101 protein-coding genes, 4 tRNA genes and 1 pseudogene (2 of these 106 cut by a window edge) are annotated in these 115,343 nt (G+C 74.8%); 77 read left to right on the forward strand and 29 right to left on the reverse strand.

What is annotated here, in order from left to right; genetic code table 11:
• Both QNH85_RS00225 and QNH85_RS00230 read right to left on the reverse strand, forming a co-directional pair.
• Window positions 1-1,079, reverse strand: partial view of an RNA polymerase sigma factor gene (locus QNH85_RS00225; protein WP_428830341.1) — the 5' portion only. Its footprint begins 166 nt before the window's first position; only the first 1,079 of its 1,245 coding nucleotides appear in the window; the start codon lies at window positions 1,077-1,079; its stop codon lies off the left edge, out of view.
• Window positions 1,076-1,429, reverse strand: coding sequence for a YciI family protein (locus QNH85_RS00230; RefSeq protein WP_282943769.1), 354 nt, complete (start codon window positions 1,427-1,429; stop codon window positions 1,076-1,078). The genes QNH85_RS00225 and QNH85_RS00230 overlap by 4 nt, the downstream gene beginning before the upstream one ends.
• Before the next feature lie 194 nt (window positions 1,430-1,623).
• Between QNH85_RS00230 and QNH85_RS00235 the strand changes: the two genes are divergently transcribed.
• The 6 genes from QNH85_RS00235 (at window position 1,624) to QNH85_RS00260 (ending at window position 6,248) form a co-directional block, all read left to right on the forward strand.
• The gene (locus QNH85_RS00235) at window positions 1,624-2,409 is read left to right on the forward strand and encodes a nucleotidyltransferase family protein (protein ID WP_282943770.1); all 786 of its coding nucleotides are present in this window, start codon (window positions 1,624-1,626) and stop codon (window positions 2,407-2,409) included.
• Between the two features lie 161 nt (window positions 2,410-2,570).
• Complete coding sequence (locus tag QNH85_RS00240) at window positions 2,571-3,197, forward strand: ANTAR domain-containing response regulator (RefSeq protein WP_282944316.1); 627 nt, start codon at window positions 2,571-2,573, stop codon at window positions 3,195-3,197.
• A 246-nt stretch (window positions 3,198-3,443) separates the two neighbouring features.
• Window positions 3,444-4,709: an ABC transporter substrate-binding protein gene (locus QNH85_RS00245; RefSeq protein ID WP_282943771.1), complete on the forward strand. Its 1,266-nt coding sequence runs from the start codon at window positions 3,444-3,446 to the stop codon at window positions 4,707-4,709.
• 131 nt (window positions 4,710-4,840) lie between these two features.
• Window positions 4,841-5,497 carry a nucleoside/nucleotide kinase family protein gene (locus QNH85_RS00250; RefSeq protein WP_428830331.1) on the forward strand — a complete coding sequence of 219 codons (657 nt, stop codon included), beginning with the start codon at window positions 4,841-4,843 and terminating at the stop codon, window positions 5,495-5,497.
• A 50-nt stretch (window positions 5,498-5,547) separates the two neighbouring features.
• Window positions 5,548-5,925 carry a VOC family protein gene (locus tag QNH85_RS00255; RefSeq protein WP_282943773.1) on the forward strand — a complete coding sequence of 126 codons (378 nt, stop codon included), beginning with the start codon at window positions 5,548-5,550 and terminating at the stop codon, window positions 5,923-5,925.
• Window positions 5,925-6,248 (forward strand): DUF2277 domain-containing protein, encoded by a 324-nt coding sequence (locus QNH85_RS00260; RefSeq protein WP_282943774.1) that lies wholly within the window; start codon window positions 5,925-5,927, stop codon window positions 6,246-6,248. The genes QNH85_RS00255 and QNH85_RS00260 overlap by 1 nt, the downstream gene beginning before the upstream one ends.
• A 126-nt stretch (window positions 6,249-6,374) precedes the next feature.
• Here the strand turns inward: QNH85_RS00260 and QNH85_RS00265 are convergent.
• The 4 genes and pseudogenes from QNH85_RS00265 to QNH85_RS00280 all read right to left on the reverse strand — a co-directional run.
• Window positions 6,375-7,166, reverse strand: a pseudogene (locus QNH85_RS00265) (ABC transporter ATP-binding protein); the annotation flags it as partial.
• Window positions 7,163-8,161, reverse strand: a complete 999-nt coding sequence (locus QNH85_RS00270; protein WP_282943775.1) for an ABC transporter ATP-binding protein — start codon at window positions 8,159-8,161, stop codon at window positions 7,163-7,165. The pseudogene QNH85_RS00265 and the gene QNH85_RS00270, both read right to left, overlap by 4 nt.
• Window positions 8,151-9,137 (reverse strand): branched-chain amino acid ABC transporter permease, encoded by a 987-nt coding sequence (locus tag QNH85_RS00275; protein WP_282943777.1) that lies wholly within the window; start codon window positions 9,135-9,137, stop codon window positions 8,151-8,153. The genes QNH85_RS00270 and QNH85_RS00275 overlap by 11 nt, the downstream gene beginning before the upstream one ends.
• An 8-nt stretch (window positions 9,138-9,145) precedes the next feature.
• Window positions 9,146-10,519: a branched-chain amino acid ABC transporter permease gene (locus QNH85_RS00280; RefSeq protein WP_282943779.1), complete on the reverse strand. Its 1,374-nt coding sequence runs from the start codon at window positions 10,517-10,519 to the stop codon at window positions 9,146-9,148.
• A 479-nt stretch (window positions 10,520-10,998) separates the two neighbouring features.
• On the opposite strand from QNH85_RS00280, the gene QNH85_RS00285 reads away from it, so the two are divergent.
• The gene (locus tag QNH85_RS00285; RefSeq protein ID WP_282943780.1) at window positions 10,999-11,682 is read left to right on the forward strand and encodes a GNAT family N-acetyltransferase; all 684 of its coding nucleotides are present in this window, start codon (window positions 10,999-11,001) and stop codon (window positions 11,680-11,682) included.
• Here QNH85_RS00285 and QNH85_RS00290 read toward each other — a convergent pair.
• Window positions 11,595-12,035, reverse strand: a complete 441-nt coding sequence (locus QNH85_RS00290; RefSeq protein ID WP_282943782.1) for a PaaI family thioesterase — start codon at window positions 12,033-12,035, stop codon at window positions 11,595-11,597. The genes QNH85_RS00285 and QNH85_RS00290 overlap by 88 nt on opposite strands.
• Between QNH85_RS00290 and polA the strand changes: the two genes are divergently transcribed.
• Window positions 12,034-14,763, forward strand: coding sequence for a DNA polymerase I (gene polA, locus QNH85_RS00295; protein ID WP_282943784.1), 2,730 nt, complete (start codon window positions 12,034-12,036; stop codon window positions 14,761-14,763). The genes QNH85_RS00290 and polA overlap by 2 nt on opposite strands.
• Window positions 14,764-14,800: 37 nt before the next feature.
• Here polA and QNH85_RS00300 read toward each other — a convergent pair whose 3' ends face one another.
• The gene (locus QNH85_RS00300) at window positions 14,801-15,679 is read right to left on the reverse strand and encodes a class I SAM-dependent methyltransferase (protein WP_282943785.1); all 879 of its coding nucleotides are present in this window, start codon (window positions 15,677-15,679) and stop codon (window positions 14,801-14,803) included.
• A 189-nt stretch (window positions 15,680-15,868) separates the two neighbouring features.
• Between QNH85_RS00300 and QNH85_RS00305 the strand changes: the two genes are divergently transcribed.
• From QNH85_RS00305 to QNH85_RS00405, 21 genes are all read left to right on the forward strand, one after another.
• Entirely contained in the window at window positions 15,869-16,894 is a 1,026-nt protein-coding gene (locus QNH85_RS00305; RefSeq protein ID WP_213281616.1) for a 6-phosphofructokinase, read from the forward strand.
• A 167-nt stretch (window positions 16,895-17,061) separates the two neighbouring features.
• Complete coding sequence (gene rpsA / locus QNH85_RS00310; protein WP_213281617.1) at window positions 17,062-18,561, forward strand: 30S ribosomal protein S1; 1,500 nt, start codon at window positions 17,062-17,064, stop codon at window positions 18,559-18,561.
• A gap of 255 nt (window positions 18,562-18,816) precedes the next feature.
• Window positions 18,817-20,679, forward strand: coding sequence for an ABC transporter ATP-binding protein (locus QNH85_RS00315; RefSeq protein WP_282944319.1), 1,863 nt, complete (start codon window positions 18,817-18,819; stop codon window positions 20,677-20,679).
• Window positions 20,676-22,496, forward strand: coding sequence for an ABC transporter ATP-binding protein (locus QNH85_RS00320; RefSeq protein ID WP_282943789.1), 1,821 nt, complete (start codon window positions 20,676-20,678; stop codon window positions 22,494-22,496). Before QNH85_RS00315 ends, QNH85_RS00320 begins: the two co-directional genes overlap by 4 nt.
• Window positions 22,497-22,529: 33 nt before the next feature.
• A complete protein-coding gene (gene hisI, locus QNH85_RS00325; RefSeq protein ID WP_282943791.1) occupies window positions 22,530-22,949 on the forward strand; it encodes a phosphoribosyl-AMP cyclohydrolase in 420 nt (139 codons plus the stop codon).
• Window positions 22,946-24,535 (forward strand): anthranilate synthase component I, encoded by a 1,590-nt coding sequence (locus QNH85_RS00330; protein ID WP_282943793.1) that lies wholly within the window; start codon window positions 22,946-22,948, stop codon window positions 24,533-24,535. Before hisI ends, QNH85_RS00330 begins: the two co-directional genes overlap by 4 nt.
• A gap of 59 nt (window positions 24,536-24,594) precedes the next feature.
• Window positions 24,595-25,209 (forward strand): Trp biosynthesis-associated membrane protein, encoded by a 615-nt coding sequence (locus tag QNH85_RS00335; RefSeq protein WP_282943795.1) that lies wholly within the window; start codon window positions 24,595-24,597, stop codon window positions 25,207-25,209.
• 46 nt (window positions 25,210-25,255) lie between these two features.
• On the forward strand, window positions 25,256-25,576 hold the full coding sequence (locus QNH85_RS00340; protein WP_282943797.1) for an HGxxPAAW family protein: 321 nt from the start codon (window positions 25,256-25,258) through the stop codon (window positions 25,574-25,576).
• Between the two features lie 119 nt (window positions 25,577-25,695).
• Window positions 25,696-26,226, forward strand: a complete 531-nt coding sequence (locus tag QNH85_RS00345) for a DUF4190 domain-containing protein (protein ID WP_282943799.1) — start codon at window positions 25,696-25,698, stop codon at window positions 26,224-26,226.
• A gap of 1 nt (window position 26,227) precedes the next feature.
• Window positions 26,228-26,665: a DUF2752 domain-containing protein gene (locus tag QNH85_RS00350; RefSeq protein ID WP_282943801.1), complete on the forward strand. Its 438-nt coding sequence runs from the start codon at window positions 26,228-26,230 to the stop codon at window positions 26,663-26,665.
• A gap of 112 nt (window positions 26,666-26,777) precedes the next feature.
• Window positions 26,778-27,341: a DUF4190 domain-containing protein gene (locus tag QNH85_RS00355; RefSeq protein WP_282943803.1), complete on the forward strand. Its 564-nt coding sequence runs from the start codon at window positions 26,778-26,780 to the stop codon at window positions 27,339-27,341.
• 203 nt (window positions 27,342-27,544) lie between these two features.
• On the forward strand, window positions 27,545-28,360 hold the full coding sequence (gene trpC, locus QNH85_RS00360) for an indole-3-glycerol phosphate synthase TrpC (protein ID WP_282943804.1): 816 nt from the start codon (window positions 27,545-27,547) through the stop codon (window positions 28,358-28,360).
• 32 nt (window positions 28,361-28,392) lie between these two features.
• Window positions 28,393-29,703 (forward strand): tryptophan synthase subunit beta, encoded by a 1,311-nt coding sequence (gene trpB / locus QNH85_RS00365; RefSeq protein ID WP_428830332.1) that lies wholly within the window; start codon window positions 28,393-28,395, stop codon window positions 29,701-29,703.
• Window positions 29,700-30,524 carry a tryptophan synthase subunit alpha gene (gene trpA / locus QNH85_RS00370; protein WP_428830333.1) on the forward strand — a complete coding sequence of 275 codons (825 nt, stop codon included), beginning with the start codon at window positions 29,700-29,702 and terminating at the stop codon, window positions 30,522-30,524. Before trpB ends, trpA begins: the two co-directional genes overlap by 4 nt.
• A gap of 60 nt (window positions 30,525-30,584) precedes the next feature.
• On the forward strand, window positions 30,585-31,466 hold the full coding sequence (gene lgt / locus QNH85_RS00375) for a prolipoprotein diacylglyceryl transferase (protein ID WP_213281735.1): 882 nt from the start codon (window positions 30,585-30,587) through the stop codon (window positions 31,464-31,466).
• A 160-nt stretch (window positions 31,467-31,626) separates the two neighbouring features.
• Window positions 31,627-36,201 carry a glutamate synthase large subunit gene (gene gltB, locus QNH85_RS00380; RefSeq protein WP_282943806.1) on the forward strand — a complete coding sequence of 1,525 codons (4,575 nt, stop codon included), beginning with the start codon at window positions 31,627-31,629 and terminating at the stop codon, window positions 36,199-36,201.
• Complete coding sequence (locus tag QNH85_RS00385) at window positions 36,194-37,675, forward strand: glutamate synthase subunit beta (RefSeq protein ID WP_282943808.1); 1,482 nt, start codon at window positions 36,194-36,196, stop codon at window positions 37,673-37,675. Before gltB ends, QNH85_RS00385 begins: the two co-directional genes overlap by 8 nt.
• A gap of 330 nt (window positions 37,676-38,005) precedes the next feature.
• Entirely contained in the window at window positions 38,006-39,436 is a 1,431-nt protein-coding gene (gene pyk / locus QNH85_RS00390) for a pyruvate kinase (RefSeq protein WP_213281629.1), read from the forward strand.
• A gap of 178 nt (window positions 39,437-39,614) precedes the next feature.
• The gene (locus QNH85_RS00395) at window positions 39,615-40,283 is read left to right on the forward strand and encodes an SRPBCC family protein (RefSeq protein WP_282943809.1); all 669 of its coding nucleotides are present in this window, start codon (window positions 39,615-39,617) and stop codon (window positions 40,281-40,283) included.
• Between the two features lie 91 nt (window positions 40,284-40,374).
• Window positions 40,375-40,884, forward strand: a complete 510-nt coding sequence (locus QNH85_RS00400) for a mycothiol transferase (RefSeq protein ID WP_282943810.1) — start codon at window positions 40,375-40,377, stop codon at window positions 40,882-40,884.
• A gap of 58 nt (window positions 40,885-40,942) precedes the next feature.
• Window positions 40,943-41,593 (forward strand): nucleoside/nucleotide kinase family protein, encoded by a 651-nt coding sequence (locus QNH85_RS00405; RefSeq protein ID WP_346016277.1) that lies wholly within the window; start codon window positions 40,943-40,945, stop codon window positions 41,591-41,593.
• A 24-nt stretch (window positions 41,594-41,617) separates the two neighbouring features.
• Here QNH85_RS00405 and QNH85_RS00410 read toward each other — a convergent pair whose 3' ends face one another.
• On the reverse strand, window positions 41,618-42,460 hold the full coding sequence (locus QNH85_RS00410) for an alpha/beta hydrolase (RefSeq protein ID WP_282943811.1): 843 nt from the start codon (window positions 42,458-42,460) through the stop codon (window positions 41,618-41,620).
• 252 nt (window positions 42,461-42,712) lie between these two features.
• Here QNH85_RS00410 and QNH85_RS00415 point away from each other — a divergent pair, with 252 nt between their 5' ends.
• Entirely contained in the window at window positions 42,713-43,702 is a 990-nt protein-coding gene (locus QNH85_RS00415) for a hypothetical protein (protein WP_282943813.1), read from the forward strand.
• Between the two features lie 49 nt (window positions 43,703-43,751).
• Window positions 43,752-43,907, forward strand: coding sequence for a chromosome partitioning protein (locus tag QNH85_RS00420; RefSeq protein WP_282943814.1), 156 nt, complete (start codon window positions 43,752-43,754; stop codon window positions 43,905-43,907).
• 47 nt (window positions 43,908-43,954) lie between these two features.
• On the opposite strand, the gene QNH85_RS00425 is transcribed toward QNH85_RS00420, so the two are convergent.
• Window positions 43,955-44,965: a LacI family DNA-binding transcriptional regulator gene (locus QNH85_RS00425; protein WP_282943816.1), complete on the reverse strand. Its 1,011-nt coding sequence runs from the start codon at window positions 44,963-44,965 to the stop codon at window positions 43,955-43,957.
• A gap of 149 nt (window positions 44,966-45,114) precedes the next feature.
• On the opposite strand from QNH85_RS00425, the gene QNH85_RS00430 reads away from it, so the two are divergent.
• Complete coding sequence (locus QNH85_RS00430) at window positions 45,115-47,526, forward strand: glycoside hydrolase family 31 protein (RefSeq protein ID WP_282943818.1); 2,412 nt, start codon at window positions 45,115-45,117, stop codon at window positions 47,524-47,526.
• A gap of 28 nt (window positions 47,527-47,554) precedes the next feature.
• On the opposite strand, the gene QNH85_RS00435 is transcribed toward QNH85_RS00430, so the two are convergent.
• Window positions 47,555-47,935, reverse strand: coding sequence for an SHOCT domain-containing protein (locus QNH85_RS00435; RefSeq protein ID WP_282943819.1), 381 nt, complete (start codon window positions 47,933-47,935; stop codon window positions 47,555-47,557).
• Window positions 47,936-48,153: 218 nt separating this feature from the next.
• Here QNH85_RS00435 and QNH85_RS00440 point away from each other — a divergent pair, with 218 nt between their 5' ends.
• A complete protein-coding gene (locus QNH85_RS00440) occupies window positions 48,154-50,865 on the forward strand; it encodes a cation-translocating P-type ATPase (protein WP_282943821.1) in 2,712 nt (903 codons plus the stop codon).
• Between the two features lie 116 nt (window positions 50,866-50,981).
• Here QNH85_RS00440 and QNH85_RS00445 read toward each other — a convergent pair whose 3' ends face one another.
• Window positions 50,982-51,272 carry an SHOCT domain-containing protein gene (locus tag QNH85_RS00445; protein ID WP_282943823.1) on the reverse strand — a complete coding sequence of 97 codons (291 nt, stop codon included), beginning with the start codon at window positions 51,270-51,272 and terminating at the stop codon, window positions 50,982-50,984.
• A gap of 49 nt (window positions 51,273-51,321) precedes the next feature.
• Complete coding sequence (locus QNH85_RS00450) at window positions 51,322-51,777, reverse strand: DUF6325 family protein (protein WP_282943825.1); 456 nt, start codon at window positions 51,775-51,777, stop codon at window positions 51,322-51,324.
• Between the two features lie 279 nt (window positions 51,778-52,056).
• Here QNH85_RS00450 and QNH85_RS00455 point away from each other — a divergent pair, with 279 nt between their 5' ends.
• Window positions 52,057-54,600, forward strand: a complete 2,544-nt coding sequence (locus QNH85_RS00455) for a winged helix-turn-helix domain-containing protein (RefSeq protein ID WP_282943827.1) — start codon at window positions 52,057-52,059, stop codon at window positions 54,598-54,600.
• A 13-nt stretch (window positions 54,601-54,613) separates the two neighbouring features.
• On the opposite strand, the gene QNH85_RS00460 is transcribed toward QNH85_RS00455, so the two are convergent.
• From QNH85_RS00460 to QNH85_RS00475, 4 genes are all read right to left on the reverse strand, one after another.
• Entirely contained in the window at window positions 54,614-55,111 is a 498-nt protein-coding gene (locus tag QNH85_RS00460) for a hypothetical protein (protein ID WP_282943828.1), read from the reverse strand.
• A 12-nt stretch (window positions 55,112-55,123) separates the two neighbouring features.
• Window positions 55,124-55,606: a DUF1269 domain-containing protein gene (locus QNH85_RS00465; RefSeq protein ID WP_282943830.1), complete on the reverse strand. Its 483-nt coding sequence runs from the start codon at window positions 55,604-55,606 to the stop codon at window positions 55,124-55,126.
• A gap of 113 nt (window positions 55,607-55,719) precedes the next feature.
• Window positions 55,720-56,217 (reverse strand): DUF1269 domain-containing protein, encoded by a 498-nt coding sequence (locus tag QNH85_RS00470; protein ID WP_282943832.1) that lies wholly within the window; start codon window positions 56,215-56,217, stop codon window positions 55,720-55,722.
• Window positions 56,218-56,322: 105 nt separating this feature from the next.
• A complete protein-coding gene (locus tag QNH85_RS00475; protein ID WP_282943834.1) occupies window positions 56,323-58,014 on the reverse strand; it encodes an alpha/beta hydrolase in 1,692 nt (563 codons plus the stop codon).
• Between the two features lie 116 nt (window positions 58,015-58,130).
• On the opposite strand from QNH85_RS00475, the gene QNH85_RS00480 reads away from it, so the two are divergent.
• Complete coding sequence (locus tag QNH85_RS00480) at window positions 58,131-58,337, forward strand: hypothetical protein (RefSeq protein ID WP_213281642.1); 207 nt, start codon at window positions 58,131-58,133, stop codon at window positions 58,335-58,337.
• Between the two features lie 2 nt (window positions 58,338-58,339).
• On the opposite strand, the gene QNH85_RS00485 is transcribed toward QNH85_RS00480, so the two are convergent.
• The gene (locus tag QNH85_RS00485) at window positions 58,340-60,046 is read right to left on the reverse strand and encodes a SulP family inorganic anion transporter (protein ID WP_282943837.1); all 1,707 of its coding nucleotides are present in this window, start codon (window positions 60,044-60,046) and stop codon (window positions 58,340-58,342) included.
• Between the two features lie 10 nt (window positions 60,047-60,056).
• Window positions 60,057-61,376 carry a DUF1254 domain-containing protein gene (locus QNH85_RS00490; protein WP_282943839.1) on the reverse strand — a complete coding sequence of 440 codons (1,320 nt, stop codon included), beginning with the start codon at window positions 61,374-61,376 and terminating at the stop codon, window positions 60,057-60,059.
• Between the two features lie 275 nt (window positions 61,377-61,651).
• Here QNH85_RS00490 and QNH85_RS00495 point away from each other — a divergent pair, with 275 nt between their 5' ends.
• Both QNH85_RS00495 and QNH85_RS00500 read left to right on the forward strand, forming a co-directional pair.
• Entirely contained in the window at window positions 61,652-63,994 is a 2,343-nt protein-coding gene (locus tag QNH85_RS00495) for a winged helix-turn-helix domain-containing protein (protein ID WP_282943841.1), read from the forward strand.
• 36 nt (window positions 63,995-64,030) lie between these two features.
• Window positions 64,031-64,261, forward strand: coding sequence for a response regulator transcription factor (locus tag QNH85_RS00500; protein WP_282943843.1), 231 nt, complete (start codon window positions 64,031-64,033; stop codon window positions 64,259-64,261).
• 46 nt (window positions 64,262-64,307) lie between these two features.
• On the opposite strand, the gene QNH85_RS00505 is transcribed toward QNH85_RS00500, so the two are convergent.
• The 4 genes from QNH85_RS00505 to QNH85_RS00520 all read right to left on the reverse strand — a co-directional run bounded on the left by QNH85_RS00505 (window position 64,308) and on the right by QNH85_RS00520 (window position 65,250).
• Window positions 64,308-64,805, reverse strand: a complete 498-nt coding sequence (locus QNH85_RS00505) for a DUF1269 domain-containing protein (RefSeq protein WP_282943845.1) — start codon at window positions 64,803-64,805, stop codon at window positions 64,308-64,310.
• Between the two features lie 164 nt (window positions 64,806-64,969).
• Window positions 64,970-65,044, reverse strand: a tRNA-Val gene (locus QNH85_RS00510).
• An 11-nt stretch (window positions 65,045-65,055) separates the two neighbouring features.
• Window positions 65,056-65,126, reverse strand: a tRNA-Cys gene (locus QNH85_RS00515).
• Between the two features lie 52 nt (window positions 65,127-65,178).
• Window positions 65,179-65,250: transfer RNA gene (locus tag QNH85_RS00520), tRNA-Gly, on the reverse strand.
• A gap of 185 nt (window positions 65,251-65,435) precedes the next feature.
• On the opposite strand from QNH85_RS00520, the gene QNH85_RS00525 reads away from it, so the two are divergent.
• Window positions 65,436-66,554 carry a chorismate-binding protein gene (locus QNH85_RS00525; protein ID WP_282943847.1) on the forward strand — a complete coding sequence of 373 codons (1,119 nt, stop codon included), beginning with the start codon at window positions 65,436-65,438 and terminating at the stop codon, window positions 66,552-66,554.
• Between the two features lie 5 nt (window positions 66,555-66,559).
• Entirely contained in the window at window positions 66,560-67,396 is an 837-nt protein-coding gene (locus QNH85_RS00530) for an aminotransferase class IV (protein WP_282943849.1), read from the forward strand.
• A 16-nt stretch (window positions 67,397-67,412) separates the two neighbouring features.
• Here the strand turns inward: QNH85_RS00530 and QNH85_RS00535 are convergent, their stop codons facing one another.
• Window positions 67,413-67,841, reverse strand: coding sequence for an SsgA family sporulation/cell division regulator (locus tag QNH85_RS00535; RefSeq protein WP_213281652.1), 429 nt, complete (start codon window positions 67,839-67,841; stop codon window positions 67,413-67,415).
• A 258-nt stretch (window positions 67,842-68,099) separates the two neighbouring features.
• On the opposite strand from QNH85_RS00535, the gene QNH85_RS00540 reads away from it, so the two are divergent.
• The 20 genes from QNH85_RS00540 to QNH85_RS00635 all read left to right on the forward strand — a co-directional run bounded on the left by QNH85_RS00540 (window position 68,100) and on the right by QNH85_RS00635 (window position 88,065).
• A tRNA-Val gene (locus QNH85_RS00540) sits at window positions 68,100-68,171 on the forward strand.
• A 141-nt stretch (window positions 68,172-68,312) separates the two neighbouring features.
• Window positions 68,313-70,328 (forward strand): threonine--tRNA ligase, encoded by a 2,016-nt coding sequence (gene thrS, locus QNH85_RS00545; protein ID WP_282943852.1) that lies wholly within the window; start codon window positions 68,313-68,315, stop codon window positions 70,326-70,328.
• A 49-nt stretch (window positions 70,329-70,377) separates the two neighbouring features.
• On the forward strand, window positions 70,378-70,962 hold the full coding sequence (locus QNH85_RS00550) for an HIT family protein (RefSeq protein ID WP_282944326.1): 585 nt from the start codon (window positions 70,378-70,380) through the stop codon (window positions 70,960-70,962).
• A 7-nt stretch (window positions 70,963-70,969) separates the two neighbouring features.
• A complete protein-coding gene (gene pgsA / locus QNH85_RS00555) occupies window positions 70,970-71,578 on the forward strand; it encodes a phosphatidylinositol phosphate synthase (protein WP_282943854.1) in 609 nt (202 codons plus the stop codon).
• Window positions 71,575-72,558, forward strand: a complete 984-nt coding sequence (locus QNH85_RS00560) for a phosphatidylinositol mannoside acyltransferase (RefSeq protein ID WP_282943856.1) — start codon at window positions 71,575-71,577, stop codon at window positions 72,556-72,558. Before pgsA ends, QNH85_RS00560 begins: the two co-directional genes overlap by 4 nt.
• A 23-nt stretch (window positions 72,559-72,581) precedes the next feature.
• A complete protein-coding gene (locus QNH85_RS00565) occupies window positions 72,582-73,781 on the forward strand; it encodes a glycosyltransferase family 4 protein (RefSeq protein WP_282944328.1) in 1,200 nt (399 codons plus the stop codon).
• Between the two features lie 52 nt (window positions 73,782-73,833).
• Entirely contained in the window at window positions 73,834-74,463 is a 630-nt protein-coding gene (locus QNH85_RS00570; protein ID WP_213281658.1) for a hypothetical protein, read from the forward strand.
• A gap of 89 nt (window positions 74,464-74,552) precedes the next feature.
• Window positions 74,553-75,476: a pyridoxal 5'-phosphate synthase lyase subunit PdxS gene (gene pdxS, locus QNH85_RS00575; protein WP_213281659.1), complete on the forward strand. Its 924-nt coding sequence runs from the start codon at window positions 74,553-74,555 to the stop codon at window positions 75,474-75,476.
• Window positions 75,473-76,114 carry an NUDIX hydrolase gene (locus tag QNH85_RS00580; protein ID WP_428830334.1) on the forward strand — a complete coding sequence of 214 codons (642 nt, stop codon included), beginning with the start codon at window positions 75,473-75,475 and terminating at the stop codon, window positions 76,112-76,114. The genes pdxS and QNH85_RS00580 overlap by 4 nt, the downstream gene beginning before the upstream one ends.
• Window positions 76,115-76,166: 52 nt before the next feature.
• The gene (locus tag QNH85_RS00585) at window positions 76,167-77,381 is read left to right on the forward strand and encodes a pyridoxal phosphate-dependent aminotransferase (RefSeq protein WP_282943858.1); all 1,215 of its coding nucleotides are present in this window, start codon (window positions 76,167-76,169) and stop codon (window positions 77,379-77,381) included.
• 9 nt (window positions 77,382-77,390) lie between these two features.
• A complete protein-coding gene (gene pdxT / locus QNH85_RS00590) occupies window positions 77,391-78,008 on the forward strand; it encodes a pyridoxal 5'-phosphate synthase glutaminase subunit PdxT (protein ID WP_282943860.1) in 618 nt (205 codons plus the stop codon).
• Between the two features lie 89 nt (window positions 78,009-78,097).
• Window positions 78,098-78,853 carry a YebC/PmpR family DNA-binding transcriptional regulator gene (locus tag QNH85_RS00595; protein ID WP_213281661.1) on the forward strand — a complete coding sequence of 252 codons (756 nt, stop codon included), beginning with the start codon at window positions 78,098-78,100 and terminating at the stop codon, window positions 78,851-78,853.
• A gap of 127 nt (window positions 78,854-78,980) precedes the next feature.
• On the forward strand, window positions 78,981-79,550 hold the full coding sequence (gene ruvC, locus QNH85_RS00600; RefSeq protein WP_282943862.1) for a crossover junction endodeoxyribonuclease RuvC: 570 nt from the start codon (window positions 78,981-78,983) through the stop codon (window positions 79,548-79,550).
• Window positions 79,551-79,687: 137 nt separating this feature from the next.
• On the forward strand, window positions 79,688-80,308 hold the full coding sequence (gene ruvA / locus QNH85_RS00605) for a Holliday junction branch migration protein RuvA (protein WP_282943864.1): 621 nt from the start codon (window positions 79,688-79,690) through the stop codon (window positions 80,306-80,308).
• A 34-nt stretch (window positions 80,309-80,342) separates the two neighbouring features.
• A complete protein-coding gene (gene ruvB / locus QNH85_RS00610) occupies window positions 80,343-81,383 on the forward strand; it encodes a Holliday junction branch migration DNA helicase RuvB (RefSeq protein ID WP_282944332.1) in 1,041 nt (346 codons plus the stop codon).
• A gap of 108 nt (window positions 81,384-81,491) precedes the next feature.
• Window positions 81,492-81,911: a preprotein translocase subunit YajC gene (gene yajC, locus QNH85_RS00615; protein WP_282943865.1), complete on the forward strand. Its 420-nt coding sequence runs from the start codon at window positions 81,492-81,494 to the stop codon at window positions 81,909-81,911.
• 112 nt (window positions 81,912-82,023) lie between these two features.
• Window positions 82,024-83,871 (forward strand): protein translocase subunit SecD, encoded by a 1,848-nt coding sequence (secD, locus tag QNH85_RS00620; RefSeq protein WP_282943866.1) that lies wholly within the window; start codon window positions 82,024-82,026, stop codon window positions 83,869-83,871.
• A complete protein-coding gene (gene secF, locus QNH85_RS00625) occupies window positions 83,871-84,977 on the forward strand; it encodes a protein translocase subunit SecF (RefSeq protein WP_282943867.1) in 1,107 nt (368 codons plus the stop codon). The genes secD and secF overlap by 1 nt, the downstream gene beginning before the upstream one ends.
• Window positions 84,974-85,570 (forward strand): adenine phosphoribosyltransferase, encoded by a 597-nt coding sequence (locus QNH85_RS00630; RefSeq protein WP_282943868.1) that lies wholly within the window; start codon window positions 84,974-84,976, stop codon window positions 85,568-85,570. The genes secF and QNH85_RS00630 overlap by 4 nt, the downstream gene beginning before the upstream one ends.
• Window positions 85,571-85,740: 170 nt before the next feature.
• Complete coding sequence (locus tag QNH85_RS00635) at window positions 85,741-88,065, forward strand: RelA/SpoT family protein (protein WP_282943869.1); 2,325 nt, start codon at window positions 85,741-85,743, stop codon at window positions 88,063-88,065.
• Window positions 88,066-88,082: 17 nt separating this feature from the next.
• On the opposite strand, the gene QNH85_RS00640 is transcribed toward QNH85_RS00635, so the two are convergent.
• From QNH85_RS00640 to QNH85_RS00650, 3 genes are all read right to left on the reverse strand, one after another.
• Window positions 88,083-88,673: a hypothetical protein gene (locus QNH85_RS00640; RefSeq protein ID WP_282943870.1), complete on the reverse strand. Its 591-nt coding sequence runs from the start codon at window positions 88,671-88,673 to the stop codon at window positions 88,083-88,085.
• Window positions 88,674-88,745: 72 nt separating this feature from the next.
• Window positions 88,746-90,476 carry a DUF349 domain-containing protein gene (locus QNH85_RS00645; RefSeq protein ID WP_282943871.1) on the reverse strand — a complete coding sequence of 577 codons (1,731 nt, stop codon included), beginning with the start codon at window positions 90,474-90,476 and terminating at the stop codon, window positions 88,746-88,748.
• Window positions 90,473-91,249: a peptidylprolyl isomerase gene (locus QNH85_RS00650; RefSeq protein ID WP_282943873.1), complete on the reverse strand. Its 777-nt coding sequence runs from the start codon at window positions 91,247-91,249 to the stop codon at window positions 90,473-90,475. Before QNH85_RS00650 ends, QNH85_RS00645 begins: the two co-directional genes overlap by 4 nt.
• Window positions 91,250-91,408: 159 nt before the next feature.
• Here QNH85_RS00650 and QNH85_RS00655 point away from each other — a divergent pair, with 159 nt between their 5' ends.
• The 5 genes from QNH85_RS00655 (at window position 91,409) to QNH85_RS00675 (ending at window position 97,407) form a co-directional block, all read left to right on the forward strand.
• Window positions 91,409-92,113, forward strand: coding sequence for an MBL fold metallo-hydrolase (locus QNH85_RS00655; RefSeq protein ID WP_282943874.1), 705 nt, complete (start codon window positions 91,409-91,411; stop codon window positions 92,111-92,113).
• A 5-nt stretch (window positions 92,114-92,118) separates the two neighbouring features.
• On the forward strand, window positions 92,119-93,501 hold the full coding sequence (hisS, locus tag QNH85_RS00660; protein WP_282943876.1) for a histidine--tRNA ligase: 1,383 nt from the start codon (window positions 92,119-92,121) through the stop codon (window positions 93,499-93,501).
• 70 nt (window positions 93,502-93,571) lie between these two features.
• Window positions 93,572-94,639: an Rv2578c family radical SAM protein gene (locus QNH85_RS00665; protein WP_282943878.1), complete on the forward strand. Its 1,068-nt coding sequence runs from the start codon at window positions 93,572-93,574 to the stop codon at window positions 94,637-94,639.
• 81 nt (window positions 94,640-94,720) lie between these two features.
• A complete protein-coding gene (gene aspS / locus QNH85_RS00670) occupies window positions 94,721-96,541 on the forward strand; it encodes an aspartate--tRNA ligase (protein ID WP_282943880.1) in 1,821 nt (606 codons plus the stop codon).
• Window positions 96,538-97,407 (forward strand): GNAT family N-acetyltransferase, encoded by an 870-nt coding sequence (locus QNH85_RS00675; protein ID WP_282943882.1) that lies wholly within the window; start codon window positions 96,538-96,540, stop codon window positions 97,405-97,407. The genes aspS and QNH85_RS00675 overlap by 4 nt, the downstream gene beginning before the upstream one ends.
• Window positions 97,408-97,483: 76 nt before the next feature.
• Here the strand turns inward: QNH85_RS00675 and QNH85_RS00680 are convergent, their stop codons facing one another.
• The gene (locus QNH85_RS00680; protein ID WP_346016278.1) at window positions 97,484-99,721 is read right to left on the reverse strand and encodes an MMPL family transporter; all 2,238 of its coding nucleotides are present in this window, start codon (window positions 99,719-99,721) and stop codon (window positions 97,484-97,486) included.
• A gap of 109 nt (window positions 99,722-99,830) precedes the next feature.
• On the opposite strand from QNH85_RS00680, the gene QNH85_RS00685 reads away from it, so the two are divergent.
• From QNH85_RS00685 to QNH85_RS00720, 8 genes are all read left to right on the forward strand, one after another.
• Window positions 99,831-101,252 (forward strand): replication-associated recombination protein A, encoded by a 1,422-nt coding sequence (locus QNH85_RS00685; protein ID WP_282943884.1) that lies wholly within the window; start codon window positions 99,831-99,833, stop codon window positions 101,250-101,252.
• A gap of 223 nt (window positions 101,253-101,475) precedes the next feature.
• The gene (gene rpsD, locus QNH85_RS00690; protein ID WP_213281679.1) at window positions 101,476-102,102 is read left to right on the forward strand and encodes a 30S ribosomal protein S4; all 627 of its coding nucleotides are present in this window, start codon (window positions 101,476-101,478) and stop codon (window positions 102,100-102,102) included.
• A gap of 161 nt (window positions 102,103-102,263) precedes the next feature.
• On the forward strand, window positions 102,264-102,629 hold the full coding sequence (locus QNH85_RS00695) for a DUF948 domain-containing protein (protein WP_213281680.1): 366 nt from the start codon (window positions 102,264-102,266) through the stop codon (window positions 102,627-102,629).
• On the forward strand, window positions 102,626-103,108 hold the full coding sequence (locus tag QNH85_RS00700) for a hypothetical protein (protein WP_282943887.1): 483 nt from the start codon (window positions 102,626-102,628) through the stop codon (window positions 103,106-103,108). Before QNH85_RS00695 ends, QNH85_RS00700 begins: the two co-directional genes overlap by 4 nt.
• A 122-nt stretch (window positions 103,109-103,230) precedes the next feature.
• Window positions 103,231-105,927 carry an alanine--tRNA ligase gene (alaS, locus tag QNH85_RS00705; protein ID WP_213281682.1) on the forward strand — a complete coding sequence of 899 codons (2,697 nt, stop codon included), beginning with the start codon at window positions 103,231-103,233 and terminating at the stop codon, window positions 105,925-105,927.
• 56 nt (window positions 105,928-105,983) lie between these two features.
• Window positions 105,984-106,547 (forward strand): Holliday junction resolvase RuvX, encoded by a 564-nt coding sequence (gene ruvX / locus QNH85_RS00710; RefSeq protein ID WP_282943889.1) that lies wholly within the window; start codon window positions 105,984-105,986, stop codon window positions 106,545-106,547.
• Complete coding sequence (mltG, locus tag QNH85_RS00715) at window positions 106,544-107,710, forward strand: endolytic transglycosylase MltG (RefSeq protein WP_282943891.1); 1,167 nt, start codon at window positions 106,544-106,546, stop codon at window positions 107,708-107,710. Before ruvX ends, mltG begins: the two co-directional genes overlap by 4 nt.
• Window positions 107,707-108,591, forward strand: a complete 885-nt coding sequence (locus QNH85_RS00720) for a shikimate dehydrogenase (protein ID WP_282943892.1) — start codon at window positions 107,707-107,709, stop codon at window positions 108,589-108,591. The genes mltG and QNH85_RS00720 overlap by 4 nt, the downstream gene beginning before the upstream one ends.
• Before the next feature lie 8 nt (window positions 108,592-108,599).
• Here the strand turns inward: QNH85_RS00720 and QNH85_RS00725 are convergent, their stop codons facing one another.
• On the reverse strand, window positions 108,600-109,292 hold the full coding sequence (locus QNH85_RS00725) for a DUF4304 domain-containing protein (protein WP_282943894.1): 693 nt from the start codon (window positions 109,290-109,292) through the stop codon (window positions 108,600-108,602).
• 174 nt (window positions 109,293-109,466) lie between these two features.
• Here QNH85_RS00725 and QNH85_RS00730 point away from each other — a divergent pair, with 174 nt between their 5' ends.
• From QNH85_RS00730 to QNH85_RS00750, 5 genes are all read left to right on the forward strand, one after another.
• A complete protein-coding gene (locus QNH85_RS00730; protein WP_213281686.1) occupies window positions 109,467-111,140 on the forward strand; it encodes a GspE/PulE family protein in 1,674 nt (557 codons plus the stop codon).
• Between the two features lie 395 nt (window positions 111,141-111,535).
• Complete coding sequence (locus QNH85_RS00735) at window positions 111,536-112,732, forward strand: type IV pilus twitching motility protein PilT (protein ID WP_282943896.1); 1,197 nt, start codon at window positions 111,536-111,538, stop codon at window positions 112,730-112,732.
• A 1-nt stretch (window position 112,733) separates the two neighbouring features.
• Window positions 112,734-113,963 (forward strand): type II secretion system F family protein, encoded by a 1,230-nt coding sequence (locus QNH85_RS00740; RefSeq protein WP_282943897.1) that lies wholly within the window; start codon window positions 112,734-112,736, stop codon window positions 113,961-113,963.
• Window positions 113,964-114,182: 219 nt separating this feature from the next.
• Window positions 114,183-114,596 carry a type II secretion system protein gene (locus QNH85_RS19900; protein ID WP_346016279.1) on the forward strand — a complete coding sequence of 138 codons (414 nt, stop codon included), beginning with the start codon at window positions 114,183-114,185 and terminating at the stop codon, window positions 114,594-114,596.
• Window positions 114,597-114,713: 117 nt separating this feature from the next.
• Window positions 114,714-115,343: the 5' end (the start) of a type IV pilus modification PilV family protein gene (locus QNH85_RS00750; protein ID WP_282943899.1), read on the forward strand. Its footprint extends 1,245 nt past the window's final position; 630 of the gene's 1,875 nt are visible here — the first part of the coding sequence; it begins with the start codon at window positions 114,714-114,716; the stop codon falls past the right edge of the window.

A 115,343-nucleotide genomic window follows, 5' to 3' on the forward strand; every position in this document is an offset into this window, starting at 1 on the left:
AGCGCGTCCACGAGCGGCAGCGCGACGCCCGGTCCCTCGACCTCCGCGACGGCGACCGCCCGGTTCAGCGCGACGACCGGCGACGGCGCCAGCACCATCAGGTGGTCGTAGAGCGCGAGCACCTGCCGCCAGTCGGTCGCGTCGGCCGTCGCCGCGGAGCTGTGCACCGCGGCGATCGCCGCCTGGACCTGGTACGGGCCGGGCCGGCCGCGGCGCAGGCACTGCCGGACGAGCGCGCGGCCCTCCGCGGCGAGCGCCGGGTCCCACCGCGACCGGTCCTGGTCGGCGAGCGGGACGAGCCCGCCGGCCGGGGTGGTGCGGGCCGGGCGGCGGGCCTGGGTGAGCAGCATGAGGGCGAGCAGCCCGCGCACCTCCGGCTCGTCGGGCAGGAGGTCGAGCAGCAGCCGCCCGAGGCGGATCGCCTCGGCGCAGAGGTCGTCCCGCACGAGCGCCGTGCCGGTGGATGCCGTGTACCCCTCCGTGAACACGAGGTACACGACGGCCAGCACCGCCCGCAGCCGGTCGGGCAGCTCGTCGGCCTCGGGAACGCGGTACGGGATGTGCGCGTCGCGGATCTTGCCCTTGGCCCGGACCAGGCGCTGCGCCATGGTCCCCTCGGGGACGAGGAACGCCCGCGCGATCTCGCCGGTGCTCAGGCCCCCCAGCAGGCGCAGCGTGAGCGCGACCTGCGCCGCCGGGGCGAGCGCGGGGTGGCAGCAGGTGAAGATCAGGCGCAGCCGGTCGTCCGGCACGGCGTCGTCGGCCGCGAGGGCGTCCACCTCCTGCGGCGACGGCCGGTGCAGCAGGGCGGCGTCGGCGTGCCGGCGCCCGCCCACCGCCTCCCGGCGCAGCCGGTCCAGCGCCCGGCGGCGGGCCGTCGTGACGATCCAGCCCGCCGGGCTCGGGGGGAGCCCGCTCGACGGCCAGCGCCGGACCGCCTCGACGAAGGCGTCCTGCACCGACTCCTCGGCCAGGTCGAGGTCGCCGAACGCCCGCGTCAGCGTGGCGACCGCGCGCCCGTGCACCTCCCGGAACACGGCCTCGACCTCTGCGAGCGGGACTCCGCCCACCGGCCTCAGCCCCGCCCGTCGTGCCGGAACGGGCGGACCTCGACCGGCAGCCCCGCTGCCTCCGTCAGCCGGCGGCCCCAGCCGAGGGCGGCGTCGAGGTCGTCGACGGCGATCACGGTGAACCCGCCGAGGTGCTCCTTGCCCTCCAGGAACGGGCCGTCGGTCACGAGGACCTCGCCGTCCTGCGGCCGGAGCACGGTGGAGGCGCCCGGCTGGTGAAGGCCGCCCGCGAACAGCCACACCCCCGCGTCGCGCATCTCGGCGTCCAGGGCGCCGACCCGGTCCATGATCGGCTGGAGGAGCTCGGGCGGCGGCGGGGGACCGACCGGCTCCCACAGGTTGAGGACGTACTGCGGCATGGCGCACCTCCGAGGTGACGGAGCCGGCCCCCGTGGCCGGCGCTCACCCTCTGCACGAACGATGCGCCCCCGGATCGACAGCGCGGAAGGCCCGGTCCGCACCGAAATCCGTTGCCCCGCTCCGGGCACCGCCCTACCGTCGCCGGCGACGCTGACCCGGCTCCGCGTGCTCGCGTGAGAGGGGACGACCACCGATGACCGACGAGGGCTTCCTCGACCGCCTCGCCGACCCGCTCGCCGCGCTGCCCGGCGTGCGGGCGGTCACGCTCGGCGGCTCGCGCGCCCAGGGCACGGCCCGCCCGGACAGCGACTGGGACGTGGCCGTGTACTACCGCGGGTCGTTCCAGCCGCAGCGGCTCCGGGACCTGGGCTGGCCGGGGGAGGTGTCGGAGGTCGGCGGCTGGGGCGGCGGGGTGTTCAACGGCGGCGCGTGGCTCGAGGTCGAGGGCCGGCGGGTCGACGTGCACTACCGGGACCTCGACGTGGTCGAGCGCGAGGTGGCGCGCGCCCGCCGCGGGGAGGTCGCGGTCGAGCCGCTGATGTTCCACCTCGCGGGGATCCCGACGTACCTGGTCGTGGCCGAGCTCGCGACGCACCGGGTCCTGCGGGGCGAGCCGCCGGTCGTCGACGCCTACCCGGAGGCCCTGCGCCGCGCCGCCCCGCCGGTGTGGCAGGGCCGCGCCGAGGCGCACCTCGCGTACGCCCGCGACACGCACGCCCGGCACGGACGCGTCACCCCGTGCCTCGGCCTGCTGGCGGTCGCGGCCAGCGAGTACGCGCACGCCGTGGTGGCCGCCCGGGGGGAGTGGGTCACCAACGACAAGCGGCTGCTCACGGCCGCCGGTCTGGGACCGGTGGACGCGGTGGTGGCGGGGGCCGGCACCGCTCCGGGGGCGCTCGCGGACGCGGTCGACGCCGTCCGCGACCTGGGCCGCGCGGCGCTCGGCGGGGCCGTCGCGCCGGGGCCGGACCGGGCCTGAATCCCGACCGGCCGGTCACCGTGCGCAGGTTCACAGGCGCCGCGTCGTCCGCCCGGGCCGCCGAGGACCTAGAATCACTGCTCGTGAGCACCCAGGACGCGACGCCGAGCACGCCGTCGAGCAGCGAGCCGCAGGCCGCCGACACCACCCTCGACCTCGACATCCCGCACGACCGCGCGGCCGAGAAGGCCCCCGAGACCGGCGCGAAGCCGGCCCGGCGCGCGGTCGTGGCGGAGGACGAGGCCCTCATCCGCATGGACGTCGTCGAGACGCTGCGCGAGGCGGGCTTCGACGTCGTGGGCGAGGCGGGCGACGGCGAGCGCGCCGTGGAGCTCGCGACCGAGCTCAAGCCGGACGTCGTCGTCATGGACGTGAAGATGCCCGTGCTCGACGGCATCTCCGCCGCGGAGCGCATCGCCAAGGCGCACCTCGCCCCCGTCGTGCTGCTGACCGCGTTCTCGCAGACCGAGCTCGTCGAGCGCGCCCGCGACGCGGGTGCCATGGCGTACGTCGTGAAGCCGTTCAGCCCGTCCGACCTGCTGCCGGCGGTGGAGATCGCGATCTCCCGCTACGCGCAGATCACGGCGCTGGAGTCCGAGGTCGCCGACCTCGCCGAGCGCTTCGAGACCCGCAAGCGCGTCGACCGCGCCAAGGGCCTGCTCATGACGAAGATGGGCCTGACGGAGCCCGAGTCGTTCCGCTGGATCCAGAAGACGTCGATGGACCGCCGCCTCACCATGCGCGAGGTCGCGGACGCCGTGATCGACCAGGTCGGCGGCGCCTCCTGACGCCTGCCGCGTCCTGACTGCTCACCGAGGCCCGGTCCACCGCGTGGTGGACCGGGCCTCGTGCTGTGCGCGGACGGCGCGCGGACGGTGCCGTGCGGGGCGAATCGGTTCGAAAGTCACAGATCGGCAACAACTGGTCCGTGAGACGAGATCGACACATGTTGGACACACGCGGCGATTACGGTCACGCCACATCGACCGGCCGGGGCTCCCCGCCGGCAGTACTCATCGACAGGAGTACCACGCATGACTCGTACGACACATGCCGTTCAGGCGGCAGCCCTCGCCGGTGCCGTCGCGCTCGTGCTCACCGCGTGCAGCGGCTCGGACGACGGCGGCTCCGGCAGCGAGGAGTCCTCGGGCGGCGGCGACAGCAGCCCGCTGATCCTCGGCACGCTGCTCCCGCAGACCGGCACGCTCGCGTACCTCGGCCCGCCGGAGATCGCGGGCGTCGACCTCGCGGTCGAGGAGATCAACGAGGCGGGCGGTGTCCTGGGCAGCGACGTCGAGGTCGTGCACGCCGACTCCTCCGACGCCGACCACGCCGAGGTCGCCACCCAGTCGGTGACGGACCTGCTGAGCCAGGACGTGCAGGTCATCATCGGTGCGGCGTCCTCCTCGGTGACGCTCAACGTGATCGACGACGTCACCGGCGCCGAGGTCGTGCAGATCTCGCCGGCCAACACGGCGACCTCGCTGTCCGGCTACTCGGACTTCTACTTCCGCACCGCCCCGCCGGACACGGTCCAGGGCGCCGCGCTCGGGAACCTGATCACCGGCGACGGCCACTCCAACATCGGCGTCCTGGTCTTCAACGACGACTACGGCACGTCGCTGCGCGACGTCGTGAAGTCCACGGTCGAGGAGGCCGGCGCGACGATCGTCTACGGCAACGAGGGCGAGGAGTTCGACCCGGCCGCGTCCAGCTTCGCGACCGACGTCACCGCGCTCACCGCCACCAACCCCGACGCCGTCGTGGTCCTGGCGTTCGAGCAGACCAAGCAGATCATCCCCGAGCTCGTCGCCGCCGGCGTCGACCCGGCCACGATCTACATGGTCGACGGCAACACCGCCGACTACTCTGCCGACTTCCAGCCGGGCACGCTCGAGGGCGCCCAGGGCACCATCCCCGGCGCGTTCCCCAGCGACGAGTTCCAGGAGCGCCTGAAGGGCGTCAACGCGGACCTCACCGACTACGCGTACGGCCCGGAGTCGTACGACGCGACCATCCTGGCGGCCCTCGCGGCGGTCAAGGGCGGCGCCACGGACGGCCCGACGATCCAGGCCAACCTGGCGGCGGTCTCCGGCGCGGACGGCGGCGAGGAGTGCACCACGTTCGCCGACTGCGTCGAGCTGCTCGACGCGGGTGACGACATCCGGTACGTCGGCCAGGCCGGCATCGGCCCGTTCAACGAGGACAACGACCCGTCGTCCGCGTTCATCGGCGTCTACAAGTACGGCACCGACAACAAGAACGTCTGGGTGAAGGCGGTCGAGGGCTCGGTCGACTGACCCCTCAGCTCATCACCGGCGGGCCCGGGACGCAGCACGCGTCCCGGGCCCGCTGCCGTGCGCGGGTAGCATCGCGGCGCACCGATCACCCGGCGCGGACCGCCGGGAGTCGTCGACGAGGAGGTCATCACGTGCAGCACACGACCGGGGCGGGACGGACGTCGGAGACCGTCGTGCCGGGTCTCGACGAGCTGGTGGCGCGAGCCCGGCGGCTCGCGGCGGACGGCGAGCGGCGCGTGCTCGGCATCGCCGGCGCCCCGGGCGGCGGCAAGTCGACCGTCGCCTCCGCGCTCGTGGCCGCGCTCGGGGCCGAGGCGGTGCTGGTGCCGATGGACGGGTTCCACCTGGCCAACGCCGAGCTGCGGCGGCTGGGTCGCGCGGACCGCAAGGGGGCGCCCGACACGTTCGACGCGGCGGGCTACACCGCGCTGCTGCGCCGGCTGCGCGCCCGCGGGCCCGAGGTGGTCTACGCCCCGACGTTCGACCGGCACCTCGAGGAGTCGATCGCGGGGGCCGTGCCCGTGCCGCCGGAGGTGCCGCTCGTCGTCACGGAGGGCAACTACCTGCTGCACGAGGGCCACGGGTGGGCGCCCGTGCGCGCGGAGCTCGACGAGGTCTGGTTCGTGGACGTCGACGACGACCTGCGCGTCGAGCGGCTGATCGCGCGGCACGTCGAGCACGGGCGGACCCCCGAGGCGGCCCGGGAGTGGGTGCTGCGCTCGGACGAGGCGAACGCCCGGCTCGTCGCCGGGACGCGCGAGCGCGCCGACCTGGTGGTGCGGCTCTAGGGACCGCCCGGGCCTTCCCGCGCGCCGGTGCCCTGCCCTAGCGTCGGTGCATGGACCTTCGACTGGAGCTCGTGCAGGTGCCCGTCTCCGACGTGGACCGGGCCAAGGACTTCTACACGCAGCGCGCCGGCTTCGTGCTCGACCACGACCACGAGGTCGGCGGCGGCATCCGGTTCGTGCAGCTGACGCCGCCGGGGTCGCCGGCGTCCATCGCGATCGGCACGGGCCTGACGACGATGCCGCCGGGCTCCGTGGAGGGCCTGCAGCTCGTGGTCGACGACATCGAGGCCGCGCGCACCGAGCTCACCGGGCGGGGGCTGGACGTCGGCGACGTGCAGGACTTCGCGTGGGGGCGTTTCCTGTTCTTCGCGGACCCCGACGGGAACCGCTGGGCCGTGCAGCAGATCGTCCGGGGGGAGCAGGGCTGATGTGCCGGAACATCACGACGCTGCGGGGGCTGGAGCCGGGCGCCACCGCGGAGGAGATCGAGGCGGCCGCGCGGCAGTTCGTGCGCAAGGTCAGCGGGGTGCAGTCCACGAGCGCGACGACCGAGGGCCCCGTCGAGCGGGCCGTGGCGGAGGTGGCGGACATCGTGACGCGGCTGCTCGACGAGCTGCCCGAGCGGCGCCGCCCCCCGGCCACCGTCCCCCCGCTGCGCCGCCCGGAGGTCCGCGCCCGCCTGGGCCTGGACCCCCACGACCACGACCACCCCCACGACCACGCACACGAGCACGAGCACGCCTCCGCGTGAGCCGAGGTCGGCACTCCGGTGACGAGGTCGGCACCCGGAGGTGCCGACCTCGTCCGCGGACTGCCGACCTCGGCGGAGGGCAGGCCGGCGGGGGTCAGGCCGGGGAGCCGGCGGGGTGGGCTTCGTGGCCGCCTCGACGTCCGTCGCCAGGGTGCCCAGGTACAGCTCGATCACCTTCGGGTCGTGCATGAGCTCGCGCCCGGGACCGGAGTAGGCGTTCGAGCCCTGGTCCAGCACGTAGGCGCGGTCGCAGATCTGCAGGCAGCGCCGGGCGTTCTGCTCGACGATGACGACGGACACCCCGGCCTTGTTGATCTTCCGGGTGCGGATGAACGTCTCGTCCTGCCGCACGGGGGACAGGCCGGCGGACGGCTCGTCGAGCAGCAGCACGGACGGGTCCATCATGAGCGCGCGCGCCATGGCGACCATCTGCCGCTCGCCGCCCGACAGCGACCCCGCGCGCTGCTTGCGGCGCTCCCCGAGCACCGGGAACAGGTCGACGATGAAGTCGAACCGCTCGGTGAACCGCTTCGGGGCCTGGAACAGCCCCATCTCCAGGTTCTCCTGGATGGACAGCGACGGGAACACGTTGTTGGTCTGCGGGACGAACCCGACGCCGCGGCGCACCAGCGAGTCGGCGCGGTGGTTGGTGATGTCCTCGCCCTTGAGCACGACGGACCCGCTGCGGATCGTCACGAGCCCGAACAGGGCCTTGAGGAGCGTCGACTTCCCGGCGCCGTTCGGGCCGATGATGCCGACGAGCTCCCCGGGGTGCACCACCAGGTTGCAGTCGTTGAGGATGTTCACGCCCGGCACGTAGCCGGCGACCAGGTCGGTGGCCGCGAGCAGCGGCTCCCCGGCGGGTGCGCCCCGGTGGACGGTCGAGGGGTCGGACCCCTGCACGGCGGTGCTGCTCATCGCGAGCCCTCCTTCTTCTGGCCGGCCGCGGCGGCCGCCTGGTGGGCTGCCTCCTCGGCCTCGAGCTGCTGGATGCCGTCGTCGAGCAGGGCGTCGTCGCCGAGGTCGGTGTCGTGGTGCGCGCCGAGGTAGGCGTCGATGACGGCCTGGTCGGCCATCACGTCCTCCGGCGGTCCCTCGGCGACGATCCGGCCCTCGGCCATGACCACGACCCAGTCCGAGATGTGCCGGACCATGTGCATGTCGTGCTCGACGAACAGCACCGTGGTGCCGTCCTCGCGCAGCGCCTGGATGTGCCCGAGCAGCGACTGGGTCAGCGCGGGGTTCACGCCGGCCATCGGCTCGTCGAGCATGACCATGGTCGGGTTGCTCATGAGTGCCCGGGCCATCTCCAGGAGCTTGCGCTGCCCGCCGGACAGCGACCCGGCGTACTCGTCGCGCTTGGTGTCGAGCTTGAACCGCGCCAGGAGCTCCTCGGCCTGCTCGGTGATCTCCTTCTCGCGCGCCTTCCACAGCGGCGGGACGAGGGCCGTGAACAGGTTCTCGCCGGACTGGCGGGTGGCGCCCAGGCGCATGTTCTCGATCACCGTCATGCGCGACAGCGCCTTGGTGAGCTGGAACGTGCGGACCATGCCGGACCGGGCGACCCGGGCGGCGGAGACGCCGGACAGGGACCGGCCCTCGAAGGACCAGGTGCCGGTGCTGGGCTTGTCGAACCCGGTGAGCAGGTTGAACAGCGTGGTCTTGCCGGCGCCGTTGGGCCCGATGAGCGCGGTGATCGCGCCGCGCTGGACCTCGAGGTGCTCGACGTCGACGGCCGTCATGCCGCCGAAGTGCCGGGTGACCCCGTCGGCGACGACGATCGCGTCCGGCTTCGGCACGCCGGGCGTGTGCGCGACGTGCGCGAGGTCGGCGGTGACGCGGTCCCGGCCGGTCGTCGTGGTGGCGTGCGGCACGGGGGCGGGGACGTGGCCCCGGGGAGTCTCAGCGGACATTGATCGCCAGCTCCTTCTTGTCGCCGAGGATGCCTTGAGGTCGGAAGATCACCAGCAGCATCAGCGTGACGCCCACGATGATCCAGCCGAACTGCTCGATCTGCTCGGTGCGCATCACGGACTCCGGGACCCCGGCGCGCATGACGGACTTGATCAGCATGAGCGCGACCCAGAAGATGATCGACCCCAGGACGGGCCCGAACACCGTGGCGGCCCCGCCGAGCAGCAGGATCGTCCAGACGAAGAACGTCATCGGGCGGCCCATCGAGTCGGGCTGCACGGCTCGCGGCAGCACGTAGATGATGCCCGCCACCGCGCCGATCACGCCGCCGAGGACCAGGGACTGCATCTTGTACGAGTAGACGTTCTTGCCGAGCGACCGCACGGCGTCCTCGTCCTCGCGGATGCCCTTGAGCACGCGGCCCCAGGGGCTGCGGATCAGGAGCCACACGAGCAGGCAGGCCAGCGCCACGACGGCCCAGCCGACGATGCGCACCCACCAGGAGTTCGACGCGTTCATCGAGTACTCGAACGGGCCGAGCGCGAAGGCCCCGTCCGGGAGCGGTGAGGCGTCCTGGAACGTGTCCTTGTACGAATTGCCGCGCAGGCCCGAGGAGGCGCCGGTGAGGTCGGTCAGCGCGGTGGACCGGCCGACCAGGCGGACGATCTCCGCGGCGGCGATCGTGACGATCGCGAGGTAGTCGCCGCGCAGCTTCAGGGTCGGGATGCCGAGCAGCAGGCCGAAGACGGCGGCGCACGCCATGGCGACCAGGACGGCCGCCCACAGGGGCCAGCCGGCGATCGTCGAGATGGCGAAGCCGTACGCGCCGAGCAGCATGAACCCGGCCTGGCCCATGTTCAGCAGGCCGGTGAGGCCGAAGTGCACGTTCAGGCCGATGGCGGCGAGCGCGTAGGCGGCGGTCGTCGGGGCGAAGATCTCGCCCGCGACGTTGACGAGGATGCGGGACCACTCCATGACGGCTCCTAACCGATCCGCTCGGCGCGACCGAGGATGCCCTGGGGCCGCAGCAGCAGGACGAGGATGAGGATGAGCAGCGCGCCGGCGTAGCGCATGTCGCTCGGGATGACGAGGTTCGACATCTCGACGACCAGGCCGATGACGATCGACCCGGCGAGCGCGCCGAACGCCTGACCGAGCCCGCCGAGCGTGACGGCGGCGAACATCAGCAGCAGCAGGGCGCCGCCCATGTTCCACGAGGTCGCGTTGAGGTAGAGGCCCATGAGCACGCCGCCCAGGGCCGCCAGCGCCGCGCCGAGCACCCACACGAGCCGCACGATCCGGTCGACCGTGATGCCGGACGCCGCGGCGAGCGCCGGGTTGTCCGACACGGCCCGGGTGGCGCGGCCGACGCGGGTGCCGAGCAGGAAGTACGCGACGGCGGCCAGCACGACGGCGGCGATCAGCAGGGACCACAGCGAGGTGGCGCTGATCCGCACCGGGCCGAGGGTGACCATCGTCGGGTTGTCCGTGACGATGCGCAGCGCGCTGCCGCCGAAGAAGAACTGGTACGTGTACTGCAGGGCCATCGAGAGGCCGATCGTCACGATCATCTGCTGCGTCGTGCCGACGCGGCGCTTGCGCAGCGGGTGCCAGAGCCCGGCGTCCTGGACCCAGCCGGACGCGGCGCCCAGGAGGACCGCGAGCAGCCCCGCGACCAGGAGCGGGAGGCCGAGGGACTGCACGCCGACGTACGCGAGGATCGCCCCGAGGGTGACCTGCTCGCCGTGCGCGAAGTTGGACAGCCCCGTGGTGCCGTAGATCAGCGACAGACCGACCGACGCGAGCGCGAGCAGCAGGCCGAACACGAGGCCGCTGGACGCCTGCTGCGCGAGGCGCGACCAGGAGAACCCGCCGTCGGCCGAGCTGCCGGTCGGTGCGCCGACCTCGCCGTCGGACGTGCCGGCGGTGGTGTCCGGGTCCGGTTCGGAGGTGGCGTCGTCGCCGGAGCCCCCGCCCGCCGCCGGCTCGCCGAGCGGGAACAGCGCGCCCGTCGACGAGCCCAGCGCCACCGTGACGGTGCGCGGGTTCGCGGACGGGTCCCGCAGCGTCTCGCCGGCCGGCAGCGTCGCGGTGTCGAGGGTGACGGTGTACTCGCCGGCCTCGGTCACCGGAGCGGTCCAGCGACCCTCGGCGTCGGTGGTGGCCTGGCTGGTGCCGCCGGGGCCCTCGATGTCGAGCACGACGCCGACGGCGGGCTGCTGGGCGGACGTGCGGATGGTGCCGTTGATGCATCCGGTGGCCGCGTCGGCGACGCAGCCGGCCGCGGCCGCCCGGGCGGTGCCCGGGACGGCGACGGTGAGGAAGAAGGAGAGGACGAGCACGCCGAGGGCCAGCAAGGCCCTGGCGGTGGAACGGTCCCTGGTCGCGGCTCGGCGCACCTGGTCCTCCGTCCGGTCGTGGTCGGCTGATCTGCTGGGTGCCGCAAGGCTTCTTGCGGACGCGTGGGCAGCAGGGTCACGGTGCTGCTCCCACGAGTGGGCGTGACAGTAAAGAGGATTTGTGTCCGTCTGATTACGGGCGTGTTCGAGGCATTCGCGACGCTGCCGGCTGCCTGTCTGGCCACCGGGAGGGTCGCACGGCGGTCGTCGATCCGCGCCACGAACGGCCCAGCGTTCACCCGGAGGGGTGAGAAGCCCCACAGCGCGGCGCGGTGACCTGCGGCTGCGTCGCCGCGGGCACCGACCGTTGTCGCAGGCGACTAGGCAGGAGCGCCCGGGGTAGGCCATGATCGGTCGATGCCGCGGGGGGCGCAGCAGGCTCGCGACGACACCGATGTCGCCGTGCCGTGACCAGAACGACTGGAGGCCGTCGAACCGTGCGCACGCCCGTCGCCGTCCGTCCCGCCCTGCCCGAGGACCTCGACGCCCTCGTGGACCTCAGCCTCGCCGCCCGCGCGGAGTCCCTGGTGGGCTCCCAGCTCTGCACCGACGACGCGGACCGGCTGCGGCACCAGATCGGCGCCCTGGTCGGCGAGCCCGGCGCCTGCGGCCTGGTCGGCATGCTCGACGGCGAGGTGTGCGGGCTGGTGCTCGCGCGGATCATCGGACCGAGCCTGTTCACGGACGAGGTGTCCGTCTCGATCGAGGCCGTCTACGTGGCCGAGGGCGCCCGTCGCCGCGGCGTCGGGCACGCGCTGCTGGGCGGCGTGCTCGAGGAGGCCCAGCGCGTCGGCGCCACCGACGTGCTCGCCGTCCCGCTGCCCGGGGCACGGGGCATGCTGCGGTTCCTGGCCCGGCTCGGGTTCGCCCCGGCCGCCGCGCACCGCGTGGTGAGCACCGAGGCGCTGCAGCGCCGGCTGGTGGCGGACGCCCCGTCGCCGGCCCGCCGCGCCGGCCGTGCCGGCCTGGACGACCTGATCGCCCGACGGCGGCGCGCCCGGGCGGGGCGCGCCGCGACGTCCACCGAGGCGGCTCAGGCCGGCCGCGTGTCGATCAGCATGCAGGTGAGCCGCGCGGAGCAGATCCGCCGGCCGCGCGGGTCCTCGACCACCACGTCGTAGGTCGCGACCTTCCCGCCCAGGTGCACCGCCGTGGCGGTGCCGGTCACCACCCCGTCCGTCGCGGACCGGTGGTGGGTGCAGCTGAGCTCGATCCCGACCGCCTGCCGGCCCGGTCCGGCGTGCGCGTTCGCCGCGTAGGAGCCGAGGGTCTCGGCCAGCACCGCCGAGGCGCCCCCGTGCAGCAGCCCGTACGGCTGCACGTTGCCCGCCACGGGCATCGTGCCCACCGCGCGGTCCGGGCCGACCTCGAGCAGCTCGATGCCCATGCGCTCCATGAGGGTGCCCGGGGGGACGTGCGTGCCCAGCGGCGGGTGGTCGGGGGTCGGGCTCGCGGACGCGTCGGTGTCAGCCATGCCCGATAGGTTGGCACCCGTGACTGACGCGACGCGACACCTGCCCGACGGCCACGCCGCACGGCTCCTCCTGGTGGACGGGCACTCGATGGCCTACCGGGCGTTCTTCGCCCTCCCGGTGGACAAGTTCGCCACCTCCACCGGCCAGCCCACCAACGCGGTGTTCGGGTTCGTCTCGATGCTGGCCAACCTGCTGCGGGACGAGGAGCCGACGCACGTCGCGGTCGCGTTCGACGCCGGCCGGACCACGTTCCGCACCGAGCAGTACGAGGAGTACAAGGCCAACCGCTCGGCGTCGCCGGAGCCGTTCCGCGGCCAGGTCGAGGTCATCAAGCAGGTCCTCGCGACCATGCACATCCCGACGCTCGACAAGCCGGGCTTCGAGGCCGACGACATCCTCGCCACGCTGGCCCGCCAGGGCGCCGCGGAGGGGCTGGACGTGCTCATCTGCTCCGGCGACCGCGACGCGCTCCAGCTCGTGACCGACCGCGTCACGGTGCTGTACCCGGTGAAGGGCGTCTCGGAGCTCGCGCGGATGACCCCCGACGCGGTGCAGGCCAAGTACGGCGTGCCCCCGGAGCGCTACCCCGACATCGCCGCGCTCGTCGGCGAGTCGTCCGACAACCTGCCCGGGGTGCCCGGCGTCGGGCCCAAGACCGCCGCGAAGTGGATCGCCACCTACGACGGCCTGCAGGGCGTGGTCGCGCACGTCGACCAGATCACCGGCAAGGCGGGGGAGTCCCTGCGCGCGCACCTCGACCAGGTGCTGCTGAACCGCCAGCTCAACAGGCTGCTGGACGACCTGGAGCTCCCGCTCGGGCCCGAGGACCTCGCGGCGCGGCCCTGGGACCGCGAGGCGCTGCACACCATCCTCGACGAGCTCGAGTTCCGCACGCTGCGCGACCGGCTGTTCGCGATGCTGCCCGCCGAGGACGGCGGCCCCGCCGAGGTGGCCGGCCCGGCCGAGGGCCCGGTCGTCGTGACCCCGGTCGACGGCGGCCTCGCGGACTGGCTCGCCCGGCACGCCGGGGCCCGGACCGGCGTCGACGTGCAGGGGTCCGCCTCGCCGTCGGGCGGCGACGCCTGGGGGGTCGCCCTCGTGGTCGGTGACGAGGCCGTCGCGTACGACCTCGCGCAGATCGCCCCGGCCGACGAGGCGGCGCTCGCCGCGTGGCTCGCCGACCCGGCGCAGCCGAAGGTGCTGCACGCCGCGAAGGAGGCCTGGCACGCCCTGGCCGGGCGCGGGCTGACCCTCGCGGGCGTGGAGTTCGACACCGAGCTCGGCGCGTACCTGCTGCAGCCCGACCGGCGCGGCTACGACCTCTCGGACCTCGCGATCGGCTACCTGCGCCGCGAGCTCGGCGCGGTGGCGGACGAGGGCGCTCAGGGCGCGCTCGACCTGGACCTCGAGGGCTCGCAGGAGGGCGTGCGCGGCGCCGTCCGCGCCGCCGCGGTCCTGGACCTCGTGGACGTGCTGGACGAGCAGCTGGCCGAGCGCGGCGCGGCGCACCTGCTGCGCGACGTCGAGCTCCCGCTCGAGGGCGTCCTGGAGCGGATGGAGCACGTCGGCATCGCCGCGGACGCCGGCTACCTGTCGGCGCTGGAGAAGGAGTACGACAGCGCCGTCCAGCGCGCCGCGGGCGAGGCGTACGACGCGATCGGGCGGGAGGTGAACCTCGGGTCGCCCAAGCAGCTCCAGGAGGTGCTGTTCGACCAGCTCGACATGCCGAAGACCAAGAAGACCAAGACCGGCTACACCACCGACGCCAACGCGCTCGCCGACCTGTTCGCGCGGACCGGCCACCCCTTCCTGGAGCACCTGCTCGCGCACCGCGACGCCATCCGGCTCCGGCAGACCGTCGAGGGCCTGCTGCGCTCGGTGGCCGACGACGGCCGGATCCACACGACGTTCCAGCAGACGATCGCCGCGACGGGCCGCCTGTCGTCGACCGACCCGAACCTGCAGAACATCCCGATCCGCACCGAGGCGGGCCGCCAGATCCGCCGCGCGTTCGTCGTGGGGGCGGGGTACGAGACGCTGCTGACCGCCGACTACTCGCAGATCGAGATGCGGATCATGGCGCACCTGTCCGGCGACGCCGGCCTGATCGAGGCGTTCACCGCCGGCGAGGACCTGCACTCGTACGTCGGCTCGCGGGTGTTCGGCGTGCCGACCGACGAGGTGACCAGCGCGCAGCGGTCCAAGATCAAGGCGATGAGCTACGGCCTGGCGTACGGGCTGTCCTCGTACGGCCTGTCGCAGCAGCTGAAGATCGACGTCGCCGAGGCCTCCGCGCTGATGCGCGACTACTTCTCGCGGTTCGGCGGCGTGCGCGACTACCTCGAGGGCGTCGCGGACGAGGCCCGGGCCACGGGGTACACCGCGACCATCCTCGAGCGGCGGCGCTACCTCCCGGACCTCACCAGCGACAACCGGGTCCGCCGGGAGGCGGCGGAGCGGATGGCCCTGAACGCCCCCATCCAGGGCAGCGCGGCGGACATCATCAAGCTGGCGATGCTGGGCGTGCAGCGGGAGCTCGACGCGCAGGGCCTGTCCTCGCGGCTGCTGCTGCAGGTGCACGACGAGCTCGTACTCGAGGTCGCGCCGGGGGAGCGGGACGCGGTGGAGGCGCTGGTGCGCTCCCAGATGGGCGGGGCGTACGCCCTGGACGTGCCGCTGGACGTCTCCGTGGGCGTGGGCCCGAGCTGGCACGACGCGGGTCACTGACCCGCGGCGGGGCGCGCGGACGACGCGGCCCGGGGGGCTACGCCGGGCGGTGCGCGACGAAGATCGCCGTGCCGGGCAGGTGCGCCCCGCGCAGCGGGCTCCAGCCGCCCCACGTCCGGTCGTGCCCCTCGGGCCACTCGGGCTCGACGACGGCGTCGAGCACCAGTCCGGCTCCCACGACGTCCGCGACGTGGTCGCCGATCGTGCGGTGGTGCTCGGAGTACAGGACCCGGCCGTGCTCGTCGGTCTCGACGTAGGGCCGGCGGTCGAAGTACGAGCGGTCGGCGGTGAGCCCGCGGGGGCCCGGGTCGTCGGGGAACGCCCACCGCACGGGGTGCGTCACCGAGCAGACCCAGCGGCCGCCCGGCCGGAGCACCCGCGCGGCCTCGGCGTGCACCCGGTGGGCGTCCGCGACGAAGGGGATCGCGCCGTAGGCGGTGAACACGACGTCGAACGACGCGTCGGGGAACGGCAGCGCGCGGGCGTCGGCCTGCACCAGCGGCACGGGGGCGGGGCGCCCGGCCACCGGCCCGGCGTCCCGGGCGGGATCGGCCGCGGCGGCGCGGTCGACGGCGGCCGCGGCGGCGAGCATGCCCGCGGACACGTCCGTCGCGACGGCCAGCGCGCCGTGCGCGGCCAGCCACCGCGAGCACTGCGCGGCGCCCGCGCCCACCTCGAGCACCCGCCGGCCCGTGACGTCGCCGAGCAGCCGGGCGTCGGACTCGCGCAGGCCCTCCGGGCACCACAGGAAGTCGTCGTCGCCCAGGAACGCGCCGTGCTCGTCGAGGTACTCGCGGGCGTTCTGGTCCCACCAGCGGCGCCCGGCGCCCTCCGTGGCGGCGGCCGGGACGTCGCGGTAGCCGGCGGCCGCCAGGCGGTCGCCGTCCGCGCCGGGGTCGGTGTCGTCGGTCGTCACCCGCACGACGGTAGCCGTGGCGGGCTGCCCCGCGCGCGCCCCGTGGCGCGTGCCGGCGCGCGCCCCGTCGTGCGCCCCGCCGCCGCGCCCGGGACCTCCGGCTCACCGGTCGCGGCCGGCGCACGGATAGCCTGGTCACGCCGCACCGCAGCGGCACCCCCCACCCTGCAGATTGAAGGAGACCCCAGCGTGCGAGTCGGACTGCTCACCGGTGGAGGCGACGTCCCCGGGCTGAACGCGGCGATCCGGGCGGTCGTGAAGCGCGGCGAGGGGGAGTACGGCCACTCCATCATCGGGTTCCGCAACGGCTGGCGGGGCGTGGTGGACGGCGACATCGTCCCGCTGACCCGCAGCCACATCCGCAACGTCCTGCCCGTCGGCGGCACGCTGCTCGGCACGGCCCGGTTCCACCCGCACGCGGCCGACGGCGGCCTCGACGCGGTGCTGGCCACGCTGGAGGCGGAGCGCATCGAGGCGCTCATCTGCATCGGCGGCGACGGCACGCTGCACGCGGCGTCGAAGGTCGCGGAGGCGGGCGTGAAGATCGTCGCGATCCCCAAGACGATCGACAACGACGTGTGGGGCACCGACCGGTCCATCGGCTTCGACACGGCGGTGGAGATCGCGACCGAGGCGCTCGACCGGGTGCACACCACGGCGGAGTCCCACAACCGCGTGATGATCGTCGAGGTCATGGGCCGGCACGCCGGCTGGATCGCCGTGACCGCGGGCATCGCCGGCGGCGCCGAGGTGGTGCTCGCCCCCGAGGAGCCGTTCGACATCGACAAGGTCATCAAGTTCCTCAAGCACCGGCACCGCGCGCACGCGAACTTCTCCATCGTGGTCGTCGCCGAGGGCGCCGTGCCCGCCGAGGGGACCTCGATGTCCTACGAGGCCCCGGTCGGCCAGTTCGGCGAGATCGTCGCCGGCGCGATCGGCGAGCGGGTCAAGGCGGAGATCGAGAAGCGCACCGGGTTCGACACGCGCGTGACGGTGCTCGGGCACGTGCAGCGCGGCGGGAGCCCGGTGCCGGCGGACCGCATCCTCGGCAGCCGGTTCGGCGTCGCCGCGATCGACGCGATCAGCCGCGGCGAGACCGACGTGATGACCGCGCTGCGCGGCGAGGAGGTCGTCCTGGTGCCGCTGCCCGAGATCGCCGGCAAGGTCAAGACGGTCCCGGCGGACCTGCTGCAGGTGGCGCGCGCGCTGGCCTGACCGGTCGCGCCGCGCGGCGCGACCGGGTGCTTTGACCGGCTGTCGTCAAGGCCGGTAAGGTATTCGGCGGTGTGGCGTGCCTACGCGTGCGCGTGTCGTGCGGGGCTGCTTGCGCCACCCGAACCCCTGTCCTACTACTTCATGTCCGCATCGGAGCCCATCCCTACATGAGCATCTCCACCCCCGCCAAGCCCGGCACCCCGCAGGTCGCGATCAACGACATCGGCTCGGCCGAGGACTTCCTCGCCGCCGTCGACGCCACCATCAAGTACTTCAACGACGGTGACATCGTCGAGGGCACCATCGTCAAGGTCGACCGCGACGAGGTGCTGCTCGACATCGGTTACAAGACCGAGGGCGTCATCCCGTCCCGCGAGCTGTCCATCAAGCACGACGTGGACCCAGGCGAGGTCGTCAAGGTCGGTGACGAGGTCGAGGCCCTCGTCCTCCAGAAGGAGGACAAGGAAGGCCGGCTGATCCTGTCCAAGAAGCGCGCGCAGTACGAGCGCGCCTGGGGCACGATCGAGAAGATCAAGGAGGAGGACGGCGTCGTCACCGGCACCGTCATCGAGGTGGTCAAGGGTGGCCTCATCCTCGACATCGGCCTCCGTGGCTTCCTGCCCGCCTCCCTGGTGGAGATGCGTCGTGTCCGCGACCTCCAGCCGTACGTCGGCAAGGAGATCGAGGCGAAGATCATCGAGCTCGACAAGAACCGCAACAACGTGGTCCTGTCGCGCCGCGCGTGGCTCGAGCAGACGCAGTCCGAGGTCCGCTCCACCTTCCTGCAGACCCTGCAGAAGGGCCAGGTGCGCCCCGGTGTCGTGTCCTCGATCGTCAACTTCGGTGCGTTCGTCGACCTGGGCGGCGTGGACGGGCTCGTGCACGTCTCCGAGCTGTCCTGGAAGCACATCGACCACCCGTCCGAGGTCGTCGAGGTCGGCCAGGAGGTCACGGTCGAGGTCCTGGACGTCGACTTCGACCGCGAGCGTGTCTCCCTGTCGCTGAAGGCGACGCAGGAGGACCCGTGGCAGGCCTTCGCCCGGACGCACGCCATCGGCCAGGTCGTCCCCGGCAAGGTCACCAAGCTCGTCCCGTTCGGTGCGTTCGTGCGCGTCGAGGACGGCATCGAGGGCCTGGTCCACATCTCGGAGCTGGCCGTGCGCCACGTCGAGATCCCGGAGCAGGTCGTCCAGGTCGGCGACGACGTGTTCGTCAAGGTCATCGACATCGACCTGGAGCGCCGCCGCATCTCGCTGTCGCTCAAGCAGGCGAACGAGGGCTTCGACCCGACCTCCGAGGACTTCGACCCCGCGCTGTACGGCATGGCGGCCGAGTACGACGAGGAGGGGAACTACAAGTACCCCGAGGGCTTCGACCCGGCGACCAACGAGTGGCTCGAGGGCTTCGAGGCGCAGCGTGAGGTCTGGGAGGCGCAGTACGCCAAGGCGCACGAGCGCTGGGAGGCGCACCGCAAGCAGGTCCTGGACGCGGTCCAGGCCGACGCGGAGGCCGCGAACGGCGGTGGCGAGAGCGCCGCGTCGTCCTCGTCCTCGTCGTCCAGCTCCTCGGCGTCGTCCTACTCCTCGGCTCCGGCCCAGGAGGCGACCGGCACGCTCGCGTCGGACGAGGCCCTGGCCGCGCTCCGCGAGAAGCTCACCGGCAACTGAGCCGACCGCCGGGCGTCACGCCCGGCGCACGGTCCGACGGGCCGGTCACCTGCGGGTGGCCGGCCCGTCGGCGTCCCCGGGGTGCGCGGGGACGCCGACGGGCGACGGGGCCCGCAGGGGCCGCTGTCACCCCTGCGTGAGAGGATCGTCGACGCCGCCCCTCACCACGCGAAAGGCCGTGCTGTGCCCGCCCGCTCCACCTCGCCGCGACCGGCTGCGCTCACCGGATCGGTGCTCCGGCGGTCGCTGCTCCTCATGGGCCGCGGCATCGCGTCCCAGCCCCGCACGTACGTGCTGGCCATCGGCACCTCCGCCCTGTACGGCGCCCTCACGGTCGCGGTGAGCCGGGTGCTCGGCTGGGCGACGGACAGCGTCGTCGTCCCCGCGATCGGCGGGTCCGCGCAGGCGCAGGGCCGGATCTGGGTCGCGGGGGCGGTGCTCGCGCTCGTGGCCGTGTCGCTGGCCGCCGCGGTCGCCGGACGCCGGGTCTTCGCGGGCATGGGCGTGGCCGACCAGCAGGCGATGCACCGTCGCGGGGTCACCCGCCAGTACCTGCGGCTGCCGATGACGTGGCACCGCCGGCACCCCACGGGGCAGCTGCTGTCCAACGCCTCCGCCGACGTCGAGGCCGCCACGGGCGTGTTCAACCCGCTGCCGTTCGCGCTGGGCGTCGTCGTGATGATCGGGGTCGCGGCGGTCGCGCTGCTGTCCACCGACGTGTGGCTGGCGCTGGCCGCCCTCGTGGTGCTGCCGGCCGCGGTCGTGGCCAACCTGGTGTTCCAGCGCAAGATGTCCCCGGCGGCCACGCGCGCCCAGCAGCTGCGGGCCGAGGTGGCGGACATCGCGCACGAGAGCTTCGAGGCCGCGCTGCTGGTGAAGTCGCTCGGCACGGAGGACCGCGAGGAGCGCCGGTTCGCCGAGCGCACCGCGCAGCTGCGGGAGGCGAACGTCCGCGTCGGCGTGGTGCGCGCGTACTTCGACCCGGTCATCGACATGCTGCCCAGCCTCGGCACGCTGCTGGTGCTCCTGGTCGGCGTGATCCGGGTGCAGGCCGGGGCGGTGGGGACCGGGGACGTCGTGTCGGCGGCGTACCTGCTCACGCTGATGGCGGTGCCGGTGCGGGCGTTCGGCTGGGTGCTCGGCGAGCTCCCGCGTGCCCTCGTCGGGCACGAGCGCGTCGCCCGGGTCGTGGACGCCGAGGGCGAGCTGGTCCCGGGCACCGCGCCGCTCGTGCGCCGGCCCGTGGGGGCGTCGCTGCGGATGTCCGGCGTCGGCGTGCGGGTCCCCGGCCCGGACGGCCCGGTGGACCTGCTGCGCGACGTCGACCTCGAGGTGGCCGCGGGACGGGTCGTCGCCGTGGTCGGCCCCACCGGCGCGGGCAAGACGACGCTGGTGTCGCTCGTGCCGCGGCTGACCGACCCCACGAGCGGCACCGTCGCGGTCGACGGCACCGACGTCCGGGACCTCGTGCCGGACGACCTCACGGACCAGGTCGTCCTGGTCGGGCAGCAGACCTTCGTTTTCGAGGACACGGTCCGCGGCAACGTGACGCTGTGCGACCCCGACGACCCGGCCGCGCCCTCGGACGACGAGGTCTGGGCGGCCCTGCGGCTCGCGCGGGTGGACGGCGTGGTGCGCGACCTGCCCGGCGGGCTGGACGCCCCGCTCGGCGAGCGCGGCTCGAACCTCTCCGGCGGCCAGCGCCAGCGGCTGGCCATCGCCCGGGCGCTCGTGCGGCGGCCCCGGCTGCTCGTGCTGGACGACGCCACCTCGGCCGTCGACCCGCGGGTCGAGCAGGGCATCCTCACCGGGCTGCGGGAGCACACCGGCGACGCCGCGGGCGGGCCGACCGTGCTGCTCGTCGCGTACCGGATGTCGTCGGTGCTGCTCGCCGACGAGGTCGTGCACGTGGAGGGCGGCCGGGTGGTCGACCAGGGCACCCACGCGGAGCTGCTGGCCCGCGACCCCGGCTACCGGGCGCTCGCCACGGCGTACGAGGACGAGTCGGAGCGCCGCGCGGCGCTGCGCGCGGAGGCGCTGGACGCGGAGGCCGCCACCGAGGCCGACGGCCTGGCCGGGCAGGACGAGGACGCGCTGGACGCGGAGGGGGCACGATGAGCGCGCAGGACCGGCCGTCCGGGCTGGGCGGGACCGAGCAGCTCGGGGTGCTGGGCACCCTGCGGCGGGGCGTGCAGGTGTCCCCGCAGCTCGTGCAGGGCCTGTGGGTGACGTTCCTGCTGGCGGTGCTCGCCGCGGCGGGCAAGGTCGTGGTCCCGGTCGCCGTCCAGCAGGTGATGGACACCGGCGTGCTCGCCGAGGGCGGTCCCGACATCCGCCGCGTCGTGACGCTGGTGTGCGCCGCCGCCCTCGCGCTCGTCGCCGGCGGGGTCTGCTCGGCGCTGGTCAACGTGCGGCTGTTCCGGGCCAGCGAGGCCGGGCTGGCCGAGCTCCGCGTCCGGGCGTTCCGGCACGTGCACGACCTGTCCGTGCTCACGCAGAACACCGAGCGGCGCGGGTCGCTGGTGTCGCGGGTGACGTCGGACGTCGACACGATCTCGCTGTTCGTGCAGTGGGGCGGCATCATGCTGCTGGTCTCGACGCTGCAGGTGGCGGTGGCGACGGCGCTGATGGCGGCGTACTCGTGGCAGCTGACGATCCTGGTGTGGCTCTGCTTCGGGCCGCTGGTGATCGGCCTGCGCCCGCTCCAGCGCCGCGTGAACGTGGCCTACACCCGGGTGCGCGAGCGGGTCGGCGCGATGCTCGGCGCCGTGTCCGAGGCCGTGGTCGGGGCGGAGACCATCCGCGCGTACGGCGTGCAGCGCCGCGTCCAGCGGAACGTCGACGCGCGCATCGGCGCCACCCGGGACGCGATGGTCCGGGCCCAGAACACCGTGGCCGTCGTGTTCTCGTCGGGCGTCCTCGTCGCGAACCTCGTGCTCGCCGTGGTCGTGGTCGCCGGCACCGCGCTCGGCGTCGCCGGGGACCTGAGCGTCGGCCGGCTGCTGGCGTTCCTGTTCCTGGTCCAGCTGTTCACCGGTCCGGTGCAGCAGGCCACCGAGGTGCTGAACGAGCTGCAGAACGCCGTCGCCGGGTGGCGGCGGGTGCTCGGCATCATCGACACGCCCGTGCAGGTCGCCGACCCCGGGCCGCGCGGCGTGCCGTCGCCCCGGGGGCCCGCGGCCGTCGAGCTCCGGGGCGTCGGCTTCGCCTACCCGGACGGCCCGCCCGTGCTGCACGGCGTCGACCTGCGGCTCCCGGCCGGCCGGTCCACCGCCGTGGTCGGGGCGACCGGCTCGGGCAAGACGACGATCGCCAAGCTCGTGACCCGGCTGATGGACCCGACGCAGGGCGAGGTGCTGCTGGACGGCACGGACCTGCGGACCGTCCGGGCGGCCGACCTGCGCCGCCGCGTCGTCATGGTGCCGCAGGAGGGCTTCCTGTTCGACGCCACGCTCGCGGAGAACCTCGTGTACGGGCTGCGGACCCCGGACGGCCGCACCCCGACCCCGGAGGCGGCGGAGCCGCAGCTGCGCGCCGCGCTGGCGGAGCTGGGCCTGTCCGACTGGGTCGCCGAGCTCCCGAGCGGGCTGCACACGCCGGTCGGCCAGCGGGGCGAGGCCCTCTCGGCGGGGGAGCGGCAGCTGGTGGCGCTGACCCGGGCCTACCTGGCCGACGCGGACCTGCTGGTGCTCGACGAGGCGACGTCCGCCGTCGACCCCGCCACCGAGGTGCGGATCGCCCGGGCGCTGGACTCCCTCACCACGGGCCGCAGCACCGTCACCATCGCGCACCGCCTGTCGACGGCGGAGGCGGCGGACCTCGTCGTGGTCGTCGACGCCGGGCGGGTCGTCGAGCACGGGCCGCACGACCGCCTCGTCGCGCAGGACGGCGTGTACGCCGCGATGCACCGGGCCTGGGTGTCGCAGACGCGCTGACCCGTCGCGCCGTCCGCGTGGCAGGATCGGGGGGTGACGGACGAGCAGAACCCCGGACCCTTCGGCACCTCCGGACTCGACCCCGCGGTGGCCTCCCGGCTGACCCGCGACGCGGCCGGCCTGGTCGCGGCCGTCGTGCAGCAGCACGACACCGGCGAGGTGCTGATGGTCGGCTGGATGGACGACGAGGCCCTGCACCGCACCCTCACCACGGGGCGCGTGACGTTCTGGAGCCGGTCCCGGCAGGAGTACTGGCGCAAGGGCGACACCTCCGGCCACGCCCAGTACGTGAAGTCCGTGGAGCTCGACTGCGACGGCGACGCGGTCCTGGTGCGCGTCGACCAGGTGGGCGTCGCCTGCCACACGGGCACGCGCACCTGCTTCGAGGCGGGCGGCCGGCTCGACGCGGTCGTGGGCGAGCGGCCCGCCGTGTCCGCGGGGGAGCGCCCGTGACCGCCGACGCGCCCGCGGCGGCTGCCGCCACCCCGCCGGCGGCCCCGGCCGTGGACGTCCCCTGGGGCGCCACCTGGCCCGCGCTGGCCGAGTTCCGGGAGCTCGCCGGCACGCGCCGCGTCATCCCCGTGGTGCGGCGGCTGCTGGCCGACGACACCACGCCCGTCGGCCTGTACCGGACGCTCGCGGCGGGCCGTCCCGGGACGTTCATCCTGGAGTCCGCGGAGTCCGACGGCACCTGGTCGCGCTGGTCGTTCGTCGGCGTGCGCTCCCGCGCGACGCTGACCGTCCGCGACGGCCGCGCGGTGTGGACCGGTGACGTGCCCGCGGGCGTCCCGACCCACGGCGACCCCCTGGCCGTGCTGGGAGAGACGCTCGAGGTGCTGCGCACGCCCGCCGTGCCCGGCCTGCCCCCGCTGACCGGCGGGCTCGTCGGCGCGCTCGGCTGGGACGTCGTGCGCCACTGGGAGCCCACGCTGCCCGCGACCGCGCCCGACGAGCTCGGCGTCCCCGAGATGACGCTGTGCCTTGCCAGCGACCTCGCGATCACCGACCACCACGACGGCTCCGTGTGGCTGGTGGCGAACGCGATCAACTTCGACGGCACCGACGAGCGGGTCGACGACGCGCACGCCGACGCCGTCGCGCGGCTGGACGCGATGCAGGACGCGCTCCTGCGGCCCGCGGCGCCGGCGGCCGCCCGGCTGGTCGACGCCCCGGTCCCCGAGCTCGAGTTCCGCTCCACGCCGGCCGAGTACGAGGAGGCCGTGGGGATCGGCAAGGAGGCGATCCGGGACGGCGAGGTGTTCCAGGTGGTGCTCTCGCAGCGCCTCGACCTGGACTGCCCCGCCGAGCCGCTCGACGTCTACCGCGTCCTGCGGACGATCAACCCGAGCCCGTACATGTACTACCTGCAGCTGCAGGACGCCGACGGGCACGACTTCGCGGTCGTCGGCTCCAGCCCGGAGACGCTCGTCAAGGTCACCGAGGGCCACGTCACGACGTTCCCCATCGCCGGGTCGCGCCCCCGCGGAGCCACTCCCGAGGAGGACCGGGCGCTGCACGACGAGCTCCTGGCCGACCCGAAGGAGCGCGCGGAGCACCTCATGCTGGTCGACCTCGCGCGCAACGACCTGGTGAAGGTGTGCGAGCCGGCGACCGTGGAGGTCGTCGAGTTCATGGCCGTGCGCCGGTTCAGCCACATCATGCACATCTGCTCCACGGTCGTCGGCCGCCTCCGGGCGGGGGCCACCGCGCTCGGCGCGTTCACCGCGACGTTCCCGGCCGGCACGCTCTCGGGGGCCCCGAAGCCGCGGGCGATCGCGCTGATCGACGAGATCGAGCCCGCCCGCCGGGGCATCTACGGCGGCACGGTCGGCTACTTCGACCTCGCGGGCGACATGGACATGGCGATCGCGATCCGGACGGCGCTCATCCGGGACGGGCGCGCGAGCGTCCAGGCCGGTGCGGGCATCGTCGCGGACTCCGTGCCGGCGACCGAGCACCAGGAGTCGCGCGACAAGGCCGCCGCCGCGGTGCGGGCCGTGCAGATCGCCGCCCGGCTGCGGCCGGTCGGCCGGTCGTGACGGCGGAGCCGGCGGGCCCCGCGAGCCCCGCGAGCCGCGGTCCCGGCCGCGGGCGGTGGGTGCTCACGCTGCTGCTGCTCTCCGGGCTGGTGGCGCTGACCGCGCTGCCGGTGTGGATCACGGCCACGGGCGCCAGCCCCGTCGCCGAGGAGGTCGACGTCGCGGTCCGCGGCACGACCGCTGCACCCGGGCTGGTGGCTGCCGCGCTCGTGCTGCTCGCGGCCGCGGCGGCGCTCGGCCTCGTCGGGCGCGTCGGCCGCTGGGTGGTCGTCGTGGTCGTCTCCGCGGGCGGCGCGCTGGTCGTCGCCTCCGCCCTGGCCGCGCGGTCCGGGGCCACCGCCACCGCCGAGCGGGCCGCCGCCGAGGCGACCGGTGTGCCGAGCCTCACGGCCGGCCCGGAGGTCGCCGCGTGGCCCCTGGCGTCCGCCGCGCTCGGGGTGCTCGTCCTGGTCGCCGCCGTCGGGCTCGCCCGGGCGTCCGGCCGCTGGACGGCGCCGTCGGACCGCCACGAGCGGGCGGCCGGCCCCGTGGGGAGCACCGTCGAGGGCCCGGCTGCGCGCCCGGCGACGGCGGCCGGCGCGCCGGCGGGGCGTCCCGCGCACCCCGACGCACCCGACCCGTCCGACGAGCGCGGGACGTGGGACGCGCTGACGCGTGGGGACGACCCGACCTGACAGGTCCGCTAGGGTGACGACACACAGTCATGAAAGGTGTTCCACGATGGTCGAGCAGTCGCTCCGTTCCCACGGCGTCGTGTCGGGGGCGCAGAACACACCCCGCACCGAGACGCTGCGGCTGCCCCCGAAGGCCCCGCCGACCAACCACGGCCACACCGCCGCCGCCTGGACCACGACGATCGTCGTCCTCGTCGGCTCGGTCGCCGCGGCCCTGGGCCTGATCCTCGACCACACCTGGATGTTCTACGCCGGCATCGGCGTGGCGCTGCTCGGGGTCGTGGTCGGCAAGGTGCTGCAGGTGCTCGGCTACGGCCAGGGCGGCAAGCACACGCTGGAGAAGGCCAGGAAGAACGGCGGGCACTGAGCCGACGGCCCGTCGCGGTGGACGTGCGGGCCGTGCTCCGGTAGACCTGGGGCCCCGGCAGCCGCCCGACCAGGGCTGATGCCGGCCGACCGCATCCACTCGAGAGCACGAGGAGCTCCATGTCGACCCCGAACGAGCCGCAGGACCCGTACTCCGCCCCCGACGGCCAGGGCTCCGGCGACCAGTCCGGGTCCGTGCCGCCGTACCAGGGCGGCACGCCCTCGCAGGGCGCCGGGCAGGGCGGCATCCCGCAGTACGGCCAGTACACCGGTGGCGAGCCCGCCGGCGGTTACGGCCAGCCGGCCGGCGGCTACGGCCAGCCCGCCGCGTACCCGCAGGGCGGCCCCCAGGGCTACGGCGCCGGTTTCTACCCCAAGAACAACCTGGCGGTCTGGTCGCTCGTCCTGGCGATCGTCGGCTTCTTCGTCTGCTCCATCTTCACGAGCATCCCCGGCATCATCGTCGGGTCGAAGGCGAAGCAGGCCGTCGCGCGCGGCGAGGCCAACAACGGCTCCCTCGCCAACGCCGGCTACATCACGTCGTGGATCGTCACGGGCCTGCAGGTGATCGGCCTGATCTTCCTCGTCATCGCGATCGCGACCGGTGGGTTCGCCGCCTACCTCGACTCGATCGACTCCACCACGTACTGACGTGGCCGCGGCCGCCCCGCCGGAGACCCTCGCGCCCCGAGCGCGGCTGCGTGCCGCGCGTGGGCCGCTGCTGGTCGCCGGCGGGGCGGCCGTCGTCGCGCTCGGGCTCGCGCTCGTCGACCCGCACGAGCCCGGGTCCTGGGGCCTGTGCCCCGTGTACGCCCTGACCGGCCGCTACTGCGCCGGCTGCGGGGTCCTGCGCGCGACGCGCGACCTGCTCGTCGGGGACGTCCCCGGGGCGTGGGGCATGAACCCGCTGTGGGTGCTCGCGGTCCCGCTGCTCGCCGCCCTCTGGGTGCGCTGGCTGGTCCGGACGCTGGGCACCGGTCGCCCCGCCGCGGCGCCGCCGGCCCGGGTCGCGGTCGTCACGGGCGTCGTGATCGTGGCGTACAGCGTCGCGCGCAACGTCCCCGCGTGGGCCGGGGTCCTGGCACCGTGAGCCCCGCGCGGGACGGGTGAACACCCCCCGGCCGGCGCGTCGCGGTGCGCCGGGTCCCTAGGATGCCCGGGACGGTGCGGAGCGCACCTGCACCGCAGCCCAGGAGGATCCCGTGTCGACCCCGTACCCGCCGACCGGCCCGCTCCCGGGGCAGGAGCAGCAGCACGACCCCGCGGCGCACCGGAGCCCGTACGGCCCCGGCGCCGCGTCGCAGCCCTACGCGCCGCAGCCCTACGCGCCGCAGCTCCCCGCGCCGCAGCCCTACGCGGCCCAGGACCTGGACCCGGCTCAGCACCCGTACGCCGGGGACCTGGACGCGGCCCGGCCGCAGGACCCGTACGCCGCTGCGGCCGCTGCGGCCCACCCCGCGATGGCCCCGGCGTGGGGCACCGCCGCGTACGCGCCCGGCTACGGCTACGGCTACCCGAGCAACGGCCTCGCCGTCTGGTCGCTCGTGCTCGGTGTCGTCGGCGTGGTGCTCGCCGGTCCCCTCGCGGGCGTCCCGGCCCTCATCACCGGCGTCCTCGCGCGTCGGGCGGTCGCCGAGGGCCGGGCCGACAACGGCGGGCTGGCCACGGCGGGCATCGTCCTGGGAGCGGTCGGGACCGGGTTCGGGCTGCTGGGGCTGCTCTTCGTCCTGGCGCCGCTGCTGCTGGTGGGCGCGTCCTCGTTCTGACGCGGCCGGTGGGCTCGGGCGGGGCGGGGCGTCCCAGCCCGTGGGTCCGTGGTCGGGAGCTCCCGCGCGCGCCCGTACGATGGCCGAGGTGGTCGGTGGTCCGTCGCGTCGCCCGGTGCGGGGCGGTGGGGGCACCGCCGAGGAGCCCGGCTCCCGCACCCACCAGGTGCGCCGCTGCCGAGCTCGGGGGAGATGAGGCGCCGATGGGCACAGTGCTGGACGACATCGTCGCGGGCGTCCGTGAGGACCTCGCGGAGCGTGAGGCGGCGACGCCGCTCGCCGTGCTCAAGGAGCGCGCCGCCCGCGTGGCGGGCGCCAAGGACTGCGTGTCGCGGCTGCGGCTGGCCGACGCCGTCACCGTGATCGCCGAGGTCAAGCGGTCGAGCCCCAGCAAGGGCGCCCTGGCCACCATCACCGACCCGGCGGCCCTCGCGGCGGAGTACGAGAAGGGCGGCGCCACCGTCATCTCCGTGCTCACCGAGCAGCGGAAGTTCAACGGCAGCCTCGCGGACCTCGACAGCGTGCGCGCCGCGGTGGACATCCCGGTGCTGCGCAAGGACTTCGTCGTCACGCCGTACCAGGTGTGGGAGGCGCGGGCGCACGGGGCGGACCTCGTGCTGCTCATCGTCGCGGCGCTCGAGCAGACCGTGCTGACCTCGCTGGTCGAGCGCGTGCACTCCCTGGGCATGACCGCCCTGGTCGAGGTGCACGACACCGAGGAGGTCATGCGCGCGGTGGACGCCGGCGCGCGGATCATCGGCGTGAACGCCCGCAACCTCAAGACGCTCGAGGTCGACCGCGGCACGTTCGCGCGCGTCGCCCCCGCGATCCCGGCGGACGTCGTGAAGGTCGCGGAGTCCGGCGTGCGCGGGCCGCACGACGTCATGGACTACGCCCGGGCCGGCGCGGACGCCGTGCTCGTGGGCGAGGCGCTGGTGACGGACGACGCGCCGCGGCAGTCCGTCGCGGACCTCGTGGCGGCGGGCGCGCACCCGTCGCTGCGCGCGGTCCGGCAGTAGCGGGTCAGACCCAGACGAGCGAGGAGCAGCACGTGACGACCGGTCGACCGGAACCCGAGGTCCCGCAGGTCAGCTCGGCCCAGGGCGGCCCGCTGGCCACCCACGCCGGGCCCTACTTCGGCGACTTCGGCGGCCGGTTCGTCCCCGAGGCCCTGGTCGCGGCCCTGGACGAGCTGGACACCGAGTTCCACAAGGCGCTGGCGGACCCCACGTTCGGCGCGGAGCTGGCGCGGCTGCACCGCACGTACACCGGCCGGCCGAGCCCGCTGACCGAGGTCGAGCGGTTCGCGGAGCACGTCGGACCGGGCGTCCGGGTGTTCCTCAAGCGCGAGGACCTCAACCACACGGGTTCCCACAAGATCAACAACGTCCTCGGCCAGGCCCTGCTGGTGAAGCGCATGGGCAAGACCCGCGTCATCGCCGAGACCGGCGCAGGTCAGCACGGCGTGGCCACCGCGACCGCGGCGGCGCTGCTCGACCTCGAGTGCGTCGTCTACATGGGCGAGGAGGACACCCGGCGCCAGGCGCTGAACGTCGCCCGGATGCGGCTGCTGGGCGCGACGGTCGTCCCGGTGTCGATCGGCTCGCGCACGCTGAAGGACGCGATCAACGAGGCGCTGCGCGACTGGGTCGCCAACGTCGACACCACGCACTACCTGCTGGGCACCGTGACGGGGCCGCACCCGTTCCCCGAGATGGTGCGGGACTTCCACAAGCTCATCGGCGAGGAGGCGAAGGCCCAGCTCGCGCAGGAGATCGGCCGGCTGCCCGACGCGGTGGCCGCGTGCGTGGGCGGCGGGTCCAACGCGATGGGCATCTTCAACGCGTTCCTCGACGACCCGTCGGTGCGGCTGTTCGGCTTCGAGGCGGGCGGCGAGGGCATCGCCTCCGGCCGGCACGCGTCGCGGTTCAGCGGCGGCACGCCCGGCGTGCTCCAGGGCACCAAGTCGTACCTGCTGCAGGACGAGGACGGCCAGACGCTGCCCAGCCACTCGGTCTCCGCCGGCCTGGACTACCCGAGCGTCGGGCCCGAGCACGCGTGGCTGCACGACATCGGGCGCGCCGAGTACCGCCCCATCACGGACGTCGAGGCCATGGAGGCGTTCCGCCTGCTGTGCCGGACCGAGGGCATCATCCCCGCCATCGAGTCGGCGCACGCCCTCGCGGGGGCCCTGAAGCTCGGACGCGAGGCCGCGACGTGGGAGACCCCGGACGGCCGCGAGCCGGTCATCCTGGTGAACCTGTCCGGGCGCGGGGACAAGGACGTCGCCACCGCGGCGGCCTGGTTCGACCTGATCGAGGACAAGCCGGTGGTCGACGCCGACGAGGGGGAGCAGCTGTGAGCGACGTGCAGCTCGGGAGCCGGACGGCGGCGACGCTGGACCGGCTGCGGTCCGAGGGCGACGGGCGCGCCGCGCTCGTCGGCTACCTGCCGCTGGGCTTCCCCGACCTGGCCGGCTCGGTCCGGGCCGCGCGGACGATGGTGGAGGCGGGCGTCGACGTGGTCGAGCTCGGCCTGCCGTACTCCGACCCCGTGATGGACGGCCCCGTCATCCAGCACGCCGTCGACCGCGCGCTCGCCGGCGGGACGCGGGTGCGCGACGTGTTCGGTGCCGTGGAGCAGATCGCCGAGGCCGGTGCCCCGGTGCTGGTGATGACCTACTGGAACCCGGTGCTGCGGTACGGCGTGGACGCCTTCGCGCGGGACCTCGCGGGTGCCGGTGGCGCCGGGCTCATCACGCCCGACCTCATCCCCGACGAGGGTCAGGAGTGGATCGCGGCGTCCGAGGCGCACGACCTGGACCGGGTGTTCCTCGTGGCCCCGTCGTCCACGCCGGAGCGGCTCGCGATGACGGCCGCGGCGTCCCGCGGGTTCGTCTACGCCGCGTCGACCATGGGCGTGACGGGGGAGCGGACCACGGTGGGGGCGCGGGCCGAGCAGCTCGTCGCCGACACCCGGGCGGCGGGCGCGGAGCACGTGTGCGTCGGCCTGGGCGTGTCCCGGCCGGAGCAGGCGCAGGACATCGGCCGGTACGCGGACGGCGTCATCGTCGGGTCGGCCTTCGTGCGGGCGCTCTCGGGCGCCGAGACGGAGTCGGCCGGCCTCGAGGCCCTGGCCGCGGTGGCCGCGGGTCTGGCCGAGGGCGTCCGCCGCTCCCGCTGACCCCGGCGTCTCGGACGGTCGCACCGGGCGCTCGCCCGCCTGCCTTACGCTGCCGGTGTGATGATCCCCGCCGCCATCCCGAGCCCGTCGCAGGCCGTCTGGCACCTCGGCCCGCTGCCGCTGCGCGCGTACGCCCTGGCGATCCTCGCCGGGATCGTCGTCGCGGTGCTGATGACCCAGCGGCGGTGGAAGGAGCGCGGCGGCGACCCGGACCAGGTCCTGGAGATCGCGTTCTGGGCGGTGCCGTTCGGCATCGTCGGCGGCCGGCTCTACCACGTGATCTCCTCGCCCGACGCGTACTTCGGCGCCGGCGGCGACCCGCTCAAGGCGTTCGCGATCTGGGAGGGCGGGCTCGGCATCTGGGGGGCGGTGGCGCTCGGAGCGGTCGGCGCGTACATCGGCTGCCGCCGCCAGCGGGTGCGGTTCGCCGTGTTCGCGGACGCCCTCGCGCCCGGGCTGCTGGTCGCGCAGGCGATCGGCCGGCTCGGCAACTGGTTCAACCAGGAGCTGTTCGGCGGTCCCACCACCCTGCCGTGGGGCCTGCGGATCGACGACGCGCACCTGCCCGCCGGCTACGAGTCCGGCACCCTGTTCCACCCGACGTTCCTGTACGAGCTGCTGTGGAACCTGGCCGGCGCGGCGCTGCTCATCTGGCTGGACCGCCGGTTCCGCCTGGGCCACGGCCGGGTGTTCTGGCTGTACGTCGTCGTGTACACGACCGGCCGGCTGTGGATCGAGCTGCTGCGCATCGACCCCGCGGAGATGATCGGCCCGTTCCGGCTCAACGTCTGGACGTCGATCATCGTGGGCCTCGGGGCGCTGGTAGCGTTCGTGGTCGTCGGACGTCGTCATCCTGGACGCGAGACCACACCTCTCCTGGACACTGCGGACGAAGCTGCAGCCCAGGACGACGAGGTGGAGGAGCACGGCACCGCCCGCTGACCGCGGGGACGCGCGTGTGACCCACCTCACTTCCCGCGATGTGAGTGCCTGTGTTTCCGGCAGGTATCGTCGCCACACCTCCAAGCCCGGGCCGACGACGTCCCAGCCTCCCCCCATTGCTCTACCTGGCCCCGCTCGCGGGTCCGTGAGGACGGTGCTGATGCCCGCGTCGCCCCTGCGTCTCGGTGCTCTTCCCGCCGTGCAGCAGCAGCCTGGTCTGTACGACCCGGCGGCTGAGCACGACGCGTGCGGTTTCGCGTTCGTCGCGACCCTGCGCGGCACGCCCGGCCGCGACATCGTGGACGCCGGCCTGACCGCCCTGCTCAACCTCGACCACCGCGGCGCGGTGGGCGCGGAGGAGAACAGCGGCGACGGCGCCGGCATCCTCACCCAGATCCCCGACGCGTTCCTGCGGGACGTCGTCGACGCCGAGCTGCCCCCGGTCGGCCACTACGCCATCGGCATGGCGTTCCTGCCCGCCGACGACGAGGAGCGCGCGGTCGCCGTGCGCGCCGTCGAGGCGGTCGCGGCGGAGGAGAAGCTCGACGTCCTCGCCTGGCGCGACGTCGCGGTCACGGCGGACCTGGTCGGCCCCACGGCGCGCTCGTCCATGCCGGTGTTCCGGCAGCTCGTGGTGGCGGACCCGTCGCGGGAGCTCGCGGGCATCGACCTGGACCGCCGTGCGTTCCGGCTGCGCAAGCGGGCCGAGCGGGAGCTGGGCGTCTACTTCGCGTCGCTGTCCGCCCGGACGCTCAGCTACAAGGGCATGCTCACCCCGGGGCAGCTGGAGCCGTTCTTCGCGGACCTCTCCGACCCGCGGTACGCGTCCGAGCTGGCGCTCGTGCACTCCCGGTTCTCGACGAACACGTTCCCGTCGTGGCCGCTGGCCCAGCCCTTCCGGCTCATCGCGCACAACGGCGAGATCAACACCGTCCGCGGCAACCGCAACTGGGTGGCCGCCCGCGAGGGCACGCTGCAGAGCGACCTGCTCGGCGACCTGGCCCCGCTGCTGCCGGTGTGCACGCCGGGCGGGTCGGACTCCGGCTCGTTCGACGAGGTGCTCGAGCTGCTGCACCTGGGCGGCCGCAGCCTGCCGCACGCGATCATGATGATGATCCCGGAGGCCTGGGAGAACCACGCGCAGATGGACCCCGCGCGGCGGGCGTTCTACGAGTACCACGCGAGCCTCATGGAGCCGTGGGACGGCCCGGCCGCGATGACGTTCACCGACGGCACGCTCATCGGCTCGGTGCAGGACCGCAACGGCCTGCGCCCCGGCCGGTTCTGGGTGACCGAGGACGGCCTGGTCGTCATGGCGTCCGAGGCCGGCGTGCTCGACCTCGACCCCGCGACGGTCGTCCGCAAGGGCCGCCTGGAGCCCGGGAAGATGTTCCTCGTCGACACCGGCCAGGGCCGGATCATCGAGGACGACGAGATCAAGTCCCAGCTCGCCGCCCAGCGCCCGTACGCGGACTGGGTGCGGGAGAACTCCGTCTACCTGGAGCAGCTGCCCGAGCGCGAGCACATCGCGCACTCCGCCGCCTCGGTGCGGCGCCGGCAGCGCACCTTCGGGTACACCGAGGAGGAGCTGAAGATCCTCCTGACCCCCATGGGTGCCTCGGGCGCGGAGCCGCTCGGCGCCATGGGGTCCGACACGCCCGTCGCGGTGCTCTCGCAGCGGCCGCGGATGCTGTTCGACTACTTCACGCAGATGTTCGCGCAGGTGACGAACCCGCCGCTGGACGCGATCCGCGAGGAGCTGGTCACGTCCATCGGCGGCGCGATCGGCCCGGAGCCGAACCTGCTCGAGGACACGCCGCTGCACGCGCGCAAGCTCGTGCTGCCGTTCCCCGTGCTGGACAACGACGGCCTGGCGAAGATCGTCAAGATCGACAAGGACCCCGCCATGGCGGGCGTGTTCCGCGCGGCGATCATCCGGGGCCTGTACAAGGTCGACGGCGGCGGCGAGGCTCTCGAGCAGCGGCTCGACGAGATCTTCGCCGAGGTCGACCAGGCCATCGCGGACGGCGTGAGCTTCCTCGTGCTGTCCGACCGCGACTCCGACGCCGACCGCGCGCCGATCCCGTCCCTGCTCCTGCTGTCCGCCGTGCACCACCACCTGCTGCGCCGGCACACCCGCACCCAGGTGTCGCTGGTCGTCGAGGCCGGTGACGTGCGGGAGGTGCACCACGTCGCGCTGCTCATCGGCTACGGCGCCGCCGCGGTGAACCCGTACCTGGCGATGGAGTCCGTCGAGGACCTCGCGGCAGCCGGCTACCTGCAGGGCGTCACGCCGGAGCAGGCGGTCAAGAACCTCATCAAGGCGCTCGGCAAGGGCGTCCTGAAGGTCATGTCGAAGATGGGCATCTCGACCATCGCGTCGTACCGCGGCGCGCAGGTGTTCGAGGCCATCGGCCTGTCGCACGCGCTCGTGGACCGGTACTTCACCGGCACCACCAGCCGGCTCGGCGGCATCGGCCTGGACGTCATCGCCGCGGAGGTCGCGGCCCGGCACGCCGACGCGTACCCCCCGAACGGCAACCGGCTGGCGCACCGCCGCCTGGCCACCGGCGGCGAGTACCAGTGGCGCCGCGACGGCGAGGACCACCTGTTCGACCCGGAGACGGTGTTCCGGCTGCAGCACTCCACCCGCACGCGGCAGATGGACGTGTTCCGGTCGTACACGACGCGGGTCAACGAGCAGTCGCAGCGGCTGATGACGCTGCGCGGCCTGCTGGACTTCAAGAAGGGCGAGCGCCCGCCGGTCCCGATCGACGAGGTCGAGCCGGTCAGCGAGATCGTGAAGCGGTTCAGCACCGGCGCCATGTCGTACGGCTCCATCTCCGCGGAGGCGCACGAGACCCTCGCGATCGCCATGAACCGGCTCGGCGCCAAGTCGAACACCGGCGAGGGCGGCGAGGACCCGGAGCGCCTGCACGACCCCGAGCGGCGCTCGGCGATCAAGCAGATCGCGTCCGGCCGGTTCGGCGTGACCTCCGAGTACCTGACGTTCGCGGACGACATCCAGATCAAGCTCGCCCAGGGCGCCAAGCCCGGCGAGGGCGGTCAGCTGCCCGGCCCGAAGGTCTACCCGTGGGTCGCGAAGACCCGGCACTCCACGCCCGGCGTCGGGCTCATCTCGCCGCCGCCGCACCACGACATCTACTCGATCGAGGACCTGGCGCAGCTCATCCACGACGCCAAGAACGCGAACCCGCGGGCGCGGATCCACACCAAGCTCGTCAGCGAGTTCGGGGTCGGCACCGTCGCGGCGGGCGTGGCGAAGGCGCACTCCGACGTCGTGCTCATCTCCGGGCACGACGGCGGCACGGGCGCGTCCCCGCTCACCAGCCTCAAGCACGCGGGCACGCCGTGGGAGATCGGCCTGGCCGAGACCCAGCAGACGCTCGTGCTCAACGACCTGCGCGACCGCGTGGTGGTGCAGGTGGACGGCCAGCTGAAGACCGGCCGCGACGTGCTGATCGGCGCGCTGCTCGGCGCCGAGGAGTTCGGCTTCGCGACCGCCCCGCTCGTGGTGTCGGGCTGCATCATGATGCGCGTCTGCCACCTGGACACCTGCCCGGTCGGCGTCGCGACGCAGAACCCCGACCTGCGGTCCCGGTTCACCGGGAAGCCGGAGTTCGTCGTCACGTTCTTCGAGTTCATCGCGCAGGAGGTCCGCGAGCTGCTCGCCGAGCTCGGCTTCCGCAGCATCGTGGAGGCCGTGGGGCACGTCGAGCTGCTCGACACCCGCAAGGCGGTCGACCACTGGAAGGCGCAGGGCCTCGACCTGGCCCCCGTGCTGGCGGTCCCGGAGCCGGTGCCCGGCTCGGCGCTGCACCACGTGAAGGACCAGGACCACGGGCTCGACCGCGCCCTGGACAACCAGTTCATCGCGATGGCGGCGGACGCGCTCGAGGACGCCCGCCCGGTGCGGATCGAGCTCCCCGTGCGGAACGTCAACCGCACCGTCGGCACGATGCTCGGCCACGAGGTCACCCGCCGGTACGGCGGCCAGGGCCTGCCCGACGACACCATCGAGGTCGCGCTGACCGGCTCGGCCGGGCAGTCGTTCGGCGCGTTCGTGCCCCGCGGCGTGACGCTCCGGCTCGAGGGCGACGCGAACGACTACGTCGGCAAGGGCCTGTCCGGCGGCCGGATCGTCGTCCGCCCCGACCGCAACGCCGTGCTGACCGGCGAGCACAACGTCATCGCCGGCAACGTCCTGGGCTACGGGGCGACGTCGGGGGAGATGTTCCTGCGCGGCGTCGTCGGGGAGCGGTTCGGCGTCCGGAACTCCGGCGCGACCCTGGTCGTGGAGGGCGTGGGCGACCACGGCTGCGAGTACATGACGGGCGGGACCGTGCTCGTGCTCGGCCGCACCGGCCGCAACTTCGCGGCGGGCATGTCGGGCGGCACGGCGTACGTGCTCGACCTGAAGCCCGAGCGCGTGAACGTCCAGGCGGCCGCCGCCGGCGAGATCGGGCTCGACCCGCTCGACGACGAGGACGCGGCCCTCGTGCTGGACCTGCTGCGGCGGCACGCCGACGAGACGGGCTCGCGGGTCGCCGCCGAGCTGCTCGCCGACCCCGCCGCCACCCGCTCCCGGTTCACCCGGGTGCGGCCGACCGAGTACTCGCGCGTCCGCGCGGCGCTGGCGAAGGCCGAGGCGGACGGGCTGGACCCGAGCACGCCCGGCGTCTGGGAGGGCATCTTGGAGGTGGCTCGTGGCTGACCCCCGCGGCTTCATGAAGGTGCGGGAGCGCGAGCTGCCCGCGAACCGTCCGGTGCCCCTGCGGCTCATGGACTGGCGCGAGGTGCACGAGCACCGCTCGTCGCAGGAGGACCCGGAGGCGGGTGCGCTCCTGCACCGGCAGGCCGGGCGCTGCATGGACTGCGGCGTGCCGTTCTGCCACAACGGGTGCCCGCTGGGGAACCTCATCCCCGAGTGGAACGACCTGGTCTGGCGCGGGCAGTGGGGCGACGCCATCGAGCGCCTGCACGCCACGAACAACTTCCCGGAGTTCACGGGGCGGATCTGCCCCGCGCCGTGCGAGTCGGCGTGCGTGCTGGGGATCAACCAGCCGCCGGTGACGATCAAGCACGTCGAGGTCTCGATCATCGACGAGGCGTTCGACCGCGGTTTGGTGCACCCGCAGGTGCCGCAGCGGCTGTCCGGCCACACGGTCGCCGTCGTCGGCTCGGGTCCCGCGGGGCTCGCGGCCGCCCAGCAGCTCACGCGCGCCGGGCACACCGTCGCCGTGTACGAGCGGGACGACGAGATCGGCGGCCTGCTGCGCTACGGCGTGCCGGACTTCAAGCTCGAGAAGCGGCACATCGACCGCCGCCTGGACCAGATGCGGGCCGAGGGCACCCGGTTCCGGCCGAACGTCGAGATCGGCAAGGACATCACCTGGGACCAGCTGCGGTCCCGGTACGACGCCGTCGTGGTGGCCACCGGCTCCACCGTGCCGCGGGACCTGCCGCTGCCCGGGCGGGAGCTCGCGGGCATCCACCCGGCGATGGACTACCTGCACCAGTCGAACGCGCTGGTCGCGGGCAAGGTCGTCGCGGACCCGATCGACGCGGCGGGCAAGCACGTCGTGGTCATCGGCGGCGGCGACACCGGCTCGGACTGCGTGGGCACGGCCCTGCGGCAGGGCGCGGCGTCCGTCACCACCCTGGCCATCGGCAAGCAGCCGCCGCTGGAGCGCCCCGCGCACCAGCCGTGGCCGACCGACCCGGTGCTGTTCGAGGTGTCGTCCTCGCACGAGGAGGGCGGCGAGCGCGCGTTCCTCGCGTCGACCGTGGCCTTCGTCGGCGACGAGAACGGTGACGTGCGGCACCTGCGCCTCGCCACCACCGAGTACCAGCCCGACGGCCGGCGCGTCCCGGCCGCGGGCACCGAGCGGGACATCCCGGCGGACCTGGTCCTGATCGCGATGGGCTTCACCGGCCCGGAGACCGAGGACCTCGTCGCGCAGGCCGGCGTCGACCTGACGTCGCGCGGCACGGTGCGGCGCACGGACGACTTCGCGACCTCGGTGCCCGGCGTGTTCGTGGCCGGCGACGCCGGTCGCGGGCAGTCGCTCATCGTGTGGGCGATCGCCGAGGGCCGGGCCGCCGCCGCCGCGGTGGACACCTACCTGGGCGGCAGCACCGAGCTGCCGTCGCCCGTCACGGCCGGCACCGTCGCGCTGCGCGCCTGACGCCGTCGTCCGCCCGTCGCCCGCCGGCCCGCACGGGTCGCCGCCGCGACGGGCGGACGAACGTCACGCGAACTCTGGGACCTACGTCCGTCCCCGCGCGCCGGCGACGGGGCGGCACGGGTGCCGTCACCCCCGGTGCACGCCGTGGCGGCCGGGCGCGGCCCCGTGGCGGCCGTAGACTCCTCGGTGTCCGGCAGCACCTCGGTTCCCGCTCCACGAGCGCGGTGGCGAGGCGGCCGTCGACCATCAACCGCGCACGTCCCGGCAGGCCACCGTCGACCAGGACGTTCGGTCCGAACCGTCTGTCACGAAAGGCCTAGGCTTTCCCCCATGCGTAGAGCGAAGATCGTCTGCACCATCGGCCCCGCCACGGAGTCCGCCGAGCAGATCCAGGCCCTTGTCGACGCCGGGATGGACGTCGCCCGTCTGAACCGCAGCCACGGCGAGACCGAGGTGCACAAGCGCGTGTACGACAACGTGCGCGCCGCCGCCAAGGCCTCCGGCCGCTCGGTCGCCGTGCTGGTGGACCTCCAGGGCCCGAAGATCCGCCTGGGCCGGTTCGTCGAGGGCAAGCACGTCCTCGCCGAGGGTGACACCTTCACGATCACCACCGAGGACGTCCCGGGCACCAAGGAGCTCGTCTCCACCACGCACAAGGGCCTCGCGGACGACGCCCGCGTCGGGGACCCGCTGCTCATCGACGACGGCCGCGTGCTCGTGCGCGTCACCGCCGTCGAGGGCCCGCGCGTCGTCACCCGCGTCGAGGTCGGCGGCCCGGTCTCGAACAACAAGGGCATCAACCTGCCCGGCGTCGCCGTGTCCGTCCCCGCGATGAGCGACAAGGACGAGGAGGACCTGCGCTGGGCGCTGCGCACCGGCGCGGACATCATCGCGCTGTCCTTCGTCCGCAACGCCGCCGACTACGACGACGTGCGCCGGATCATGGAGGAGGAGGGCCGGGTCGTCCCGGTCATCGCCAAGATCGAGAAGCCGCAGGCCGTCGAGAACCTGGCCGAGATCGTCGACGCGTTCGACGGCATCATGGTCGCCCGTGGCGACCTCGGCGTCGAGCTCCCGCTGGAGCAGGTGCCGCTCGTCCAGAAGCGCGCCGTCGAGCTGGCCCGCCGCAACGCGAAGCCGGTCATCGTCGCCACCCAGGTGCTCGAGTCGATGACGAACAACCCGCGCCCGACGCGCGCCGAGACGTCCGACTGCGCGAACGCCGTGCTCGACGGCGCCGACGCGGTCATGCTGTCCGGCGAGACGAGCGTGGGCGAGTACCCGATCGAGACGGTCCGCACCATGGCCCGGATCATCGAGGCGACCGAGGAGCTCGGCCGGGAGCGCATCGCGCCCCTCGGCTCCACGCCGCACACCCGCGGTGGGGCCATCACCCGTGCGGCCGCCGAGATCGGCGAGACGCTCGGCGTGAAGTACCTGGTGACGTTCACGCAGTCCGGTGACTCCGCGCGCCGGATGTCCCGCCTGCGCTCGGCCATCCCGCTGCTGGCGTTCACGCCGACCGCGTCGGTCCGCAACACCCTGTCGCTGAGCTGGGGCACGCAGACGTACGAGGTGCCGCAGGTCGAGCACACCGACGCGATGGTCCAGCAGGTGGAGCACACGCTCCGCGCGCAGGGCCTCGCCGAGGTCGGCGACTACGTCGTCGTCGTGGCCGGTACGCCGGTCGGCGTCGTCGGGTCGACGAACTCGATCATCGTGCACAAGATCGGCGACGACGCGGCCGGCCGCGTCGCCTGACGCACCCGCGTCCCGTCGGAGGGGCCCCGCAGCCGAGCGCTGCGGGGCCCCTCTCGCGTCCGGGGGCGGTGGGCTCCGGGCGCGGTGGGCCCCGGGGCCCGCTGGGCTCCGGCGGCGCGGTGGGCTCCGGGACGTTCGGTCCTGGTGCGGCGCCGCGGCGGCTGGTGGAGTGTCCGGCATGACCCGCACCCGCGCCCTGCGCACCGTCCTCGTCGGGGCGGCCGCCGCCGCCGGCTACGCCGTCGCCCGCCACCGCGGCCTGCGCTGGGGAGCCACCCAGGTCGAGCTGTCGGTGGGCCTCGCCGGTGACGAGCTGCTGCCCGACGCGGACCTGGTCGCCACCCGCGCGATCACCGTCCGCGCCCCCGCCGAGCGGGTGTGGCCGTGGCTGGTCCAGATCGGGCAGGGCCGCGGCGGCTTCTACAGCTACGACGCGCTGGAGAACCTCGCGGGGCTCGGCATCCGCAGCGCCGACCGCGTCGAGGACCGGTGGCAGGACCTCGCGGTGGGCGACGAGGTCCGGCTCGGCGGCCCCCTCACGCTCGCCGTCGCGCGCCTGGAGCCGGACCGGGCGCTCGTGCTGCACGGGGCGGGGCCGGCGCTGCCGGACGAGGACGCCGCTCCCTTCGACTTCGTCTGGTCGTTCGTGCTGCGCCCGGGCGTGCTGCCGGGGACGTCGCGGCTGGTCGTCCGCGAGCGGTACGGGTACACCGAGCCGTGGGCGCGGTGGATGGTCGAGGGCGTGTCCTGGGTGAGCCTGCTGATGACGCAGCGGATGCTCCGGGGCGTCCGCGACCGCGCGGAGCGCACCGGCCCGGCAACCGGCACCGCCGCCGGCCCCGCCTGACCGCGTTCCCCGTGCGCGGGTCCGACCGACGGGCATAACGTCGCTGGTGACGGAGTCGGGTGGTCGCGCGGGCGGCCGGTGAGGAGCGGGTGTGGACGGCGTCGCGGTGCTGCAGGACGGGTACGGCCGGCTCGGGGAGCTGGTGCACGGGGTGCTGGACGGGCTGGGGGAGCGGGAGCTGACCGCGCGCCTCGGCCCGGAGGCGAACACGATCGCGTGGCTCGTGTGGCACCTGTCCCGGGTCGAGGACGCGCAGGTGGCGGAGGTCGCCGGCACGGAGCAGGTGTGGACCGCGCAGGGCTTCGTGGACCGGTTCGACCTGCCGTTCGACCGGGACGCCACGGGCTACGGCCAGAGCCCCGACGAGGTCGCGCAGGTCCGCGCGACGGCGGAGCTGCTCGGCGCGTACGCCGACGCGACGCGGGCGGCGACGGACGCGTACCTGGCGCGGCTCGGCGAGGACGACCTCGGCCGGGTCGTGGACGAGCGGTGGGACCCGCCGGTGACCGTCGGCGTCCGCCTGGTCAGCGTGCTCGGGGACGTCCTGGAGCACGCCGGGCAGGCGGCGTTCATCAAGGGCGTCGTCACGTCGCAGGGCTGACCTGACCGCGCCGACCTCCCGGCGCCGACCTCCCCGCGCGACCGGGCAGACTGGGCGGGTGCGTGTGCAGCCCGTGTCGCCGGAGGTGCTCGTCGAGCGGCTCGTGGACCGGGTGCTCGACGACCTCGCCGCGGAGCGCGCCACGGACCCCGGCCGGCGGTGGCGGGTGCTGCTCGACGGCGCCCCGCCGACGCGGCCGGGCGCCCTCGCGGACGCGCTCGTCGAGCCGCTGCGCGCGCGGGGGCGTGCCGTGGTCCGCGTGTCCGCCGGGGACTTCCTGCGGCCCGCGGGGGTGCGGTTCGAGCACGGGCGCCAGGACCCGGACGCGCTGCTCGACGACGCCCTCGACACGGGGGCGCTGATCCGGGAGGTCCTCGATCCGCTGGGCCCGGGAGGCGACGGCAGCTACCTGCCGGCGCTGTGGGACGCGGCGCGCGACCGGTCGGCGCGGGCGGCCCGCACCCCGGCGCCACCCGGGGCCGTGCTGCTGCTGGACGGCGGGCTGCTGCTCGGGCAGTGGCTCCCGGCCGACCTGACGGTGCACCTCGCGGTGCGCCCCGACACCCTCGCGCGGCTCACGCCCCCGCACGAGGCGTGGCGCCTGCCCGCGGAGGAGCGGTACCGCGCCGAGACGGACCCGGAGCGCGCGGCGGACGTGGTGGTCCGGGTCGACGACCCCCGTCGACCGGGGTGGGTCGTCGAGCGCTGACCACCACGTCCGCCGCCGGCATGTTCAGCCGGCCTCGACCGCCGCCGTCCGCGCGTGCGCGACCGCCCAGTCGAGCGCGAGGTCGGCGACGGCCTCCCACCCCGGCTCGGCGCAGGTCCAGTGCGACCGGCCGGCGAGCTCCTGGTACTCGGTCACCGCGGGGGACTTCGCGTACTTCCTGGCGTTCCCCTTGTTCACGGACGGCGGCATGATGTGGTCCGACCCGCCGCCGACGAACAGCAGCGGCGCCCGGTCCTGGTCGTAGTCGACCCAGGTCTCCTGGTGCCCGGGCGTGAAGTTCGCCAGGAGCCCGTACGCCCACAGCCACGCACCCGGGGCCCCGACCGCGTACCGCTCCCAGGCCGCGTCGGAGTCCTCGCGGCTGAGGGTGTTCGTGAACGCGTAGTGGAACTGCTCGGGGGTGAACGCGACGGCCTGGTGCCGGGACGCGAGGTGCGTGAACGCCGGTGACAGCGCCTTCAGCTGGGACGGCGGCGTCACGTAGACGTTCTCGGTCGGCGCGGAGTTGATCGCCACGCCGGCCGCGCCGAGCCCGCGGGCCAGGAGCAGCTGCGTCAGCGTGCCGCCGAACGAGTGGCCCATGATGATCGGCGGCGCGGCCAGCGACTCGACCACCCCGGCGAGGTGCTCCACGGTCTGCGGCACGGTCAGGTCGGCGATGATCGACGGGTCGGCCCGCAGGGCCTCCACCTCGACCTCGAAGCCGGGGTACCCGGGCGTGAGCACCCGGTAGCCCTTCGCCTCGTAGTACGGCACCCAGTGCTCCCAGGAGCGCGGGGTCATCCAGAGGCCGTGCACCAGGACGATGGTGTCCGGGGCTCCGGCGGGCAGGGCGGGATCGGTCATGACGGCTCCCAAGAGGGTGGGTCGGGCGGAGGACGGGTGAGCAGACGCAGGGTCTGCCCGACGTGTGTCGTGGTCTCGCGCGGTGCACCCGGGGAGCGTCGGCGGCGGCGTCGAGCCGTCCGCCCGCACAGCGTCCCCTCGGGCATCATGGCGCGCCCTGACCTGCGAGGGGAAGGGGGCGGGCGGGTCGCGCTGGTGCCGCACCGGGCCGAGGTGCATGCTGAGCGGGACGGCACGAACCGGAGGCAGATCATGAACGCGGCAGCGGTCCGAGGACCCGAGCACCCGGGGGCACCGGAGCGGCGCACCGCCGAGTTCGACGCGTTCGGCCCCTGGGTCGACCCGGTGCGGACCCCGGAGGACGTGCCCCCGCTGTTCCGCGACCACGCGGTCGACCTGGCCGGCAGCCGGCTGGTGCTGAAGGTGCCGCGGGACATCGCGCGGCGCGACGCCAACCCGGACATGGACCTGTACGACCACCTGCTGGTCCTCGGCCCCGACCGGTTCACCGTGCTCACCCGGGTCCCGGCGCCGGGCGCGGGGCGGCACGAGGGGCCGCGCGAGGGCCGGCGGTACGACGTCCGGGAGATCCCCTACGACCGGGTCGCGGCGGTGGGCACGAGCGTGGACCTGCTCGACGGGCGCCTGACGGTGCACGCGCTGACCGGGGCCCCGGTCGAGGTGCGGTACAGCGGCTCCTCCGGCGACGTGATCACCGAGCTGGTCGAGCTCCTGCGCGAGCTCGCGTGGCCGGTGCCGAGCTACGGACCGCCGGCGCCGCTCGTCGACCTCGGTCCCGGCACGGGCCGCCTCGAGCGGCGGGCGCTCGGCGAGCACGACATCGGCCTGGTGAGCGCGTACCGGGAGATCGCCGACCGGGAGCCGGGGCTGCGCGTCGTGGCGGCGCACCCGCGCCAGACGGTGGCGCCCGGCCGCGGCGGGCTCGCCCAGGTCGGGAACGTGCTGCGTCCCATGACCCTGCACGCCGCGATCCTCGCCACGAACGGCCGCGAGCTGCAGGTGTTCGGCCGGCGCGCGTGGCTCGCCCGCGGTCGGACGCCGGTGCACTCGGAGTCGCGGCTCGTGCTGCCCCTCGACCGGCTCACCGGTGCGCAGACGCGGCCGCACCCCGGGTACCCCGACGTCACGGTGGTCACGCTCCGGGCCGGGGACGCGTCGCTGGACCTGCCCGTGCCCGCGGGATCCGACGCCGAGCGGGTGCTGGGGCGCCTGCTCGGCTGACGGCGTCCGTCCGGGTGCGGACGGCGGGTCGTGGTGCCACGGTGGTGCCATGAGCGAGGACCTGCCCGACAGCTTCGACCCCCAGCAGCCCGACCTCCCGTCGCTCGGCGTCGACCCCGACCCCCTGCCCGACGACCACGAGGGCGAGGCGCCGACCCGCGACGAGCAGCGCGACGACGACCCGACGGGCGACGCCCGGGGCTGACCGCTCCGCTGCGCCGGTCCGAGGTCCACCGCGACCGGTGGGACGCGTCAGCGCGGCGGAGCGGTGCTGTCCCGCTCGACCAGCTCCACCGGCAGGACGGTCCGCGACGGCGTGGCGGCGTCGCCCGTGACGAGCCGGTGCAGCAGCTCCACGGCCGTGCGGCCCTTGGCGCGGACGTCCTGGCGCACCGTGGTGAGCGCGGGCGAGACGTAGCGGCACTCCGGGGTGTCGTCGAAGCCGACGACCGACACGTCCCGCGGCACCCGCACCCCGGCGTCCGCCAGGCCCGTCATCAGGCCCACCGCGAGGACGTCCGCCGCGCAGAACACGGCGGCCGGCGGCTCGGGGAGCGCCAGCAGCCGCTCCGCGGCGGCGCGACCGGCCTCGAAGGTCGCGTCCGTCACGCGGAGCACGGGCATCTCCGCGAGGTCGAGCCCGTGCTCCCGGAGCGCGGCGGACCAGCCGGCGTGCCGCTCCTGCACCACCCCGGTGACGCTCGCGTCCGGGCCGACAAACGCGTGCGCGCGGTGCCCGAGGCCCGTCAGGTGCGCGCCGGCCAGCCACCCGCCCAGCCGGTCGTCGACGCCCACGCTCGCCGCCCCCGGCGCGTCGGTGTCGACGAACACCAGGGGGATGTCGGCGTGCGCCCGCAGCTCGTCGACCTGGTCGGCGAAGACGCCCAGGAAGAGGGCGCCGTCGACGGACCAGGTCCGCAGGTTCGCCGTGGTGGTGAGGACGTCGGCCGAGCCGTGGATCATCAGGTGCCGCCCGGACCGGCCCACGGCGCGCTCGATCTCGCCGACGAGCACGGAGTCGTGCGGGTTGGCCAGCGCCGGTGCGTCCTCGTCGCCCGAGGGGTAGACGAGGGCCACGATCCCGGACGCCCGCGCGGACAGCGCCCTCGCCACCCCGTTGGGGACGTAGCCGAGCCGGGCGATCGCGTCCTCGACCGCCCGCACCGTCGACGGGGAGACGCGGGCGCTGCGGCCGTGGAGCACGTTCGAGACGGTCATGGGGGAGACGCCGGCCGCTCGGGCCACGTCCCGCATCGTCGCCATGGTGGTCCTCTCCTCGTCCTGCGTGTCGCCCGGTACCCGCGTTGACGGCGCGTGAGCGGCGCGGCTACCGTCGCAGCGCCAAGGTATACCGCTAAACCTCCGGAACCAGCCGGGGCGCCGCGGCGTGCCGGACGAAGGAGTCACCGCCGATGCCCCAGCCCCTGCCCGCCTCCGACGCCGCGGACCTGGCGGTCGCCGACCCCGCGGCGGTCGTCGCCGGACCGGGCTTCCGGATCACCGTCCTCACCTCCCGGCTGCTGCGCATCGAGCGCTCCGTCGTCGGCGCGTTCGAGGACCGTCCCACCCAGCTGGTGCGCCGGCGCCGGTTCGACGCGCCCGAGGTCACCGTGCGGGAGGACGAGGGCGGCCTGGACCTGTGGACCGAGCACCTGCACCTGCGGTACGACCGCGGGGACCTCACGCCGTCGGGCCTCACCGTCGACCTGCGGCAGCGCGCGCAGGCCTCGCACCACACGCAGTGGCGGTACGGCGACGACCCGTGGGGCCGCGGGGGGCACCGCAGCAACCTCGGCGGCACCGCGCGCACCCTGGACGACGTCGACGGCCGGCCCGAGATCGAGCCCGGCCTGCTCTCCCGCGACGGGTTCGCGCTCGTGGACGACTCCGGGTCGCTCGCGCTGGTCGACGACTGGCCGGTGCCGCGCGCCGGGGAGGCGCAGGACCTGTACCTGTTCGGCTACGGCCGCGACCACCAGGCCGCGCTCCGGGACTTCTTCCGGCTGACCGGCCCGAGCCCGCTGCTCCCGCGCTGGGCGCTCGGCACCTGGTGGAGCCGGTTCCACCGGTACGACGAGCGCGAGTACCTGGACCTGATGGACCGGTTCGCCGACGCCGGCGTGCCGCTGTCGGTCGCGGTGGTCGACATGGACTGGCACCTGGTCGACATCGACCCCGCGCTGGGCTCCGGGTGGACCGGCTACACCTGGAACACGGACCTGTTCCCCGACCCGCCGCGGTTCCTGGCCGAGCTGCACCGCCGGGGCCTGCACGTCTCGCTCAACACGCACCCGGCGGACGGGGTGCGACGGCACGAGGCGGCGTACCCCGACGTGGCGCGGGACCTGGGCCTGGACCCCGAGGAGGGCCTCCCGGTCGCGTTCGACATCACGGACCCGCGGTTCGTCGACACCTACCTGCGGCGCCTGCACCACCCCCACGAGGACGCCGGGGTCGACCTGTGGTGGCTCGACTGGCAGTCCGGGGAGGCGTCCCGTGTCGCCGGCCTCGACCCGCTGTGGATGCTCAACCACGTGCACTACCGGGACTCCGGCCGGGACGGGCGCCGGCCGCTCACGTTCTCCCGGTACGCCGGGCTGGGCTCGCACCGGCAGCCCGTCGGGTTCTCCGGCGACACGTACGCGACCTGGGCGTCGCTGGCCGCTCAGCCGGAGTTCACCGCCACCGCGGCGAACGTGGGCTACTTCTGGTGGAGCCACGACATCGGCGGGCACTACCCGGTCCAGCACGACCCCGAGCTGATGGTGCGCTGGTACCAGCTGGGGGCGTTCTCCCCGGTGAACCGGCTGCACTCGGCCTCGAACCCGTTCGTGGCCAAGGAGCCGTGGCGGTACGACGACGACACGGCCGCGGCGATGACGCGGTACCTCCGGCTGCGGCACGCGCTCGTGCCGTACCTGTACACCGCGATGTGGCGCGCGCACACCGACGGCGTCGGACCCGTCCGGCCGATGTACCACGACCACCCGCAGGACGCGGGCGCGTACGAGGTGCCGAGCACGTTCCTGTTCGGGCCGGACCTGGTCGTCGCGCCCGTCACCGCGCCGGTGGACGCGACCGGGCTCGCCGCCGTCGAGACCTGGCTGCCCGACGGCGACTGGCACGACCTGTTCACCGGACGGCGGTACCGCGGCGGCCGGCGCGTCCGCCTGCACCGCGGGGTCGCCGAGATGCCCGTGCTCGCGCGCGCGGGGGCGGTGCTGCCGCTGGCGGGCGACCCGGGCGACGCCGTCGACGACGCGCCCCGCGAGCTGACCCTGCGGGTGTTCCCGGGGCCGGCCGGCGAGGCGACGCTGGTCGAGGACGACGGCTCCGCCGCACCCGTCCCGCACGTCACCCGGTTCGCGCTCGACGCGCTCGGGCCGGAGGGGGACGTGGTGCTGACCGTGGAGCCCGGACGCGGCGCTCGCACGGACCGGCACCTGCGGCTGGAGGTCGTCGGGCTCGTGCCCGGGCCCGAGGTGCAGGTGCACGGCGCGCCCGGCGGGCGGGCGGGCGTGGTGGCGCTGGGATCGGACGGGGGTGCGCCGGCCGACGGGGACGCCGTCGGCGCGGGCGTCGACCTCGGACCGGTCGACCTGACGGCCGGCCTCCGGGTGGTCGTGTCCGGCCTGGTGCCCCCCGCGCCGGACCTGCCGGCCGACGTGGTGCGGCTCCTCGCGCCCCTGCGGATGTCCATCGGCCTCAAGACGCAGGCGCTCGAGGCCGCGCGGGGCGCCGGCGGTGCCGGGCTCGCGCAGCGCTGGCACGCGCTGGGTCTGCCCGACACCGTGCTCGGCGCCCTGCTGGAGCTGCTCGGCTGAGCCGCCCGCCACGGCGCCCGGGGGACGCTCAGCCCGCCAGCGCGCGCTCCTTGATGTGGCCGAACTCCTCCTGGCTGATGGCCCCCTGGTCGAGCAGCGACTTCGCGTCCGCGATCTCGCTGACCGCCGACCGGCCGGCCGTCTCCCGGATGTACTCGTCGGTCTGCCGGCGCGCCTTCACCATCGCCTCGGTGTGCCGCTCCGCCATGCCGCGTCCGCGGGCGATGACGTAGACGAGGACCGACAGGTACGGGAGCACCACCAGAGCGACGATCCAGAGCGCCTTGACCCAGCCGCTCGTCCGGCGGTCGCGGAACAGGTCACCGCAGATCTGCCAGAGCAGCATCAGGTAGGTCAGGAACACGAACCACCAGACCATCAACCAGAACCAGTCCCAGAACGAGTCCACGGCGCCACCTCCGTCAGCTGTCGGCACCCGTGTGCCGACGGTTCCCACGGTCCTCGCCCACGAGCGGCGCACCTCACCCGGCCGGGGTGAGTCGCCGGTGGGAGCAGGGCGTTCACCCGGGACGGGTGAGGTCCCCGCACCCGCGCGGACGGACGTTGGGGAGCACAGGACGGGCGGACCGGGCGCCTGACGGCGCCCGCGCGAGGACGGGTGAGGACATGACGACCACGCAGGCGCCCGCACGGGAGTGGTACGCGGCCACGGTGGGCCAGGTGTGCGAGGCGTTCGCCGTCGACCCCGCGCGCGGTCTCTCCGCCTCGGAGGCGGCCGCGCGCCAGCGGACCTACGGGCCGAACGCGCTCGCCGCGGAGCGGCCCGAGCCGGCGTGGCGGGCGTTCCTGCGCCAGTACGCCGACCTCATGCAGCTGGTCCTGGTCGGGGCGGCCGTCGTGAGCGTCGTCGCGCTCCGCGACCTGTCCACGGGGCTGGTCGTCCTCGGGCTGACGGTGCTGAACGCCCTCATGGGGCTGCACCAGGAGGGCAAGGCCGCCGAGAGCGTGGCGTCGCTGCGCAAGATGCTGGTGATGACCGCGCGGGTGCGGCGGGACGGCGAGCTGCTGCAGATCCCCGCGGAGGAGCTGGTGCCGGGCGACGTCGTCGGCTTCGAGGCGGGGGACAAGGTCCCCGCCGACGGCCGGCTGGTCCTGGCGGCGTCGCTGGAGATCGAGGAGGCCGGCCTCACGGGGGAGAGCACGCCGGTCCCCAAGTCCGTGGACCCCGTGGCGGGGGTGGACGTCCCCCTGGGCGACCGGGTCTGCGTGGCGTACATGAACTCCCAGGTCACCCGCGGGCGCGGGGAGATGGTGGTCACGGGCACCGGGATGGGCACCGAGGTGGGGCACATCTCGGGGATGCTCAGCGCGGTCGAGCAGGACGAGACGCCGCTGACCCGGCAGCTCGACCGCCTGACCGTGGTGATCACGCTGATGGCCGCCGTCGCGCTGGTCGCGATCGTGCTCCTCGGCCTGGCCCGCGGTGAGGACTTCGACACCTTGTTCCTGGTCGGCATCAGCCTGGCGATCGCGGCGATCCCGACCGGCCTGCCCGCCGTGGTGACGATGCTGCTGTCCCTCGGCACCCGTGACCTCGCGGGCGCCGGGGCGATCGTCAAGCGGCTGCGGTCCGTCGAGACGCTCGGGGCGACCTCGGCGATCTGCTCCGACAAGACCGGCACGCTCACGCTCAACCAGATGACGGCGCGCCGGCTGGTGCTCGCGGGCCGCCGGTTCGGGGTCGACGGCGAGGGGTACGCCACGACCGGGCGGATCCTCGCGACCGGCGGCGGGCCCGACGTGCACCTGGAGCCGTTCCTGCTGCCGATGGCGCTCGCGAGCGACGCCGTGATCCGCGACGGTGCCTGCGTCGGGGACCCGACCGAGGGGGCCCTGGTGGTCCTGGCGGCCAAGGGCGGCCTCGACGTCGAGGAGACCCGGCTCGCGTTCCCCCGGGTGGCGGAGGTGCCGTTCGACGCGACGTACAAGCTGATGGCCACGTTCCACCGGGTGGTCGTCGACGGCCGCCCGGTGGTGCGGTGCTACGTCAAGGGCGCGCCGGACGTGCTGCTCGCGCGCTCGGTCCGGTACCGGGACGCGGACGGGGCGAGCCGGCCGCTCGAGGACGGGCGGCAGCGGGTCGTGGCGGAGAACGACGCGCTCGCCGGCGAGGGCATGCGGGTGCTGGCGCTGGCGCAGCGGGACCTCGAGCCCACCGCGCTGGAGGGCGCCGACCTGCTGGAGCTGGTGACCGGTCTGGACCTGCTGGCGCTGGTCGGCATCGTCGACCCGGCCCGGCGCGAGGCCGCGGCCGCCATCGCGGAGTGCCGGGCGGCGGGCATCCGCGTGCGGATGATCACGGGGGACCACGCCACGACGGCCGCCGCGATCGCCGCGCAGCTCGGCATCGAGGGGCGCGCGCTCACCGGCGCCGAGTTCGCCGCGATGCCGGACGACATGCTGGACCGGGAGGTGGACGGGATCGGCGTCGTCGCGCGGGTCGCCCCGGAGGACAAGGTGCGGCTCGTGGACGTGCTCAAGCGCCGCGGCGAGGTCGTGGCGATGACGGGGGACGGCGTGAACGACGCGCCGGCGCTCACCCGGGCGGACATCGGCGTGGCGATGGGCATCACCGGCACGGAGGTCACCAAGGACGCCGCCGAGATGATCCTGACGGACGACAACTTCGCCACCATCGTGACGGCGGTCGAACGCGGCCGCGGGCTCTACGACAACCTGATGAAGTACGTCCGGTTCCAGATGGTCGTGCTGGTCGGGTTCATCCTCACGTTCGTCGGCGCGGGGATCTTCGCCATCGCGGACGGCGTCCCGCTGTCACCCCTGCAGATCCTGTGGGTCAACTTCGCCATCGACGTCGTGCTCGCCGTGGGTCTCGGGTTCGACGCGCCGGCGCAGGACCTCATGCAGCGCCGGCCGCGCCCGCCGGACGCCCCGGTGCTCGGCCGCGCGCTCGGGGCCCGGCTGGCGCTCGACGGGCTGCTCATCGCCGTGGGGACCCTGCTCGTCGTCGCCTGGGCGGAGCCGCGGTACGGCCTGCTCACGGCGACCACGATGGGCCTGACGGCCGCCGCGCTCACGCACGTCGTCGCGGCGGCGGAGTGGCGCGACCTGCGCCGCAGCGTCATCAGCCACGAGACCGTCGCCAACGGCCGGTTCGTGACGCTCGTCCTGGTCGTGCTCGGGCTGACGGTCCTCGTGACGTCGCTGCCCATCCTGCAGCGGCTGTTCGGCACCACGGACCTCGAGCCCGGCCAGTGGGGGGCGTGCCTGCTCGCCGCCGCCGGGTACCTGGTCGCCGCGGAGCTCACCCGGGCCGTCGCCCGTGCGGTGGACCGCCCGGCGGACCGCTCGCGCTGAGGCCCGCGCCGACGAACCGGCGTCACCGGCCGCCCCCGCCGGCGCGGCGCACGAGAGAGGCCGCGCACGCCCGGGACGACCCGGGACGGACGCGGCCTCTGCGGGCACGCGGGTGGTCAGGAGGCCAGGATGCGGGCCTTCTGCGCCTCGAACTCCGCCGGCGTCAGGACGCCCTGGTCGCGGAGCTCGGCGAGCTGCCGCAGCTGGTCCAGGCGCACGTCCACCGTGCCGCCCGGCGCGGCCGCCGGAGCGGGCGCCGCGTACGCGGGCGGGGGTGCCTGCTGGTGCGCGGCGGCCTCCTGCTGCGCCCAGCGTCCCTGCTGGCGGCGCTGCACCCGGCCGGACACCGCCGTGGCGGTCCCCGCGACGACCGCGGTCCTCGCGACTCCTCGGAGCAGTCCAGGCATGTCGTCCTCCTTCGTGTGCGTGCGTGGGTGGTGCCGACGGGCACCGGCGTCAGACGCTGTCCGCGGCGTCGAGCGCGGCGAGCAGGGCCTGCACCGGGATGCGCCCGCTCGCGACGAGCTGGCCCCCGCCGTGCCGCAGGGCGGTGGCGAAGGGCGCGGCCCAGGTGTTCTCGTAGACGAGGACGCCCGCGGCGGAGCCGGGCGCCAGTGCGCCCGCCGCCTCGGCGAGGTCGTCGTCCCCGAGCAGGCCGGAGGACGCGCCCTCGAGGATCGTCAGGTCGAAGTCGCCTGTCGCGTCCAGGTCGCGCAGGTCCAGCCCCGCGACCGTCCCGTCCTCCGCCTTCGCCACGAACGCCAGGTCGAGCACGCGCACGATGCCGCGCTCCACCAGGTCCATCAGCAGCGGGAACGCCGTCCCGTCCAGGCGGTTCTCCGGGAACTCGATCACCACGTAGTCGACTGGCCCCATCTCCTGGATCCCGAGCTCTTCGCCCCTGGTTTCCACGGCTGCTCCCTCGCCGTCCTGGCGACCCGTGCGGGCCGGGGACGCGCACCGCGTCCCGACATCCACGGTCCTGCCCGGCGAGCCCGCGGGGCATCACCCCTGCCGGGTACCCGGGGGCCTCGATCCCGGGGGAGGCCTGGGTATACGTTGCCCGGCATGGGCTCCCCGGTGCGGGGCTCCGTACGGGAACTGCGCGAGCCGCCTTCGGGAGGGGGAGGCTCGCGGCGCCCGGCCGGGACCACGGAGCAACGCCTCCTGAGACCCCCACCTGCCCGCACCGTGCAGCGGCCGGGCGTCGACCGCCTGCTCGACGCCGACCCCCAGGACCGGCTCACGGTCGTCGCGGCGGGCGCCGGCTGGGGCAAGTCCACCGCGGTGGCGTCCTGGGCGGCGGCCCAGCCCGGCCCGGTCGGGTGGATCGCGCTCGACCCGCGGGACACGGTGCCCCAGGCGCTCGCCAGCCGGGTGCTCGAGGCCCTGCGCAGCAGCGGCGCCGTCCCGCCCGACCACGACCTGGCCCGGCTGCGGGTGCCGCCGACCAGCACCCCGGGCTTCGTCGCCCGCTGGGTGCGCGGCCTGGTGTCCCTGCCCGAGCCGTCGACCCTGGTCCTGGACGACCTCGACGTGGTGCGCCACCGCAACGTCGTGCAGACGGTGCGGGACCTGCTCGCGGCGGACGTGCCGCTGCGGCTGGTGCTGCTGAGCCGCGCCGAGCCCTCGCTGGAGCGCCGCACCGCCACCCGGGTGGCCGCCGAGGACCTGGCGTTCACGGCGGCGGAGGTCCGCTCCCTGGCGGAGCTGGAGGGCATCGAGGTCTCGCCCCGCGACGCCGTGCTGATCCTCGAGCGGACCCGCGGCTGGCCGACCGGCGTCCGGATCGCCCTCAGCCGCCTGGCCCGCCTGCAGGCGGGCGACGTCGAGGCGGCGCTCGCGGACGCGCTGAACGACGACCGGGCGGTCGCGGACTACCTGGTCGACGAGGTCGTGGACCGCCAGGCGCCCGCGGTCCGGTCGTTCCTCCTGCGCTCCTCCGTCGTGCCGACGTTCACCCCCGAGCTCGCCCGCGCCCTGAGCCCTAGCGCCGCGCCCGGCCGGCTGCACGAGGCGCTGGCGGCCGCGCACGACTTCGTCGCCCCCGTGCAGGCCGACCGGGCCGCGCTGCGCTACCACCCGCTCCTGCGCGAGATCCTGCACACGACCCTTCGGGTCCGGGACCCCGCGGGGCACCAGGACGCGCACGCCTGCGCCGCACGGTGGCTGCTGCGGCACGGGAGCCCCGTCGCGGCGCTGGACCACGCGACCGAGGCGGAGCACTGGGAGCTGCTCGGGCGGGTGCTCGCCGAGGCGGCGGCCCCGCTCCTGGTGGGCCCCGGCCGCGAGGCGGTGCGCGAGGTGCTCGCCCAGCTGCCCTACGACGAGCTGCCGGCCGCCGAGTGGACCGAGCTGTGCGCGGCCGCGCTGGCGCTGGTGGACCGCGCGTACCCGGCGTGCCGGACCCACGTGGCGCGCGCACGGGCGGTGCGCGCCCGCGTCGACGACGTGCCGACGGCCTCCGACGTGCTGACGGACCTGTTCGACGCGGCGTCGGCCCGCGGGCTGGGGGACGTCACCGTGCAGGGCCGCGCGGCCGCCTCGGCGGTCGACGCCCTGGCGCGGGTCGAGTGGCCGTTCCCGGCGTACGGCGGGTACCTGCGCAGCGCGCACGAGCTGCGCGGCTCCGCCCTCCTCTGGCAGGGGGACGCGGCCGGCGCGCGCCGCGAGCTCGCCGCCTCCGTGGCGGAGGAGCCGGACGTCGTCGACTTCACGTCGCTGAGCGCGCGAGCCGCGCTCGCGCTCGCGCACGCGGCGCTCGGCGGCCTGGACGCGGCCGAGCGGGAGGCGCAGGCCGCGGTCGCGCTCGCAGCGGCGTCGGGCTGGACGTCCTACACCTACGTCCGCCCCGCGTACGCCGCCCTCGCGTGGGTCGCGCTCCTGCGCGGTCGGTGGGGGGACGCCGACCGCGCCGTCGCCTACGGGTTCGCGGCGTGCGACGCCGGCGCGGACCCCACGTCGCTCGCGGCGCTGCAGGCGCTCCAGGTGCTCACCGCGCTCTCCCGGGGGCGGGTGCGTGCGGCGCGCGCGGCGTCCGACGGCGGCCGCGGCACCGAGCCCGCGGCGTCCCTCGTCGCCGACCTGCGGCTCCGGGGCGAGGTCGAGGTGGAGGGCGTGACCGGGGAAGGCCCGTCGCAGGGCGCCGGGGTGGTCCGGATCTCGTCGCCGTTGGAGGCGCTGACCGCCGGGCGGCGCTCGCTCGCGCGGGCCGACCTCGGCGGCGCCCGCCGGCACGCCCGGGTCGCGGCCGGGTGGGCCGCGGACCTCGGGGACCCGCTCACCGAGACGGAGGCGTGCCTGCTGCTGGCCGAGGTGGCCGAGCAGCGGAACGCCGCGCGACTCGCGGAGGACCTGGTGCGCCGGGCGATGTCCGTGGCGGCGCCCGAGCAGCTGCTCCGGCCGTTCCTCTGCGGCGCCGGCCCGGGCGCCCGCGCGGCCCTCCGCCGGGTGCTGCCCGGCCGCACCGACGCCCTGGCGCGGGACGTGGTCGGGCGCCTGACGACCCCGGCGCCCGTGACGGAGCCGGAGCCGCTGCCGTCCGTGCTCACCGACCGGGAGCTCACCGTGCTCGCCGCCCTGCCCAGCATGGCGAGCAACACGGAGATCGCCGAGGACCTGGTGGTCTCGGTCAACACGGTCAAGGCGCACCTGAAGTCGCTGTACCGCAAGCTCGACGTCCCGACGCGGCGCGCCGCCGTGGCCCGGGGGCGGGAGCTCGGCCTGCTGCCCTGAGGCCGGCGGGGCGTCAGTGCAGCAGCGTGTACTTGAGCACCACCATGGCCACGCCCAGCAGCCCCGTGCCGGCCGCCGACAGCACCCGGGCGGCCCCGCGCATGCCCCCGGCGGTGCTCATCCGCCACCCGACGACGACGAGCAGCGCCACGTTCGCGATCAGCGCGAGCCGCACGCCGAGGCCCGTCGGCACGCCCAGCACCGCCTCGACGACCAGGAGCGCCACGGGCACGAGGCAGGCCGCCACCAGCGGCAGGCCGTCCTGCACCACCTCGCGGCGCTCGTGGGGGTGCAGCGGCCTGCCCTCGTGCGTGCGCAGCGCGATCCAGTGCGCGTAGGTCTCCGCCGCCCAGTACACGAGCAGGGTCCCCGCGAGCACGACCGCGAGCCGGGCCAGGCCCAGGTCCTCCGGGGCCGCGGCCAGGACCGAGCCCGTCACGACCAGCCCGTACAGGTGCGAGGCGCGGCGGCGCACCGCCCGGGGCTGCGCCTGCCGCGCGGTGCCCGCCACGCGCCGCGCCGCTCAGCCGAACGTCTCGAGCAGCAGGTCGCGCTCCGCCTGGGTGAGGTTCGTCGAGACGAGCCGGGAGCCCAGCCCGTGGAACCGCTCGCCCAGCCGGTCCATGTCGGCGTCCTGGGTGACCGCGAGCAGGAGGGACGTGCCCTCGGTTGTCTCGTCCTTCAGCCGGGCGAGGTCGTCCTCGTTGATCCCGACGCCCTCGACGGACTTGGCGAGCGCCCCGATCCCGGCGCCCGCGGCCGCGCCGAGCAGCGGCGCGAAGAACAGCCCGCCGACGAGGAGGCCCCAGAGGGCGCCCCAGCCCGCCTTGCGCTTGCCCTCGTCGTGCTGGTGGTGCAGCTCCGGGCGCTTCTCGCCCACGGGCCAGGACACGACCGCGGAGTCGACGACCTTCACCAGGCCGTCGTCCTGGGCGGAGTGCAGGGCGCCGAGGGCCTTGTCCGCCCCCTCGGGGGTGTCGAACTTCCACGCGGTGAACGTCGTCATGGCCATCTCCTCGCTCGGTGCGGCGGATGTCACTGTCCCGCCGGGGACCCGGCGTCCGGCTCACCCGCGCCGGGTGACCGCGGACGCCGGGCCCGCCGGCGGGGACGGGGCGGTCAGGCGCTCACGGTGAACGCGTCGCGCAGGCGGGCCTCGTCCTCGTCGGACAGGTTGGTCTGGATCAGCTCGCCGTGGACGCCCTGCTCGTCCAGCGCCCCGAAGACCTTGTCGCCCACGGCGCCGCTGGACAGCAGGAACAGCGCGGACGTGCCGGGCGTGACCTTGCTGCGGACGGAGGCGATGAAGTCGTCGTCGATCCCGACGTCGGCGAGCGCCCCCCCGAGCGCGCCGGCGGCCGCGCCGATCGCCGCGCCGAGCAGCGGGATGAAGAAGAGCAGGCCGAACAGCATGCCCCAGAAGGTGCCCCCGAGGGCCCCCGCCGCCGTGAGGCTGTGCGCCTGACGGGTCTTCGGCTTCTTCGTGCCGAGCTCCCACGACACGGTGGCCGCGTCGTGGACCTGGATGAGCTGCTGCTTCTGCAGGGCGAGCAGGGCGGCCTCGGCCCGGTCCGCGCCGTCGGGGGTCTCGAACTTCCACACGCTGAGAGTGGCCACCGTGGTCTCCTTGTCCGGAACTCGACTGACGCCACCAGCGTCGTCGTCCTCCGGCGTCCCCGCCTCACCCGTACCGGATGTCCCGGCGCCCGCGTGGGCGCGCCCTCACCCGTCGGCGGCCAGCGCCCCCTGCAGCTGCGCCGTGCTCGCGTCGTCCCACCCGTCCGGGGCGGCCACGGACGCCCACGCCGCCGCGAGCTGCCCGTCGTAGTTGTGCCCGTGACCGTCGGGGACGGACTTCCCGTTGACGAGGTCGAACGTCAGCTGCCAGAACGACACGAACGGGTACCAGGTCATCGTCGGGCCGCTCCGGTCCGGCGCGGGCTCGGTGGACCAGTCCGGGCGCTCGAGGAGGAGCGCCGGCCCCCACCAGACGATGGGGTCGGACCGGTGCTGCAGGTACAGGACCCGCGGGTCCTCCCAGGGCGCGTCGGGCACGCCGACGTCACCCGTCTCGTCCGCGAACCGCACCACGAGCCCGCTGGCGTAGACCGGCGCCGTCTCGGGCGTGCCCGGGTCCCGGCGCTCCACCAGCGCCCGCCAGACCTCGTTGGCGTGCGGGGGACCGACCCACAGCACGCCGTCGGTGCGCTCGCGGATGTCCGCCAGGGAGTCGTACACGCTCTCCGAGCCGAACGACCCGAGGCTCTCGCCGTACGCGAGCAGGCGGGGCCGGTCCTCGGGCGGGAGCGCGTCGACCCGGGCCTCGACCGCCGCGAACAGCGCCTGCGCCTCGTCCTCGGCCCGCACGCGGTCGACCAGGAAGGAGAGCCAGCTCGGCAGGTAGGAGTACTGGGTGGCGACGGTGGCGGTGTCCCCGCCGTACATCAGCTCGAGCGGCTCGACGGCCGCCTCGTTCACCCAGCCGCTCCCGGTCGTCGTCACGACGAGCAGCACCTCGCGCTCGAAGGCGCCGGTCCGCTCGAGCTCGGCGACGGCGACCTCGGCGCGCCCGGCCGGGTCCTCCGCCGTGTCGAGCCCGGCGTACACGCGGATCGGGTCCGCGACCGCGCCGGCCGGCGAGGCGGCGAGCGCCTCGGGTGACGGGCCCCGCGCCACGAACCGGCGTCCCTCGCGCCCGAGCGTGTCCCACGCCGCGAGCGAGGCGGGCGACCCGGACCGGCCGGCGTCCTGCGGCTGCTCGACGCCGGGGTGGTCCTCCGTGTTCGCCGCGGCGAACACCTCGTCGACCACGGACAGCACCCGCGTCAGCACCACGTCGTTCAGGACGACCAGCAGGCCCAGCCCGACGAGGACCGCGCCGGCGACGCTCGCCACGACCCCGGGCAGCCGGAGCCGTCGCCGCAGGAACCGCGCGACCGCCCGGCTCACGAGGCGGATCCCGCGCGCCACGGCGATCAGGACGGCCGCGACGAGGACGAGCACGGGGGCCGCGCGCAGCCAGCCGGACGTCGTGGTGGCCGGCATGCCCATGGCGTCGGTGAGCTCCCGCTGCCACCGGGCCGCGACCGCGAGCATGACCAGCAGGGCGGACGCCCCCGCGAGGCACAGGGCCGGCACGACCCACCGGCTGGCCCGCGGCGGGACGCGCGCGTCGACGCGGGCGAGGAGCGCGCGCCACCGCGACGACCGCCGCAGCAGCCAGGCCAGGAGGACGCCGACGCCGTAGCCGATGGCGCCCGAGACACCGGAGACGAGGCCCTGGAAGAGCCAGTCGCGCGGCAGCAGGGACGGCGTCATGGCGAGCATCGCGAACACCACGCCGGCCACCAGGCCGCCGCCGTGCAGGGGCCGGGGCCGGAGACGCCTGCGCCGCGGACCGTCGTCTGCCGTCATCCCGGGGACGCTACCCGGTGCGGCGCCGGGGGAGTCACCCGCGGCGCATGAGGACGCCGGGGGCGCCGGGACGGCAGGCTGGCCGCAGGACGACGCGCACGCTCACGGGAGCAGCCATGCTGTACCACATCCGGGTCGTCGGACCGGAGCACGAGCTGGACGACCTGCGCGACTTCGCGGACATCGTCTCCGCCCCGACGCAGGACGGCGCGATCCTCTCATGCCAGGTGCCGGACCACTCGGGGCTCACCGGTGTGGTGGCGCTGCTCGGGGACCTGGGCATCGACATCGCCGAGCTGCGCCGGGTGCCCGAGCTGCGCTGACCTCAGTCGTCGGGCCGCTCCGCCGCGACGGCCTCGTCGACGGTCCGGTACCGCTCCGGCGGCGGGCCGTCTCCGTCGGCGGCGACGGCCCGCAGCATGTCCCGGACCTGCCCCACGTCCTCGGCGACGACGAGCCGGGCGCCCGCGCGCCGCAGGTCCCGCCCCAGCAGCCCGAGCATCTCCGCCGCCGCGCTGTCCACGAACGGGACGGTCCGCGCGTCCAGGACCACGAGCCGCGGCCGCTGCTCGCGCGCGAGCGCCCGGACGGCGGAGCGCACCGTGTCGGCGTTCGCGAAGAACAGCCCCGCGTCGACCCGCACGACGAGCACGCCCGGCACCGGTGCCCCGGGCGCGCGCCCGAGGGCGGCCCGTCGGGCGACGTCCACCCAGGTGCCGTGCTGGTCCCGCACGAGCACGGCGACGTGCGGCCGCGACGCCCGCGCCAGCAGCAGGAACAGCGACAGCACCACGCCGATGACCAGGCCGGGCAGCGTGTCGAGGACGAGCACGCCGAGCAGCGCGGCCAGGGCGGCGTACGCGTCGTACCGCGCGGCGTTGCCGTACAGGCCGCGCCCCGTCGCCCCCGCCAGCGCCCACAGCCGGCGCAGGGCGGCCACGTCGACCAGCTCCACGACCGCCGCGATGACGACCGCCGCCAGCGCGGCCTCGGGCAGCGGCTCGAACAACGGGGTGAGGAGCAGCAGCGTCGCGAGCGTGAGCGCCGCCGCGGTCATCCCGGACAGCTGGCTGCGCGCGCCGGCGCCGCCGTTGACGGCGGTCTTGGACAGGCTGCCGTTGACGACCATCCCCGACGCCAGGCCCGAGCCCACGTTCGCGAGGCCCATGCCCAGCAGCTCGCGGTCCGGGTCGATGTCGTACCCGGCCCGGTCGGCGTAGGCACGGGCGGCGCCGAGCGCCTCCGCGAAGCCGACGAGCACCACGCCCGCCGCCGGTCCGACGAGCTCGCCGTAGGTCGCCAGGTCGAGGTCGGGCAGCCCCAGCGGCGGCAGCCCGGGCTCGATGGGCCCGACGACCTGCACGCCGGCGTCCTGCAGGCCGAGGGTCAGCACGGCGAGGACCCCGAGGGCCACGACCACCAGGGCGCCCGGCACCCGGGGTGCGTAGCGGCGCAGCACGAGCACGACCGCGAGGCACGCGGCGCCCAGCACGGTCGTGACGACGTCCAGGTCGGGCAGGCCGCGCACGACGGCGACGGACTTCTCCAGGAAGCTCCCCTCGCCCTTCTCGATCCCCAGCAGCGCGGGCACCTGGCCGACGACGATGGTCAGCGCCAGCCCGACGATGAAGCCCTTGAGCACCGGCGCGGAGATGAACGCGGCCAGGAACCCCGCCCGCAGCAGGGCCGCGAGCAGGCAGAGCAGGCCCGTGACGAGCGCCGTCCCGGAGGTCAGCGCGAGGTAGGCGGCGGCGTCCCCCGGACGGAAGGCCGCCACCACGCCGGCGGACAGCGCGGCCGTCGCGGACATGGGCCCGACCACCAGGTGCCGCGAGCTGCCGGCGGCCGCGTACAGCACGAGCGACGGCACGGCCGCGTACAGCCCCACCACGGGGTCCACCCCCGCGATCGTCGCGTAGGCCAGCGACTCGGGGACGAGCACCGCCCAGACCGTCAGCCCCGCGAGGAGGTCGCGGGAGAGCCACGCGCGGCGGTAGCCGGCGAGGGAGGGGAACACCCGGGGTCGCACCATGGAGGTCCCTTCAGGGCAGCGCGCGGAGCACGGGCGGGACCCACTCGCCGTGCACCGCTGAGGGCTCGGGGGCGTACAGGCGAGCGGTCACCCGGAACGCGCCCGGTGACGTGCGGACCCAGCGGGCGTGCCCGCCGGCATCCGCGGGCGGGTGCGGCTGGAGGGCGAAGGTCGTCGCCCCCGACGGGCGCGCGCCCGTCGGGTCCGGGGGGTCCGAGCCGCCGCCCACCCACCCGTGCGGCCCCGGGCCGAGCGGCGCACCGGACGGTTCGGCGTGCACGGCCAGCGACCAGCCCAGGCGCGCCGGTGGCGGGCGCCGGAAGGTCAGGGAGTACGGCCGGTCCCCGTGGAGCGGCTCGCCGTCGAGATCGCGCCAGCGCACCGTCAGCGTCTCCTGGGGGCTGGGCGCGTGCAGCTCACGATCGGCGGACACCGCGCGGCCGAGGCGGGCGCAGGCCGTGCCGTCGGTGTCGTCGGCGACGCACGCCGTCGTGTGCGGGCTGGGCTGCCGGGCGAGCGCGTCCTGGAGGACCGCGGCGCCCAGCGCCACGCCCCGGGCCACGAGGGCGTGCTCGGCCCGGGAGCCAGGGACGGCGCTGCCGCGCGGCGCGCCCAGCCGTGCGGCGCGGGCGAGCAGCTCCCGGTCCGCGCGGCCCGGGTCGCCGCCCAGGCCGGTCGCGAACGCCAGGTAGTCCAGGAACCCGGTGCCGAGTGCGCGGTCCTCGTCCCACGGCAGCCAGGCGGGCGGGGGGACGGGACGCGGCGGAGCGCCGCCGGTGAGCTCGTGCAGCGGGGCCAGCCGCAGGGCGCCCCGCAGCGCCTCCGCCCCCGTCGCCCCGCCGGGACCGGGCACCGCGACCCGGCCGAGCAGCCGCACGATGTCGGAGCGGGCGTGCAGCGCACCGGTCAGCCCCGGCGGCAGGGTCCCGCTCCACCGCGGTCCGACCACCGCCCACGTGGCGGCGTGCTGCCCGGTGCGCAGGACCCCGAGCCGACCGACCTCGTGGGCGAACAGGTCCGTCAGCTCGACGCCCACGTACCGGCCCTCGGGCACCGCCGGGTGGCTGAGCACCACGGGCTCGGAGCGCAGGTCCAGCCACGCCTCGCAGAGGAGCACCCCGGGGTCGGCCCAGGGGGGCGCGCCGTCGCGGGCGGACGGAGCCGGCGTGTGCGTCAGCTCGCCGAGCGGGCGGGAACCCGCCACCACCTGCTCGTGCAGGAGCGCGTACGTCATCAGCAGCGGCCACGCGAGCACGTAGGCGTCCGCGACCGTCCTGACCGTGTCAGCGTCCCCGTCGGCCCGGCCAGGGCCGGACGCGCGTGCGCCCATGCTCCCCACCCTTCCTCCGGTCACGGGACCCCGGCCCGCGTCACCCCAGCAGACCGGACGCGGGACGGCACCGCCTCACCCGGTGTGCATGACCGGCGCGAGGACGCCGGGCAGGAGCAGCACCACGGTCCCGGGGGCCGGCCGACCCGCGCGGGGGCGCGCCTCACCCGCGACGGATGAGGGCGGGCGGCGCCCGGTGCGGAGACGATGCACGGGGGTGACGGCCACCGGCAGCGACGCTACGGTGGGCCCGACACGCAGGGGGAGCGTGACTCATGGTCGCAGGCAGCCGTGCTCCGGGACGGGGCGCCACGACCGCGCCCCCGCGCACCCCGGCCGGCCGCATCCGGGTCCCCGTGCTCCCGCGCGGCGTCCTGGCCCGCACCCGGTGCGTCGACGCGCTCGCCGCGGCCGTCGCCGGGCACCGGCTGGTGCTGGTCAGCGCCCCGGCCGGCTACGGGAAGACGACGCTCCTGGTGCAGTGGGCCGCCACGGCCGACCGCCCGGTCGCCTGGGTCTCCCTGGACGCGCTGGACGACGACCCGGCGCGGCTGACCCGCGTGCTGCAGGACGCCGTCGCGCAGGCGACGCGCCGCGCCGGCGCCCCGCGGGAGGGGACGACGGGGGGCCCGACGCCGCGCACGGTGGCGCAGGGCGTGGACGGCCTCGCCGCCCGCCTGGACGGGCTGGAGGGGTCGGGCCCCGCGCCCGTGGTCGTGCTCGACGACATCCACCTGCTGTCGGTGCAGACGGCGCGGCAGGTCCTCGGCCCCCTCCTGCGCTACCCGGGGACCAGCTTCGTGCTCGCGGGCCGCTACGACGCCGTCGTCCCGCTGAACCGGCTGCGGCTCAGCGGGGAGCTCGCCGAGCTGCGCGAGGACGTCCTGGCCTTCACCCCGACGGAGGTCGCCGACCTCGTGCGGGCGCTCGGCGACGAGGCGGCGCGGGACTGGTCGCGCGCCCTGTGGGAGCTCACCGGCGGCTGGCCGGTCGCGGTCCGGCTGGCGATCACCGCCGGTGTGCTGGGCGGCTCCGGCGCGCCCATGCGGGAGCTGCGCGACCGGGACGTGCCGATCACCGGGTACCTGGTGGAGGAGGTGATCGACGCGCTGCCCGCGGAGCTCGCGGACTTCGTCCTGCGGGCCAGCCTGGTCGACGCGATCGACCCGGCCCTCGCCGAGGCGATCGCCCCGCACGGGGCGCGGCTGCTGGACGAGTGCGTCGCGCGGGGGCTGTTCCTGGCGCAGGTCGCGGACGACGACGGCGGCGACCCGGTCTACCGCTGGCACACGCTCGTCGCCGCCCACGCGGCCGCCGTGCTGGCGCGGCGCGACCCGGCCGCGGTGCGCGACACGCACCGGGTCGTCGCCGAGCACGTCGCCGCGCGCGACCCGGCGGCCGCGATCACCCACGCCCTGGAGGGCGCCGCCCCCGACCTCGCGGCGTCGATCCTGGGGGAGCGGTGGCCGGACCTCCTGGTCCGCGGCGACGTGACGCTGATCGACCGGCTCCGCTCGGCGCTGCCCGCGCCGCAGCGGCACGAGCCGGACGTCCTGCTGGCGCTGTCCGCGGCCCGGGCCTTCGAGCCGGCGGACCCGGGGGCCGAGGACCCCGACCGGCAGCCCGCCGCGGTCACCGCCCTCGTGCACGCGCTCATGGCCCCCGGCCGGCCGGCGCTGGAGGAGGCGATCCGGCGAGGCCGCGCGGCGCTCGCGGACGTCGACCTCGACGACGGCACGCGGGCGCTCGGGCTGTACCTGCTCGGCCGTGCGGAGCTGCAGCGGTACTCGGGCGACGCCGCCGCCGGTCCGCGGCTCGCCCACGGCGCGGTGCTCGCCGCGCAGCGCGGCTGGGTCGCGCTCGAGCTCGGCTGCCGCGCGGAGGAGAGCCTCGCGACCGCGCACCGGGGCGACCTGCTGGCCGCGCGCACGCGGGCGCAGGACGTGCTCCGGGCGGCGGCGGCGCGGGGGTGGGGCGGCACGGGGATCACCGCGTCCGCGCACCTCGCATGCGGGCTGGTCGCCTACTGGCGCGACGAGCTGGACGTCGCGCACGACCACCTCGACGCGGCGGTCGTCGCCGCCGGGCGGGCCCGGCCCGAGGTCGCGGTGCACGCCGCCGGCGTGCTGGCGATCACGTGCATGGTCCGCGGGGACGCCGCCGGGCTCGCGCGCGCCCGGGCCGTCACGGACGCGCCCTGGACGGACGCCGACGCGCCGGAGCACGTGCGCGCCTTCCGCCAGTTCCTGACCGCGATCCAGCTGGACCTTGAGCGCCGGCCGGACGCGGCGCTCGCGCTGGTCGACGAGCGCACCGCGGCGTTCGGCGACCCGCTGGCCCTGACGTGGCAGAGCGACCTGCGACGCCGCGTCGGCGACCGCGAGGGCTCGTGGCGGGCCCTGCGCGCCGCGATCAGCGCGACGGACGGGGTCGCGCACCCGCTGCCGCAGACGCTGGTCGCCGTCCGCTCAGCCGCGGCCCTCCTGCACGAGGACGAGCACGCCGCCCACGAGGCGCTCGAGGGCGCGCTGGAGGCCGCCGCGCCGCAGGGCGTCGTCCGGCCGCTGCGGGACCGCGCGGCGAGCCTGCACCCGCTGCTGTCGGACCACCTGGAGTAGGGGAGCGCCCACGAGGCCCTGGTCGCGCGGCTGCTGGTGGCGGAGGAGGACGCGCCCGCCGTGCGCGCCTCCGCGTGGGAGCTCACGCCCCGCGAGCACGACGTCCTCGCCTGCCTGCGGTCGTCGATGACCTCCGACGAGATCGCCGGCTCCCTGTTCCTGTCCGTCAACACGATCAAGACCCACATGCGCTCCATCTACCGCAAGCTCGGCGCCGACGGCCGGCGCGCCGCGGTCCGCGAGGCGGTGCACCGCGGCCTGCTGTGACCGGTGCGAGGCTCGGGGGCTCCGGCCGCGGCGATCCCGTCGCGGGTCAGACGTCCTCCTCGAACGCCTCCCGCAGCCGTGCCTCGTCGGTCTCGGACAGGTTGGTCTGCACCAGCTCGCCGTGGATGCCCTGGTCCTTCAGTGCCCCGACGACCTTGTCCGGCACCGCGCCCGAGGACAGCAGGAAGAGCGCCGACGTGCCGGGGGTGACCTTGCTGCGCACGGATGCGATGAACTCGTCGTCGATGCCGACGTCCGTCAGTGCGCCGCCGAGCGCACCCGCCGCCGCCCCGATGGCCGCACCCAGCAGCGGGACGAAGAACAGCAGGCCGAACAGCATCCCCCAGAACGTCCCGCCCAGGGCGCCGGCCGCCGCCAGGTTGTTCGTCTGGCGCGTCCTCGGCTTCTTCTTCCCGGGCTCCCACGACACGGTCGCGGCGTCGTGCACCTGGATCAGCTCCTGCTTCTGCAGGGCGATGAGCGCCGCCTCCGCCCGGTCGGCCCCTTCGGGGGTCTCGAACTTCCACACGCTGAGAGTGGCCACGGTCTGCTCCTTCGTCCGGCCGGGTGACGCGCTCAGCGTGCCCGCCGCTCGGTCCGGGGCACCTCACCCGCGCGGGATGACCGGCGGGGCCGTGGCGGTTGCGGGTCGGCGCGCACCTGCCCCGGGCACGACGAAGGCCCCAGGTCTGTGACCTGGGGCCTTGCTGGTGGGCGATACTGGGATCGAACCAGTGACCTCTTCCGTGTCAGGGAAGCGCGCTACCGCTGCGCCAATCGCCCGGGTAAATACGAGGTGGAGATGGGATTCGAACCCACGTATACGGCTTTGCAGGCCGCTGCCTCGCCTCTCGGCCACTCCACCCTGAGACCTCAGTCCTCAGCGACCGATGCGGTCGGCCGGGAGTCTGCCTCCGAGCGGACGACGGGATTCGAACCCGCGACCCTCACCTTGGCAAGGTGATGCTCTACCACTGAGCCACGTCCGCACGCCACGTTCCACCGGTTTTCACCGGCTTTCCGGGTGCGTCGAGAACTCTAGCCGACTCCTGAGGCGAGAACCAAACCGGGCTCTCACACCGGTGGAGTTCCGCGCGATCACGCGGGTCCGGCGGCGTGGCGGGGCCTCCGGCGAGCCGTCACGGACGCCGGGCGGCCTCGCTACCGTGTCGCTGTGCCGACCGACTCGACCCCTCCCGAGCGTGCGCCGAGCGCGTCCAGCACGTCGCCCGCCGCGGGCGTCGCGTGGTTCGGCGGCCGGCTGCTCCGGGACCCCGTGGAGCACGTGCCCGACGTCGAGCAGGAGCCGCAGCGCCTGCGGGGACCGGGCTCCTGGGTGCTCGTGGGCGACTTCGAGGGCCCCGTGGCCGCGTGGCGGTTCCGGGCGTCGGGCCCCGGCGCACCCCGGCCCGGCCGCTGGACCGGGCCTGACCCCCGCACGTGGGAGTCGTCGCTGGACGAGCGCGCGTACGTCGACGCGGTGCAGGACGTCCGGGCGACGATCCGCGCCGGCACGGTGTACCAGGCGAACCTCTGCCGGGTGCTCAGCGCGCCGCTGCCGGTGCGGGACGGTGCCGAGCCGGACGCGGCCGCCCTCGGGGCGCGGCTGGCGGCGGGCAACCCGGCGCCGTTCGCCGGGGGCGTGCACGTGCCGGCCGGGGGAGCGGTGCCGCCCGTGTGGGTCGTGACCGCGTCCCCGGAGCTGTTCCTGCGGGTCGAGGACGGCTGGGTGACCTCCGCGCCGATCAAGGGCACCGCCGCGACCGCGGACGGGCTCACGGCGAAGGACCGCGCGGAGAACGTGATGATCACGGACCTCGTGCGGAACGACCTGCAGCGGGTGTGCGAGCCCGGGACGGTGGAGGTGACGACGCTCCTCGGCGTGGAGGAGCACCCCGGTCTCGTGCACCTGGTCTCCACGGTGCGCGGGCGGCTGTCCGCGGACGTGCGCGACGGCGCGGACCTCTGGGCGCGGCTGCTCGGTGCCACGTTCCCGCCCGGGTCGGTGTCCGGGGCGCCGAAGCTCGCGGCGCTGGACACGATCCGGCGGCTGGAGCCGGCCCCGCGCGGCCCCTACTGCGGGGCGGTCGGGTGGGTGGAGGTCGCCGACGACGGGTCGGTGCGCGCGGAGCTCGCCGTCGGGATCCGGACGTTCGTGTGGCGCGACGGCGTCCTGCGGTTCGGCACGGGGGCGGGGATCACGTGGGGGAGCGACCCCGCGGCGGAGTGGGCGGAGACCGAGCTGAAGGCCGCGCGGCTCGTGGGCCTGGCGTCCGGCCCGGTGGGAGACTGACCGGCGTGGCGAGCGTGCTGTGGTCGGGGGGCCGGCTGCGCGACCCCTCCGAGCCGGTGCTGGAAGGCGCCGACGCGGGGTTCACCACCGGGCTCGGCGTCTTCGAGACGTGCGCCGTGGTCGACGGGCACGCGTTCGCCCTCACCCGGCACCTCGACCGGCTCGCGGCGTCGCTGCACGCCCTCGACCTCCCGGCCGTCGACGAGGCCGAGGTCCGCGGCGCCGTGGCGGCCGTGCTGGCGGCGGGCGGCGCGGAGGTCGGGCGGCTGCGCGTCACCGTGAGCCCCGGGGCGCCCGGCGCGGCGCGCCCGACGCTGGTCGTGACGGCCGGACCGGCGCCCGTGCGCGGGCCAGCGCGCGTCGTGCGGTCGGCGTGGGTGCGCAACGAGCGGTCGCCGCTCGCCGGGCACAAGTCGACGTCCTACGCCGCCGACGTCCTGGCCCTGGCGGCGGCGTCCCGCGCGGGCGGCAACGAGGCGGTGCTCGCGAACACGCGCGGCGACCTCTGCGAGGGCACCGGCTCCAACGTCTTCGTGGACCGCGACGGCGAGCTGCTGACCCCGCCGGCCGGCTCCGGCTGCCTGCCCGGGGTGACGCGGGCCCTCGTGCTGGAGTGGGCGGCGGACGCCGGCATGCCGGTGCGCGAGGCGCGGGTCGGCGAGCTGCCCTGGACGGTGCTGGACGACGTGGCGGCGGGCTCCGCCGGGCTCGCGCTCAGCGGCTCCCTGCGCGGGTTCGCGGGCGTGCGGGCGCTCGACGGGACCCCCGTGGAGGTCGGGGCGCTGACCGCCGAGGTGGAGCGGCTGTTCCGCCGGCGCGCGGCCGACGACCTCGACCCGTAGGCGGGGCCGGAGAGGGTCAGGCGGTGAGGAGCGCCGCGATGAGCGCGGCGATCTCGCCCTCCATGCGGTCGCTCTCGGTCCCGAGCGCCACCAGCTGCTCGGTCGCGGTGAGGAACCGCTCGAGCGGCTCCGACGGCGAGGCGAGCAGCGCGCTGCCCTCGATGCCGGTCAGCGAGATCAGGGTGAACAGCGGGTCCTCGTCCCGCCACACCTGCACGTCCCCGCTGCCGGCCGGGTCCTCGGCGTCCGCGAGCATGCCCTGGAGCAGGAGCTCGCGGCCGAGCAGCCACACCGACGTGGACTGCGGGCTCGTGAACACGGCACGCACCGTGTACGGGTCGCTCACGCGGTACGACAGCTCCGCGGTGACAGGCAGGACGCTGGCATCGGAGCTGATGAGCTGCATGGCGACGGACTCGACGACGTCGTACGAGCGCTGGGCCACCGCATCCTCCTTCACACACGTCCACACACGTCACGCGAGACGTCCATCATGACAGCCGCCGGGCGGGTCCGAGCCGTGCGGGCCCGACTTTCACCCGGTGGGACGCCTCAGAAGAGCAGCGGTGCGGCCGTAGGGGTCGGGTTGCGCCGGGCGGCGGCGGGACGATCCCGCTGCTGACGCGGTCCCCGCGCCCGGCGAGCGGCCGACCCGCGCCGGTTTCGGAGTTGGGCGCCGGGTCGGGTAGAGTTCTCAACCGCCGGGCGATTGGCGCAGTGGTAGCGCGCTTCGTTCACACCGAAGAGGTCACTGGTTCGAACCCAGTATCGCCCACCGGCACGACGGCCCCCGGTCCCCACGGACCGGGGGCCGTCGTCGTCCCTTGGTCGCGCGTCCCCACCCGCGGGTGACCGGTCGGTAGCATCGACCCGGACCCCGCGCGCCAGGCGCGGGCCGACCCGAGGAGACCCCGCAGTGTCCGAGCTCATCACCCTCACCGTCGACGGCACCAGCACCACGGCCGAGGCGGGGACGACGGGCACGGACCTCTTCTCCGCCCGCCGCGAGGTCGTCGTGGCCCGGGTCGACGGGGAGCTGTGGGACCTGTCCCGCCCGCTGCCCGACGGCGCGGTCGTCGAGGCCGTGACCATCGACTCGCCCGACGGCCTGGCCGTCCTGCGCCACTCCGCCGCGCACGTGCTCGCGCAGGCCGTGCAGGAGGTCAACCCGAAGGCGCGGCTCGGCATCGGCCCGCCCGTGACCGACGGCTTCTACTACGACTTCGACGTCGAGACCCCGTTCACGCCCGAGGACCTCAAGGCGCTCGAGAAGGTCATGACCCGCATCGTCCGCGAGGGGCAGGCCTTCCGGCGCGTCGAGGTCACGGACGACGAGGCGCGCGCGCTCGCCGCCGACGAGCCGTACAAGCTCGAGCTGATCGGCCTGAAGTCCACCGCCGACACCGCGGGCGAGGGCGCGTCGGTCGAGGTCGGCTCCGGCGGCCTGACGTACTACCAGAACGTGCGCGGCGCGGGCCGGGAGTCCGAGGCGGTCGTCTGGCAGGACCTGTGCCGCGGCCCGCACCTGCCCAGCACCAAGCTGCTCGGCAACGGCTTCCAGCTGACCCGCTCCGCGGCGGCGTACTGGCGCGGGTCCGAGAAGAACCCGCAGCTGCAGCGCATCTACGGCACGGCCTGGCCGACCAAGGACGAGCTGAAGGCGTACCTGGACCGCGTGGCCGAGGCCGAGCGCCGCGACCACCGCCGGCTCGGCGCCGAGCTCGACCTCTTCTCGTTCCCCGACGAGATCGGCTCCGGCCTCGCGGTGTTCCACCCCAAGGGCGGCATCATCCGCATGGAGATGGAGGAGTACTCGCGGCGCAAGCACGTCGAGGCGGGCTACTCGTTCGTCAACTCCCCGCACATCACCAAGCAGCAGCTGTTCGAGATCTCCGGCCACCTGGACTGGTACGCGGACGGCATGTACCCGCCCATGCAGCTGGACGAGGAGCGCGACGCCGACGGCAACATCAAGCGCGCGGGGCAGAACTACTACCTCAAGCCGATGAACTGCCCGATGCACAACCTGATCTTCGACTCCCGCGGCCGGTCCTACCGCGAGCTGCCGCTGCGGCTGTTCGAGTTCGGCACCGTCTACCGCTACGAGAAGTCGGGCGTCGTGCACGGCCTGACCCGTGCCCGCGGCTTCACGCAGGACGACGCCCACATCTACTGCACCCGCGAGCAGATGAAGGGCGAGCTCACGAGCCTGCTCACCTTCGTCCTCGACCTGCTCAAGGACTACGGGCTCGACGACTTCTACCTGGAGCTGTCGACCCGGAACCCCGAGAAGTCGGTCGGCGAGGACGCCGCGTGGGAGGAGGCGACCGAGACGCTGCGCCAGGTCGCCACCGAGTCCGGCCTCGAGCTGGTCCCCGACCCGGGCGGCGCCGCGTTCTACGGCCCGAAGATCTCCGTGCAGGCGAAGGACGCGATCGGCCGCACCTGGCAGATGTCCACCATCCAGCTGGACTTCAACCTGCCCGAGCGGTTCGAGCTCGAGTACACCGCGCCCGACGGCAGCCGGCAGCGGCCCGTGATGATCCACCGCGCGCTGTTCGGGTCCATCGAGCGGTTCTTCGCGGTGCTGACCGAGCACTACGCGGGCGCGTTCCCGGCGTGGCTGGCGCCCGTCCAGGTGCTCGCCGTGCCCGTGGCGGAGCCGTTCGAGCCGTACCTCGAGGACGTCGTCGCCCAGCTGCGCGCCCAGGGGATCCGCGCCGAGCTCGACCGGTCCGACGACCGGTTCGGCAAGAAGATCCGCAACGCCAGCACGCAGAAGATCCCGTTCGTGCTCATCGCCGGCGGCGAGGACGCGGAGGCCGGGGCGGTGTCCTTCCGGTACCGCGACGGCCGGCAGGAGAACGGCGTGCCCGTGGCGGAGGCCGTGGAGCGCGTCGTGGCCGCGGTCCGCGAGCACGCGCAGGTCTGAGCGCGTGACGTCCGACGCGGGGGAGGCCCGCGAGCCCGGGACCGGCGACGTGCCGGCGAGCGCGGCGGTGGAGGACGCCGCCTCGCTCGCCGGCGTGCCCGACGGCTTCGGCCGGCTGTGGACCCCGCACCGGATGGCGTACATCGGCGGCGAGAACAAGCCGTCGGGCTCGGGCGCGGGCGACGGCTGCCCGTTCTGCCGCATCCCGTCGCTGCCCGACGAGGAGGGGCTGGTCGTCGCGCGCGGCGACGTCGCGTACGTCGTGCTGAACCTCTACCCGTACAACGGCGGTCACGTGCTGGTCGTCCCGTACCGGCACGTCGCCGACTACACCGACCTCACGGCGGCCGAGGTCGCCGAGGTCGCCGAGCTGACCCGGACCGCCATGCGGGTGCTGCGCGAGGTGAGCGGGCCCCACGGCTTCAACCTGGGCATGAACCAGGGCGAGGTGGCGGGGGCGGGCATCGCCGCGCACCTGCACCAGCACGTCGTCCCCCGCTGGTCGGGCGACGCGAACTTCCTGCCCATCGTGGGCCGCAGCCGCGCGCTGCCGGAGCTGCTGCACGACACCCGGGCGCGTCTCGCGGCCGCCTGGCCGGCGCGGCACGCCCGCGCCGACGACCCGAAGGAGTGACCGGCACGTGCTGAACGGACTGCGGGGAGCCATGACCCGGCTCTTCACGCCGGTGGCCGACGCGCTGCTGAGGCGCGGCGTCTCGCCGGACGCCGTGACGATCACCGGGACGGTGGCCGTCGTGGCCGCCGCGCTGTGGCTGTACCCGGCCGGGCACTTCCTGGCGGCGAGCCTGGTCATCGCGTTCTTCGCGCTGACGGACAGCCTGGACGGGGTGATGGCGCGCCGGTCCGGGCGCTCGGGTCCGTGGGGCGCGTTCCTGGACTCGACGCTGGACCGGTTCGGCGACGCGGCGATCTTCTCCGGCCTGGTGCTCTGGTTCATCGGCGAGGGGGACTCGTCCTCGGGCGCCGGCCTCGCGCTCGCGTGCCTGGTGCTCGGCTCGATCGTCCCGTACGCCCGGGCGCGTGCCGAGGGCCTGGGGATGACCGCGGCCGTCGGGATCGCCGAGCGCGCCGACCGCCTGGCCGCGGTGCTGGTCGCGACCGCGCTGGTCGGGGTCGGCGTGCCCGAGGTCGTGCTGGTCGTGGTGCTGGGGCTGCTCGCGGTGGCGTCGCTCGTCACGGTCGTGCAGCGCATGCTCACGGTGCGGCGCCAGGCGATGGGGCCGGCGTGAGCGCACGGGCGCCGCGGGTGGACGTCGCGAGGCTGTACGCGTTCGCCTGGCGGGTGACGGGCCGGGTGCCCGACCCGGCGATGCGGGCGGTGTTCCGGCTGGTCGCCGACGTGACGTGGCTGCTGCGCGGCGGCGGGGTGCGGCAGCTCGAGGCGAACCTGCGGCGCGTGCGGCCCGGGGCGTCGCCCGCCGAGCTGCGCCGGCTGTCCCTCGCCGGGATGCGGTCGTACATGCGGTACTTCGGAGAGGCGTTCGCCCTGGTCGGCGCGACGCCCGAGCAGATCGACGCGCGCGTGCGGATGGTGGACGGCGGACGCGTGCAGCAGGCGATCGCCGAGGGCCGGACCACGGTGCTCGCGCTCGGGCACGTCGGGAACTGGGACCTCGCCGGCGCGTGGGCGGTGCGCAACCTCGGCCGGACCGTCACCGTGGCGGAGCGGCTGAAGCCGGAGGCGCTGTTCCAGGAGTTCCTCGCGTTCCGCGAGGGTCTGGGCCTGGAGATCATCCCGCTGTCCGGGAGCGGTGGGGGCGTCTTCCGTGAGCTCGTCCGGGCGGTGAAGCAGCCCGTCGGCGGCGTGCTGCCGCTGCTGGCCGACCGCGACCTGACGGCCCGCGGCGTGGAGGTCGACCTGTTCGGCGAGCGCGCCCGCGTGGCCGCGGGACCCGCCGCCCTCGCCGTTGCCACGGGGGCGTCCCTGAGCACCGCGGTCATCACCTACGAGCGGCTGACCGGCGCCCGCCGCCGCGCCGCGGGCACGTCCTGGGGCATCGTCATCACCTTCGGCCGCGAGCTCACGGCGCCCGACGACGTGCCGCGGTCCGAGCGCGTCGCGGCGCTGACGCAGGCGTGGGTCGACGACCTCGCCGTGGGGATCGCCGCGGCGCCGCAGGACTGGCACATGCTGCAGAAGGTGTTCGTCGCGGACCTCGACCCCGAGCGCTACGCGCGGACGCTCGCCGCCGAGCAGGGGGCGTCATGACCGCCGCGACCACCACGCGCCCGCTGCGGATCGGCATCGTCTGCCCCTACTCGTTCGACGTGCCGGGCGGCGTGCAGTTCCACGTGCGGGACCTCGCGGAGGCCCTGATCGCCCGCGGGCACAGCGTGTCCGTGCTCGCGCCCGCCGACGACGACACCCCGATCCCGCCCTACATGACGTCGGCGGGGCGCGCGGTGCCGGTCCGGTACAACGGCGCCGTCGCCCGCGTCACGTTCGGCCCGGTCACCGCCGCGCGGGTGCGCCGCTGGCTCGCGGCCGGCGAGTTCGACGTGCTGCACCTGCACGAGCCCGTCACCCCGTCGCTCAGCATGCTGGCGCTGTGGATCGCCGACGGGCCGGTGGTCGCGACGTTCCACACGTCGCTGGTCCGCTCGCGGCCGCTGCAGCTCGCGTACCCGCTGGTCCGGCAGTCCCTGGAGAAGATCAGCGCCCGGATCGCGGTGTCGGAGGACGCGCGGAGGACGCTCGTCGAGCACCTGGGCGGCGACGCGGTGGTGATCCCGAACGGCGTGTACGTGGACGCCTTCGCGCGCGCCGCCGCCGACCCGCGGTGGGTCGGCACCACGGACGCCCCGACCGTCGTGTTCCTCGGCCGGCTGGACGAGAGCCGCAAGGGCCTGCCCGTGCTGCTCGACGCCGTCCCCGAGGTGCGCCGGGCGTTCCCCGGCGTGCGGTTCCTGGTCGCGGGGCGCGGCGAGACCGGCCCCGAGGAGGCGCGCGAGCTGCTGGGCGACGACGCGGACGCCGTCGAGTTCCTCGGCGGGATCAGCGACGAGGACAAGGCGCGGCTGCTCGCGTCGGCCGACGTGTACTGCGCCCCTCAGACCGGCGGCGAGTCGTTCGGCATCGTGCTGGTCGAGGCGATGAGCGCCGGCACCGCCGTCGTCGCCTCCGACCTCGGCGCGTTCACCCGCGTGCTCGACGAGGGGCGGGCCGGCGTGCTGTTCCGCACCGGCGACCCGGCCGACCTGGCCCGCACGCTGATCGACCTGCTCGGCGACGACGCGCGCCGGGCGGAGGTCGCGGCGGCGGGGGAGGCCGCGGTGTGGCGGTACGACTGGTCGTCGGTGACCCACGAGGTGCTGACGGTCTACGAGATGGCCGTGCAGGGCAGCGAGGCGCCCGTCGGGGAGGACCCGACGTCGTGGCGCGGGGCGCGGCGCCTGGAGCGGCGGCGCACGCGCGGCGCGGAGTCGTCATGACCACGTCCCGTGCCGACGTCCGTCCCGCCCGTGAGCCCGAGGAGGCACCGGAGTGACCTGGTCCGAGACCGCGGTCGTCGTGGTCGCGGTGCTGCTGCTGGTGCTGTGGTGGTCGTGGGTGGCCGCGTCGCGCATCGACCGGCTGCACCGCAAGGTCGTCGCGTCCCGCGCGGTCGTCGACACGCAGCTGCTGCGCCGGGCGTCGGCGGCCTCGACGCTCGCGGCGTCCGGCGTGCTCGACCCGGTGAGCTCCGTGCTGATCGGCGAGGCGTCCTGGGCGTCGATCGCCGCCGGCTCCCCGCAGACCCAGGGCATCGCGACGCTGCCGGCCGAGCTCGGCGGGCCGGAGCGGGCCGGCGCGCCGGCGGACCGGGGGCTGATCGAGAGCGAGCTGTCCTCGACGCTGCGGGAGGCGCTGGACGACCCGGCGGAGGTGGAGGCGCTGCGCGAGGAGCCCGGTGCCGGGGAGCTCCTCGACGCGCTCGGCGACGCCTGGTACCGCGTGCAGCTCGCCCGGCGGTTCCACAACGAGGCGGTCGCCCAGGCCCAGCGCATGCGGCGCGGCTGGGCCGTCCGGACGCTGCGGCTCGCGGGGCGCGCGCCGATGCCGGAGACGCTCGAGCTCGACGACGCCTGGCCCCCCGCGCTCGGCCGTCCCGGGCGCCCCCCGGCCGCCGCCTGACCTGTGGACGCCGCGTCGGCACCGTGCCGCGCGCGTCTACGATGGACGGTGGAACCCGAACTCCCCTCCCTCGAGATGTGAGGCACGCAGTGAGCACCGACACCAGCCAGCCCAGCACCCCCGCCGACGCGCCCGCGGTCGGCACCGCCCGCGTCAAGCGCGGCATGGCGGAGATGCTCAAGGGCGGCGTGATCATGGACGTCGTCACGGCCGAGCAGGCCAAGATCGCCGAGGACGCCGGCGCGGTCGCCGTCATGGCGCTCGAGCGGGTGCCGGCCGACATCCGCGCCCAGGGCGGCGTGGCGCGGATGAGCGACCCCGACCTGATCGACGGGATCATCAGCACGGTCTCCATCCCGGTGATGGCCAAGGCCCGCATCGGCCACTTCGTCGAGGCGCAGGTGCTGCAGAGCCTCGGCGTGGACTACGTGGACGAGTCCGAGGTGCTCACGCCCGCGGACTACGCGCACCACATCGACAAGTGGCAGTTCACCGTGCCGTTCGTCTGCGGCGCGACGAACCTCGGCGAGGCGCTGCGCCGGATCACCGAGGGCGCGGCGATGATCCGCTCCAAGGGCGAGGCCGGCACCGGCGACGTCTCGAACGCCACGACGCACATGCGCACCATCCGCGACGAGATCCGCCGCCTGTCCTCGCTGCCCGAGGACGAGCTGTTCCTCGCCGCCAAGGAGCTGCAGGCGCCGTACGACCTGGTGGTCGAGGTCGCGCGCGCCGGCAAGCTGCCCGTCGTGCTGTTCACCGCGGGCGGCATCGCCACCCCCGCGGACGCGGCGATGATGCGCCAGCTCGGCGCCGAGGGCGTGTTCGTCGGCTCCGGCATCTTCAAGTCGGGCAACCCGGCCGAGCGCGCCGCGGCGATCGTCAAGGCCACCACGTTCTACGACGACCCCGACGTCATCGCGAAGGTCTCGCGCGGCCTCGGCGAGGCGATGGTCGGCATCAACGTCGACGACGTCCCCGTGCCGCACCGCCTGGCCGAGCGCGGCTGGTGACGAGCCCGCTGCCGTCCGACGGCCCGTCGACCCTCCCGGGGGCCGGCGGGCCGTCGCCGTCCGGGGGCACGGGCCAGGGCGCGACGAGCACCGCGCCCTCCGCGCTCGGCGACGACTGGGTCCTGGGCGAGGACGGCCTGCGGTTCCGCCGCGCGGCGCGGGTGCTGCTGCTCGACGCCGACGACCGGCTGCTGCTGGTGCGCGGGCACGACGCGGACCAGCCCGAGCGGTCGTGGTGGTTCACGGTCGGCGGGGGCATCGACGCGGGGGAGCAGCCCCGCGCCGCCGCCGTGCGCGAGGTGCGCGAGGAGACGGGGCTCGTGCTGGACCCCGGCGCGCTCGTCGGCCCGGTACTGACCCGCACGGGCATCTTCGACTTCTTCGCGGAGCGCTGCCGGCAGGAGGAGGAGTTCTTCCTGGCGCGGGTGGAGTCCGCCCTGGACACCGACGCGGTGGCGCGGGACGGCTGGACCGCCGTCGAGCTGGACGTCCTGGACGAGCTGCGCTGGTGGCACCTGGACGACCTGGACCGGGAGACCCGCGAGGTGTTCCCGGCGGGGCTGCCCGACCTGGTCCGGCCGCTGCTGCGGGGCTGGGACGGCGTGACCCGGCACCTGGGGGAGCAGCTCGACGACTGATTTCCGTACCGGGGGGTAACTTCGGGGCGCCGATCTCCGGTAGCGTGCAGCGGTGCCCACCTCGACCTCTCCCGTCACCCACATGCACCGCAGCGGGATCCGCACCCTCATGGAGCTCGCGATGCGCGACCCGGAGGCGATCCGGCTCGAGATCGGCGAGCCCGACGTGCCCACGCCGGCGCACGTCGTCGCGGCGGCCGGCCGGGACGCCGCCGCCGGCCACACGGGCTACACGTCGAGCACCGGCACGCCGGAGCTGCGGGAGGCGCTGGCCGAGAAGGTGCGCCGGGTCAACGGCCTGGAGGTCACGGCGGCGGACGTCGTCGTCACCCACGGCGCCATGCACGGGCTCGCGATGGCGGTCAACGCCCTCGCCGGCCCCGGCGACGAGATCCTGCTGCCGGACCCGGAGTTCCCGAACTGGCGGATGGCCGCGGTCGCCGCGGGCGTCGGCGTCGGCACCTACCCCGCGCGCGTCGAGAACGGCTTCGTGCCGACGCTCGCCGACATCGAGGCGTCCCTGACCCCGGCCACCAAGATCGTGGTGGTCTGCTCGCCGAACAACCCGACCGGCGCGATGTACCCGCCGGAGCTGCTCGCCGGCGTCGTCGAGCTCGCCCGCGAGCGGGACCTGTGGGTGTTCTCCGACGAGTGCTACGAGGCGATCACCTACGGCGACCCGCACGTCAGCCCGGCCGCGTTCGACACCGACGGCCGCGTCGTCACGTTCTTCAGCTTCTCCAAGACGTACGCGATGACGGGGTGGCGGCTGGGCTACGTCGTCGCGCGGGACCCCGGCGTGGTCGACCTGCTCGGCCAGGTCGCCGAGGCCACGGTCGCGTGCCCGTCGTCGGTGAGCCAGCGCGCGGCCCTCGCGGCGCTGACGGGCCCGCAGGACGACGTCGCCGCGGCCGTCGCGTCCTACCGCGAGCGGCGCGACGCCGCCGTGGCGCTGCTCGAGAGACGGGGGATCGGCTCGGTCCTGCCGCAGGGCGCCTTCTACCTCATGGTCGACGTCTCCGCCGCCACGACCGACTCCGAGGCGTTCGCGCTGCGCCTGCTCGACGAGCGGCACGTGTCCGTGTCCCCGGGCAGCGCGTTCGGCGCGGGCGGCGAGGGCATGGTCCGGGTGTCGCTGGCCAGCGAGCGGTCCGCCCTGCTGGAGGGGCTCGGCCGCCTGGCGGACATGGTCGACGGCTGGGAGGCCGTGGAGGTCCCGGAGGTCGTCGAGCGCGCTGTGGAGCAGGCTGCCGCCCTCGATTCGTAGGATGAGCGGGTGAGCTCCTCTCCCACCATCGGTGTCCTGGCCCTGCAGGGCGACGTCCGCGAGCACCTCGCCGCCCTGCGGGCGAGCGGCGCGGAGGCCGTCCCGGTCCGCCGGACGTCCGAGCTCGACGCCGTCGACGCCCTCGTGCTGCCCGGCGGCGAGTCGACCACCATCGACAAGCTGCTGCGTGCGTTCGAGCTGGACGCCCCGGTGCGGGAGCGCCTCGCCGGCGGCATGCCCGCCTACGGGTCCTGCGCGGGCATGATCCTGCTCGCCGACCGCATCGAGGGCGGCATCGACGGCCAGCGGACGCTCGGCGGGCTCGACGTCACGGTGCGCCGCAACGCGTTCGGCCGGCAGGTCGACTCCTTCGAGACGGACCTGCGGATCGAGGGCGTGCCGGACTCCGACGCCGACCCCGTGCACGCCGTGTTCATCCGCGCGCCCTGGGTCGACGAGCTCGGGCCGGACGCCACGGCGCTCGCCCGCGTGGAGTCCGGGCCTGCCGCCGGTAGGATCGTCGCGGTGCGCCAGGGCCCGTTGCTCGCCACGTCCTTCCACCCGGAGGTCACGGGCGACACGCGGGTGCACCGGCTGTTCGTCGAGATCGTCCGCGACGCCCTGTGAGTGCGGGGCGCGACCCGAGGCAGGGGAGCGCCGCACCGCCGGTCCGGGGGACGCGCAGGTCGACTGCGGAAACGAGAGGGTACGAAGCGATGTCGGGTCACTCCAAGTGGGCCACCACGAAGCACAAGAAGGCCGTGATCGACGCGAAGCGCGGCAAGCTCTTCGCGAAGCTCATCAAGAACATCGAGGTGGCCGCCCGCACGGGCGGCGGTGACCCCGCGGGCAACCCGACGCTCTTCGACGCCATCCAGAAGGCCAAGAAGACCTCGGTCCCGAACGACAACATCGAGCGCGCGGTCAAGCGCGGCTCCGGTGCCGAGGCCGGCGGCGCGGACTACCAGACGATCCTGTACGAGGGCTACGGCCCCGGCGGCGTCGCGTTCCTGGTGGAGTGCCTCACCGACAACCGGAACCGCGCCGCGGCCGACGTCCGCGTCGCGTTCACCCGCAGCGGCGGCCAGCTGGCCGACCCGGGCTCCGTGGCCTACCTGTTCTCCCGCAAGGGCGTCGTGATGGTCCCCAAGGAGGGCACCACCGAGGACGACGTCATGATGGCGGTGCTGGAGGCCGGCGCCGAGGAGGTCAACGACGCGGGCGACTCCTACGAGGTGCTGTCCGAGGCGACCGACCTGGTCGCCGTGCGGACCGCTCTGCAGGACGCGGGCATCGAGTACGACTCCGCCGACGTCGTGTTCCACCCGGCGACCCAGATCGAGGTCGACGCCGAGGGCGCGCGCAAGATCCTGCGGCTGATCGACACGCTCGAGGACTCGGACGACGTGCAGAACGTCTACGCGAACTTCGACGCCTCCGACGAGGTCATGGCCGAGCTCGAGGACGACTGAGCTCTCCCCGCTGAACCACCCCGCGACGCCCCGCCCGGCCCCGGCCGCGCGGGGCGGGCCGCGCCAGCGCGCGTCCCGCCCGCGCGTCCCGGCCGGTTCCGCGGTGCGCGGCTGGGAGGATGCGGGGGTGCGCGTACTCGGAGTGGACCCCGGACTGACCCGCTGCGGGCTCGGCGTCGTGGACGGCCTGCCCGGCCGCCGGGTGCGGATGGTCGCCGTGGGGGTGGCGCAGACCCGGCCCGACGAGGACATCGACCAGAGGCTGCTGGGCATCGCGGGCCAGATCGACCTGTGGCTCGAGGAGCACGCCCCCGACGCCCTGGCGGTCGAGCGCGTGTTCGCCCAGCACAACGTCCGGACGGTGATGGGCACGGCGCAGGTGGCGGGGATCGCGATGCTGGCGGCCGCGCGGCGGCGCATCCCGGTCGCGATGCACACGCCGTCCGAGGTGAAGGCGGCGGTCACCGGGAACGGCCGCGCGGACAAGCCGCAGGTGCAGACGATGGTCGCCCGGCTGCTGCAGCTCGACGAGCTGCCGAGGCCCGCGGACGCCGCCGACGCGCTCGCGCTGGCGATCTGCCACCTGTGGCGGCCGGCCGGTGCGGTGGGCGCGCCGCAGCGGGCGCCGGGGTCGATGACCGCGGCGCAGCGCGCGTGGGCGGCGGCGGAGCAGGCCTCGCGGCGCGTGCGGGCCTGACCGTGCGGGCCTGACCGCTCGCGCTACGGGGACCGCACCGGCGCGCCGCCCGTCGTCCCCAGGGGCGCGCGTGTCGTTCGTACAGGTGTTCGCACGCGTGGCAGACTGCTCGCGATGTCCGACGGGAAGGAGCCGGTGTGATCGCCTCGGTGCACGGGACGGTGCAGGCCGTGCGGCTGGACGCCGCGGTGGTGGAGGTCGGCGGGGTGGGCATGCTCGTGCAGGCCACGCCGGCGACGCTGGCGGGGCTGCGCGTGGGCCAGACCGCCACGCTGCACACCTCGCTGGTCGTCCGGGAGGACTCGCTGACGCTGTTCGGGTTCGCCGACGCCGACGAGCGCGAGGTGTTCGAGGTGCTGCAGACCGTCAGCGGCGTCGGGCCCCGGCTCGCTCTGGCGATGCTCGCCGTGCACACGCCGGACGGGCTGCGGCGGGCGGTCGCGACCGAGGACCTCGCCGCGCTCAAGCGGGTGCCCGGCATCGGGCACAAGGGGGCGCAGCGGATCGTCCTGGAGCTCGCCGACCGGCTCGGCGCGCCCGCCGTCGTCCCGGCCGCCGCGGGGGCCTCGGCCACGGCCGCGCCGGCGGACCGCCGGGACCAGGTCGTCGACGCGCTCGTCGGCCTCGGCTGGAACCAGAAGGCCGCGCAGGACGCGGTGACGTCCGTGCTGGACGGCAGCGACGAGCCCGTGGGGGAGGCGGAGGTCGCCGGCGTGCTCCGGGCGGCGCTGCGCACGCTGGGCGGCGGCCGTGGCTGACGGCACCGACGGGCTCGCGGGCCCCGGGTTCGACGTGGCGGACGGTTCCGGCGACGGGCCCGCGTCCGTGGTGCGGCCGGGGGCCGACGAGCTGGAGCGCGCCGCCGAGGCCGCCCTGCGCCCGCGGCACCTCGACGAGTTCGTCGGCCAGCGGGTCGTCCGGGAGCAGCTGTCCCTGGTCCTGGAGGCCGCCGTCGGCCGGGGCCGCGCGCCCGACCACGTGCTCCTGTCGGGCCCCCCGGGGCTCGGGAAGACGACCCTCGCGATGATCATCGCCGCGGAGCTGCACACCTCGCTGCGCGTGACGAGCGGACCGGCGATCCAGCACGCGGGCGACCTCGCGGCGATCCTGTCCTCCCTCGAGGAGGGCGAGGTGCTGTTCCTCGACGAGATCCACCGGCTCGCCCGGCCCGCCGAGGAGCTGCTGTACGTCGCGATGGAGGACTTCCGCGTCGACGTCGTGGTCGGCAAGGGCGCGGGGGCGAGCGCCATCCCGCTGGCCCTGCCGCCGTTCACGGTCGTGGGCGCGACGACCCGGGCCGGGCTGCTGCCGGCGCCCCTGCGCGACCGGTTCGGCTTCACCGGCCACCTCGACTTCTACGCCGACGACGAGCTCGAGCGCGTGTTGATGCGCTCCGCGGGCCTGCTCGGCGTCCCGCTGGCCGCCGAGGCCGCGGCGGAGATCGCCTCCCGGTCACGCGGGACGCCCCGCATCGCGAACCGGCTGCTGCGCCGGGTGCGGGACTGGGCGCAGGTCCGGGGCGACGGCACGCTGTCCCTCGACGCGGCGCGCGCGGCGCTCGCCGTGTACGAGGTGGACCACCGCGGGCTCGACCGGCTCGACCGCGCGGTGCTCACGGCGCTGTGCACCCGGTTCGGCGGCGGGCCCGTCGGGCTCACGACGCTCGCCGTGGCGGTCGGCGAGGAGCCCGAGACGGTGGAGACGGTCGCGGAGCCGTTCCTCGTGCGCGAGGGGCTCATCGGCCGCACCCCCCGGGGCCGCGTCGCGACCGCGGAGGCCTGGGCCCACCTCGGCCTCACCGCGCCCGTGCCGACGGGCACGCTGTTCGGCTGACCGCCGGACGTCCGCGGCGGGAACCCACCCCGCCCCGGACTCGTTAGGAGCCCGGAGCTGTGGCGCTAGACTGCGGCCGACCTCACACGCGATCTGGAGCTGTTCTTCGTGGACCCGACCTTCCTCATCATCCTCGTCATCGCCGTCGGTGCGATGTGGCTCATGTCGAGCCGGCAGCGCAAGATGCAGCGGCAGCAGCTGAGCTTCCGCGACAACCTGCAGCCCGGCCAGGAGGTCATGACCAGCTCCGGCATGTACGGCACGGTGGTCGAGGTCGAGGACGACGTCATCACGATCGAGTCCACCCCGGGCAACCAGACCCGCTGGATCAAGGCCGCCATCGCCAAGCTCGTGGAGCCGCCGGTCGAGGAGGCCGAGACCGCCGAGGAGGCGGGCGACGACGTCGAGTGGCGTGACGAGCCCGGCGCCGTGCCCCCGGGCCGGATCGACGTCCCGGACGACCTCTCCTCGCTCCAGCCGCCGCGGGACGACGAGGGCCCCGACAGCACCAGGAAGCCGCAGCAGTAGTCGACGGGTCCGCCGGTCCCGCGCGGCGCACGCCGCCGCCCGGGAACCGGAACCCCCCACCCGCACCGCCCGCGTGACCGCGGGCGGTGCGCGCACGAGAGAAGACGATCCGTTGGCCCCACCCACCCGCCGCCGGCACCCGGCGCGCACGCTGCTCACGCTCGCCGTCATCCTGGCCGCCGTCTTCGGCGCCGTCCTCGCGGGGACCCGGTTCTCCGACGCGACGTGGAGCCCGAAGCTCGCGCTCGACCTCGAGGGCGGCACGCAGCTGATCCTCGCGCCGGTCGCCGAGGACGAGTCCGAGGTGACGTCGGAGACGATCGCCCAGGCCATCGAGGTCATCCGCCAGCGCGTGGACTCGTCCGGCGTCGCCGAGGCCGAGATCACCAGCCAGGGCGGGTCCAACATCGTCGTGGCCCTGCCGGGCCGCCCGAGCGAGGAGACGCTGGACCTCGTCCGCACCTCCGCGCAGATGGAGTTCCGGCCGGTCCTGACGTACGGGGCCCCGGAGCCCACGGCCGCCGCCACCCCGACGCCCACCGACGGCACCGCCGCCGAGGAGCCGTCCGACGAGCCCGCGACCGAGGCCCCGGAGTCGCCCAGCGACGCCGCGTACTACGTGACGCCGGCCGTCCAGGCGCAGTACGACGCGCTCGACTGCACCGACCCGGCGAACCTCACCGGCGGGCAGGCCGGCCCCGCCGACAAGGCGCTCGTCACCTGCGACCCCGAGGGAACCGTCAAGTACATCCTCGGCCCGGTCGAGGTCGAGGGCGCCCGGATCTCGAACGCGAGCTCCGGCCTCCAGGTCAGCCAGTCCGGTGCGGTGACCAACACCTGGGCGGTGAACCTCCAGTTCGACGACGAGGGCACCCGCCAGTTCGCCGACGTGACGGAGCGCCTGCAGGGCCTGACCGCCCCGCAGAACCAGTTCGCGATCGTCCTCGACGGCCTGGTCATCTCGGCGCCGTCGCTCGCCCCCGGCGTCATCATCTCGGACGGGCGGCCGGAGATCAGCGGCTCCTTCACGCGCGAGACCGCCGCGTCGCTCGCCAACCAGCTCAAGTTCGGGTCCCTGCCGCTGAGCTTCGAGGTGCAGAGCGAGGAGCAGATCTCCGCGACGCTCGGCTCCGAGCAGCTGGAGAAGGGCCTCATCGCGGGCCTCATCGGCCTGCTGCTCGTGGTGCTGTACTCGCTGTTCCAGTACCGGGCGCTCGGCCTCGTCACGGTGGCGTCGCTCGCGATCGCGGCGCTGCTCACCTACGGCGTCATCACCCTGCTGTCCTGGACGCAGGGGTACCGCCTGTCGCTGCCCGGCGTCGCGGGCCTGATCGTGGCGATCGGCATCACGGCGGACTCGTTCATCGTGTACTTCGAGCGCATCCGTGACGAGCTCCGGGAGGGCCGCACCCTCGTCGCGGCCGTCGACCGCGGGTGGGAGCGGGCGCGCCGCACGATCCTGGCGTCCGACGCCGTGAACTTCCTCGCGGCGATCGTCCTGTACTTCCTGGCGGTCGGCTCGGTCCGGGGGTTTGCGTTCACGCTCGGCCTCACGACCCTGCTCGACCTGCTCATCGTGTTCACCTTCACCCACCCGGTGATGCTGCTGATCGCGCGGACGAAGTTCTTCGGCAGCGGGCACCCGCTGTCCGGGCTCGACCCGCGCCGTCTCGGCGCGTCGGGCGGCACCCGGTACGTCGGCCGCGGGCGGATCGCCACCGGCCGCCGCGCCGAGGCCGACGCCCCGGCCCCGGAGCAGGCCGGCCTGGACGTCCCGACGTCGACGCTCGTCGCGGCCCCCGTCGGCGCGGGCGGCACCATCGCCGAGCGTCGCGCCGCCGCGCGCGCCGCGCAGGCCGGGGCGGCCACCCCGGACGACCCGGCGCCGGACGGCCCGGCTCCCGATGACGGCACGCCCCCCGAGGACGCCGCACGACGTACCGAGGGGAGCGACGCCTGATGGCCGTCAACTTCGCCCAGTGGGGCAACGACCTGTACACGGGCCGCCGCTCGTACGACATCGTCGGCCGGCGCCGGCTGTGGTTCACGATCTCCGGCGTGCTCGTGCTGCTGTCGGTGATCCTGCTGTTCAAGCCGGGCCTGCAGCCGGGCATCGAGTTCCGCGGCGGCTCCGAGTTCACGGTGTCGAACGTGTCGACCACCGACCAGCAGCCCGCGCTCGACGCGGTCGCGGAGGTCGCGCCCGACGAGGTCCCGCGCGTCACGAACGTCGGCGCCTCGGCGATCCGCATCCAGACCGCCGAGCTCACGAACGACCAGGTCGAGCAGGTCCGCACCGGCCTCGAGGAGGCCTACGGGGTCTCGGAGGACGAGGTCGCCAGCTCCTTCATCGGCCCGACCTGGGGCAAGGACGTCTCGCAGAAGGCCCTGACGAGCCTCGTGGTGTTCCTCGTCCTGGTCGCGATCGTCATGACGCTGTACTTCCGCAACTGGCGGATGGCCGTCGCCGCGCTGGTCGCGCTGTTCCACGACCTCGTCATCACGGTCGGCGTCTACGCGGGGGTCGGCTGGGAGGTCACGCCGGCGACGGTGATCGGCTTCCTCACGATCCTCGGGTACTCGATCTACGACACCGTCGTGGTGTTCGACAAGGTCCGGGAGAACACGGCCGGCATCACCGACCAGACGCGCGCCACCTACGAGGAGCGCGCGAACCTGGCGGTCAACCAGACGCTGGTCCGGTCGATCAACACCTCCGTCGTGGCGCTGCTGCCCGTCGCGGCGATCCTGTTCATCGGCGCCTTCGTGCTCGGTGCCGGGACGCTGCGGGACATCGCGCTCGCCCTGTTCGTCGGCATGATCGTCGGCGCGTTCTCGTCGATCTTCCTCGCGACGCCCCTCGAGGTCGCCCTGCGGCTCCGGGAGCGTCCGATCCGGGAGCACACCGCGCGGGTCCTCGCGGGCCGGCGGGAGCTCGTCGCCGCGGGCGTGGGCGCGGACGCCTCGCCGGAGGAGGTCGCGGTCGCGCGGTTCACCGGTCAGGTGCGCCCCGGCGGTCACCAGGGCGTGGCCGCGCAGCCGCGCCGGAAGAAGGGGAAGCGATGACCGAGGTCACCAGCGGGGCGGACCGCTCCGAGGAGGTCGCCGGGCTCGAGGTCACCGGGCTCACCGGCGCGGCGCTCGTCTCCCGCGTCGAGCAGCTGGTGCGCGACGTGCCGGACTACCCGACGGCCGGCGTCGTGTTCAAGGACATCACCCCGCTGCTCGCGGACGGCCCCGCCTTCGCCGCGGTCGTCCGGGAGATGGCCGCGCGGGTCCCCGGGCCGGTCGACCTGGTGGCCGGCATGGAGGCGCGCGGGTTCATCCTCGCGGCACCGGTCGCGCTCGCCCTCGGCGCGGGCTTCCTGCCGGTGCGCAAGGCCGGCAAGCTGCCCGGTCCGACCGCCCGGCGGGACTACCAGCTCGAGTACGGCGCCGCCTCGGTGGAGCTGCACCCGTTCACGGTCCCCGCCGGCTCGCGCGTGCTCGTGGTGGACGACGTCCTGGCCACGGGCGGGACGGCTGCGGCGACCGTCGAGCTGCTGGAGGAGTGCGGCGCCGAGGTCGTGGGGCTGTCGTTCCTCATGGACCTCACGTTCCTGCCCGGCCGGTCACGGCTCGCCGGCCACCACGTCGACGCGCTGCTCGACGTCCGCTGACACCGGGCGGGGGACCGGCGTCGCCGGCCCGTCCGGCATCGGCGCGGCCCCCGACCGGCGGGGTCGCGCCGACGCCGTAGAATCGTGCGGATCGGCGGCTCGACCGGGGTGACCACCCCGGGCGGACCGTGACTCACAGCCGGGTGCTCCCGGCACGGCAGGAGGCGCGCATGGCGGACCAGGTCAGGACGTCGGCCCCCGACGCGCGGCCGGAGGTGCCCCCCACCACGGGCAGCACCAGCCGCGTGCGCTCCCGCCTGGCCAGGTTCGGCCAGGGCCGAGGGCCGGGGCAGTCGCCCGTGATCGAGCCGCTGCTGCAGGCCGTCCGGACCAACCACCCCAAGGCCGACCTCAGCCTGATCGAGCGGGCCTACGTCACCGCCGAGCAGGCGCACCGCGGGCAGCTCCGCAAGAGCGGCGACCCGTACATCACGCACCCGGTGGCGGTCGCGACCATCCTGGCCGAGATGGGCATGACGCCCCCGACGCTCGCCGCCGCGCTGCTGCACGACACGGTCGAGGACACCTCGTACTCGCTGGAGCAGCTGCGCTCCGAGTACGGCCCCGAGATCGCGATGCTGGTCGACGGCGTCACCAAGCTGGACAAGGTGACGTACGGCGACGCCGCGCAGGCCGAGACGGTCCGCAAGATGGTGGTCGCGATGTCGCGCGACATCCGCGTGCTCGTCATCAAGCTCGCCGACCGCCTGCACAACGCGCGCACCTGGAAGTTCGTCCCCGCGGCGTCGGCGGAGAAGAAGGCCCGCGAGACGCTCGAGATCTACGCGCCGCTCGCGCACCGCCTCGGCATGAACACCATCAAGTGGGAGCTCGAGGACCTGTCGTTCTCGACGCTGTACCCGAAGGTCTACGACGAGATCGTGCACCTCGTCGCCGAGCGCGCCCCCACCCGCGAGGAGTACCTGGCGATCGTCCGCGAGCAGGTCGGCGCCGACCTGCGGCAGTCGAAGATCAAGGCGACCGTGACGGGGCGGCCGAAGCACTACTACTCGATCTACCAGAAGATGATCGTGCGGGGCCGCGACTTCGCCGACATCTACGACCTGGTCGGCGTGCGCGTCCTGGTCGACACGGTGCGCGACTGCTACGCGGCGCTCGGTGCGCTGCACGCGCGGTGGAACCCGGTGCCCGGCCGGTTCAAGGACTACATCGCGATGCCCAAGTTCAACCTCTACCAGTCGCTGCACACGACGGTGATCGGGCCCGGCGGCAAGCCCGTCGAGATCCAGATCCGCACGCACGACATGCACCGGCGCGCGGAGTACGGCGTCGCGGCGCACTGGAAGTACAAGGAGAACGCCAAGAACGCCGGCACGGACGCCGACGGCAACGACATGGCGTGGCTCCGCCAGCTGGTGGACTGGCAGAAGGAGACGGCCGACCCCTCGGAGTTCCTGGACTCCCTGCGGTTCGAGATCGCCGACGGCGAGGTCTACGTCTTCACTCCGAAGGGCGACGTGATGGCGCTGCCCGCGGGGGCGACACCCGTCGACTTCGCCTACGCCGTGCACACCGAGGTCGGGCACCGCACGATGGGCGCCCGGGTGAACGGCCGCCTGGTCCCGCTGGACTCGACGCTGGAGAACGGCGACGTCGTCGAGGTGTTCACGTCGAAGTCCGAGACGGCCGGCCCGTCCCGCGACTGGCTGGGCTTCGTCACGAGCCCCCGCGCGCGCAACAAGATCCGCCAGTGGTTCACCAAGGAGCGGCGCGAGGAGGCGATCGAGCACGGCAAGGACGCCATCGCCAAGGCGATGCGCAAGCAGAACCTGCCGATCCAGCGGCTGCTCTCGCACGAGTCCCTCGTCGCCCTCGCGAACGAGATGCGGTACGCCGACGTGTCGGCCCTCTACGCGGCGATCGGCGAGGGGCAGGTCTCCGCGGCGACCGTCGTGCAGCGCCTCGTGCACGCCATGGGCGGGGAGCCCGGCGCCGAGGAGGACATCGCCGAGGTCGCGCGCCCCGGCCAGACCGCGCGGCGGGTGCGCACCGGCGACCCGGGCGTCGTGGTCAAGGGCGTCGACGACATCTGGGTGAAGCTCGCCAAGTGCTGCACCCCGGTCCCGGGCGACGACATCGTCGGCTTCGTGACCCGGGGCCAGGGCGTCAGCGTGCACCGGTCGGACTGCATCAACGTCGGCTCCCTGCGCGAGCAGCCGGAGCGGATGGTCGACGTCGAGTGGAGCCAGGGGAGCACCGCGCTGTTCCTGGTGCAGATCCAGGTCGAGGCGCTCGACCGGAGCCGGCTGCTCTCCGACGTCACGCGCGTGCTGTCGGACCACCACGTCAACATCCTGTCCGCGTCGGTGTCGACGTCCCGCGACCGGGTCGCGATGTCGCGCTTCGTGTTCGAGATGGCGGAACCGTCCCACCTGGCGTCGGTGCTGTCGGCGGTGCGGAAGGTCGAGGGCGTGTTCGACGTCTACCGCATCACCGGGGCGAAGGCCGCAGAGCAGCCGGTCGTCGACGCCTGACCCCGGGGGCCCGCCCGTCACGGGCGGACGCCCCGGAGCGGGCGGAGGTCCTGGAGCGCGCGGGCGGCCTGACGCACCCCGCGCCGGCCCGCCGCCGCCGCGACGTCCGACCGGACCGCGGCCAGGTCCAGCCCGGCGTCCCGGAGCCGCGCCAGCAGCGGCAGCGCCACGCCGGGCGGCTCGTCGGTCAGGAGGTCGCGTGCGGTCCGCCGCGGCGTCGTGACGCGCACGCCGGCCAGCACGACGACGTCGCGGGCGGTGAGGTCGGCGGCCGACGTCGTGCGCTCCGGGTGCGGGGCCGGGACCCGGTCGCGGCGGGTGGCGACGACGTGGACGCGGGCCGGGGCCGGCCCCCCGAGGTGCACCCACGCCGCGGCCGTCCGCCCCACGGCGCACCGGGCGGGGACGAGCGGAGCCAGCGCGGCGGCGCGCAGCAGCGGGGTCGCGGCGACGCGCCGGGGGAGTGCGACGTCGTCCCGCAGGGCGACCAGGTGGCCGTCGCGCAGCAGCACCTGCCACGCGACGTCGCCGAGGTCGGCGCGCCGCACCAGGACCGAGGCGGGGCCGCGGCGCGCGGGGCCGTCGTGAGGGGAGGGGTGGCTGCTCACCTCATGCAGGATGCCGGTCGCCCCGCGCCGTGGCGAGGGTCGACCGGCATCCTGTGGACGACGAGCGGGGTCTCAGCCGCGCGAGTCCTGCGCGGCGCGCTGCACCTGCTCCAGCCAGGCGCGGCGGGCGTCCAGCGCGGCCTGGGCCTCCGCGACCCGGCGGCTGTCGCCGCTGGCCTGCGCCTTGTCCAGGTCCGCCTGGAGCTGCGCGATCGCGCTCTCCAGCTGGGCGGCCGCCCCCTCGGCGCGGGCGCGCGTCTCCGGGTTGGTGCGGCGCCACTCGGCCTGGTCGGCGTCGCGGACCTTCGCCTCGACCGCGCGGAGCCGGCCCTCGACCCGCTGGATGTCCGCGCGCGGGACCTTGCCGGCGGCCTCCCACCGGTCCTGGATGGACCGCAGGGCGGCCTTCGCCTGGCCCAGGCCGCGCGACGGGTCGATGGCCTCCGCCTCGGCGAGCAGCGCCTCCTTGACCTCCAGGTTGCCCTGGTACTCCCGGTCGGTGGCGGCGTTCAGCTCGTCACGGGCGTGGAAGAAGGCGTCCTGCGCGGCGCGGAACCGGGCCCACAGGGCGTCGTCGTCCGAGCGGCTCGCGCGGCCCGCCGACTTCCAGCGCGCCATGAGGTCGCGGTACGCGCCGGCCGTGGCGCCCCAGTCGGTGCTCGTCTGCAGGCGCTCGGCCTCGCGGACGATCTCCTCCTTGGCGGCCTTCGCGCCGGCGTTGCGGGACTCGAGCTCGGCGAAGTAGTGCCGCCGCTCCCGGTCGAACGTGGTCCGGGCGTGGCTGAACCGCTTCCAGAGCGACTCCTCGGACGCGCGGTCGATGCGCGGGCCGGAGCGCTGCGCGTCCTTCCACTCGTCCAGCAGCGCGCGGAGCTGCTCGCCGGCGGGCCGCCACTGCATGCGGGAGGGGTCCGTGCCGGCGATCTTCTCGGCGCGCTCCACGATCCGCGTGCGGGACGCGAGGGCCGCCTGGCGGGCACTGGCGCGCTCCGCCTCGACCACGGCGCGGCGCTCGGCGGCGACGGCGCGCAGGCCCTCGAGCCGGGCGCGGAGCCCGTCCAGGTCGCCGACGGCGGCGGGCTCCGCCGTCTCCTCGGCGAGCCGGGCCAGCGTCTGGTCGATCTCCTTGACCGCCAGGTCCGCGGCGGTCAGGCGTGCCTCGAACAGGGCGACCTTCGCCTGGAGGTCCAGGAACCGGCGCACGTACAGCGCCAGCGCCTCGTCCGCGGTCGCGCCCGGGAACTGACCGACCGCGCGCTCGCCCGCGGCCTCGCGGACGTACACGGTGCCGTCCTCGTCCACGCGGCCGAACGCCGTAGCGGCCGCGGCCTCCGCGGAGTCGTCCGGGACCGGGACCACCGGGGCGACCGGTCCGGCCGGCGCGGCGTCCTGCTCCGGGGCGGTCTCCGGCGCGGGCGCGGCGTCCTCGGACGCCGGCTCCTGGGCGGGCTGCTCCTCGGCCACGGGCTCCTCGACGGACGCGGCGGGGTCGTCGGAGGCGGTCGCGTCGACGGACCCGGCCTCCTCGGCCGACGCGGGCACCTCCACGGGTGCGGCCGCGTCGTCGGACTCGCCCTCGGCGACGGAGGGTGCCTCGTCGACGGACGCGGCCTCGGCCACGGCCTCCTGGGCGGGTGCGGTCTCCGGAGCGGCCTCCGCCGCTGCCTCGTCCGTGCCGGTCGTCTCGGTGGGGACCGGGTCCGTGGCGACCTCGTCCGCGGGCGCCGTGGTGGGCGTCGGCGCGGCGACGGTGGCCTCGTCGCTGTCGTGCGAGCGCTGCTGCTCGTCGGGCGTCTCGGTCACTGGGTCTCCACTCCCTCGATGGTGACGGGGGTGGCGGGGGTGCCGTCGGAGGCACCTCCGGTCACACCCGCGTCAGCGACTGCCTGCACCACGTCGAGGCCCGACGTGATGCGGCCGAACACGGTGTAGCCGCCGGCTTCGTCCGACGGGATGGTCGAGTCCTCGTAGACGAGGAAGAACTGGCTCCCCATCGACTCGGCGTTCCCGCCCTGCCGGGCCATGGCGATGGTGCCGGCGGGGTAGACGTCGTCGGCCGGCGCGTTCTCCACGGGGCCGAACGAGTACCCCGGGCTGCCGGTGCCGGTGCCCGTGGGGTCACCGCACTGCAGCACGTAGATGCCGGAGGTGACGAGCCGGTGGCAGCCGGTGTCGTCGAAGTACCCCTCCTGCGCGAGGGTGACGAAGTTCGCGACCGCCTGCGGCGCCGCGGCTCCGTCCAGCTCGACGCCGATGTCGCCCTGGCTGGTGGTGATGGTGCCGGTCCAGGTGCGGCCTTCGGCGAGCGCGGCGTCGGGCAGGACGCCGCCGTTGCCCGTGCGGGCGGCCGGGGTGGTCGCCGCGGTGCTCGGCGTCGGCGCGGCGTCCGCGGCGGGCTCGTCGTCACCGGTGAGCAGCAGCGCGGCCGTGACGCCGACGCCCAGCACCAGCACGCCGACGACCCCGCCGGCGATGATCTGCTGGCGGCGACGGCGCGCGCGCTTGGCGTTCAGGCGCTCCTGCCACTTCTCGTACCGGCGGCGCTCGTACTCGCGCTCGCGCTTGCTGGACGGCACGCACACTCCTCGGTCTCGTCGTCGGCGGGGACCGGCCCCCGCGTGGGGTCGCGGGAGCGCCAGGCTCCCGTGCCCGCCCGACAGTCTAGGCAGCCACGATGCCCTGGGCGCTCACGCACGCCGGGGTCCGCGGTTCCCCGGCGCGGCTAGCGTGGCGCCGTGCGCATCTTCGGCCTGACCGCCCCCGTGTTCGCGGCCACCTGCTACGTGGTCGCCGCCGACGACGGCACGTGCGTGGTGATCGACCCGGGCGGGGGTGTCGCGGACGCGGTGACCCGCACCGTGACCGGCCACGGGCTGCGCCTCGCCGGCGTGCTGGCGACCCACGGGCACGCCGACCACGTCTGGGACGCGGGCCGGGTCGCGGGCGCGGCAGGGGTCCCCGTGCGGGTGCACGCGCGGGACGCCTACCGGCTGGCGGACCCGCTCGGGACGCTCGGCGCGGGACCCGGGGGCGTGTCGTCCGGGCTGCGCGCGGCGGTGCGGGACGCGGGCCTCGACCCCGACGCGTTCGACGCGGGCGAGGTCGAGCCGTTCGGGGCGGGCGACGACGCGCGGACCCCGGACGTCGAGCTGGTGCTCGGCGGGGTGCGGCTGCTCGCCCGGCACGCCCCGGGGCACACGGAGGGCTCCACGCTGTACCTGCTCGACGCCGGGGACGAGCAGGTGGCGTTCACGGGCGACGTGCTCTTCGCCGGCACCGTCGGCCGCACCGACCTGCCCGGTGGCGACCCGTCCGCGATGGCCGCGACGCTGCGCGAGGTGGTCGCCGCGCTGCCCCCGGGGACGCACGTGCTGCCCGGCCACGGGCCTGCCAGCCGCGTGGACGCGGAGCTGGCCACCAACCCGTACCTGGCAGGATGACGCGCATGGCACGTCCGACTCCTCTGTCCGGTTTCCCCGAGTGGCTCCCCGACGGCCGCGTGGTCGAGCAGCACGTCCTCGACACGCTGCGGCGCACCTTCGAGCTCCACGGCTTCGCCGGCATCGAGACCCGCGCGGTCGAGCCGCTGGACCAGCTGCTCCGCAAGGGGGAGACCTCCAAGGAGGTGTACGTCCTGCGTCGCCTGCAGGAGGAGAAGGACGACACCGGGTCTGCCCCCGAGGCCGACCGCTCCGGTCAGCTCGGCCTGCACTTCGACCTCACCGTGCCGTTCGCGCGGTACGTGCTGGAGAACGCCGGGCACCTCGCGTTCCCGTTCCAGCGCTACCAGATCCAGAAGGTCTGGCGGGGCGAGCGGCCCCAGGACGGCCGGTTCCGGGAGTTCGTGCAGGCCGACATCGACGTCGTCGGCTCCGGCGACCTGCCGTACCACTACGAGGTCGACCTGCCGCTGGTGATGGCCGAGGCGCTCGGCGCGCTGCGGGAGATCGGCGTCCCGCCGGTGCGGATCCTGGTGAACAACCGCCGCGTCGCGGAGGGCTTCTACCGCGGGCTCGGGCTCACCGACGTCGACGCGGTGCTGCGCGGCATCGACAAGCTGGACAAGATCGGCCCGGACCGGGTGGCCGACCTGCTGGTGGCGGAGGCCGGCGCGACGCCGGAGCAGGCCCGCGCCTGCCTCGACCTCGCGGGGATCTCCGGCGGCGACGCGGGCGTGGTCGACCGCGTCCGGGAGCTCGCCGCCCGGCACGGCGTCGAGTCGGAGCTGATGGACCAGGGCCTGGCCGAGCTGCGGCAGCTCGTCGAGGCCGCGGCGGTGCGCGCCCCCGGCGTCGTCGTCGCCGACCTCAAGATCGCCCGCGGCCTCGACTACTACACGGGCTCGGTGTACGAGACGGTGCTCGTCGGCCACGAGCAGCTCGGCTCGATCTGCTCGGGCGGCCGCTACGACACCCTCGCCTCCGACGGCGCCCAGACCTACCCGGGCGTCGGTCTGTCCATCGGGGTGTCCCGGCTCGTGTCGCGGCTGCTGTCCGCCGGTCTGGTCCGGGCGACCCGTCCGGTGCCCGCCGCGGTGCTCGTGGCGGTCACCTCCGAGGAGAGCCGGACCGCGTCCGACGCGGTGGCCACGGCGCTGCGGGCCCGCGGCGTCCCCGTGGAGGTCGCGCCGACCGCGGCGAAGTTCGGCAAGCAGATCCGGCACGCGGACCGGCGGGGCATCCCGTTCGTCTGGTTCCCGGCCACCGAGGACGGCGCGGCGGACCAGGTGAAGGACATCCGCTCGGGCGACCAGGTCGACGCCGACGCCGCCGCGTGGGCGCCGCCGGCCGAGGACCTCTGGCCGCGCGTGGTCCCCGCGGAGGGCTGACCGGGCGCGCCGGCCAGGCCCGCTGACCAGGCCGGTTGCCACCGGGTCGAACACGTGTTCGAATCGGTGCATGCGGTGGGACGGGCAGAAGGTCGCGGTCGGGGCCGCCGAGGCGCTGCCCGGGCTCGCGCTCGCCGGGCACCAGAGGTCCGTGCGGACGCCCGAGTTCGCGGGGGTCACGTTCCACGAGGTGCACGCGAAGTCGGCGCTGAACAAGGTGCCCGAGGCGTCCGCGATGCCGTTCCGGTGGACGGTGAACCCGATGCGCGGGTGCCTGCACGCGTGCACGTACTGCTTCGCCCGCCCGACCCACGAGTACCTCGGGCTCGGCCCCGGCGAGGACTTCCAGACGCAGATCGTGGTGAAGACGAACGTCGTCGACGTGCTGACGGCCGAGCTGCGCCGGCCGTCCTGGGGCCACGAGCACGTCGCGCTGGGCACCAACACCGACCCGTACCAGCGCGCCGAGGGCCGGTACGCCCTCATGCCCGGGATCATCGGCGCCCTGGCGCACTCGGGGACGCCGCTGTCGCTGCTGACCAAGGGCACGCTGCTGCGCCGTGACATCCCGCTGCTCACCCAGGCCGCCACCGAGGTCGGGGTGAGCGTCGCGGTGTCGCTGGCCATCGGTGACGAGGAGCTGCAGCAGGCGATGGAGCCGGGGACCCCGACCCCGCGGGCGCGGCTCGCGCTGGTCCGGGCGGTGCGCGACGCGGGGCTGGAGTGCGGCGTCCTGGTCGCCCCGGTGATGCCCTGGCTGACGGACTCGACGGCGCACCTCGACGGGCTGCTGCGCGACCTCGCGAAGGCCGGCGCGTCGTGGGTCACCGTCATCCCGCTGCACCTGCGCGGGCCCGTGCGGCCGCTCATGCTCGCGTGGCTCGCGGAGCACCGCCCGGAGCTCGTGGCGAAGTACCGGCGGTTGTACGGCAACGGCGCCTACGTCCCGGAGGAGTACCACCGCTGGCTGAAGGACCGGCTGCGGCCGCTGCGCCGCCGGTACGGGCTGCACGGTCCGGGCGCCGCGCCGGTCGAGAGCGCGCCCGTGTCCGCCTCGCCCTGGCGCGTGCGGCCGGCGGCCGAGCGCGAGACGCCCGCCGGTGCGCTGCCCGGGGTGGTGCAGCCGGCGCTGTTCTGAGCGGGCGCCGGCGGCGGGGTGGTCGGCAGTAGACTCGGCGGGCTGCTCCGAGCAGCGCCCCACCACCTGAGAGGACTCCTCGTGCTGCGCACCCACACCGCCGGCTCGCTGCGGGCCGAGCACATCGGCACCACCGTCACCCTGACCGGGTGGGTGGATCGCCGGCGCGATCACGGTGGGGTGGCGTTCGTCGACCTGCGGGACGCCTCGGGGATCGCCCAGGTCGTCATCCGGGACGAGGCCGTGGCGCACGGCCTGCGCGCCGAGTACGTGCTCCAGGTGACCGGTCAGGTCGGCCGCCGGCCGGAGGGCAACGAGAACGCGCACCTGGCCACGGGCGAGGTCGAGCTCGTCGCCGAGCAGGTCGTCGTGCTCAACGAGTCCGCGCCGCTGCCGTTCCAGGTGTCGTCGTCGCTCGACGAGCCCGTGGGCGAGGAGGCCCGGCTCCGTTACCGGTACCTCGACCTGCGCCGGCCCGCCCCCGCGCACGCCATGCGGCTGCGCTCGAAGGCCAGCCAGGCCGCGCGGCGGGTGCTCGACGCCCAGGACTTCGTCGAGGTCGAGACCCCGACCCTGACGCACTCGACGCCCGAGGGCGCGCGCGACTTCCTCGTGCCGGCCCGGCTCGCGCCCGGCTCCTGGTACGCGCTGCCGCAGTCGCCGCAGCTGTTCAAGCAGCTGCTCATGGTCGGCGGCCTGGAGCGCTACTACCAGCTCGCCCGCTGCTACCGCGACGAGGACTTCCGCGCCGACCGGCAGCCCGAGTTCACGCAGCTCGACGTCGAGATGTCCTTCGTGGACCAGGAGGACGTCATCGCGCTCGGCGAGCAGATCCTCGTCGCGCTGTGGGACCTCATCGGCTACACCGTGCCGACGCCCGTCCCGCGCATGACCTACGCCGAGGCGATGGCCCGGTTCGGGACGGACAAGCCGGACCTGCGGTTCGGTCTCGAGCTGGTCGAGCTCACCGGGTTCTTCTCGGACACCCCGTTCCGCGTGTTCCAGGCGCCCTACGTCGGGGCCGTCGTGCAGCCCGGGGGCGCGGCCACGCCGCGGCGCGGGTTCGACGCGTGGCAGGAGTGGGCGAAGCAGCGCGGCGCCAAGGGCCTGGCGTACGTGACGGTCGCCGAGGACGGCACGCTCGGGGGCCCCGTGGCCAAGAACATCTCCGAGGCGGAGCGCGACGGCCTCGTCGCGGCCGTCGGCGCGCAGCCGGGCGACGCCGTCTTCTTCGCCGCCGGCAAGCCCTCGGAGGCCCGCTCGCTGCTGGGCGCGGCCCGGCTCGAGATCGGCCGCCGGGGCGGGCTGATCGACGAGTCCGAGTGGGCGTTCGTGTGGGTGGTCGACGCCCCGCTGTTCAAGCCCACGGGCGAGGACGACGACGTCGCCGTCGGCGAGGGCGCCTGGACCGCCGTGCACCACGCGTTCACGTCCCCCACGCCCGAGTGGATCGACCGGTTCGAGGAGAACCCGGGCGAGGCCCTCGCGTACGCGTACGACATCGTCTGCAACGGCAACGAGATCGGCGGCGGGTCGATCCGTATCCACCGTCGGGACGTGCAGGAGCGCGTGTTCGCCGTCATGGGCATCGACGAGCAGGAGGCCCGCGAGAAGTTCGGCTGGCTGCTCGACGCGTTCCAGTTCGGCGCCCCGCCGCACGGCGGCATCGCGTTCGGCTGGGACCGCGTCGTGGCGCTGCTGACCGGCTCCGAGTCGATCCGCGACGTCATCGCGTTCCCGAAGTCCGGCGGCGGCTACGACCCGCTGACCGGCGCACCGGCCCCCATCACGGCGCAGCAGCGCCGCGAGGCCGGCGTGGACGCCAAGCCGAAGGCCCCCGCGGCGGCGGCGCCGGACGGTGCCGTGCAGCACGAGGCCCCGGCGGCGACCACCCCGGCGTGACGGGGGTCGTCGACCCGGCGACCTCGTCGTCGCACCGCGAGCCGGCGCTGCCGGCGGCGTGGTCGGACGACCCGTTCCTGCTCGAGCAGCGCCGGTGGTGGCGCCCCGAGCAGGTGCGGGTCTCCGGCGACGCCCTGCTGCTGATCCAGCGGGCCGCGGGCACGGCGCGCGCGCCGGGCGGCCGGGCTGCGTCGGGCACGCCCGGCCGCACGATGCTGGCGGCGCTCGGTCCCGCGGAGCCGGCGGCCGCCCTCCTGCGGGAGCACGGCGACGCCTCGCACCGGTACGCGTGGGTGAGCACCGAGGCGCTCGGCCTGCTGCGCCCCGCGGAGGTGCAGCGGCTCGGGCTGGTACCGGCGCGCACGGGCTGGGAGTGGATGGTCACGACGTCCGCGCCGCCGGCGCTCGCCGGAGAGGCGTGGGTGACCGAGCTCGACCCCGTGCGCGACGCGGAGGCGATCCGGGCGTGCCTCGCGGAGGCGAACCCCACGACCGACGCCGACCCGTCCGTGCCGGGCGAGCGGTGGTGGGGCTGCGCCGACCCCAGCGCGGCCGACGCGGCCGACCCGGGCCCCGGCTCCTCGCGCGGCCGGGTCCGGTTGACCGGCGTGATCGGGGCGAGCCCGCGCACCGGGCGCACGGACACCCGGCGCGCCGCACACCTCCACGGGCTCGGCGTGCGGCCGGGGGAGCGGGGCCGGGGGCTCGGCGCCGCGCTCACCGCCGCGGCCGTGCGGGCGCTGCTCGCGGACGGCGCCGACTGGGTGTCGCTGGGCATGTGGGACGACAACGACGGCGCGCGCCGGATCTACGAGCGCCTCGGGCTTCGGACGCTGCACCGGCTGACGACCCTGCGGCGCCCTTGACGGGACGGGCGCGCCGTCCGGCAGGGCCCGCGGGCGGTGCCGCCGGGGTCGGATCCCTGCAGCCCCGGCCGCCGCGTCAGTGCGTGATCGCCAGGCGGTCGTAGACCCGCCGCAGCGGCGCGGGCGCCCACCAGTTCGCCTCGCCGAGGATCGTCATGGTGGCGGGCACCAGCAGCAGCCGGACCAGCGTCGCGTCGATGAGGACGGCGACCGCGAGCGAGAAGCCGACCTCCTTGATCACCAGCAGCTCGCCGGCCACGAACCCGGCGAACACCGCGATGATGATCGCCGCCGCCGAGGTGATCACCCGGCCGGACCGCTGCAGCCCGAGCCGCACGGCGTCGTCGTTGGGCACCCCGGCGTCGTGCAGCTCCTTGATGCGCGACAGCAGGAACACCTCGTAGTCCATCGCGAGCCCGAAGGCGAAGGCGATCACGAGCGCCACGACGTAGGTCTCGATGCCGCCGGTCGACTCGAAGCCGAGCAACCCGGACAGGTGGCCGTCCTGGAACACCCAGACCAGCACGCCGAGCGACGCGCAGAGGGACACGAGGTTGGTCAGCAGCGCCTTGATCGGCACCAGCACGGACCCCGTCATGAGGAACAGCAGCGCGAGGGTCGCGACGGCGACGATGCCGAGCGCCCACGGCGCCCGGTCGACCAGCGCGTCGGTGAAGTCGATCTGGTTGGCCGCCTGACCCCCGACGTACGCGTCGAACGGCAGGTCGAGGTCCCGGAGCCCGTGCACGACGTCCTGGGCGGTCTGCCCGCCCGCGTCGGCGCCGTCCGGGCGCACGCCGATGACGACGACCGAGCCGCGCGCCGTGGGGGCGTCCACGGACGCGACGCCGTCGAGGGCCTCGATCTGCGGGAGCACCGCCTCGGCGTCCGCGACGCCGGTCTCGGCGACGACCTGGACGGACGGGCTCGTCGAGGCGGGGTACTGGTCGGCGAGCAGCGCGACGAACTCGCGCTGGGGGCTGGACAGCGGCAGCAGCTCGGTCGTGGAGTTGCGCAGCTCCAGGTGCAGGAGCGGCGTCGCGAGCACGAGCAGCACCGCGAGCGACCCGCCCATCACCCACCACGGCCGGCGCTGCACCCGGGCCGCCAGCCGGGAGAAGGCGCCCTCCTCGGCCTGCACGTCGGCCGTGCGGGCCAGGACCCTCCGCAGCCCCGGCACGCGCGACAGCACGCTCGGGCCCGCCAGCCGGCGGCCCGTCCACACGAGGAGGGCCGGTACGAGCGTCAGGGCCGTCGCGACGGCGAACACGATCACGGCCACGGACCCGGCCCCGAACGCCCGCAGGATGTCCTGGCGGAACACCAGCAGGCCGGCGATCGAGACGCCGACGGTGAGCGCGGAGAACGCCACGGTGCGGCCCGCGGTGGCCATCGTGGCCACCAGCGCCGTGGTGACCGCGCCGTCGCCCCGGCGCCGACGGGCCGACCGCCCGCCGTCGTCCCCGAGCGTGCGGCCGAGCTCCTCGCGGAACCGCGAGACGATCAGCAGCCCGTAGTCGATGGACAGGCCCAGCCCCAGCACCGTGACGACGTTGACGACGGAGGACTCGAGGTCGTCCATCAGGTACGACAGCGCGAGCAGCGAGCCGAGGCCGCCGGCGATCGACGCGACCGCCCCGACCAGGGGCATGGCCGCGGCGAGGAAGCCGCCGAAGACCAGCACCATGATGAGCAGCGCCACCGGCAGCGCGACGGCCTCGCCCGTGGTGAGGTCCTGCTCCACCTGGTCGGTGATGGCCGAGACGATGAGGGACGTCCCGCCGACCAGGCCGGTCGCGTCGGGGGCGACGTCCGACAGAGCCCCGGGTACCGCCTCGAGGTGCCGCTCGACCTCGAGCAGCGCGTCCTCCTCCGCGCCGGCGGACAGCTCGGGGTCGAGCTCGGCGACCATGAGGAAGCCGTCGCCGTCCTGGGCCAGCAGCGGGGCCGCGGCGGGGTTCGCGGGGCCCTCGGGCAGCACGAACGGGTCGATCACCGAGGCGACGCCGTCGACGGACGCGACGTCCTCGCGCGCCGGGGCGAGCGCCTCGGCCAGCCCCGGCGTCGCGGGGTCGACGCCCTGGACGACCAGGCTGAGCGACGCGCCCGACGTGCTCGTCTCGGCCAGCAGCTCGCTGGCGCGGGCGCTGTCGGAGCCGGGGACCAGCTGCTCGCCGGTCGTCAGGCGGTCGAAGAGGTTCTGCCCGCCGACGCCGACGAGCGCGAGCAGGAAGCACGCCACCGTGATGACGGCCCAGGCAGCGACCGTGCGGCGGGGGTGACGGGCGACGGCGCGACCCAGGCTCTCGAACACGCGGGTCAGCATCGCAGGCCGACCGGGGGCGGCGCATCACCGACCCGGCCGGGCTGGGGACGACGCCCGGCGGCGCGGCGTGTGGGACGGCGTGCGTAGGCTCGCGTGCATGGATCTGTTCGACGCGGTGACCTCGACGGCGCAGGGGACCCCCGCGCCGTCGGCCGGGGCGCCGCTCGCGGTGCGGATGCGCCCGAGCAGCCTGGCGGAGGTCGCCGGGCAGGAGCACCTGCTGGTGCCGGGCTCGCCGCTGCGGCGGCTCGTCGAGCCGGGCGATCCGTCGACCCGCCGCGCGGCGCCGTCGTCCGTGGTGCTGTGGGGCCCGCCGGGCACGGGCAAGACGACGCTCGCGTACCTGGTCGCGACCACCTCGGGCCGCCGGTTCGTCGAGCTCTCCGCGGTCACCGCCGGCGTGAAGGACGTGCGGCAGGTGGTCGAGGACGCCCGGCGCCGTCTGGCGTCCGACGGGTCCGAGACGGTCCTGTTCATCGACGAGGTCCACCGGTTCACCAAGGCCCAGCAGGACGCGCTGCTGCCGAGCGTCGAGAACCGCTGGGTCACCCTGGTGGCCGCGACGACGGAGAACCCGAGCTTCTCGGTCAACTCGCCGCTGCTGTCCCGCTCCCTGCTGCTCACGCTCAAGCCGCTCGACACCGAGGACGTGCGGGCGCTCGTGCGGCGGGCGGTCGAGGACGAGCGCGGCCTGGGCGGCGCCGTCCGGCTGACCGAGGACGCGGAGGACCACCTGCTGCGGCTGGCCGGAGGCGACGCGCGCAAGGCCCTGACGATCCTGGAGGCGGCCGCCGGCGCGGCGCTGTCGGCCCGGTCGGAGCGCCTCGCCGACCCGGACGCCGAGCCGCCGGACCTGGACGAGCCCGCCGAGGTGGACCTCGCCACGACCGAGCGCGCGATCGACGTGGCCGCCGTGCGGTACGACCGCGACGGCGACCAGCACTACGACGTCATCAGCGCCTTCATCAAGTCGGTGCGCGGCTCGGACGTCGACGCGGCGCTGCACTACCTCGCCCGGATGATCGCGGCGGGGGAGGACCCGCGGTTCATCGCGCGGCGCATCGTCATCTCCGCCGCGGAGGACGTCGGCATGGCCGACCCCAGCGCCCTGCAGACCGCCGTGGCGGCCGCGCAGGCCGTGGCGCTCATCGGCATGCCGGAGGCGCGCATCATCCTGGCGGAGGCCGTGGTGCACCTCGCGACCGCCCCGAAGTCCAACGCGGCGTACCTCGGCATCGACGCCGCCCTCGCCGACGTGCGCGCCGGGCGGCTCGGGTCGGTCCCCGCGCACCTGCGGGACGCGCACTACGCGGGGGCCAAGGCGCTCGGCCACGGGGCCGGCTACCGGTACGCGCACGACGAGCCGCACGGCATCGCGCCGCAGCAGTACCTCCCGGACGAGCTCGTGGGCAGCCGGTACTACACGCCCACGGACCGCGGGTACGAGCGCCAGGTCACCGAGCGGCTCGGTCGCATCCGCTCCGTGCTGGACCAGGCCCCGCCCCCGGGCGTGGGTTAGGCGAACGGACCGACGCCCGGTAGAGTTGTCCGGTCGTCCTCGACACGTGTCCTCCTGCGCCTGCCGCAGGGGCATCCGTCGCGGGACGGCCACCCTGGGGTCTTAGCCGCGCCAGGCGCCGTGCAGCTCACCGCCGCACGGCCGCCGTCGCACCGAGGTCGACCCCACGCCCGCCCGGAACCTCCGTGCGCGGGTGTGCCGTGAACTGAACGACAGGAAGAACATGAGCAACGTGACCCGCGCGCGCCGCCAGGTGCGCCTCTCGCGCGCCCTGGGCCTCGCGCTGACGCCCAAGGCCGTCAAGCACTTCGAGAAGCGCCCCTACCCGCCCGGCGAGCACGGCCGCGCCCGTCGCCGGACCGAGTCCGACTACGCGGTGCGTCTGCGTGAGAAGCAGCGTCTGCGCGCCCAGTACGCGCTGCGCGAGAAGCAGCTCGCCCGCGCCTACGAGGACGCCCGCAAGGCCCCGGGCCTGACCGGTGAGGCCCTGGTCGAGGACCTCGAGACCCGCCTGGACGCCCTGGTGCTCCGCGCCGGCTTCGCCCGCACCATCCTGCAGGCCCGCCAGGTCGTCGTGCACCGCCACGTGCTGGTCGACGGCAAGATCGTGGACCGTCCGTCCTTCCGCGTGAAGGAGGGCCAGACCCTGCAGATCAAGCCCAAGAGCCAGACCACGGTGCCGTTCCAGGTCGCCGCCGCCGGTGCGCACCGCGACGTGCTGCCGGCCCTCCCGGGCTACCTGGACGTCCAGCTCGAGAAGCTGAGCGCCGTCCTCGTGCGTCGCCCGAAGCGCGCCGAGATCCCCGTGACCTGCGAGGTCCAGCTGGTCGTCGAGTACTACGCCCGCTGATCGCACCACGCGAACCGCGCACGACCCGCGACGCCCCCGCACCGCCCGCACGGGCAGCGCGGGGGCGTCGCGGCGTTGGGGACGACGCGGGGCGGGACCGCCCGGCCCGGTAGGGTGCCGGAGGACGTCGGACGCCACCGACCCGAGGAGAAGGGCTGGCCATGCTGGGAGACATCGCGGGGCTCGTCGCGGCCATCGCCTTCGTGCTGCTGGTCGGCGCGCTCGCCGTGCCGCTGGTGAAGCTCGGCCGGGTGCTGGACGAGACGCGCACCTCGGTCAAGGAGCTCACGGAGCACGCCGTGCCGATCCTCGACGAGGCCGCCACCACCGTGTCCTCCACGAACACCCAGCTGGAGCGCGTCGACGCGATCACGACGTCGGCCGCGCAGGTGACGCAGAACGTGTCCGCGCTGACGTCGCTGTTCGCGGCGACCGTCGGCGGCCCGATGATCAAGGTCGCGGCCTTCTCCTACGGCGTGCGCCGGGCGCTGTCCGGCCTGACCGGCCGCGGGCGGTCCGCGCGATGAGGCGGCTGTTCTGGGTCGGGGTCGGCGCGGCGGCCGCGGTCGCCGGTGCCCGCCGGCTCGGGCTGCTCGACGGCCTGACCTCCGACGCCGGTCACGGCGCGCACGCCGGTGCGGGCCGCTCGACGGCCGCGCAGGCCGCGCGCACCGCGTTCCGGGCCGGCGCGACGACCGCCGGGGCCGTCCGGTCCCTGTCGGACGCCCGGCGCGAGTTCTCCACGGCGATGGCGGAGCGCGAGCAGCAGCTCCGGCACGACCTGGTGGGCGACGTGGACGTGGACGCGATCCGCGCGGAGCGTGCCGAGCGGCGCGCGGCCGCCGGCGTCGCGTCGGACACCAGCGGTGCCGTCCCCCCGGCGTGGCACCGGGACCCCGAGGCCCGCGAGGCGACCCGCCGGTCCCGCGCCCGGCGCGGCTGGGCGGACGAGCCCACCGACGACCCGGACGACGGGGACGGCGACCTGCCGTACTCCTTCTACTGACCGATCCCGCGGCCGCCCTAGGCTGCACCCCGGTCGCGCGCGCGGGAACACCGCCGCGGCGCGCGACGCTGAGCACGTTGACGGCGGGGGAGCGACCCCGCCCGTGAGATGACGAGGACACCATGCGCACCGCCGAGATCCGCCAGCGTTGGCTCGACTTCTTCGAGGCCCGCGGCCACGCCGTGGTGCCCTCGGCCCCGCTGATCTCGCCCGACCCGTCGACCCTGTTCGTCATCGCGGGCATGGTGCCGTTCATCCCGTACATGCTGGGCGAGCAGACCCCGCCGTGGCAGCGCGCGACCAGCGTGCAGAAGTGCGTGCGCACCCTCGACATCGAGGAGGTCGGCAAGACCACGCGGCACGGCACGTTCTTCCAGATGAACGGCAACTTCTCCTTCGGGGACTACTTCAAGGAGCAGGCGATCACCTACGCCTGGGAGCTGATCACCACGCCCCAGGACCAGGGCGGCTACGGCTTCGACCCCGACACGATCTGGGTGACCGTCTTCCACGACGACGACGAGGCCGCCGCGCTCTGGAAGAAGATCGCCGGTCTGCCGGACGAGCGCATCCAGCGCCGCGGCATGAAGGACAACTACTGGTCGACCGGCGCGCGCGGCCCGGCGGGCCCGTGCTCGGAGATCTACGTCGACCGCGGTCCCGAGTACGGCCTGGACGGCGGCCCGGTCGTCGACGAGGACCGCTACATCGAGATCTGGAACCTCGTCTTCATGCAGTACGAGCGCGGCGACGGGGGCGGCAAGGAGGACTTCCCGATCCTCGGCGAGCTCAAGCAGAAGAACATCGACACCGGCATGGGCCTGGAGCGCGTCGCGTTCCTGCTCCAGGGCGTCGACAACATGTACGAGATCGACGAGGTGTTCCCGGTCATCGAGGCCGCGCAGCGCCTGTCGGGCCGGACGTACGGCGCGAACCACGAGGACGACGTCCGGATGCGCGTCGTCGCGGACCACGTGCGCTCCGGCCTCATGCTCATGGGCGACGGCGTGACGCCGTCGAACGAGGGCCGTGGCTACGTGCTGCGCCGGCTGCTGCGCCGCGCCGTGCGGGCGATGCGCCTGCTGGGCGTCGAGGACCCGGCGCTCCCGACGCTGCTGCCGGTCTCGAAGGACGCGATGGCGCCGTCGTACCCGGAGCTCGCGCGCGACTTCGACCGCATCGCGCGGGTCGCGTACGCGGAGGAGGAGTCGTTCCGCCGCACGCTCGTCGCGGGCACGACGATCCTCGACCAGGCGGTGTCCGAGGCGAAGCAGTCGCCCGCCGGCCCGACGCCCGTCCTCACGGGTGACAAGGCGTTCCAGCTGCACGACACCTACGGCTTCCCGATCGACCTCACCCTCGAGATGGCGGCCGAGCAGGGCGTCTCCGTGGACGAGAAGGCGTTCCGCACGCTCATGCAGGCGCAGCGCGACCGCGCGCGGGCCGACGCGCTGGCGAAGCGGGCGGGGCGCGCGGACACCGCGGCCTACCACGACCTGCACGCGACGCTGAGCGGGTCCGGCGCGAAGCCCGTCGAGTTCGTCGGCTACGACCAGACCCAGTCGCGGTCGCGCGTGGTCGGCCTGCTGGTGGACGGCGTGCCCGCGCCGGCGGCGACCGCGCCGGCGGACGTCGAGGTCGTGCTGGACGTCACGCCGTTCTACGCCGAGATGGGTGGCCAGCTCGCCGACCACGGCACGATCGTGCTCGACGGCGGCGCGACGGTCGAGGTCGACGACGTGCAGGCGCCGATCAAGGGCCTGCCGGTGCACCGCGGCCGCCTGGTCGACGGCACGCTGACGCTCGACGAGCCGGGCGTGGCGACCATCGACACCGCGCGGCGCATCGCGATCAGCCGCGCGCACACCGCGACGCACATGGTGCACAAGGCGATCCGCGAGTCCCTCGGCGACACCGCGACCCAGGCCGGCTCGGAGAACGCGCCGAGCCGCGTGCGGTTCGACTTCCGCACCGGCCAGGCCGTCCCCGCGGGCGTGCTGTCCGAGGTCGAGGAGCGGGTGAACACCCGCCTGCAGGAGAACCTCGACGTCACCGACGCGGTCATGCCGATCGCCGAGGCCCGCGCGCTCGGCGCGATGGCGCTGTTCGGCGAGAAGTACGGCGACCAGGTGCGCGTCGTGTCGATCGGCGGCGACTGGTCCCGCGAGCTCTGCGGTGGCACCCACGTGCGCCGCTCCGGCGAGCTCGGGCTGGTCACGCTGCTCGGCGAGTCGTCGATCGGCTCCGGGGTCCGCCGCGTCGACGCGCTCGTCGGCGACGGGGCGTACGGGTTCCACGCGAAGGAGCACGCGCTGGTGGGGCAGCTGTCCGGCCTGCTCGGCGCGCGCCCCGACGAGCTGTCCGACCGGGTGTCGTCCCTGATGACGCGGCTCAAGGAGTCCGAGAAGGAGCTGGCGTCGCTGCGCGCGGCCCAGGTCCTGGCGGCGGCGGGTTCGCTCGCGGCGTCCGCGCAGGACGTCGCGGGCACCCGCGTGGTCGCGCACGACGCCGGCGAGGTCGGCGCGGCGGACGACCTGCGCACCCTCGTGCTCGACGTGCGCAGCCGGCTCGGGGAGTCCGCGCCGGCGGTCGTGGCCGTCGGCGGCGTCGCGAAGGGCCGCCCGGTGGTGGTCGTCGCGACGAACGCCGCGGCCCGCGAGAAGGGCGTGCGCGCCGGTGCGCTGGTCAAGACCGCGTCCGGCGTGCTCGGCGGCGGCGGTGGCGGCAAGGACGACCTCGCCCAGGGCGGTGGGACCGACGCCGCGCGGCTGCCGGAGGCCCTCGCCGGGGTCCGGGACGCGATCGGGGCGGGCGCCTGAGCCCCGGCACCGGGCCGTCCTCGGACGCGCCCGGCACGCCGCAGGACCCCGACGCCGTGGTCCGCGGCGCGCGCCTGGCCGTGGACGTCGGCTCGGTGCGCGTCGGGCTCGCGTCGAGCGACCCCGACGGGCTGGTCGCCACGCCGGTCGCGACGCTGGCCCGGGACAACCGTCCGCCGGCACCCGGCGCCCTGCCGGCGGACGTCGCGCAGATCGTCGCGGAGGTGGCCGAGCGCTCGGTCGCGGCGGTGTACGTGGGGCTGCCCCGGCACCTCTCCGGGGCGGAAGGCGCTGCATCACAGGCCGCGCGCGCGTACGCTGGGTCGCTGGCGCACGCTGTCGCACCGGTCCCGGTGCGGCTCGTGGATGAGCGGATGAGCACGGTGACCGCCCATCAGGCGCTGCACGCGTCCGGCAGGTCCGGGCGCCGCCACCGTGCGGTCGTCGACCAGGCGGCCGCGGTGGTGATCCTGCAGGCCGCGCTGGACGGAGAGCGTTCCACGGGCCGCCGGCCCGGTGAGCGGGTCACGGTGACCCGTCCGCAGGACGCCGACGTCCGGCGCGAGGGGGCCCTGGAGGACGCAGGACCGGCAGCACCAACCGAAGGGACGAGCGAGTGAGCGACCTCTTCCTCGGGGCGCCGCAGCAGGAGCACGGAGAGGCGCCCCCGCCCTCCCGCCGTTCCCGCCGCGTCAGCACCGAGCAGCGGGCCAAGGAGCGCAAGCAGCGACGCCGGCGCTCCGTCGTCGTGCTCGTGCTGGCCGTCGCGCTCGTCGGCGGCGCCGCGTTCGTCGTGTGGTCCGTCGTCGGGAACGTGTTCACCGGCGGCGGCTCCGACGAGCAGACCGTCGAGGACTTCCCCGGTCCCGGCAGCGGCGAGGTGCAGGTCACGGTCGCGGCCGGCGACACCGGCGGCGCCATCGGCCAGACGCTCGAGGAGGCCGGGGTCGTGGCCACGGCGGCGGCGTTCACCGACGCGTACGCCACCAACCCCGCCGCGACCGGCATCCAGCCCGGCACGTACTCGCTGCTGCTCGAGATGAAGGCGAGCGACGCCGTGAACGCGCTGCTCGACCAGGCGAACCGCGTGTCGTCCCGCGTCACCATCCCCGAGGGCTACACGGCCGCGCAGATCTACCAGCGCCTGTACGAGATCACGACGATCCCCGTCGAGGACCTCCAGGCCGCCGCGGCCGACCCGGCCGCCATCGGCCTGCCCGCCGCGGCGAACGGCAACGTCGAGGGCTGGCTGTTCCCGGCGACCTACGAGATCGAGCCCGGGTCGTCCGCCACCAGCGTGCTCGCGCAGATGGTCGCCCGGACCACCGAGATCCTGACGACCCGCGGCGTGCCGCAGGACCAGTGGGAGACCGTGCTGAACAAGGCGTCGATCATCGAGCGCGAGGGCAAGCTCGACGAGGACCGGCCGAAGATCGCCCGCGCGATCGAGAACCGGCTCGACATCGCCATGCCGCTCCAGATCGACGCGGTCGTCGCGTACGGCCTCGGGAAGTCCGGCACGGAGCTGACGTACGCCGACACGCGCGACGCGGTGCCGCCGTACAACCCGTACAACACCTACAAGGTCTCCGGGCTGCCGCCGACGCCCATCGCCTCCCCGGGCGAGGCCTCGATCGACGCGGTGCTCAACCCGGCCCAGGGCCCGTGGCTGTTCTGGGTCACGGTGAACCCCGAGACGGGCGAGACCAAGTTCGCCGAGACGTTCGCCGAGCACCAGACCTACGTGCAGGAGCTGCGCGACTGGGAGGCGGCGAACGGGTGAGCGTCGCCGCACGGCGCGCGGCGGTGCTCGGGCACCCGGTCGCGCACTCCCTGTCGCCGCGCCTGCACCGGGCGGCGTACGCGGAGCTCGGGCTCGACGGCTGGTCGTACGACGCGGTCGACGTCACCGAGGAGCAGCTGCCGGCGTTCGTCGAGGCGCTCGACGGCACGTGGGCGGGGCTCAGCCTGACCATGCCGCTGAAGCAGACGGTGCTGCCGCTGCTCGACCACGTGGAGCCGCTGGCCGAGGTGGTCGGCGCGGTCAACACGGTGCTCGTGCAGGCCGGTCGCGGGCGGCCGGTGCTGACCGGGGCGAACACCGACGTGCACGGCGTGGTGGCGGCGCTGTCGGAGGGGCTGGCCGAGGGGTCGGCCGAGACGGGTGGGCTGACCGGTCCCCGGACGGCCGTCGTCCTCGGCGCCGGCGCCACCGCGGCGTCGACCCTCGCGGCCCTCGCGGAGCTGGGGTGCACGTCGCCCACGGTGCACGTGCGGTCGCTGGGGCGGACCGGGGGGCTCGCGCGCGCCGCGCACCGCATGGGCGTCGAGCCCGTGTTCCGACTGCTGTCCGAGGCGCACGAGGCGATGACCCGAGCCGACCTGGTCGTCTCCACGCTGCCCCCGCGGGCCGCGGACGACCTCGCGGCGGCGCTGCACGACGGCGGGCCGGGCCCGCGCCCCGGCGCGGTGCTGCTCGACGTGGCATACGACCCGCGGCCCACGGCGCTGTCGGTGGCGTGGGCCGCCCGGGGCGGCGTGGCGGTGCCGGGGGAGCGGATGCTCCTGCACCAGGCCGTCGAGCAGGTGCGGCTGATGACCGGGCGTCCCGGGCCGCTCGCGGCGATGGACGCGGCCCTCGCGGCGGCGCTCGACGCCGCCTGACGCCCGGGTCAGAGGAGCGCCGCAGCGGCGCGCGCCCGGGCCCAGGTGACGAAGTGCTCGGCCTGCTCGCGGTGCGCCGGGTGCGTCCACCCGAGCAGCGCCTCGGCCAGCAGGTCGTCCAGCGCGGCGCTCGGCCCCTCGTCGCAGAGCAGCGCGGCCTCCGCCCGCGCCCGGTGCGGACCGGGCTCGCCCGACCGGAGCCCCCCCAGCAGGCGGTCGCGGTCGAGCAGCTGCTCGAGCAGCGGCCAGCCCGTCCCCTCGAGACGTCGCACGATGTCGGCCGCGACGTCCCGCGCCTGGTCCGGGTGCGTCACCTCCCACCAGACGTCGACCCCCGGCGCGGCGCCGGTCGGGTGCAGGCGCTCCCGCACGAGCCCGTAGGCCTCGTGCGGCGCCCGGGGGACCGGCGTGCCGTAGCTCGCGGCGCACCAGTCCAGCCACGGGCCCGGGATCAGCGACAGGTTGACCACGCACGGCAGCAGCTCGCCGGTGCTGAACTGCGACGACTGCACGTTCACGACGGCCCAGTCGCCCCGGGAGCTCACCTTCCGCCAGCTCGGAGCGGTCCCGCGGTACCCGTGCGCCCGCGCCGACGGGCCGACGAGGTCGCGGAGGGCCGTGCGGAGCGCCCGCTGCAGGGTCGGCTGCTCGCCGTCGCGGGTCGTCCCGGCTGCGGAGGGAGGTGTCGCGTCAGGTCGCACGCGCCGACTGTGCCCGGTCCGGGCGGCCGGTGAGGGGAGAAGCGCGTCGATTCACCCGCCAGGACGCCGTCGCCGGGGTGCAGGTGGGTGCAGGTTCCTCATCTCGGGCACCGCACCTGCCGATGGTCCGTTCGGGGCCGGTGCACCGACCTGCCCCGGACGGAGGGACACGGGGTGAAGCAGCTCGGCGAGATCCTGCTGGACGAGGGCCTGGTCAGCGAGGCGCAGCTGATGGCGGCGCTGGACGAGCAGATGGCCCGGGGGCAGTCCCTCGGCCGGACGCTCGTCGAGATCGGGATCCTGACCGAGGGTCAGCTGGTCGCGGCGCTCGCCCGGCAGGTGGGCATGGCGTTCGTCGACCTGGACGAGTACCCCGTGGACCGCGCCGCGGTGTCGATGGTCCCGGCCGCCCTGTGCCGCCGGTACACGGTGCTGCCGGTCGGGTTCCAGGACGGCGCCCTCGTCCTCGCCACGGCCGACCCGGGCAACGTCGTCGCGGTGGACGACGTGCGCACGGTCTCCGGCCTCACGGTGCTGCCGATCGTCGCGACCTTCGAGAACCTCAGCCGGGCCATCGAGCGGTTCTGCCGCGCGGACGGCGAGATGGAGGACCTGTCCTCGGCGTTCGAGGAGGAGAACCGGTCCGCCGAGCTCGACCTGTCGAAGATCGGCGACAGCGTCGAGGACGACGCCCCGATCGTCCGGTACGTCAACCTGCTGGTGACGCAGGCCATCTCGGACCGGGCCTCCGACATCCACATCGAGCCCACCGAGCACGACCTGCGCGTCCGCTACCGGATCGACGGGGTGCTGCACGAGATGCAGCGCTCGCCCAAGCAGATCCAGGGCGGCGTCATCTCCCGCGTGAAGATCCTGTCGGACATCGACATCGCCGAGCGGCGCAAGCCGCAGGACGGCCGCATGTCCGTCACCCACAACGGCCGCAAGATCGACCTCCGCGTCGCCACGCTGCCGACCGTGTGGGGCGAGAAGATCGTCATGCGCATCCTGGACAACTCCACGGCGAGCTTGGACCTGCGCGACCTCGCGTTCCTCGACCACAACTACGAGACGTACCGTGAGGCGTACACCAAGCCCTACGGGATGATCCTCGTCACCGGCCCGACGGGCTCCGGCAAGTCCACGACCCTGTACGCCACGCTGAACGCGGTCTCCAAGCCGGAGATCAACGTCATCACCGTCGAGGACCCGGTCGAGTACCGGCTGCCCGGCATCAACCAGGTGCAGGTCAACCCCAAGGCCGGCCTCACGTTCGCCGGTGCGCTGCGCTCGATCCTGCGGTCGGACCCCGACGTCGTGCTCCTCGGTGAGATCCGCGACCACGAGACCGCGCAGATCGCGATCGAGGCGGCCCTCACCGGGCACCTCGTGCTGTCGACCCTGCACACCAACGACGCGCCGTCCGCCGTCACGCGGCTCGTCGAGATGGGCATCGAGCCGTTCCTCGTCGGGTCCGCGCTCGACGCGGTGGTCGCCCAGCGGCTCGCGCGGCGCCTGTGCAGCAAGTGCTGCGAGCCGTACGTGCCGACGGAGACCGAGCTCATCGGGGCCCGGTTCCCGTGGGTGCCGGGGGAGCAGCTCCCCGAGCTGTTCCGGCCCGTCGGGTGCGTCGCGTGCTCCCGCACCGGGTACCGCGGGCGCGTCGCGCTGCACGAGGTCATGGAGGTGTCGGAGGACATCGAGCGGCTCGCCGTCGCGCGTGCGTCGGCGGCCGAGATCGGGGCGACCGCGCGCAAGCAGGGGATGATCACGCTCCGCGACGACGGGTGGCAGAAGGTCGTGCTCGGGCAGACGTCGCTCGAGGAGATCCTGCGGGTCGTGGCGTGAGCGCCGCGCATCCCGTGCGGCCGGTGTTCTCAAGCGCGTGCGGTTGCGCGCCGATGGTGGGGAAGCACGTCCCGGCGGCTGGTCCGGGCGCGAACACGGAGGTGGAACGGTGAGCGAGGCCTACCCGGGCGCGCAGCAGGACCCGACGCGAGCCCTGCCCCCGGTGGCGCCGTACCCGCCGGCGCCGACCGCCGGCGTGCCGCACCCCGCCGCCCCGCACCCGGGCACGCCCCCGACCGGCCTCGCCCGCCGGGTACGGGATGCCGGCGGGGTACGGCGCGCCCGCCGGCCTGCCGCCCTACGTCCCGCCGACCGCGACGCCCACCGCGCCGCCGCCCGGTGTGCCGGGCGGAGCACCGGCCGGCGCGCCGGCCGCCGCGCCGACCCGCGCGTCCATGCGCACCGGTGCCGCGCGCTCCGGGATGGGGCAGGCGGCGGTCGAGGGTGACCTGCGCCTGGACGACGCGCTCATCCGCATGGTCGAGCTCGGTGCGTCCGACCTGCACCTGACGAGCGGCGCGCCGCCGGTCGTGCGGGTCTCCGGCACCCTGATGCCGCTCGAGGGCTTCGAGCTGCTCGCCGCCGAGCCGCTGCGCCGGACACTGTTCGCCATCCTCACCCAGAAGCAGCGCGAGCAGTTCGAGAGCGAGCTGGAGCTGGACTTCGCGTACGCGCTGCGCGGTCACGCCCGGTTCCGCGTGAACCTGTACCAGCAGCGCGAGTCGATCGGCGCGGCGTTCCGTGTCATCCCCTACGAGATCAAGCCGCTCGAGGAGCTGGGTGTGCCGCCGATCGTCGGCGGGTTCGCCGGCCTGCCGCGCGGGCTCGTGCTCGTCACCGGCCCGACGGGCTCCGGCAAGTCGACGACCCTGGCGTCGATGGTCGACCTGGCCAACCGCACGCGGTCGGACCACATCATGACCGTCGAGGACCCGATCGAGTTCCTGCACCGGCACAAGAAGTCGATCATCAACCAGCGCGAGGTCGGCGCGGACACGCACTCGTTCGCCGCGGCGCTCAAGCACGTGCTGCGGCAGGACCCCGACATCATCCTGGTCGGCGAGCTCCGCGACCTCGAGACGATGTCGGTGGCGCTGACGGCCGCGGAGACCGGTCACCTCGTGTTCGCGACCCTGCACACCCAGGACGCCGCGCAGACGATCGACCGCATCATCGACGTGTTCCCGTCCTACCAGCAGGACCAGGTGCGCACGCAGCTCGCCTCCGCGCTGCAGGGCGTCGTCTGCCAGACCCTGTGCAAGCGCTCGCACGGCACCGGCCGCGTGGTCGCCACCGAGGTCATGGTCGCGACCCCCGCCATCCGGAACCTCATCCGCGAGGGCAAGACGCACCAGATCTACTCCGCCATGCAGGCGGGCGCCCAGCAGGGCATGCACACGATGGACCAGCACCTGGCCGACCTGGTCCGCTCGCACAAGATCACCTACGAGGTCGGCCTCGAGAAGTGCCACAACGCCGAGGACTACAACCGGCTGACGGGCCGGACGACCTCGATCAACCAGGGCGCCGCGTCCCTGCAGTCCGCCGCGCCGGGCACGCAGGGCTACGGCCAGCAGATGGGACAGCGCTGACATGGCCGCGACGGAGCTGCGCACGTTCGAGTACCAAGCTCTCGACAACGGGGGCAAGGTCGTCAAGGGTCGGATCGAGGCACCGCACCAGGGTGCGGTCGCCGGCCGGCTCAAGACGATGGGGATCGCGCCGGTCGCGATCAACGAGATCTCCACGTCCGGCCTGAACCGGGAGATCCGGATCGGCGGCGGCAGCGGCGTCAAGACCAAGGATCTCGCGGTCATGGCGCGGCAGCTCGCGACGATGGTGGCGGCGGGCCTCAGCCTGCTGCGGGCGCTGTCGATCCTCGCGGACCAGACGGAGAACAAGGCGCTCGCGAAGATCCTGGGCACCGTGCGCGCCGACGTCGAGACGGGCGTGTCGCTGTCTGAGGCGATGGAGCGGCACCGCGCGACGTTCCCGCCCCTGATGCTCAACATGGTGAAGGCCGGTGAGGTCGGCGGCTTCCTGGAGGAGGTGCTGCTGTCCATCGCGAACAACTTCGAGGCCGAGGTGAAGCTGCGCGGCAAGGTGAAGTCAGCGATGACCTATCCCGTCGTGGTCTTCTGCATCGCGATCCTCGCCGTGATCGGCATGCTGACGTTCATCGTCCCGGTCTTCCAAGCGATGTTCGAGGACCTCGGTGCCGAGCTCCCGCTCCCCACGCAGGTGCTGGTGTGGCTCTCGACCTTCATGAAGTGGGCGATCGGACCGCTGGCGGTCGCAGTCATCGTCTTCGGCGTCTGGTGGGCGAAGCACAAGAACGACCGCGCGGTGCGCGAGAAGTTCGACCCCATCAAGCTGAAGGTCCCAGTTTTCGGGCCCTTGTTCCAGAAAGTCGCCATTGCGCGCTTCACGCGCAACTTCGGGACGATGGTCCGTTCCGGCGTCCCGCTGCTCCAGGCGCTGGACATCGTCGGCGACACGAGCGGCAACATCGTCATCTCCCACGCGGTCAAGGACGTCCGTGACTCGGTGCGCACAGGGCAGTCCCTGACCGGGCCGCTGGCGCATCACAAGGTGTTTCCGCCGATGGTGGTGCAGATGATGGCAGTGGGTGAGGACACGGGTGCCCTCGACACGATGCTGGACAAGGTCGCCGACTTCTACGACCAGGAGGTCGAGGCGACGACGGAGCAGCTCACGTCACTCATCGAGCCGATCATGATCGTGGTCATCGGCTCGATCATCGGCGGCATGATCGTTGCGCTCTACATGCCGATCTTCAGCATCTACAACGCCATCCAGTGACACCGGGCCCGTCACCCTCGGGGGTGACGGGTCCGATTTGTCCTAGGGCGGTCGGGTGAATCGCCACCGGCTCCTCAAGTGGCCCCCCGAGCCCACCGATGAAGGCAGTGCAGTGACATCCGCGAGGCCCCCGGGCCACGCGACTGGAAATGAAGCTGAACTTTCCGCATCCGCACAGCCGAAGGGGAGCCCGACGTGCTCGCTCGCATTCGTAAGTCCATGGACGAGAAGGACCAGGGTTTCACCCTCGTCGAGCTCCTCGTCGTCATGATCATCATCGGCATCCTCGCCGCGATCGCCATCCCGGTCTTCATGAACCAGCGGGAGAAGGCGCGCGACACCGCCGCCCGGTCGGACGTCTCGACCCTCGGCAAGGAGATCGCCACCTACTACGTCGACGCGGAGGACGTGCTCGCTGCAGCCGACGTCTCGACGGACGGCGACCAGTACACGATCGACAGTGAGGTCATCGGCAACACGTCTGAGGGCATCACCGCTGCCACGCTGACGCCGGGTGGCACCACGGTCGTGGAGGCCTCGCAGAACTGGTGCGTCGAGCTCACCTACACCGGCGGCACGCTGGGCGAGGTCAGCTACTCCGCCGCGGGCGGCCTGGCCAACGAGGGTTGCTGACGCCGAACGCCAGCCCCGGCCGGTTGCCGGCCACGGCTCTGTGACACACCGGTGGGGCGGGATCTCCCGCCCCACCGGTGTGTCCACCCCCATCCCCACGCCCTGGAGGTCCGCGCGGTGAGAGTCCCGCAGCACGACGCCTCGCGCACCGGCGACCGCGGCGCGAGCCTGGTCGAGGTCGTCATCGCGTGCGTTCTCCTGGGCATCCTCTCCGCCGCGGTGCTCTCGATCGTCATGCAGACGCAGGCCGCCGGCGTGAACAACCGCAACCGCGTCGCGGCCGCGAACCTCGCTGCGCGGGAGATCGACATCGTCCGCGCCGAGTTCAGCCGCTCGGACACGGCGCCGGTGACCATCGCCAACGCCGGCACGGTCACGAACGCCCGACCCCTCGAGGGTGGTGTCGTGGGCCAGCCGCTCGTCGTCGACGGCACCTCGTACACCGTCCGCACCTCCGCTCAGTGGAACATCACCGGGAGCGGCCAGTCGGCGTGCGACGGCGGCTCGCTGGTGATCTACCCGACGCTCGGGATCACCGTCACGGTCACCTGGCCGAACATGGGCTCCATCAAGCCGGTCGTCTCCAGCGCTGCGCTCGCGCCGGAGAAGGGCACGGGCATCCCGTCGAGCGACTCGTTCGTCGCCATCCGGATCACGGACTCGGCCGGCGAGCCGAACCCGGGGCGCGCCGTGTCGGTGACCGGTGGCGGGTCCACGCGCAACGGCACCACGGACGCGCTGGGCTGC

This window comes from Cellulomonas endometrii, from assembly GCF_949769265.1.
Lineage (GTDB): Bacteria > Actinomycetota > Actinomycetes > Actinomycetales > Cellulomonadaceae > Cellulomonas > Cellulomonas endometrii.

Coding starts and splice junctions, on each gene's coding strand:
- QNH85_RS00685 (WP_282943884.1), top strand. CDS start 99,831: ATGGATCTGTTCGACGCGGTGACCTCGACGGCGCAGGGGACCCCCGCG.
- QNH85_RS00260 (WP_282943774.1), top strand. CDS start 5,925: ATGTGCCGGAACATCACGACGCTGCGGGGGCTGGAGCCGGGCGCCACC.
- QNH85_RS00420 (WP_282943814.1), top strand. CDS start 43,752: ATGAGCGAGGACCTGCCCGACAGCTTCGACCCCCAGCAGCCCGACCTC.
- QNH85_RS00340 (WP_282943797.1), top strand. CDS start 25,256: ATGGTCGAGCAGTCGCTCCGTTCCCACGGCGTCGTGTCGGGGGCGCAG.
- hisS (WP_282943876.1), top strand. CDS start 92,119: ATGGCACGTCCGACTCCTCTGTCCGGTTTCCCCGAGTGGCTCCCCGAC.
- QNH85_RS00270 (WP_282943775.1), bottom strand. CDS start 8,161: ATGTCCGCTGAGACTCCCCGGGGCCACGTCCCCGCCCCCGTGCCGCAC.
- QNH85_RS00315 (WP_282944319.1), top strand. CDS start 18,817: ATGGGCCGCGGCATCGCGTCCCAGCCCCGCACGTACGTGCTGGCCATC.
- QNH85_RS00425 (WP_282943816.1), bottom strand. CDS start 44,965: ATGGCGACGATGCGGGACGTGGCCCGAGCGGCCGGCGTCTCCCCCATG.
- lgt (WP_213281735.1), top strand. CDS start 30,585: ATGATCCCCGCCGCCATCCCGAGCCCGTCGCAGGCCGTCTGGCACCTC.
- QNH85_RS00320 (WP_282943789.1), top strand. CDS start 20,676: ATGAGCGCGCAGGACCGGCCGTCCGGGCTGGGCGGGACCGAGCAGCTC.
- QNH85_RS00410 (WP_282943811.1), bottom strand. CDS start 42,460: ATGACCGATCCCGCCCTGCCCGCCGGAGCCCCGGACACCATCGTCCTG.
- gltB (WP_282943806.1), top strand. CDS start 31,627: ATGCCCGCGTCGCCCCTGCGTCTCGGTGCTCTTCCCGCCGTGCAGCAG.
- trpC (WP_282943804.1), top strand. CDS start 27,545: ATGGGCACAGTGCTGGACGACATCGTCGCGGGCGTCCGTGAGGACCTC.
- QNH85_RS00475 (WP_282943834.1), bottom strand. CDS start 58,014: ATGACGGCAGACGACGGTCCGCGGCGCAGGCGTCTCCGGCCCCGGCCC.
- QNH85_RS00275 (WP_282943777.1), bottom strand. CDS start 9,137: ATGGAGTGGTCCCGCATCCTCGTCAACGTCGCGGGCGAGATCTTCGCC.
- QNH85_RS00490 (WP_282943839.1), bottom strand. CDS start 61,376: ATGGGCGCACGCGCGTCCGGCCCTGGCCGGGCCGACGGGGACGCTGAC.
- QNH85_RS00595 (WP_213281661.1), top strand. CDS start 78,098: ATGTCGGGTCACTCCAAGTGGGCCACCACGAAGCACAAGAAGGCCGTG.
- QNH85_RS00495 (WP_282943841.1), top strand. CDS start 61,652: ATGGTCGCAGGCAGCCGTGCTCCGGGACGGGGCGCCACGACCGCGCCC.
- rpsA (WP_213281617.1), top strand. CDS start 17,062: ATGAGCATCTCCACCCCCGCCAAGCCCGGCACCCCGCAGGTCGCGATC.
- rpsD (WP_213281679.1), top strand. CDS start 101,476: ATGAGCAACGTGACCCGCGCGCGCCGCCAGGTGCGCCTCTCGCGCGCC.
- QNH85_RS00345 (WP_282943799.1), top strand. CDS start 25,696: ATGTCGACCCCGAACGAGCCGCAGGACCCGTACTCCGCCCCCGACGGC.
- QNH85_RS00440 (WP_282943821.1), top strand. CDS start 48,154: ATGACGACCACGCAGGCGCCCGCACGGGAGTGGTACGCGGCCACGGTG.
- QNH85_RS00465 (WP_282943830.1), bottom strand. CDS start 55,606: ATGACGACGTTCACCGCGTGGAAGTTCGACACCCCCGAGGGGGCGGAC.
- QNH85_RS00735 (WP_282943896.1), top strand. CDS start 111,536: ATGCGCACCGGTGCCGCGCGCTCCGGGATGGGGCAGGCGGCGGTCGAG.
- polA (WP_282943784.1), top strand. CDS start 12,034: ATGCCCGATAGGTTGGCACCCGTGACTGACGCGACGCGACACCTGCCC.
- QNH85_RS00290 (WP_282943782.1), bottom strand. CDS start 12,035: ATGGCTGACACCGACGCGTCCGCGAGCCCGACCCCCGACCACCCGCCG.
- QNH85_RS00445 (WP_282943823.1), bottom strand. CDS start 51,272: ATGCCTGGACTGCTCCGAGGAGTCGCGAGGACCGCGGTCGTCGCGGGG.
- QNH85_RS00485 (WP_282943837.1), bottom strand. CDS start 60,046: ATGGTGCGACCCCGGGTGTTCCCCTCCCTCGCCGGCTACCGCCGCGCG.
- QNH85_RS00665 (WP_282943878.1), top strand. CDS start 93,572: ATGCGGTGGGACGGGCAGAAGGTCGCGGTCGGGGCCGCCGAGGCGCTG.
- pyk (WP_213281629.1), top strand. CDS start 38,006: ATGCGTAGAGCGAAGATCGTCTGCACCATCGGCCCCGCCACGGAGTCC.
- secF (WP_282943867.1), top strand. CDS start 83,871: ATGGCCGTCAACTTCGCCCAGTGGGGCAACGACCTGTACACGGGCCGC.
- QNH85_RS00255 (WP_282943773.1), top strand. CDS start 5,548: ATGGACCTTCGACTGGAGCTCGTGCAGGTGCCCGTCTCCGACGTGGAC.
- QNH85_RS00740 (WP_282943897.1), top strand. CDS start 112,734: ATGGCCGCGACGGAGCTGCGCACGTTCGAGTACCAAGCTCTCGACAAC.
- QNH85_RS00635 (WP_282943869.1), top strand. CDS start 85,741: ATGGCGGACCAGGTCAGGACGTCGGCCCCCGACGCGCGGCCGGAGGTG.
- QNH85_RS00235 (WP_282943770.1), top strand. CDS start 1,624: ATGACCGACGAGGGCTTCCTCGACCGCCTCGCCGACCCGCTCGCCGCG.
- QNH85_RS00700 (WP_282943887.1), top strand. CDS start 102,626: ATGAGGCGGCTGTTCTGGGTCGGGGTCGGCGCGGCGGCCGCGGTCGCC.
- QNH85_RS00695 (WP_213281680.1), top strand. CDS start 102,264: ATGCTGGGAGACATCGCGGGGCTCGTCGCGGCCATCGCCTTCGTGCTG.
- QNH85_RS00245 (WP_282943771.1), top strand. CDS start 3,444: ATGACTCGTACGACACATGCCGTTCAGGCGGCAGCCCTCGCCGGTGCC.
- QNH85_RS00430 (WP_282943818.1), top strand. CDS start 45,115: ATGCCCCAGCCCCTGCCCGCCTCCGACGCCGCGGACCTGGCGGTCGCC.
- QNH85_RS00415 (WP_282943813.1), top strand. CDS start 42,713: ATGAACGCGGCAGCGGTCCGAGGACCCGAGCACCCGGGGGCACCGGAG.
- QNH85_RS19900 (WP_346016279.1), top strand. CDS start 114,183: ATGGACGAGAAGGACCAGGGTTTCACCCTCGTCGAGCTCCTCGTCGTC.
- QNH85_RS00395 (WP_282943809.1), top strand. CDS start 39,615: ATGACCCGCACCCGCGCCCTGCGCACCGTCCTCGTCGGGGCGGCCGCC.
- QNH85_RS00630 (WP_282943868.1), top strand. CDS start 84,974: ATGACCGAGGTCACCAGCGGGGCGGACCGCTCCGAGGAGGTCGCCGGG.
- QNH85_RS00480 (WP_213281642.1), top strand. CDS start 58,131: ATGCTGTACCACATCCGGGTCGTCGGACCGGAGCACGAGCTGGACGAC.
- alaS (WP_213281682.1), top strand. CDS start 103,231: ATGCGCACCGCCGAGATCCGCCAGCGTTGGCTCGACTTCTTCGAGGCC.
- QNH85_RS00230 (WP_282943769.1), bottom strand. CDS start 1,429: ATGCCGCAGTACGTCCTCAACCTGTGGGAGCCGGTCGGTCCCCCGCCG.